We start from the raw sequence: 93,735 nt of genomic DNA on the forward strand, positions 1-93,735 counted from the left end.
GGCGGGAGACTCCGGGGTCGTCGATCCGCACGTCGGCCTCGGTGCTGCGGCCGATCACCAGGGAGGCGCCGGAGATCTGGTGCCGGGTGCCGTTGATCTCGACCCAGCGGCGGACGCGGCTCGGCGCCGGCTGCCCGAAGGGGGCCGCCGGCGGGCGCGGGGGCGCCCCGGGCGGGGCGGCCGGCGGGCGGGGCGGGTAGCCGGGGGAGCCGGTGAACGGGGGCTGCTGGGGCGGCGCGCCGGGCGGCGGACCGGCCGCCGGCCCCGCGGGGCCGGCGGAGGTCGACGAGGCCAGGGTGCGGCTGCGTACCCGGTAGAGCCCGGTGTCCAGGGACTCGACCTGCTCCAGGTGCACCCGGATCTCGCCCATGAACGTGTACCGCTGCTGCTTCGCGTACTCCCGGACCATGCCGGCCAGCTCGTCGCCGAGCTGGCCCGCGTACGGGCTGAGGCGCTGGTAGTCGCCGCTGCTCAGCTCGACGATGAAGTCGTTGGGGACGACGGTGCGCTCGCGGTTCCAGATGGTGGCGTTGTTGTCGCACTCGCGCTGGAGCGCGCCGGCGATCTCGACCGGCTGCACCTCGGACTTGAAGACCTTGGCGAAGGTGCCGTTGACGAGGCCTTCCAGCCGCTGCTCGAAGCGCTTCAGTACTCCCATGTGCACCTCCTTCTCCGTTGTCCCGGCGCGCGGCTGAAGTGGTAGGGCTTACTGATCGTATCCACGCGCGAGACGCCCAGGTGGTTCCCACCTGGACACCGGCTCTCCCCGGATCGTAGGGGGGAGCTTGCAACAGTGTCGCGCATGTGCGGAGGGAATGCGGAGGGACCGGGTGGGAGCGCGGGTCAGGCGCGGGGGCGCGTAGGGCGAGGGGGTGGCGAAAGGGCGGGTGAGGGCACCCGTCCGGCCGTGCTAGCCTTTTGTTGTCGGCAGCGCTCCGGCCCCCCAGGGGGAAAGGGCGAGGCCACGCAAGGTGCTCGCGCGGGTGGCGGAATAGGCAGACGCGCTGGATTCAGGTTCCAGTGCCCGAAAGGGCGTGGGGGTTCAACTCCCCCCTCGCGCACCAGAGAAGTACGCGGACGGGCGGTTTCGCTGAGGCGAAGCCGCCCGTTTCGTGTGCTGCTCCGGCGGGCCCGACCGGCGCGGTCGGCGGGGGCTGTGAGGAACGTCTCAGCGCCCCCGGGGGCCCGGGTCAGGGCCCGGTGGGCACCGCCAACTCGGCGGCGCGGGCCAGGAGTTCCGGCCGGCCGATGGCGCCGGTCCGGTTGGCCGGGACGGTGCAGGCGTGACCGCCGGCGACGGCTCCGTACCGGCCGCACACCCGCGCCGGTTCGCCGGTCAGCCAACCGAAGAGGAACGCGGACACGAAGGCGTCGCCGGCGCCGTTGGAGTCCACCACCGGCTCCGGGGGCGCGACGGCCGGCACCCGGCTGAGCTGACCGTCCACCAGCAGCCAGGCGCCCGCCTCGCCGGCCATCGCGACCACCACCTCGGCCCGGCCGTCGGCGGCGATCCGGCGCATCGTCCGCTCCGGGTCGGTAAGCGCGGCGGTGGAGAGGAAGACCAGGTCGGCGGCGAGGGCGAAGGTCTCGTGGTACGGGTTCGCGCCGTCCCAGTCGTGCAGGTCGGTGGAGACGGTCAGGCCGGCGGCGCGGAGCGCGGGCAGGGCGAGCGCGCAGGGCTGGGTGATCGAGACGTGCGCGTGCCGGCTGCGGGCCGCGAGGTCGGCGAGGGCCGCCGCCGGCAGCCGCTCGGTGTCCGGCGCGCGGCTGCCGTCGTAGAGCGAGAGCCGCCGTCCGTCGGGGGCGACCAGGTTCACCGCGCGCTTGGTGCCGTTCGCCAGTGGCGCCTCGGTCAGCGGGATGCCGTGCTCGGCGTGGAAGGCGCGGACCAGGTCGCCGGCCTGGTCGTCGCCGAGCAGGTCGAGGTGGTGCGTGCGCAGCCCCAGGGTGTGCGTGCCGAGCGCCACCAGGTCGCCGGTCTGGCCGGCCCGGCTCTCGATCGCCGGCACCAGGTGGCTGTCGGCGGGCGGCAGCGGCAGCTGGGGCACGTAGACGATGGTGTCCACGCCGGCCCCGCCGAGGACCAGCACGTCGATCCCGTCCGGCGTGGGTGCCGCTCCGCTGGTTGCCCGCTCCGAGGTCACGGTCGACCATCTCCATCCGGTGGTGGGCGGGGTGGGTGTCGGCCCGCTCCGCTGCTGGTGAGGCGGGTGCAGTCAAGCACGCCGCGGGCGCGTCATGGAAGACTTTGCAGGATTATTCAGCAAGCTTGCAGTGTGTTTGCGGCGCCTTCGGGGTGCGGTGGGGAGGGGGCTTTCGCCCGATCGAGGGAGCTTTCTTTCCGCTCATCGCAGAATGGCCTTTTCTGTTTGTTTTCTGCGCGTTCTCGTGATTTCGACGGGGCTTTCTGTCAGGGTTCTCACCGCCTGACGGCTACGGAGCGTGGAGGTTCTGTGATGGCTGGTGAACGGCGCCGAGCATCCGTCCGGTCGGCCGGGGCGACGGGGGAGACCGGGACGTGCTGACCGTCGCGCACCTGGTACAGCCGGTGGACGGCGGGGTCGCCCGGGCGGTCGCCGACCTGGTGGGCGCCCAGCACGCGGCCGGGCTGCGCCCCGTGGTGCTCTGCCCGTCCGGCGGCTGGTTGGCGCGGGAGGCGGCCGGGGCCGGCGCCCGGGTGGCGCTCTGGCTGGCCGAGCGCGGCCCCACCGGCAACCTGCCCTGGGAGGTGCTCTGCGCCGCCCGAGCGCTCCGCCGGATCGCCCCCGACGTGGTCCATCTGCACGGCGACAAGGCCGGGTTGGCCGGCCGGCTGGCGCTGCGGGGACGACTGCCCACGGTCTTCCAGCCGCACCTCTGGTCCTTCCAGACGGCCCGCGGGCCGGCCGGTCAGCTGGCCGGCCGCTGGGAGCGCCGGGCCGCCGCCTGGACGGACCGGGTGCTGTGTGCCAGCGACGCCCAGCGGCTGGCCGGCCGCCGGGCCGGCGTCGCCGCGCCGATGACCCTGCTGCGCCCCGGGGTCGACCCGGACCGGCTGCCGGCCGGCGACCAGGTCACCCGGCGCCAGTCACGGGCCGCGCTGGCCGCCGTGCACGGCCTGCCCCAACGCGCGCCGCTGGTGGTCTGCGTGGGCCGGCTGACCCGGCGACACGGACAGGACGTGCTGCTGCGCGCCTGGCCAGGGGTGCTCGCCCGGGTGCCGGGGGCCCGGCTCGCGCTGGTCGGGGACGGCCCCGAGCGGGCGGCGCTGCGCCGGGCCGCCGGGCCCGGGGTGCTCATCGCCGGGCACAGCGCGGACACCGCGCCCTGGTTCGCCGCCGCCGACGTGGTCGTCGGGCCGGCCCGGTGGGGCGGGGTCGGGCTGGCACCGCTGGAGGCGCTGGCGGTGGGCCGGCCGGTGGTGGTGTCCGACGTGGGCGGCGCCGGCGAGAGCCTGCCGCCCGGGCAGGCCGAGCACGCCCTGGTGCCCCCGGACGACCCGGCCGCGCTGGCCGGCGCCCTCGCGGCGTTGCTGCTCGACCCGGCGCTGCGCGGCGAGTTGGGCCGGCGGGCCGGGGAGCACATGCGCGGCCCCGGCGCCCTGCGGCACACGGTCGCCGACTGCGCCCGGGTCTACCGCGAGGTGCTGGCCCGGCCGGGCCAGCCCGCGCGCCGTGAGGTGCCGGGGCCGCGGCTCACCGGCCGCGTTCGGCCCCGCCGTTGACCTGGATCACCTGCGCCGTCAGGTGGCCGGCGGCGTGTGAGGCCAGCCAGTGCAGCGTCTCGGCGACATCTCCCGGGGTGCCGGCGCGGCCGTTCAGGGTCTCCTCGACCCTGGCCTGCCGGCGCTCCGGTGTCATCGAGGTGCCGAAGAACTCGGTGTCGTCGATCAGCCCCGGGGCCACCACGTTCACCGTCACCCCGCGCGGGCCGAGGGTCGCGGCCAGCTCGAAGGCGTAGGGGTGCAGGGCTGCCTTGCTGGCCGCGTAGGACCCGGAGCCGGAGCCGCGGAACGCGGCGATCGAGCTGACGAAGAGCACCCGGCCGCCCGGGGCGGCCAGCCGGTCCCGCAGCGCCTCGGTGAGCAGCACGGCGGTCAGCGTGTTCAGCCGGAAGTTCACCGTCCAGTCGTGGGCGATCCCCGCCAGCGGGTCGGTGCTGTCGGCCGCCGGCTCCAGGCCGCCGTTGCCGCCCGCGCAGTTCACCAGCACGTCCACCGCGCCGAACCGGTCCGCGACGAACTCGGCCACCCGCGCCGCGCCCCGCGGCTCCGTCAGGTCGGCCGGGCAGGCGACCGCGCCGGCCACCGCGGCGGCGGCCCGGTCGAGCACCTCCGGCCGGCGGCCGACCAACACCGGGACGTCGCCGTCCCTGGCGAAGGCCAGGGCCGTCGCGAAGCCGATGCCGGTACCACCACCGCTGATCACCACCGTGCGCGCTGTCATGATCGAGACCGTATCCCGCGCGCTCCGGGTCAGCGGGGGACCTGCCAGGTCAGCGTGGTGCCGGCGCCACCGATCCCGGGCCCGACGCCGGCCGAGCCGCCCAGCGACTCGGCCCGCCTGGCCAGGTTGCGCAGCCCGCTGCGGCGCTCGCTCCCCGACCTCATGCCCACCCCGTCGTCCGCCACGGTCAGTCGCACCGCGTCCGCGCCGTCCGGCTGGTGCGCCCGGGCGTCCACCGTCACCTCGACCCGGGACGCCTCGGCGTGCCGGGCCGCGTTGGAGAGCCCCTCGCGGAGCGCGGCCAGCAGGTTGCGGGCCTCCCCCTCGCCGACCACCGTGTCCACCGGCCCCACGAACGAGACCGCCGGCCGGAAGCCGAGCAGCTGGCCGGCCGCGCCGATCTCCCGCAGCACCCGGGTGCGCAGCGTGGTGGGGGCGTCCTCCGGGTGCTGTTGCAGGGCGAAGATCGCGGTGCGGATCTCCTGGACGGTGGCGTCCAGCTCGGCGGTCGCCTGGTCGATGCGCTCCCCGACGTCCTCGGACGAGGTGACCCGGCGGGCCCCGGTCATGATCAGGCCGACCGCGAAGAGCCGCTGGATCACCAGGTCGTGCAGGTCACGGGCGATCCGGTCACGGTCCTCCAGCACCGCGAGCAGCTCCCGGTCCCGCCGGGCCCTGATCAGCAGCAGTGCCAGCGCCGCCTGCTGGGCGAACTGGGTGGCGTTGACCCGTTCCGGCACCGAGTAGGGCGGCGCCTGCGGCGCCCGGGCCAGGGCGAGCACCCCGAGCGTGGCCTCGTCGCTGGTCAGCGGCAGCAGCATGCTCGGCCCGTAGCGCCGGCCCAGATCCAGTGGGGGCGCCGGGTCGGCGGTCGGCCGGTCCCGGAAGACCGGCTCCCCGGCCAGCACCCGCCGGATGGCCGGCGAGTCGGCCGGGACCGTGCTGCCCAGCAGACCGCCCGGGTCGTCGGCGCAGACCGCCACCACGGTCAGCTCGCCGTCCTCCCCGGGTTCGAGCACCGCGCCCAGCGACGCCGCGGCCAGCCGCCGCGCCTGCTCGGCGACCACGGCGAGCGCGTTGTCCTCCGGCTCGGCGGAGAGCAGTGAAGTGGACAGCTCCAGGCTGCCGTCCAGCCAGCGGGCCTGCTGCCGGACCGCCTCGTGCAGCCGGGCGTTGCCGATCGCCAGCCCCGCCTCGGTGGCCAGCACCCGGACCAGCGCCTCGTCGGTCCCGCTGAAGGACGCGCCCGGCGGGCCGGTCAGCCAGAGGGCCCCCGACCTGGCGCCGTGCACCAGCACCGGGGCCCACAGCGGCGCCTCCGGGGTGGGCCGTGGACCGCGGCCGTCCAGCAGGGCGTGCAGCAGCGGCTCGGGGTCGTGTACCGGGGCCCGGCCGTGGCTGAGCAGCCGGTCGATCCGCTCCCCGTCGTCGCTGAGCACCGCAAGCGCGGCGTGCTCGGCACCGGTCAGCTCCGCGGCGGCCCGGACGACCCGGGCCGGCACGGCGTCGGGCTCGCTGTCGCCGCTGAGGGCGGCCAGCGCCCGCAGCGGCTCTGCCACCTGCCGCATACCAGCAGCGTAAGGAGTCCCTCAGGGGAGCGAAAGTCGGAGATGCCGGGTGCCGTGCCTGCCCTCGGTGCTCCGCGGATGCCGCCGACCGCGGCCGGCTGGTTCACGCGCGCCGTGTGCGCGTCGGGGGCGAGAGCGTCGGAGGTGTCGGGTGTCGCCTCCCGCCAACCGGTACTCAGCGGATGCCGCCCACCGGCACCGGCCGGTCCGCCCGCGCCGTGTGCGCGTCGGCCGCGGCCTCCCGGGCCAGCAGGTCCCGGTAGGGGCCGGCCATGGCGGCCAGCTCGGCGGGGGCGCCGCGCTGCACCACCCGGCCGCCGGCCAGCACCAGCACCTCGTCCACCGCCTCAAGTCCCGCCAACCGGTGGGTGATCAGCACGGCGGCCCGGCCCTCGGTGGCGGCCAGCAGGTCCCGGGTGAGGGCGTCGGCGGTCGCCAGGTCCAGATGCTCGGCCGGCTCGTCCAGCACCAGCACGGGGAAGTCCGCCAGCAGCGCCCTGGCCAGGGCCAGGCGCTGCCGCTGCCCGCCGGAGAGCCGGGTGCCGCCCTCGCCCACCGGGGTGTCGAGACCCTGCGGCAGCTCCTCGACCCAGGCCAGCAGCCGCGCCCTGGTCAGCGCCGCGCGCAGCTCGGGCTCCTCGGCCGTGGGGCGGGCCAGCAACAGGTTCGCCCGCAGGGTGCTGTCGAAGACATGGGCGTCCTGGGCGCACAGCCCCACCCAGCGGCGCACCGTCTCGCCGGGCAGCGCGCCGGCCGCGACGCCGCCGAGCGTGTAGCCGCCCCCGCTCGGGTCGAGGAACCGCAGCAGGCAGTGGGCCAGCGTGGTCTTCCCGGCACCGGACGGGCCGACCACCGCGATCCGCCGCCCGGCGGTCAGCTCCAGGTCGATCCCGCGCACCGCCGGCTCGGCCCGCCCCGGGTGGTGGGCCGTCAGCCCGCGCAGCCGCAGCGGGAACGGGCCGGCCGGCGCCGCCGCCGGCCGCGCCGGCTCGCGCACCGGGGCCGGCGCCGCCAGCACCTCGCGCACCCGTTCGGCGGCCCGCCGGGAGCGCTGCCGGTACCGCACCGCCAGCGGCAGTCCGGCCACCGCCTCGAAGGCGGCCAACGGCACCAGCACCACCGTGGCCAGCCAGACGCCGGCCAGCTCGCCGCCGGCCACCGCCGGCACCCCGAGCCGACCGGCCACCGCGACCGTCACCCCGGTGATCAGGACGGTGAGCCCGCCGGTCAGCGCGGTGACCGCGGCCGACCGACGGGCCAACCGGGTCAGCTCGGCGTCGGCGCCGGCCAGCGCCGCCCGCCGGGCCGGCAGCGCCCCGGCCACCAGCAGCTCGTCGGTCCCGGTGAGCAACGCCACCACCCGTTCGGCGAGTTCGCCACGGGCCGGGGCCAGCCTGGCCTCGGCCCGCCGGGCCTGCACCCCGGCCAGCGCCGGCACCGCCACCCCGGCCAGCAGCAGTCCGACGGCCAGCGCGACGCCGGCCGCCGGCAGCAGCCAGCCGGTGAAGACCACGGTGGTGACCCCGACCGTGCCGGCCACGGCGACCGGCAGCAGCCAGCGCAGGAAGTAGTCCTGGAGCGCGTCCACGTCGGCCACCATCCGGGAGAGCAGATCGCCCCGGCCGGCGCGGCCCAGGCCGGCCGGCGCCAGCCGTTCCAGCCGCTGGTAGACCGCCACCCGCAGGGTGGCCAGCAGCCGCAGCACGGTGTCGTGGCTGAGCAGCCGCTCCGCGTAGCGGAAGACCGCGCGGCCCAGGCCGAAGGCCCGGGTGGCGGTGACCGCCACCAACAGGTAGAGCACCGGCGGCTGTTCCCAGGCCCGCGAGATCAGCCAGCCGGAGGTGGCCATCAGCCCCACGGCGCTGCCCAGCGCCAGCGCGCCCAGCGCGGTGGCCAGCGCCAGCCGGGGCCGGCGTCCGCCGGCCAGCCGGCGCACCCAGCCGAGCGCCGAGCCGGCCAGCTCCGGCGAGCCGGCCGCGGCCGGCGGCGGGCCGGCGGGCGGCTCGGGTTCGGCGGCCGAGCCGCCCGCCGGGGCGTCGGCGTCCGGGGACCCGGGCGCGAGGGCCGCCCCCGGGCGCCCCGCCGTCGGGCGATGTTTCACGTGAATCATGCGGTCGGCCAGCGCCAGCAGCGCCGGCCGATGGCTGACCAGCAGCACCGTCCGGCCGGCCGCGTGCCGGCCGATGGCCGCCACCACGGCGGCCTCCGTGGCGCCGTCCAGGCCCGCCGTCGGCTCGTCGAGCAGCAGGATTGGCCGGTCGGCGAGGAACGCCCTGGCCAGCGCGACCCGTTGGCGCTGCCCCGCCGAGAGGCCGGCGCCGCCGTGGCCCAGCCGCAGCCCCGGGGCCAGCTCCTCGGCCGCCGCCTCGGCGAGCGCCGCCCGCACCTCGGCGTCCGACGCCTCCGGCCGGGCCAGCCGCACGTTCTCGGCGACCGTGCCGGCGAAGAGCAGCGGCCGCTGCGGCACCCAGGCGACCTGGCCGTGCCAGGCGTCCCGGTCCAGCTCCGCCACCTCGACGCCGCCCACCAGCACCCGCCCGCCGGTCGTTCCGACCAGCCCCAACAGGGCCCGCAGCACCGTGGACTTGCCGGCTCCCGACGGGCCGGTCAGCGCCACCGTCTCGCCGGCGGCCACCCGGAGGCTGGTCGCCGGCAACGCGTCCGCCGAGCGGCCCGGATAGCGCACCACCGCCTGGTCCAGCCGCAGTTCGGGCCGCGCCGGCACGGGGGCGGCGCCGGGCCGGTCCGCCTCCGTCTCCAGCACCGCGAAGACCTCCTCGGCCGCCGCCAGCCCCTCCTGCGCCGCGTGGAACTGGGTGCCCAGCTGCCGCAGCGGCAGATAGACCTCGGGCGCCAGGACCAGTACCACCAGCGCGGTCTCCAGGTCCAGATCGCCGTGCACCAGCCGCATCCCGATGCTGACCGCGACCAGCGCCACCGACAGGGTGGAGAGCAGCTCCAGGGCGAAGGAGGAGAGGAAGGCGACCCGCAGCGTCCGCAGGGTGCCCCGCCGGTAGGAGTCGGTGATGGCCCGGATGTTCTCCGCCTGGGCCTGGGCCCGGCCGAAGACCTTGAGGGTGCCGAGCCCGGCCACCACGTCCAGGAAGTGCCCCGAGAGGTGGGCGAGCTGCCGCCAACGGCGATCCATCTGGGCCTGGGTGGCCCAGCCGATCAGCGCCATGAAGACCGGGATCAGCGGCAGCGTGACCACCATGATCCCGGTGGCCACCCAGTCCTCGGTGACCAGCCAGCCCAGCACCGCGACCGGCGCCACCACCGCCAGCCCCAGCTGCGGGAGGTAGCGCCCGAAGTAGTCGTCCAGCGCGTCGATCCCCCGGGTGGCCAGCGTGGTCAGCTCCCCGGTCGACCGCCCGGCCCGCCCCACCGGCGCCAGCAGCGCCGCCCGGTCCAGCAGCAGCCGCCGCAGCCGGGAGGTGACCGAGGCCCCGGCGCGGTGCGCCAGCCACTCGGTCGCGTAGGCCACCAGGCCGCGCCCCAGCGCGGTGGCCACCAGCAGCCACAACGCGCCGCCCAGCGCGTCCAGCCCCTGGTCCTCGGTCACCGCCCCGGCGATCACCCGGGCGAGCAGCAACGCCTGGGCGATCAGCAGCCCGGTCCCGAGCAACCCCAGCGCCACCGAGGCCGCCAACAGCCAGCGGGTGGCCGAGGCGTGGCGCAGCAGCCGGGGATCGACGGGCCTCATGCGGCCGCTCCCGCGTCACCCGCGCCATGGGCGGCCGGGGCCAGGTGCTGGGTGCCTATCCGCTTCCGGAAGACCCAGTACGTCCAGCTCTGGTAGAGCAGCACCAGCGGGGTGGCCAGCGCCGCGCACCAGGTCATGATCCGCAGGGTGTAGGGCGAGGAGGCGCTCTCGGCCACGGTCAGCGACCAGGCCGGGTCGAGCGAGGACGGCAGCAGCTGTGGGAAGAGCGTCAGGAACCACATCGCGACGACGGCGACCACCAGCACCCCGGAGCACAGGAAGGCCCACCCCTCCCGGCCCCGCGCGTTGGCCAGCAGGGTGCCCAGCAGGGCCAGCCCGGCGACCACCAGCGCCGGCACCCCCCGCGCGGTGTCCGCCTCGGCCAGCGTCCAGCCGAGGAAGCCGGCCGCCAGCAGACCGGTCGCCAGCCCCAGCCGGCCGGCCCAGCGGCGGGCCCTGACCCGGATGTCCCCCACCGTCTTCAGCGCGGCGAACAGCGCCCCGTGCAGCGTGAAGAGCGCCAGGCTCACCGCGCCGCCCAACAGCGCGTACGGGGAGAGCAGGTCGAGCGGCCCGCCGACGACCTCCCCGGTGGCGTCGATCGGCACTCCGCGCACGATGTTGGCGAAGGCCACGCCCCAGAGCACCGAGACCACCAGCGAGGAGACGAAGATGGCGTGTTCCCAGTTGCGCTGCCAGCGCTCGCCCGGCCGCTTGGCGCGGTACTCGAAGGCCACCCCGCGCACGATCAGGCAGACCAGGATCGCCAGCAGCGGCAGGTAGAAGCCGGAGAAGAGGGTGGCGTACCAGTCGGGGAAGGCGGCGAAGGTGGCGCCGCCGGCGGTCAGCAGCCAGACCTCGTTGCCGTCCCAGACCGGGCCGATGGTGTTGATCAGCACGCGGCGCTCGGCCCGGTCCCTGGCCAGGGTCCCGGTCAGCACGCCGATGCCGAAGTCGAACCCCTCCAGGAAGAAGTAGCCGACCCACAGCACGGCGATGACGACGAACCAGAGGGTGTGGAGTTCCATCCCGGACGCTCCCTTTCGCGTTCCTTGGGTGTGGGGTGGTGTGGGGCCCGGCGGGCGTCAGTAGGAGAAGGCCATCGGCCGGTCCTCGGCGTCCGCCTTGGTCTCGGCGCCGGTGCCCGGCAGGGACGGCGGTCCACCGATCCGGGTCGGCGGGTGCAGGTCGGCCTCGGTCAGCTCCGGCGGTCCGGCCTTGACGTAGCGGACCATCAGCCGCACCTCGATCACCGCGAGGATTCCGTAGAGCAGGGACAGCACCACCAGTGAGGTGATCACCTCGCCCTGGGAGACCCCGGGGGAGACCGCGTCGGCCGTCTTCATCACCCCGTAGACCACCCAGGGCTGGCGGCCGGTCTCGGTGAAGATCCAGCCCCAGGCGTTGGCCACCAGCGGGAAGAGCATGGTGAGCGTGGCGGTCCGCCAGAACCAGCGGCTGAGGGTGCCGGACAGCGGCAGCCGCCGGGTGAGCGCCAGCCGGGGCACCTCGTCCTCGCCGGTGCGCAGCGAGGCGTCCAGCAGGAAGCGGCGGCGGGTCAGCCACAGGCCCAGCGCGCCGAGCGCGGCCGAGGCCATGCCGAAGCCGATCATCCAGCGGAAGCTCCAGTAGGCCAGCGGGATGTTGGGCCGGTAGTCGCCCGGCCCGTACTGCTCCTGCATCGCCTCGTTGGTGTCGTTGATGCCCGGCACCGGGTCGCTGAAGTTGTCGTGCGCCAGGAAGGAGAGCAGGCCGGGCAGTTCGACGCTGACCACGTTGTGGCCCGCGTCCACGTCGCCGACCGCGAAGAGGGAGAACGGCGCCGGCGCCTCGGTGTCCCAGAGCGCCTCGGCGGCGGCCATCTTCATCGGCTGCTGCTCGTACATGATCTTGCCGAGCCGGTCGCCGCTGACGGCGGTGAGCAGCCCGGCGACCACCATGGTGACCAGGCCGAGGCGGAGCGAGGCGCGCATCACCGGGATGTGCCGGCGGCGCAGCAGGTGGTAGGCGGATATCCCGACCAGGAAGGCGCCGCCGACCAGGAACGCGGCCGTGATGGTGTGCGCGAACTGGGCGACCGCGGTGTTCTGGGTGAGCACCCGGACGATGTCGGTCAGCTCGGCCCGGCCGGTCTCCTCGTTGATCCGGTAGCCGACCGGGTGCTGCATCCAGGAGTTGGCGGCCAGGATGAAGTACGCGGAGAGCACGGTGCCGACCGCGACCGTCCAGATGGTGGCGAGGTGCAGCTTGGGCGGCAGCTTGTCCCAGCCGAAGATCCACAGGCCGATGAAGGTGGACTCGAAGAAGAAGGCGATCAGCGCCTCGAAGGCCAGCGGAGCGCCGAAGACGTCGCCGACGAAGCGCGAGTAGTCCGACCAGTTCATGCCGAACTGGAACTCCTGCACGATGCCGGTGACCACACCCATGGCGATGTTGATCAGGAAGAGCTTCCCCCAGAACTTGGTGGCTCTGAGGTACTTCTCCTTGCCGGTACGCACCCAGGCGGTCTGCAGTCCGGCGGTGAGGCTGGCCAGGGAGATCGTCAGCGGCACGAAGAGGAAGTGGTAGACGGTCGTGATGCCGAACTGCCACCGTGCCAGGGTCTCCGGCGCGAGCGCGAGGTCCATGGGTCCACTCCTCCGCTTGTGAACGTATTCACATTCACAAGCCATTATGCGCCGCTCGCCCCGGGCCCCCGCACCCGGGGTGCGCTTTCTGTGAAGGAGTGGTGTTGTCGCAGGTCAGCGCAGGTGCGCCGGGCTCAGCGCGCGGCCAGGAACTCCCCGGCGACGCGCAGCACCAGATCGTTGGCCTCCGGCTCGGCGACCGTGATCCGCACGCCCTCCCCCGGGAACGGCCGCACGGTCACCCCCGCCGCCTCGCAGCGCGCGGCGAACTCCACCGTCGCCTCCCCCAGCCGCAGCCAGACGAAGTTCGCCTGCGACTCGGGCACCGTCCAGCCCTGGTCGCGCAGCCCGGCGGTGACCCGGGTCCGCTCCTCGACCAGCGCGGCCACCCGGACCGCCAGCGCCTCCGTCGAGCGCAGCGAGGCGACGGCCGCGTCCTGGGCGATCTGGCTGACCCCGAACGGCACCTGCGTCTTGCGCAGCGCCGCGGCCACCGGCGCGTGCGCCACCGCGTAGCCGACCCGCAGGCCGGCCAGCCCGTACGCCTTGGAGAAAGTGCGCAACACACAGACGTTGGGCCGGTCCCGGTACAGCTCCACGCCGTCCGGCACCTCGGGGTCCCGGATGAACTCCCGGTACGCCTCGTCCAGCACCACCAGCACGTCCGAAGGCACCCTGGCCAGGAAGTCCAGCAGCTCGTCGCGGCGCAGCGCGGTGCCCGTCGGGTTGTTGGGGTTGCACAACAGGATCAGCCGGGTCCGATCGGTGACCGCCGCCGCCATCGCCGTCAGGTCGTGCTCCTCGCCCCCGGTCAGCGGCACCTGGACCGAGCGGGCGCCGGAGACGCCGACCACGATCGGGTACGCCTCGAAGGAGCGCCAGGCGTAGAGCACCTCGTCGCCCGGGCCGGCCGTGGCCTGCACCAACTGCTGGGCCACGCCCACCGATCCGGTGCCCACCGCCAGATGGTCGGCCGGCACCGCGAGCTGCTCGGCCAGCTCGGCGATCAGCGCGGCGCTGGTCATGTCGGGGTAGCGGTTGAGCGACCCGGCGGCGGCGACCGCGGTCTCCAGCACACCGGGGAGCGGGGGGTAGGGGTTCTCGTTCGACGACAGCTTGAAGGTGCGGCCCGTCGCGGCCCTGGCCCGGCCCGGGACGTAGGCGGGCAGTCCGTCGAGCGCGGCGCGCAGCCTGGGCAGCCCGCCGGCGGGCTCGGGGGCGGAGCCCTGGGATGAGGAAGGAAGCGCGGTCATCCGCTCACCCTAAGGGTGACCTTCCTTCCCTCCACCGGCAGAGCGCGAAGGTATTCGGCGCGCGCTCCCCACGGGCGCCCGAAGCGCCACTCGATCGAGTGAGCTACCCGGTGTTGAAAAGTGGTTGCGCCAGGCCAGGACCCGGCCCGGGCCCCGCCGCACGGAGGGGTGCTGACCTGGCACTTCCGTTCGCCCGGCGGCGCTCGGCGCCCGTTGACCCAGCAGCCGAGCCGGCCCAGCGGCCGCCTTCAGGGCCCCGGGGACGAGCGCCCGCCGGGCCTACCATCAGGTCGCCATGACAGCAGCGAAACATCCGGTGCCACGGCCCAAGGGCCGCCGTGGCAACGGCCGGGCCGGCATTCGTGAGGTGGCGGCCGCGGCCGGCGTCTCGATCACGACTGTCTCCGACGCGCTCAACGGCAAGGGCCGGCTGCCGGACACCACCCGTCGCCATGTGCGCGCCATCGCCGACCGGCTGGGCTACCGCCCGTCGGCCGCCGCCCGCACCCTGCGCACCGGCAAGTCGGGGCTGATCGGGCTCACGGTCACCACCTACGGCGAAGAACCGTTCACCTTCACCGAGTTCGCCTACTTCGCCGAGATGGCCAGAGCCGCTACCTCGGCGGCGCTCGCCCGCGGCTACGCGCTGGTGATCCTGCCCGCCGCCTCCCAGCACCGGGACTTCGACGTCTGGTCGAACGTGGCGCTGGACGGCACCGTCGTCATCGACCCCTCGGACCACGACCCGGTGGTGATCGAGCTGGCCCGGCAGGGCATCCCGGTGGTCTCCGACGGCCAGCCGGGCGGGGACCTGCCCGTCACCGCCTGGGTGGACAACGACCACCAGGCCGCCGTCGCCGGCCTGCTCGACCACCTGGCCGCCGCCGGCGCCCGGCGGATCGGCCTGCTCACCGGGACCAGCACCGACACCTACACCCGGCTGTCCACCACCGCCTACCTCAACTGGTGCGAGCGCACCGGTCAGGAGCCGGTCTACGAGGCCTACCCGGCGCACGACCCCTGCGCCGGGGCGATGGCCGCCGACCGGCTGCTGGCCCGCCCCGACCGGCCGGACGCGGTCTACGGCCTCTTCGACCCGAACGGCACCGACCTGCTGGCCGCCGCCCGCCGCTACGGCCTGCGGGTCCCCGACGACCTGCTGCTGGTGTGCTGCAGCGAGTCCAACGTCTACGCCGCGACCGAGCCGCCGGTCACCACCCTCTCCCTGCAACCGGGCCGGATCGGAACGGCCGTCATCCAGCTGCTCATCGACGCGATCGAGAGCGGCGAGGGCCACCCGCGGCAGCACCGGCTGATGCCCACCGAGCTGCTGGTGCGCGCCTCGTCACAGCCCGGGACGCGCCGCACCGAACGGGCCACTGTGGCAGCCCCCCGCAAGCCCCCTGCCGTCGAACGGTAGTTTCGGGTAAACATTTAGCGGCCTGGCAACGGTCTCCCCCAGGTGTGTCACACCAGACCACCGGGATTCCTATGATGGGCGAACGGCATGGGGACCCGGACCGATCGACCGGGTCCCGCAGGTGAGGCGGCGCGCAGTGGTGGAGGGGTCGATGACTCAGGGGGCCGACCAGGGACCAGCGGCGGAGCGGGGCGCGCCTCCGGGCAAGGCCGCGGCGACTCCGGATCTCTATACGCCGACCCTGCCGGACATCCCGGTGATGGAGGGCGGCGTCGGGCCGCTCTACGTGGTCGGTGACGTGCACGGTTACCTGGACGAGCTGAAGGCCGCCCTCCGCGAGGCCGGTCTCACCAACGCCGAGGACCAGTGGGCCGCGGCCAACGCCCGGCTGTGGTTCCTCGGCGACTTCACCGACCGCGGGCCGGACGGGGTCGGGGTGCTGGACCTGGTGATGCGGCTCTCCGCCGAGGCCGCGGCCGCCGGCGGCTACTGCAAGGCCCTGCTCGGCAACCACGAGCTGCTGCTGCTCGGCGCCAGTCGGTTCGCCGACACCCCGGTCGACTCGGCCGCCGGCACCGCCTCCTTCCAGGCGGCCTGGATGCTCAACGGCGGCCAGCGCACCGACATGGAGCGGCTGCGCGACCACCACATCCAGTGGATGTCCCGGCTGGACTCCATGGCGGTGGCCGACGGCCACCTGCTGGTGCACTCCGACACCAGCGCCTACCTGGACTACGGCAGCACGATCGACGACGTCAACGACGCGATCTGGCAGGCCCTCCAGCGCAACGACGTGGGCGAGACCTGGGAGCTGTTCCGCAAGTTCACCAAGCGGTTCGCGTTCCGCGACGAGGACGGCCCGGGCAACGTGCGCGAGCTGCTCGACACCTTCGGCGGCAAGCGCATCGTGCACGGCCACAGCCCCATCCCCTACCTGACCGGCGAGACCGGCGGGGCGGACGCCGACGCGGACGACGGGGACGGGGAGGCGGAGCCCAGGATCGAGGGGCCGCACGTCTACGCCGACTCGCTGGCCGTCGCCATGGACGGCGGGGTGACCATGGGGGGCCGGCTGCTGGTGGCCCGGCTGCCGCTGCCCGACCGGTCCTGAGGCGCGCCCGGGCGGCCCGCCGTGCCGCCCGGTGGATGTGGGGCCAGTGGGGCGGACCCGTGCGAACTCCGGCTATTCCCTGTCCGGAACGCGGGTCGCCCTTTACCATCGTGGTCCTTGTTCAACAGCTCGCTGCGTGAACGCAGCCGGGGGCGCCCATGAACAGCCCAGCCGAACTGCCGGCCGGTGACCGGGACGAGGTCGAGCGGCTGCTCGACGAGGCGCTGCGCGCGGCCCGGCTGTCCACCGGCGCCGAGCCGGCGCGGCTGGCCCGGCTGCGCGCGGTGCTGCTGGGCGCGCTCCCCGAGATCCTGGCCACGGCCGAACCCGAGTACCGGCGGCTGTGCGCGCTGCGCGAGCGGCTGCGGGCGGCCCAGGCCGAGCCGGGCCCGCCGCCGGCCGCGGCCGGCGCGCCGGGGCGTGCCGGGTCCGGGGCGCTGCTGGTCGCCTTCGCGCTGGTCCCGGTGCTGTCCGGGGTGAGCGCGCTGATCTTCCTGCTGCTCGGCTACGCGCTGCGGCTGGCCGATCCGGAACCGGCGGTGGCGGGGTCGATGCGCTCGGTCGGCTGGGCCTTCGCGCTGCTGGCCGCCGGGGGCGCGTTGGTCGCGGCGGGCGCCCTGGTGGTGGCCGCGGCGCGGAACGGCGCCACCTCGATCCGGGCCGCCGCGCCGGCGCCCGGCGCGGCACTGGCCGACGAGGTGGCCGAGGCCCGCGCGCGGTGGCGGCGCGCGCTGCTCGACCGGGGCCTCCAGCCGCTGCTGCGGCGGGAGTTGGCCGACGCCCCGCCGCCGGCCGGGCGCACCCCCCGGCTGCACTACACCAGCCCGCACTTCAGCAGCCCGGGGTTCTCCCGCCACACGGACGACCGGGGGACCGCCGGCCGGCCGCTCGACCACCACCGGGAGCTGCCCGAACCCGGCCTCGCCGCCCCGGACTTCACCGGGCCCGACGTCACCGGCCCGGCCGGCGACGGCGCCGACCGCTGAGCCGGGCGGCCGGCCCCCCGCCCACCCGGGACCGGCGCCGCGGTCCCGCCGGCCGCGGCGCCGGCCCAGGTCTCGTCGTCGGGTCCTCGTGGACCGGGCCGCGTTGGCCGACGCGGTGCTCCCCCGGGCCGGCGCCCGGGCGGTGCCCCATCAGGCGGAGGCCCCATCGCCGGCGGCGCCGCCCCGGACTTCACCGGGCCCGACGTCACCGGCCCGGCCGGCGACGGCGTCGGCCGCGGCGGCTCAGCGGTGGGTGGCCAGCAGGCGTTCGATGACCAGGGCGACGCCGTCGTTCTCGTTGCTCTCGGTGCGGTGCTCGGTGGCCGCCAGCACCGCCGGGTGCGCGTTGGCCATGGCGTAGCCGGTGCCGGCCCAGGTCAGCATCTCCACGTCGTTGGGCATGTCGCCGAAGGCGATCACCCGGGACGGGTCGATGCCGTTCCTGGCGCAGCGCAGCGCCAGCGTGGTGGCCTTGCTCACCTCGGGCGCGCTGATCTCCAGCAGCGCGGACGGGCTCGACCTGGTGACCTGCGCCCAGGACCCGACCCGCGCCCGGGCCAGGGCCAGGAAGTCGTCGGGCGTCAGGGTGTCGTGCTTGGCCAGCAGCTTCAGCACCGGGGCGCCCCGGTAGGCGTCGCCCTCGGCCAGCAGCTTCTCCACCGGTGCCACCTCGACCGCGGGGTCCATCGTCATCGGCGGGTAGGTGGGCTCCTGGTGCAGACCGCCGGTGCGCTCCACGGCGAAGGTCACGCCGGGCGCCGCCGAACGCAGCGCGTGCACCACCGCCAGGGCGTTCTCCCGGGGCAGCGGGCGGACCTCGATCAGCCGGCCGCCGTCCCGCAGGTCCACCACCGCGGCGCCGTTTCCGCAGATGGCCACGCCCTGGCCGTGCAGGTGCTCGCTGACCACGCCCATCCAGCGAGCCGGCCGGCCGGTGACGAAGACGATCTGAATGCCGGCGGCGCCGGCGGCCGCGAGGGCCGCCCCGGTGCGCGGGGAGATGCTGTGGTCGTGGCGGAGCAGCGTGCCGTCGAGATCGGATGCGATCAGTTGGGGGAGGGGCGCGGGTTCGGAAAGTTCTGGCACGGTCACCCAGCATATGCGCGCGCCCGCGGGCGGTGGCCGCCCGGCCGATCCGGCACCGGGGACTGGCGCGAAGCGGCACCAGGAAGGCCGGTGAGGGCCTACGCTTGTTGGCCATGGCTGTCTGCTCCGGGCCTTCGCTGCGCCTCTCCACCGCGATCCTGCCCGTCCACCGCTGGTCCCAGGGCGGCAGGGAAAGCTGGCTGCGCGCCGAGGAGTTGGGTTTCCACACCGCCTACACCTACGACCACCTCTCCTGGCGGTCCTTCCGTGACGGGCCGTGGTTCGGCGCGCTGCCGACGCTGACCGCGGCGGCCACCGTCACCGAGCGGCTGCGCCTCGGCACGCTGGTCACCTCGCCCAACTTCCGCCATCCCGTGCCGCTCGCCAAGGAGCTGCTCAGCCTCGACGACATCTCCGGCGGCCGCCTCACCCTGGGCATCGGCTCGGGCGGCACCGGCTTCGACGCCACGGCGCTCGGCGACGACGCCTGGCCGCCCAGGGAACGCGCGGACCGGTTCGCGGAGTTCCTGCGGCTGCTCGACCGGGTGCTGAGCGCGGGCGCGACCGGCGGCGAGGCAGGCGTCTCCTACCGGGGCGACTTCTACTCGGCGCGCGAGGTGCGCAACCAGCCGGGCTGCGTGCAGCGCCCCCGGCTGCCCTTCGTGGTGGCCGCCGCCGGGCGGCGCGGGATGCGCCTGGCCGCCCAGCACGGGCAGGGCTGGGTGACCACGGGCGACCCCAAGACGCTGGGCGTCGACGCCAGCCCCGCCGTCTACCGGGCCGGGCTGGCCCGCCAGCTGGAGCTGCTGGACAGCGTCTGCGAGGACAGCGGCCGGCGCCCGGCCGACCTGCGGCGGGTGCTGCTGGACGCCAGCGACCGGCCGGCCGGGGTCGGCACCCTGGACTCGGTGGACGCCTTCGTGGACCACGCGGGCCAGCTGATCGAGCTGGGCTTCGACGAACTGGTCGTGCACTGGCCGATCAAGGACTCCGTCTTCGCCGCCGACCCTGAGACCTTCGAGCGGATCGCCACCGAGGGAATGTCCCAGCTCAAGGCGTAGGTCATCCACCCTTGGTCGGATCCGCGACACCTCCTTGGCCTGACCCGGCCCCTAGGGGCCGGCGCCGAAGATGGCTACCGAAGTCTGACGCGCGAGACGTTCGTCACGGCTACCGTCGGTCGGGTGAGTGTGATTCAAACCAACGGCTTGACCAAGCGGTATCCCCGGGTGACCGCTTTGGACGGCCTGACCATCGATATCAGGGCCGGGGTGACCGGCCTGGTCGGGGCGAACGGCGCGGGGAAGTCCACCCTGATCAAGATCCTGTTGGGGTTGGCGCCGGCGACCGAGGGCACGGCCAGCGTGCTCGGCCTCGACTCGGCCCGTGACGGCGCCGCCATCCGCGCGCAGGTGGGCTACATGCCCGAGCACGACTGCCTGCCGCCCGACGTCAGCGCCACCGAGTTCGTGGTGCACATGGCCGCCATGTCCGGGCTGCCGCGGACGGCGGCCCGCGAGCGCACCGCGGACACGCTGCGGCACGTCGGGCTCTTCGAGGAGCGCTACCGCCCGATGGGCGGGTACTCGACGGGCATGAAGCAGCGGGTCAAGCTGGCCCAGGCGCTGGTCCACGACCCGAAGCTGGTGCTGCTCGACGAGCCGACCAACGGCCTCGACCCGGTGGGCCGGGACGAGATGCTCGGCCTGATCCGCCGCATCCACAGCGAGTTCGGGATCTCGGTCCTGGTCACCTCGCACCTGCTGCGGGAGCTGGAGCGCACCAGCGACCACATCGTGGTGATCGACGGCGGCTCGCTGCTCCGCTCCCAGACCACGGCCAGCTTCGTCGAGGCCACCGCCTCGCTGGCCATCGAGGTGACCGACAGCGACACCCATCCGGACGGCGCCGCCGCGCTGGCCGCCGCGCTCGCCGAGCGCGGCGTGGCGACGACGCCGGCGCCCGGCCGGCAGCTGCGGCTGGAGATAGCGGACGAGACCGTCTACGACACGGTCCGGGACGCGGTCAACGACCTCGGCCTCGGGCTGGTGCGGATGGAGCGCGGCCGACACGAGATCGCCGAGGTCTTCCGCTCCGCCGCCCCGGCCGGCGTCGGCGGCCAGGCAGGCGACGGCACCAGCGTGGAGGTCACGCGATGAGCAGCGGCACGGACGCCCGCATCCACAACATCGGCTACCGCAACTACACCGGTGAGCGGCTCGGCATCGCGTACGCGCGGCGCGCGCTCTTCACGCACTCGCTGCGTGGTTCCTTCGGTCTGGGCCGCTCGGCCCGCTCCAAGGTGCTGCCGATGGGGCTGCTCGGCATCATGCTGGCGCCGGCCCTGGTGATGGTGGCCGTGGCCGCCTTCGTCGGACTCGACGAGCTGCCCATCGAGTACACCAGCTACGCCCTGTTCATGCAGCCCATCGTGGGCCTCTACGTGGCGCTCGCGGCGCCCCAGATGGTCTCGCTCGACTTGCGGTTCAAGGTCACCCCGCTGTACTTCTCCCGGCCCATCGAGCGCACCGACTACGTCGCGTCGAAGTTCGCCGCGCTGAGCGTCGCGATCTTCCTCTTCGTGTCGCTGCCGCTGGTGATCGCCTATGTCGGCGGGCTGCTGGCCGAGTTGGGCTTCGCCGAGCAGAGCAAGGGCTTCGGCCAGGGGCTGCTGCTCTCGGTGCTCTTCGCGCTGCTGCACGCGGCCATCGCGCTGCTGGTGGCCAGCTTCACCCCGCGCCGTGGCTTCGGCGTCGCCGCCGTGATCGGCGTGCTGACCATCCCCTACTTCGCGGTGACCGCCATCCAGGCCGTCGCCTGGGAGTCGGGCGAGGCCGGCCTGGTCGGCTGGATGGGGCTCTTCTCGCCCGGCACGCTGATCGACGGCATCCAGTCCGCGTTCCTCGGCGGCGAGTCGGGCTACCCCGGTCTCGAGCCGGCCACCACCGCGGCGGGCACGGCCCAGCTGCTGGTCAGCCTCGCCCTGATCGTCGTCTGCTACCTGCTGCTGGGACGCCGCTACCGAAAGGCCGGGCTGTGACCACTCTGCACATCACCAACACCTCCCGCTGGTTCGGGAACGTGGTCGCGGTCAACGACGTCACCATGACCATCGGCCCCGGCGTCACCGGGCTGCTCGGCCCGAACGGCGCCGGCAAGTCCACCCTGATCAACATGATGAGCGGCTTCCTGGCGCCGTCCGCCGGCACGGTCACCCTGGACGAGCGGCCGATCTGGCGGAACGCCGAGAGCTACCGCGAGATCGGCCTGGTGCCGGAGCGCGAGGGCATGTACGACTACCTCACGGGCGGCGAGTTCGTGCTGGCCAACGCCGAGCTGCACGGCCTGGCCGACCCGGCGGCCGCGACGGCCGAGGCGCTGGCCACGGTCGAGATGACGCACGCCGCGGACCGCCGCATCGACACCTACAGCAAGGGCATGCGGCAGCGGGTCAAGATGGCCTCCGCCCTGGTGCACGACCCGTCGGTGCTGCTGCTGGACGAGCCGTTCAACGGCATGGACCCCAGGCAGCGGCTGCAACTGATGGACGTGCTGGCCAAGATGGGCGACGAGGGCCGCACGGTGCTCTTCTCCTCGCACATCCTGGAGGAGGTCGAGCAGCTCGCCAGCCACATCGAGGTGATCGTCGCCGGCCGGCACGCCGCCTCGGGCGACTTCCGCCGGATCCGCCGCCTGATGACGGACCGGCCGCACCGCTACCTGATCCGCTCCAGCGACAACCGGGCGCTGGCCGCCGCGCTGATCGCGGACGCCTCCACCACCGGCATCGAGGTGGACCTCACGGAGGACGCGCTGCGGGTCGAGGCGGTCGACTTCCAGCGCTTCACCGAGCAGCTGCCCGGCCTGGCCAGGGCGCGCGACATCCGGCTGCTGACGGTCGCCCCCGCCGACGAGTCCCTGGAGAACGTCTTCTCCTACCTGGTGGGGACGTGACGATGCGCCCACTCGCCCGCCCCGCAGAAGCCATGGCCGCGACCGCGCGCGTGGCCCGCCGTCGGCGTACCGCCATCGAGTCGGCGTACCGCCGTTAAGGAGCCTCACCGCGATGTACAACCACACCGTCGCCCGGCTCACCTACCGGGCCCTGCTCGGCCGTCGCCGGGTGCTGATCCTGATCGCCCTGCCCGCGCTGCTGCTCGCCATCTCGGTGGCCGTCCGCGTGCTCAGTGGCTCCGACGACGCGGCCGCGGTCGACATCCTCGGGGGCTTCGCCCTCGCCGCGATGGTCCCGCTGATCGGCGTGGTCGCCGGCACGGGCGCCATCGCGCCGGAGATCGACGACGGCTCGATCGTCTACCTGCTCGCCAAGCCGCTGCCGCGGCGCACCATCATCCTCACCAAGCTGATCGTCGCCGTGTCGGTCACCATCGCCTTCACCACGGCCCCGATCCTGGTCGCCGGCCTGATCCTGAACGGCAACGGCCTGGGCATCGCCTCCGGCTACACGGTCGCCGCCGGGGCCGCCGCGGTGGCCTACGGCGCGCTCTTCCTGCTGCTGGGCACCATCTCGCGGAACGCCGTGGTCATCGGCCTGATCTACGCGCTGGTCTGGGAGGCCCTGCTGGGCAACGTGCTGCCCGGCGTGCGCACGCTCAGCGTCCAGCAGTGGTCGCTGTCGCTGGCCGAGGGGATAGCCGAGTCGGGCGCCGGCGTCACCTCCGACGTGGCGCTGCCGCTCGCGCTGGTCCTGCTGGTCTCGGCCACCGTGCTGGGCACCTGGTACGCGATCCGCCGGCTCACCGCGCTCACCGTGACCGGCGACGGCTGAGGCGCCCCCTGCCGCTCCGGGCCGCCGGCCCGGAGCGGCGCCGCGCCGGCCCGGCGGGCGTATCGTCGCCGGCCAGGGCGTCGCCGTGTCGCCGGGCGCCCTCCGGGACTCCGCCGAGCGGACCGCCCGGGGTCAGACCTCCCGGGCGAGGCCGTTCGGACAGGTGCTGGCGGGTGCCCCGGGCCGGAGCCGGTCCGGCAGCAGCACGCCGGGGCCGGTGGTGCTCCAGGCGGTCAGTCCGGCTGGTCGGTACTGGTCAACGCCAGGTCGTGGGCGCCGGTGAAGCGGAGCCGCAGGCGCGCCGCCGGCGCCCCCGGCAGGTCGACCGGCGGGAAGACGTCGGTGGTGCGCCGGTCAACGCCGTCGCCGCCGATCCTGGCCAGCACCGCCCGGGTGCCGTCCGGGGCGCGCAGCGTCAGCCGCCAGTCGCCCCGCGCCCCCGGACGGGCGGCGGTCGCCGCCGCGTGCGGGATGGTCAGCAGGACCCGGCCGTCCGCGCCGTCCGGCCGGCAGCCCACGGCGAACTCCGCCCCCGGCTGCTCCCCCACGCCCTCGGCGTGCGCCGTCCACGCCGTGTTCGGCCCGACCCCCGGCCCCGCCGGCAGCGCCGACACCTCGAACGCGGTCCTCGCCAGCCGCACCTCGCCGACCTCCGCGTGCGCCGGCCGAAGCCAGGTGCGCAGCGTGAGGTTGCCCTCCTTGGTGCGGTAGGGAATCCACGCGCCCACCCCTCGCTCGTCCACCCGGGGCGCCGCGCCGAGCAGCGCCGCCTGCCGCACCTGGTCGGCGGCGACCCGCAGCAGCCGGCCGCCGGCGCCCGGCCGGACGAAGAAGTCCCAGCGCCCCTCGGCCAGTTCCAGCTCCGCCGGGCTCAACAGCAGCTCGACGCGGCGCCTGCCGCGGCCCGCCGGCAGCGGCAGCGTGACGTCCCGCCCCCGTGGGTCGTGCCGGCGCCGCAGCACCAGCCGGGCCGCCCCCCTGGGCAGCGACCCACCGTCCAGCGAGATCCGCAGCGCCCCGTCCGCCCAGCTCTCGCCGTAGCCGTGCGGCCGGCCGCCGAGCGCGGCCGCGGGGCGCCAGACCCGCAGCAGGCCGCCCAGCCGGCCGGCCCGCCCCCCGACGGGCCGCACGGGGCCGGCCTGCGAGGCGTCCGGCGCCCACTCCCGGAACAGCTTCTCGTACCGTTCGGCGATCACCGGCGGGTCGTAGGCGGCGGCCGTCGCCCGGCCCCGCGCGGCCAGCCGCCGGCGCAGCGCCACGTCGGCCAGCAGCGGGCGCAGCGCCCCGGCCAGCGCCTCGCTGCCGCCGGCCAGCGGGGACAACAGCCCGTTCTCGCCCTGGGAGATGATCTCCCGCGGCCCGTGCGGGCAGTCGGTGGCGACCACCGGCAGGCCACACCGCATGGCCTCCACGATGGTCAGACCGAACGACTCGGCGTCCGACGAGACCACCGCGACCGACCCCTTGACCCACTCCGTCTCGATCGGCGCGGCCGCCCCCAACAGGCGGGCCCGGTTGTGCAGTCCCAGGTCGCCGATCCGCTGCCGCAGCCGGTCCCGCTCCGCGCCCCGGCCGTAGATCCGCAGCCGCCAGTCGGGGAACTCGGGCGCCAGCAGGGCGAACGCGTCGATCAGCCGGTCGTAGCGCTTCACCGGGGCCAGCCGGCCGGCGGCCACGATCAGCCGGGAGTCGCCGCGCGCCGGCGGCACGTCCGGCGCGGGGGAGCAGTTGGGCACGTGCGTCACCACGGGTCCTTCGGGGCCCAGCGCCGCCGCGTACCGCTCGGCGTCCGCCGCGGAGACGCAGACCAGCGCGTCCAACTCCCGGGCGGCGGCCAGCTGGACGGCCCTGGCCCGGCGGCCACGGGCCTCGTAGCCGACGTGCTCCTGGGCGACCCTGAGGTAGTGGCGCCGCCCGAGCCTGGCCAGGTAGAGGTTGAGCACCGGGCGGGTGGCGACCACCACGTCGGCGTCCACCCCGGCGAGGAAGTCCGCCAGCCGCTCGTCGCTGAGCGCGCTGGGCGCCACCTGGCCGTGGTTCATCGGGTGTGCGGCGAAGACCCGGCTGGGGTCGGCCGGCTCCGGGCCCTGGCCGGCGGCGTCGGCCGCGCCGGGGCGCAGGTCGATCAGCGGGGTGATCGCCACCCGGGGGTCGAACCGCAGGCTGGGGCTGGTCCTGGAGCGGTAGAGGCTGGCGATCCGCACCTGGTGCCGCTCGGCCAGGGCGCCGCTGAGGCTGGCCACCGAGCGGATGGTGCCCCCGATGCCGTAGGCGTTGTTGAGCAGAAAGACGATCTTCACCCGGCCCCCCGGCGTTGCGCACGTCTCCATTACTGCCGGTTCGACGGGGCCCGCACCGGAGCGGTTCCCTCGCGGCCCGCGCCGGGGGGCGGCGCCGGGGTCCGCCCCGGGGCGCGGGTCGACGGGTCGGGACGGCCCACGGGCACCGCCCGGCGTCGGCCCGCGGACGCGGGTCAGCGACCGGTCGTCAGCAGCCGTTCCAGCACCACGGCGATGCCGTCCTCGTGGTTGCCCGTGGTGATCTCGTCGGCCGCCGCCAGGACCGCCGGGTGGGCGCCGGCCATCGCCACCGAGTGCCGGGCCCAGCCGAACATCGGCAGGTCGTTGGGCATGTCGCCGAAGGCGATCGTCTCCGCCGCCCGCACCCCGAGGCGGCGCGCCGCCAGCGACAGGCCGGTGGCCTTGCTGAGGCCGAGCGGCAGCACCTCGACCAGCCCCTCGCCGGAGACCGTCACCCCCACCGCGTCGCCGACCTCGGCCAGCGCCGCCGCCGCGAACGTGTCGTCGTCCCAATCGGGGTGGCGCAGGTAGAGCTTGATCAGCGGCTCGGCGAAGAGCGCGGCCCGCTCCCCGGACCGCCACTGCCCCGCCGTCTCCAGCTCGGTGCGGAAGCCGCTGCCCGGCGCCGCCTGGAACCGCTCGTCCAGCACCACCTGGCCGTCCAGTCCGTCCCGGTTCGCGGCGACCCCGAGCGGGCCGAACGCCTCCTCCAACCGGGCCACCACGGCCCGGGCCAGCGCCCGGTCCAGGGTCACCGAGGTCACCAGCCGGTGCTCGCCCGCGTGGTAGAGCTGGGCGCCCTGACCGCAGACGGCCAGCCCGCGGTAGTCCAGGTCGTCCAGGATGCTCCGGGTCCAGGGCACCGCCCGGCCGGTCACCACGATGTGCTGGGCGCCGGTCGCCATCGCGGCGCGCAGCGCCTCGCGGGTGCGGCCGGAGATCGTCTCGTCCGGCTGGAGCAGGGTGCCGTCCAGGTCGGTCGCGATCAGCCGGTAGGGGAAGCCGCCGGCCGCGCCCGCCTGGGCCGGCAGCGGAACGGCGGCGGTCGGTCCGACCGCCGCCGTCGGCTCCGGCTGGAGCTGGCTCACGGGGCGACCGGCTCAAGCGCCTCGCGCCCGCCGAGGAACGGCCGCAGCGCCTCGGGGACCCGCACCGAGCCGTCGGCCCGCTGGTGGTTCTCCAGCAGCGCCACGATGGTGCGGGAGACGGCGCAGAGGGTGCCGTTGAGGGTGGCCAGCGGCCGGGTCCGGCCCGACTCGCGCATCCTGACCTGGAGCCGGCGGGCCTGGAACTCGGTGCAGTTGGAGGTGGAGGTCAGCTCGCGGTACCGGCCCTGGGAGGGGAGCCACGCCTCGCAGTCGTACTTGCGGCTGGCCGAGGCGCCCAGGTCCCCGCTGGCCACGTCGATCACCCGGAAGGGCAGTTCGAGCGAGGTGAGCCACTGCTTCTCCCAGGCGAGCAGCCGCTCCAACTCGGCCTCGGCCTCCTCCGGCGCGACGAAGGAGAACATCTCCACCTTGGTGAACTGGTGCACCCGGAAGATGCCCTTGGTGTCCTTGCCGTAGGAGCCGGCCTCGCGCCGGTAGCAGGGCGAGATCCCGGCGTACCGCAGCGGCAGCTGGTCGGCCTCGATGATCTCGTCCAGGTGGTAGGCGGCGAGCGGCACCTCGGAGGTGCCGACCAGGAAGAAGTCGTCCTGCTCCAGGTGGTAGACGTCGCTCGCGGCCTGGCCGAGGAAGCCGGTGCCCGCCATCGCGCGGGGCCGCACCAGCGACGGCGTCACCATCGGCACGAAGCCGGCGGCGGTGGCCTGCGCGACCGCCGCGTTCACCAGGGCCAGCTCCAGCAGCGCGCCCTGGCCCCGCAGGTAGGCGAAGCGCGAGCCGGAGACCTTGGCGGCGCGCTCGGTGTCGATGGCGCCCAGCGCCTGGCCGAGGTCCAGGTGGTCCCTGGGGGTGAAGCCCTCGGCGGCGAAGTCCCGGATCTCGCCGACGGTCTCGCGCACCGTGAAGTCGTCCTCGCCGCCCACCGGGACGTCGGGGTGGACCACGTTGGAGAGCTGGAGCGCCAGCGCCTCCGCCTCGGCCGCCGCCTCGTCGCGGGCCGTGTCGGCGCCCTTGACCTCGGCGGACAGCTCGCCGGCGCGGGCCAGCAGCGCGGCCTTCTCCTCGCCTTCGGCGCGCGGGATCTGCTTGCCCAGCCGCTTCTGCTCGGCGCGCAGCTCGTCGAAGCGCGCCCCGGAGGACCTGCGCCGTTCGTCGGCGGACAGCAGGCGGTCCACCAGGTCGACGTCTTCACCACGGGCGCGCTGCGAGGCGCGCACCAGGTCCGGGTTCTCGCGGAGCAGTCGAAGGTCAATCACAGCGACAGGCTACCGGGCGCCCATCGGCCGTCGAAACGGGAAAAGCCCCCGTCGCATTTCACCGGTTATGCCCGGAAAGTCGATCCGCGTTCTCCCCAGGCTTCCCCAAGTTATCCACAGGCTGTGGCGGCGGGCTGTGGATGAACGGGGTGGTGCGTTTCGGCCCATCAGGTGCGGGCCGGATAATGCCCCACGCAAACCCCGGTCATTCGCACTTCCGAGGGAATCCACGAGAATCTCTGGGAAACTCACTCGCTCTCAAGGGTTATTCGGGGCGATTCAGGTGACGAAAGGCGTTCTATCGCGCCATGAGCATCTTGGGGTGAGGTATCCGGCTATGTGGGACATGTCGGTTTCGGTGTGCCGTCCCGCGTATCGACTTATACACAGCCACCGAGGGCTGCCTGTGGATAACCCGCCGAAGTATCCACAGGCCAGCCCTTCGGCCTCGTCGGCCGGCCGACTCAGGACCGCTCGGGACGCCCGTCCAGGCAGCGCGTCAGCCAGTCGGCCGCCGTCAGGAAGTCCTCGTCCGCGGTCCCCGCCCCCACCGTCGGCCGCACCCCGTCGGCCCGCGGGTAGGAACCCAGATAACGCACGTCCGAGCAGAGCCGCCGCAACCCCATCAGCGCCTCGCCGACCCGGCGCTCCGCCACGTGCCCCTCGCAGTCCACCGAGAAGCAGTACTGCCCGATGCCCTTCCCCGTCGGCCGCGACTCGATCCGGGTCAGGTTCACCCCGCAGGTCGCGAACTCCTGGAGCACGTCCAGCAGCGCGCCCGGGTGGTCCTGGTGCAGCCACAGCACCACCGACGTCTTGTCCGCGCCGGTCGGCGCCGCCGGCCGGGCCGGCCGGCCCACCAACACGAACCTGGTGGTCGCGTTGTCGGCGTCGTGGATGTCCGTGACCAGCGGGTGCAGCCCGTAGGTCGCCGCCGCGAACTCGCCGGCGAAGGCCGCGTCGAACCGGCCCTCCTGCACCAGCCGGGCGCCGTCCGCGTTGGACGCCGCCGACTCCCAGACCGCGTCCGGCAGCTCCCGACCCAGCCAGCCGCGCACCTGCGGCTGCGCCACCGGGTGGCCGGTCACCGTCTTGACATCCGCCAACTCGGTGCCGGGCCGCACCAACAGGGCGAACGCGATCGGCAGCAGCACCTCGCGGTAGATCATCAACGGCTGCCCGGTGGCCAGCTCGTCCACCGTCGAGGTGACCCCGCCCTCCACCGAGTTCTCGATCGGCACCAGCGAGGCCGCCGCCTCCCCGCCGCGCACCGCGTCCAGCGCCGCCGGCACCGAGATCATCGGGACCAGCGTCCGGGTCGCCGCCTCCGGCAGCGTGCGCAGGGCGGCCTCGGTGAACGTGCCCTCGGGACCCAGATAGGTGTAGCGGCTCGCGGAAGTCATGGCGCTCACGGTAGCCCCGTTCGGCCGTCCCCCGTCGCGCACCATCAGCTTTCGAGAAGGGCCTGGCCCACGTACTCGCCCTCGGCCGCGCCTCCCGGCACCGCGAACAGGCCGCTGGACTCGTGCCGGACGAACGTGCTCAGCGCGTCCCCCCGGTCCAGCTTGCGCTGCACCGTGACGAACGACCGCAGCGGATCCGCCTGCCAGCAGACGAAGAGCAGCCCGGCGTCCGGCGCGCCGTCCTCCAGCGCCCCGTCGTGGTAGGAGAAGGACCGCCGCAGCATCGTCGCCCCGCCGTTGCTCTCCGGCGCGCTCACCCGCACGTGGGCGTTGCCGGCGATCACCGGTTGGCCGTCCGGGTGGGTCGCCGCCAGGTCGACCGGCGTGGTCTCGTCGCCGCCGGTCAGCGGGGCGCCGTCGGACCTGCGCCGGCCCAGCACCCGCTCCCGCTCCTCGCCCGGCAGCTCCTCCCAGTCGTCCAACAGCATCCGGATCCGGCGCACCACCGCGTAGGAACCGTGCGCCATCCACGCCGGCTCGCCGCCCGCCGGCACGAAGATCCGCTCGTCGAAGTCGGGATCGTCCGGGCTCGGGTTGTTGGTGCCGTCGACCTGGCCCATCAGGTTGCGGACGGACATCGGCCGGGCGGTCGCGCCCGGGCTGCGGCTGAAGCCGGCCATCTGCCACCTGACGTCCGCCGTCCCGGCGGCGGCCCGCCGCAGCGCCCGCAGCGCGCCGAACGCCACCAACGGATCGTCCGCCCCGACCTGCACCCACAGATCGCCCTCCGAACGCGACGCGTCCAGCGCGTCGTTGGAGAACGCCGGCAGCGGGGCCAGCGCCGCCGGGCGCCGCTCGACCAGCCCGGTGGCGTCGAAGAAGCTGTGCCCGAACCCGAAGGTCACCGTCAACGAGGCCGGCCCGGCGTCGTCCGCGATCCCGGTGCCGGCCTCGTCCGGCCGGCCGGCCATCAGCTCGGCGGCCAGCGTCGACCAGCGCCGCAACAGCGCGGCGGCGCCCCGCCGGCCCGCGTCCGGGACCAGGTCGAAGGCGACCAGATGGGCGCGGGACTGGAGGGGCGTGGTGATCCCCGGCTGCCGCGTGCCGTGAAACGGCACCGTGGCGCTGCCCAACGTGTTCAGCGCGGGCCCCGCGGGCGTGGAGGCGGCGGCGTGGCCGATGGCCCCGCTGGCGGCGCCGGCGGCCAGCCCGGCGACGCCGGTCGCGGTGGCGGTGCCGAGCAGCCGGCGGCGGGAGATGCTGTGCTCAGTCATGGTGGTGCGGGTTCCGCTCGTGGATGCGACGGGGTGGGTGGTTCAGGTGGGGTGCGTGGCGGGGCACGGTGCTGGTCTCCGGAGGTTCAGCGGACGGTGAGCGTGGTGGTCTCGGTGACCTGGTCGATCGCCGAGGTACGGACGGTCAGGTCCAGCTCCCACGCGCCGGGCCGCGGCAGTTGGACATCGACGGCGGTCCAGTGCCCGACGTCCACCGGCCCCGGCTCGAAGCGCAGCGGTCCCAGCTCCTCGGCGGGCAGCGTCAGGCTGATCCGGACCTCCTCGGCCGGGTGCGGCGCGCCGTCGGGACCGGTCAGGTAGACGTGCAGCCGGTTCTCGCCGACCGCGCCCGGCGTCAGCTCCAGCGCCGCCGTGCCGGCGCCGGCCGGGCCGCCCGTGTCGTAGGACACGGTCGCCGAGGCGACGGCGGCGTCGGCCGCCGGCGCGGCCTCGGCCTCGGTGCGGGCCGGCGGGGTGCCGGTCAGCGCCGTGGTGACGGCCAGCACGGCGACGGCGACGGCCGTCTCCAGCAGCAGGGCGCGGCGCAGGCCGGCGCGCGCGGGGTGCTCGGCGCGGCGCCGCCGCACGGCCTCCGCGGCGCGGCGCTGCCGCGCCAGCTGCCGCGCCCGCACGGGATCGACGCCCCCGGCTCCGCCGGTGCGAGCGGCCCCGGCCCGGAGGCCGGTCCCCGCCGGGCCCTCCGTTTCCCGTTCGGCACGGGTCCCGGCCGGGGCCGGGACCGCCGGCTGGTCGCGCCGGTCCGCCGCAGGCGGGGCCGCGACCTCGGCCGTGGCGCGGCTTTCGGCCTCGACATCGGCCTCAGCCCTGGCGTCAACCCCGGCATCGGTCCCTGCTCGGGAGCCGGTCGCGGGCTCGCTCCTGGCTTCGGCCTGGGCATCGCTCCCCGCCGCGGGCGTGGCCGCGACCTCGGCCGTGGCGCCGCCTTCGGTGTGGGCCCCCACACCGGTCTGGGGCTCCGCCCCCGGGCCGGGGAGGGCCGCCGTCCAGCGGCGGGAGAGGCCGGCGACACACAGCAGCAGGCCCACCAGCAGCAGCTTGGCGATCAGCAGTCGCCCGTACTCCGTGCCGGTCAACGCCGTGAGCGTGCCGACCTGCCGCCAGCTCTGGTAGAGCCCGGTGGCCGCCAGCGCCGCCACCGAGGTCAGGGCCACCGTCGAGAACCGGCGCACCGCGGCCACCGGCGGCAGCTCCGCCTCGGGGGCGCGGGCCAGCGCGACCAACGTGGCCAGGCCGCCCAGCCAACAGGCCATCGCCAGCAGGTGGACGATGTCGGCCGGGATGGCCACCGCCGTCTGCGGCCCGGTGGCCGCGTGCTCGGCCAGCGCCCAGGTGGCGGCCAGTCCCAGGGCCAGCGCGCCGCCGGCCAGGCCCAGGCCGAAGCGCAGGTCCCGGACCGGCTGGGGCGCGCCGGCCGCCACCGCCCTGGCGTACCGCCCGTGCAGCAGCGCGACCAGGAACGCGGCGGCGGAGAGCAGCACCAGCCGGCTGAGCAGCGCCGTGCCGGCCCGGGAGTCCACCACCTGGGCGAGTCCGTCCAGGTCGAGGGCGTCGGACAGCCGGCCGGTGGTCGTGTAGGGCACCCGCACCAGGAGCAGCGCCGCCGTGGTGCCGACCAGCGTGAGCCAGCCGGCGAGGGTCAGCCGCACCACGGCGTGGCGGCCCGCCGCCCCCGGCCAGCAGACCAGTGCGAAGAACGCGGGCCCGACCAGCAGCAGGAAGCCGGCGTAGGCGGCGTAGCGCAGCCCGTCGTAGAGCAGCCCGACGGCGCCGTCGTCCGGGCCGCCGGTCGCCAGCGTGACGCTGGTCTCCGAGGGTGCCCCCACCGAGAAGGTGAAGGCGCCCGCGATCGGGTGGCTGTCGTTGGAGATGGCCTGCCAGGCCACGGTGTAGGTGCCGTCGGCCAGGTCGGGCCGGACGGTGACGCCCTGTTCGCCGCCGCCGGCCCGGGCCGAGACGCCCCCGGTGTCGACCCGCTCGCCGTCCGGGGCGAGCACCCGGATGCCGTCGTCCGAGACGGAGACCTGTTCGGAGAAGGTCAGCACGACCTCGGCCGGGGCCTCGGCCACCACCTCGCCGTCCCCGGGGCTGGTGCCGGTGAGGGTGGCGTGCGCGGCGGCCGGGGTGGCGCCCAGCAGCAGCGCGGCCAGCGCGCCGACGGCCAGCCCGACGGTCAGCAGCAGTCCGCCCAGGGGACGGGAGACGGCGGCGATCATGACGAGTGGTCACCCCCGTGGTCGTGGTCGGCGCCGGTGTGGGTGGCGGAGGCCACCGGCACCTCGACGGTGAGCGGCTCCGAGACCTCGAAGCGCAGCTCCACCGAGACGGTGTCGCCCTCCACGGGCGCCTCGGTCAGGTCGAGGAACATCAGGTGGGCGCCGCCCCGTTCCAGGAGCAGCTCACCGCCGGCCGGCACGGGCAGCCCGTCCACCCGCCGCATGGCGTTGTCCACGGTCTGGTGGATCTCCACGGTGCCGGCCAGCTCGCTGCTGGCCGAGAGCAGCGTGTCGTCGGCGTCGCCCGCGTTGTGCACGGTGAGGAAGCCGCCCGCCACCTCCGGGTTGACCGGCTCCGGCAGGTAGGCGTCGGTGACGCTCAGCTCCGGGGCGCCGCCCGCGTCCGGGCCGTCGGCCGCCGCCTCGTCGGCGCCGCCGCAGCCGGTGGCCAGCAGGGCGGTCGCCGCGGCCAGGGCGAGCGCCGGCAGCCCGGCCCGGCGGGCCCGGCGGGGCCGGGTCACGGCAACTCCCCGTCGATCAGCAGCGGCAGGTCCCGCTCGAAGGTCTCGGCCGTGACGCCCTCGGTGTAGATGACGTGCGCCTGGTCGTCGGTCGGCAGGAACGCCAGCACCTGGGTGCCGTGGGTGGAGACGATGTCGCCGTTGTCGTCCTCGTAGGACGGCTCGATGGCGACGCCGAGCGTCCGGGCCGCCGCCTCGATGTCGGCGAAGTCGCCGGTCAGGCCGATGAACTCCGGGTCCTGGGCGGCCAGCCACGGGCCGAGCGACTCGGGGGTGTCCCGCTCCGGGTCGGTGGTGACGAAGACGACCCGCAGCTCGGCACGCTGCTCGGGGGTGAGGGTGGTGGCCGCCACGGCGATGTTGCTCATGGTCAGCGGGCAGATGTCGGGGCAGTTGGTGTAGCCGAAGTAGAGCAGCGTCGGGTGGCCGGCCGTCTCCGCGACCAGGTCGTAGGGCTGGCCCTCGGTGTCGGTGAGGACCAGCTCGGGCTTGGCGAACGGGGTGTCCAGCACGGTGCCCTCGTCCTCGGCCTGGGCGCCGGAGACCTCGGCCGCCGGGGACTCGCCGGTGTCGTCGGTGGAGCCGTCGTCGCTGCCGCAGGCCGCCAGGGTGAGCGCGAGCGCGGCGCAGAGCAGGCCGGTGCGGATGGTGCGTGTACGCATGTGTCGCTGTGCTTTCGGGTGCGTGGGTGCGGTGGGTGGGGTTGGGACCGGGTGGTGGGCCGGGGGTGGGGCGGGCGTACCCGCCCCACCCGCGCGGCGCGGGGCCTGGCTCAGGCGGTGTCGCGGCGCCGGTTGGCCAGCACGCCGAAGACCACGCCGGCCACGCCGACCGCGATGCCCACGCCGCCGAGCACCCGGGCCGTGGTGTCGGCCCCGTTCCCGTCGTCGTCGGCCGCCGCGGCCTGCTCGTTCTCCTGGGCGTCCGCGGTGTCGGCCGCGGCCTGGTCGCCGTGCCCGTGGCCGTGCGCGTCGTCGCCGCCCGGCGTCAGGCGGAGCACGGCGGCCGGCTCGGCCGGCTCCTCCCCGCCCTCGGCCGGCTCCTCGATCCAGCGCACGACCTCGTCGTTGTCGTAGGTCTGGAGCGCCTTGAAGAACAGCTGGTCGACGCCCTCCGGCAGGGGGCCGACGGAGAGCGGGAACTGCTGGAAGGTGCCGGGGGTGATCTCGCCACCGCTCCAGGTGATCACGCTGGGCACCTCGGTGACCTCACCGCCGTGCACCTCGACCGGCTCGTCCAGCTCGATGGTCTGCACGTCGATCTCCCAGCCGGGGACCGGCTGCGGCATCACCGACGTCATCGGGTGCTCGGTGTCGAGGTGCAGCTCCAGCTCGACGGTCGAGGCGTTGTCCCGCTCGTTGGGCACCTTGATGTTGAGCACCTGGTAGCCGCCGGCCTCGGCCTCGGCCGGGTCGATGCTCACATGCGCCTGGGCCGGGGTGGCCAGGGCGAGCAGGGCGACGGCGCCGGCGGCCACGGCGGCGGCGGAGACACCCTTGCGGACACGGTTCATGCTTCTTCACTCCACGGTCGGGCGTGGGGCGCGCGCCGTGTGCGGGCGCGTCCCACGTGGGCCCATCGGGGCCCGAAGTCGGGGGAAACGCGGCGCGGCCGGGCGACGCGCCTCCCCTGAGGGTGGAGCGCGTCAGGCCGCGAGGGCGAACGGGTCGGCCGGCGCGGCGGGCGGGCCGCGCCGGATCACCGCGTCGGGCAGCACCGTGCCGCGGGTGGCCGGCGTCGGGTGGCACCGGGTGCGCGCCGGGCGGGGGGCGGCCACCGGGGCCAGCCGGGCCAGCGCGGGCAGCCGCACCAACCGGCGCAGCGCGGCCAGCAGCAGCCGGCCGAGCGGCCCGGACGGGCGGGCCGTGGCGAGCCGGACGACCTGCCAGAGCGCGGCCTCGCCCTGCCGCAGCAGCCAGCCGGCGGCCAGCGCGGCCAGCAGGTGACCGAGCAGCATCGGCCAGGCCGCCAGCGAGGCGAGCCCCTCGCGCAGCGCGTCGCCGAGCCCGCCGGCGTGCGCGACGCCCGCGCCCGCCGGGTGGTGCCCGGCGGGGTGCGGGGACAGCCCGGCGTCGTGCAGCAGCTCGGTCGCGCGCTCCACGGAGAGCGGGCCGTGCGCGCCGCAGAGCAGCCGGGCGGCCAGCTCGGTGATGTCCGAGCCGCCGCCGGCGGCCGCGGCCGAGCCGGCCGGCCGGAGATGCTGGGCGAGGCAGAAGAGCAGGTGCAGCAGCAGCTGGGCGAGGGCCAGGGCCAGCGCGATGCCGGGCCAGGAGCGGCGCTCCCTGCCGGCGAGGGCCGTGGCGAAGGCCCAGGTCAGCAGGGTGCCGAGGGCCAGGGCCCAGAGCGGGACGGCGGGCCCGCCGCCCGCGAGGTGCCCGGCGGCGGCCAGCGTCGTGCCGGCCGCGGCGAACACCGCGGCCCGCAGCAGTCGCAGATCGGCTCCGGCACGCATGGCTGCGCCATCATCTCACCGGGTGTCGACCGCCGACCGGGAGGGGAGGCGACTCGTACAGAAGTCCCGCGCGTCGCCCGATCCGGGGGGCCGCCATATCGGCCAACCTTCGGCTGGACATCCGCCGAATGGGGTGTGTTGGGTCAATCACACGCTTACGGGACGGGTGGGTAGGCAATACCTAAGGATATGTCGAGCGTGGCCAGGAGGCTGGAGCATGAGCATCTGGTGGTCTCTGCAACTGCGCCGTGAGGCGGCCAGCGTCCCGCTGGCCCGGCGGCTGCTGCTCGGCGCGATGGACACGGCGGGCGTGGACGGCGACATCTCCCACGAGCTGTCCGTAGCCCTCTCGGAAGCCTGCGCCAACGCCGTTCAGCACGGCGGTGGCCTCTCCGAGATCTATCGGGTCACCGCGTCGATCTATGGCGATATGTGTCGGATCGAGGTGACGGACTGTGGCCCCGGCTTCCCCGCGGAGGCCGGGGCCGTCGCGTCGCCGGCGCCCCGGCCCGCGCCACCCCCGGGGGAGGTGGCCGAGATGCTGCCAGGGGGCCGGGGGCTGTTGCTGATCGAGGCGCTGGCCGACCGGGTGAGATTCGGCAACCAGCCGGGCAGCGGCGGAGCCGTCGTCACCTTCGACAAGATCCTCAAGTGGCGTGAGGACGCCGCCCTGTTGCGGGCGTCCTGACGGTCATCCTGGCCGATCCGGCGTCAGGAAGGCGTAAGGAGCGGAACGCGGCCCACCGCTGCCACGTTCTCCAGAGGTACGGAAGATCACCTTTGGAGTGTCTATGGCCCTGTGGGACCGCATCAAAGAGTCGGCGTCCACCATGCAGACGCAGCTCAACGCGAAGAAGAACGACCTGAAGAGCGGCGCCTTCCGGGACGCCAGCATGGCGATGTGCGCCCTGGTGGCGGCGGCCGACGGCTCCGTCGACCCGGCCGAGCGGCAGCGGGTCGCCCAGCTGATCGCCAGCAACGAGGTGCTGCAGAACTTCCCCTCGGACGATCTCCAGCGCCGGTTCAACGACTACGTCAACCAGCTGATCAGCGACTACGACATGGGTCGGATCAGCCTCCTCCAGGACGTCGCCAAGGCGCGGAAGAAGCCGGCCGAGGCGCGCGCGGTCATCCAGATCGGCATCGTGATCGGCGGCGCCGACGGCTCCTTCGACGAGCAGGAGCGCGCGGTCGTCCGCGAGGCGTGCCACACCCTGGAGCTGCCGCCTGCGGAGTTCGACCTCTGAGGTCCGTCCTCAGGGCGGTCTCGCCGGGGCGACGGTCTCCTGACGCCGTCGTGCCGGTCTCGCCGGGCCGGGCCGTCGGGCATCGCGCCCGGCGGCCCGGCCGCCGGCGCCGATTCCCCGGCGGCTGCCGCGGCCAACTCCCCGCCGCCGGCGGGGATCAGCCCGGTGCCGCCCGGGTATGCCCGGGTGAGGGCCACCGTCGATCTTCTACAGTGTTGTAGATTTTCGGCAGCGCCCACGGTGCGCCGGGGCGGGGGCAGAACAGCTAGTTCAGGAGGAGAACGTGGGAGTTTCCCTTTCCAAAGGAGGCAATGTCTCACTGACCAAGGAGGCGCCGGGGCTGACCGCCGTCGTCATCGGTCTGGGGTGGGACGTGCGCACGACCACAGGTACCGACTACGACCTCGACGCCAGCGCCCTGTTGTGCACGGAGAGCGGCAAGGTCGTCTCGGACGGTCACTTCGTCTTCTACAACAACCTCACCAGCCCGGACGGTTCGGTGGAGCACACCGGCGACAACCTGACCGGTGAGGGCGACGGCGACGACGAGTCGATCAAGGTCAACCTCGCCGCGGTGCCCGCCGAGGTCGCGAAGATCGCCTTCCCGGTCTCCATCCACGACGCGGACGCCCGCCGGCAGAGCTTCGGCCAGGTGCAGAACGCCTTCATCCGGGTGGTCAACCAGGCCGACGGGGTCGAGATCGCCCGTTACGACCTCAGCGAGGACGCGGCCACCGAGACCGCGATGATCTTCGGCGAGCTGTACCGCCGGGGCACCGAGTGGAAGTTCCGTGCCGTCGGCCAGGGCTACGCCTCCGGGCTCGCGGGAATCGCGAGCGACTTCGGGGTGAACGTCTGACCGCTGGTCGGTGCCCGGGGTTCCGTCCGCCGCCCCGTCGTGGTCCGCTGGGATCCCGGTGCGGCGGGGCGGGCGGATTGGAGCCCGGGGCTTCTGTTCTCCTGACCGCCAGCGCGCTACCGTGGCGGAAGGTGCGGTACCTGCTGAATCGTCCTCGGAGGTTGGACCATGGGCCAGATCGGACTCAGGGAGCTGCTGCTCCTGCTCGTCATCGTGTTGCTGGTTTTCGGCGCCAAGCGCCTGCCGGACCTGGCGAGGTCGCTCGGCAAGTCGGCGCGCATCCTCAAGAGCGAGACCAGCGCGATGAAGTCGGAGAGCGGCCAGGCCTCCGCCACCGCCAAGACCGAGGAGGCGCCGGCCCCGGCGCCCCGCACGATCCAGGCCGCCCCCGGCGACGTGACCAGCGCCCGCCCGGTGGACGAGCCCAGGTCGTCCACCACCCCGCAGAACTGACGCCGGCCCCCGGCGTGGCGGGGCCCGCGCCCGCCCGGCGCCCCCGGTAGCTTTTCGCGGCCGTCCAGCGCTCCGGGAGGTTCAGACGTGCTGCCCCTGGCCCGTGGCGGTCGGGGGCGCGTCCGGCTCCGCCCCGCTCCCCGCCCCGTCCGGGCCGCTCCCGGCCGCCAACGGGTGGGTCCGCCGGGCGCGTAGCAACTCCACCAGCACCGGCAGCACCGAGAGCAGCACGATGCCGATCAGCATCGCCTCGATGTGCTCGTGGACGAAGGCCACCCCGCCGAGCGCCGCTCCCAGCAGCGTCACCCCCGCGCCCCAGAGCACCCCGCCCAGCACGTTGAAGAGCACGAAGGGCCGGTAGGCCATCCCGCTCACCCCGGCGACGATCGGCGTGAACGTCCGCACCACCGGCACGAAGCGGGCCAGCACCAGCGACTTGGGGCCGTGCCGCTCGAAGAAGACGTGCGCCCTGGCCACGTGCTGCCGCTTGAACAGCCGCGCGTCCGGCCGGCGGAAGAGCGCCGGGCCCACCCGGCGGCCGGTGAGGTAGCCGACCTGGTCGCCCAGGACCGCGGCCAGCACGATCAGCAGGCAGACCAGCCAGAGCGGTTGGTGCAGGTACTCGCCGGCGGCCACCAGCAGCCCCGTGGTGAACAGCAGCGAGTCCCCCGGCAGGAAGAAGCCGACCAGCAGGCCCGACTCGGCGAAGACGACCAGCAGGAGGCCGGCCAGGCCGAAGGCCTGGATGAGGTGTTCCGGGTCCAGCCAGTGCGGACCCAGGGCGAGTGCGTTCATCGGTACGGTCCCCGGAGCGAGGGCCCGGGCGACGCCACCCGGGCGGGGCCCCAGGCTAGCAACCGTGATCACTCTCGGTGTCGATGACATTTCGGTGGGTGGTGTCGCGGTTGGTCGGGCCGGTCCGCCGCCGACCGGCCGGGGTGGTTGGGGCGGGTGTGGGGCATGATGAACCCCGGTGTTGTCCCCCCAGACTGGAAGGCACGGCAGATGACCCGCTCTTCACGGCGCCTGGCCACGGCACTGCCCACGGCGTTGCTCTGCTTCGGACTGCTGACCGCCTGCGGTTCCGACGACGGGGACGACGACAGGGACCGCGGCCGGCAGTCCGGCGCCGCCAAGGGCGACGCCGACTCCGACGACTCCGGCGACTCGGCCGACGCCTCGCAGCCGGCCGAGAACGACGGGCAGGACGAGGCGGTCGGCCCGGCCAGCGTCGAGCCGACCGACGTGACCAGCGCGACGCTGCACACCAGCGCCGGCGACATCGAGGTCACCCTCTTCCCCGAGGACGCCCCGCTCACCGTCACCAACTTCGTCGGCCTGGCCGACGGTTCGCTGCCCTGGGTCGGGCAGGAGGGTGACGAGCCGCTCTACGACGGCACCATCTTCCACCGGGTGATCGACGGCTTCATGATCCAGGGCGGCGACCCGGCCGGGAACGGCACCGGCGGCCCCGGCTACCAGTTCCCCGACGAGTTCGAGTCGGGCCGCGGCTTCGCCGAGCCCTACCAGCTGGCCATGGCCAACTCGGGCCCGGCCACCAACGGTTCGCAGTTCTTCATCACCGTCGGTCCGACCGAGCACCTGAACGACCTGCACACCATCTTCGGCGAGGTCACCGACCCGGACAGCCAGGCCGTGGTGGACACCATCGCCGGCACCGAGACCGGCCCGGGCGACCGGCCGGTCGAGGACGTGGTGATCGAGTCCGTCAGCGTCGGCTGACGCCCCGGCCCGCCCCGCGCCGCCCGCCGGCCGCCCCGCTCACGGGTTGAGCAGCGGCTGGTAGGCGGCGCGGACATCGGCCTCGGACGACTCGACGTACACCTCGGACGGCGGGATGTCGACGTCGAGGTAGGTCTCGTAGGTCAGCACGTCGGGGCAGCTGGCCCCGTCGATCCGCAGGCTGGTGTCGGAGACCAACTCCCCGGTCCGCAGCTCGTAGGCCCGGATCGGCACCTCCTGGGCCCGGAAGGCCACGTCCGCGTAGCCGAACGGCACGTCGGCCTCGTACTGGCAGGTGGCGACCGTGTCGCCCATGGTGACCTCGCCGGCGCAGACCACCAGCACCGCCTCGGCCGGGTCGTCCGTCAGCCAGGAGCCGGGCAGGTCGCCCGAGTGGTCGGTGTCCACCTCGCCGTCGCCGCCCCCGCCGCCGAACAGCAGCGCCGGGTGCGGCCCGGCGCCCCGGTAGGGGGCCGCCCCCCGGTACGGCGCCGGGCTGTCGCAGTACTCCGGGGCGCCCCCCGAGTCGGCGAGCAGCTCGCGCACCCGCGCCAACTCGATCTCCGTCGCCGCCCGTTCCACGCCGTCCTCGGCCTGGCCGGTCAGCTCGTGGTCCGGGTACTCGGCGAGCAGCCGCTCGTACCGTTCCTCGGCCCCGGCCCAGTCCTCGCTGGTCAGCAGGGCGTCGCCGCACCCGACCAGCGCGGCCGGGGCGACCTCGGGAACGACCGCGACCGCCAGGGCCAGCCCCGCGTCGTCGGCCGACCGGCCGGCGAGCCAGTCGGTGATCCGCTGGGTGACGCAGGCGTCCCCGGTCGGCAGCCCGTCGAGGAAGCCGGCCACCACCTCGTCCGCCTCCGCCCTCCGGTCGGCGAACTCCTCCCGCACCACCGCCAGCCGGTCGAAGCCGTCGGCCAGCGCCCCGGCGTCGCCGGTCAGGCCGGCGTCGAGATCCGCCGTCGCCTGGGCCAGGAACAACTCGGCCCGCCGGTCGTCCGCGCCCGCCCAGCGCGCGCCCGGGTGCGCCGCGTACGCGACGAGCGTCTCGGCCGCCCGCAGCCGGCCGGCCTCGTCCGCCGGCCGTGCCTGCGCCTCGGCGGCCAGCAGCAGCTCGCACGCCGCGGCCTGCTCGTCGGCCCCGGCCAGCCGCGCCGCGTCGGCCAGCCGGTGGCCGAACCAGAGCCCGTCCCAGGCCGCCAGGGCGGCGGCGCAGTCGCCGTCCCGGTGCGCCCGCGTCGCCCGCTCGTCGATCGAGCCGGCGTTCAGCCAGAGCGCCAGGAAGGAGAGCACGACGGGCCCCGCGACGCCCAGCGCCAGCCCCCGCTGCCAGCCCACCCCGGCCAGCCGCCCGCGCCCCGGCGCTCCCGCGCCGGCCCCGACCGAACCGGGCGCCGTCGAACCGTCCCCCGCCGGCTCGTCCCCCACCGAACCGACCGCCGCCGGGCCGGCCCCCACCGAACCGTCACCTGCCGCACCGGCCGCCGCCGGGCCGTTCGCCACCGAACCGGGCGCCGCCGGGACGTGCTCGCGGGCCCGCCGGGTGCGCGCCAGGCGCCAGCCGTGCCCGACCAGCGCCAGCCACCAGCCGAGCACGAGCAGCTGCCCCCAGGTCGCCGACAGCGCCGTGGTGAGCAGCACGAAGAGGAGAACGGTGACCACGGTGCCGCCGACCGCCAGCCGCCGCCTGCCCAGCAGCAGGTACCCGACGCCCAGCAGGGAGGCGTTGGCCAGCCCGACGGCCAGCGGGTCCGGGGCCGGCCCGCGGTCCCGGGGGTGGTCAGCTGTGACGTCCACGTTCGGTCCCCTCTCCCCGCACCCCGCCGGGGTGCCGCCCCCATGCTGCGCCCGCCCCGCCGGGAGGGGTCCCGCCGGGCCCGGGCACGACCGAGGGCCGCGGCGGACATCCGCCACGGCCCTCGCCGTCCTCAGCGCCGGGGCACGCCCCGGCGGCCGTCTCAGGGCTGCGGCGCCATCAACCGCACCAGCAGGTCGTCCAGGCTGATCAGCCCGGTCAACCGGCCGTCCGCGTCCCGCACCACGGCGAGTGAGGCACGGCGCTGCCGAAGCTGCTCCACCGCGAAGTCCACCGTGTGGTCCGCGGTCAGCTCCGGCACCGGCCTGGCCAGCTCCCCGGCGGTCACCCGCCGGCCACCGGCCCTGGCCACCACCGCGTCCCTGGCGTGCACCGAGCCGACCACCCGGTCGCCGTCGGCCACCAGCAGGCGGGTGTGGTCACTCGCCGAGGCCGTCGCCAGGATCAGCTCGACCCCGGCGTCCGACGGCACCGAGACGATCTCCCGCGCCGGCACCTGGAAGGCGCCCACGGGAGACTGCGGCTCGGTCAACGAGCGGGTGATCAACCCCGAGTCGGCCTCGCTGATCAGCCCGAGCCGCTGGGACTCGACGACCAGGTGCGTCAGCTGCTCCCGGTCGTGGACGCTGGTCAGCTCCTCGCGCGGGATCACCCGGCAGAGCCGCACCAGCCCGTTGCTGATCTTGTTCATCACCCAGATGAACGGCCGGACCGCCCGCACCGTCGCGCGGAACGGCGGCGCCAGCAGCATCGCCGACCGCTCGGGGTGCGAGATGGCCCACGACTTGGGCGCCATCTCGCCGACCACCATGTGGATGAAGACCACCACGATCATGGCGAACGCGAACGCGATGGCGTAGGAGAGGCCGCTGGGCAGCCCCAGACTGTGCAGCAGCGGGTCCACCTCGTGCGAGATGGCCGGCTTCGAGATGCTGCCGAGCCCCAGCGTGCAGGCGGTGATGCCCAGCTGGGCACCGGCCAACATCAGGGACAGCTCCTGCATGCCGGACAGCGCCGCCTTGGCGCCGCGCCGCCCCTCGGCGACCGCCGCCTCCATCCGGTGCCGCTTGGCGGCGACCAGGGCGAACTCCGCGGCCACGAAGAAGGCACTGCCGACCAGCAGCAGCACGGTGATGGCTGCCGCCATACCCGGGCTCATGAGGGCTGCCCCTCTCGCGCCGGCTGGGCCGCGGTCGCGGCCTTCGCCGTCAGCTGCGCCACCGGCACCGCCGTCGGCTCCGGAGCCAACTGCTCCAGCCGTATCCGGGCCGGCACCCGGCGGTCCAGCGCCAGTACCTCAAGCGAGGCCAGCCGGCCGTCCACCAGGGTCACCTCGATCCGGTCGCCCACCTCGGGGAAACGCCCACAGTGCTCGATGGCCAGCCCGGCCACCGTCTCGAAGGACTCGTCCTCCGGCAGCGGTATGCCGGTGGCCTCGGCCACCTCGTCCACCCGGCGGCCGGCGTCGACCAGCCAGCCGGCGCCGTCCGGCACCGCCAGCTCCTCCACCTCGTCGCTCTCGTCGGCGATCTCACCGACCAGCTCCTCGGCGATGTCCTCCAGGGTGACGATGCCGGCCAGCCCGCCGTACTCGTCCAGCACCACGGCGAACTCCTCGCCGGCGGCCTGCATCTGCTCCATCGCGCCGGGCAGCGGCAGCGTGTCGGGCAACAGCACCGCGCGCCTGGCCAGCGCGCCGGCCGTGCGCCGGCCGATCCGCTCCGGGGTCAGCCGCATCAGCTCCCGGACCCCGACCACGCCGACGATGTCGTCGACCCGGTCGCCGATCACCAGGTAGTGCGAGTGGCCGTGGTCGCTGATCAGCTCCACCACCTCCGCCGCGGGGGCGGCGGCCCGCACCGAGTTCACCTCGACGCGCGGCACCATCACCTCGGCGAGGGTCCGCTCGGAGAACTCCAGCGCGTGGTCGAGCAGCTCGGCGGTGGCCCGCGGCAGCTGGCCGTGCTCGTGGGACTCGTCGATCAGGTGCCCCAGCTCCTCCAACGTCGCTCCGTGGTGCAGCTCCTCCACCGGCTCGATCCCGACCCGGCGCAGCAGCCGGTTGGCCGAGGCGTCGAAGATCCGGATCAGCGGGCCGGCGACCCGCAGATAGGCCAGCGTGGAGGCGGCCAGGCTCTTGGCCAGCCGCTCGGGCACGGCGAGCGCCAGGTTCTTCGGCGCCAGCTCACCGAACACCATCTGGATGGCGGTGGCCAGCGTGAAGGCGAGCACCAGCGCCACGCCGGAGACGGCCGCGTCCGGCACCCCGATGCCGGAGAGCATCGGGTCGAGCATCGCGGCGAGGGACGGCTCGGCGAGGAAACCGACGACGAGGCCGGTGACCGTGATGCCGAGCTGTGCCCCGGAGAGCATGAACGACAGCCGCTCCTGGACCTTCATGGCCCGGGCGGCCCGCTTGTCGCCGGCGGCTGCCTCACGTCCGAGGGCAAGCCGATCAGCCGCCACGAAGGCGAATTCCTGGGCGACGAAGTAACCGGTCCCTGCCGTCAACACCAAGACGGCGAGCAGACCAAGTGCGGCACTCAACTGACACCACCTCGCCGTGTGCCGCTGGCATCAAGATGCGGGCGAGGTGGTCCGGGACTATGCCCGTCAGGGTCCGTCGATTGGGCGGACACGGACTCTCCTTCCAGAGAATGGGTGACTCGATTAACGCGTCAGCGCGCACCCGTGTTCCCGGCTGTACCCCAAACGGCCCTTTTGACACCTGACGGGCCGGCCCCGCTCAGCCTCGCAGCTCGGCCATCCACGCCTCCACCTCGTCGGCGGCGCGCGGCAGGCCGGCGGAAAGGTTCACGTTGCCGTCCTCCGTGACCAGGATGTCGTCCTCGATCCTGATCCCGATGCCCCGGTACTCCTCGGGGACGGTCAGGTCGTCCTCCTGGAAGTAGAGCCCGGGTTCCACGGTGAGGCACATACCCGGCTCCAGGGTGCCCTCCGCATAGCTCTCTCGGCGGGCTGCCGCGCAGTCGTGTACGTCTAGGCCCAGCATGTGGCCCGTACCGTGCAGTGTCCAGCGCCGCTGGAGGCCCAGTTCCAGAACACGCTCCACCGGGCCCTCGACCAGGCCCCACTCCACCAGCCGCTCGGTGAGCACCCGCTGGGCGGCGGTGTGGAAGTCCCGGTACTTGGCGCCCGGCCGGACGGCCGCGATGCCGGCCTCCTGCGCCTCGTAGACGGCGTCGTAGATCTTCCGCTGCACCGCGTCGAACCGGCCGTTGATCGGCAGCGTGCGGGTGACGTCCGCGGTGTACAGCTCGGTGGTCTCCACCCCGGCGTCCAGCAGCAGCAGCTCGCCGTCCCGCACCTGGCCGTCGTTGCGCACCCAGTGCAGCGTGGTGGCGTGCGGGCCGGCCGCGCAGATCGAGCCGTAGCCGACGTCGTTGCCCTCGACCCGGGCGCGCAGGAAGAAGGTGCCCTCGATGTACCGCTCCGAGGTCGCCTTGGCCCGGTCCAGCACCCGGACCACGTCCTCGAAGCCCCGCGCGGTGGCCTCGCAGGCGTGCCGCAGCTGGGCGATCTCGAACTCGTCCTTGACCAGCCGCTGCTCGGAGAGGAAGACCCGCAGCTCCTCGTCCCGCTCCGCGGTGACCTTGTCGGTGAGCGCGGCCTCCACGCCCGCGTCGTGGCCGCGCACCTGCCGGACCGGGCCGGTGGCGCCCTTCAGCAGCTCGGGCACCGTGCGCACGTCGGCGACCGGCAGCCCGTAGCGCAGCTCGGCCTCGCCGAGGCTCTGCCGGCGGCCGACCCACAGCTCGCCCTGGCCGCTCAGCCAGAACTCGCCGTTCTCCCGGTCGGAGCGCGGCAGCAGGTAGAGGGTGGCCTGGTGCCCGCTCTCGCCCGTCGGCTCCAGGATCAGCACCCCGTCCTCGGTCTGGTCGCCGGTGAGGTAGGCGTACTCGACGGCCGCGCGGAACGGGTAGTCCGTGTCGTTGGACCTGACCTTCAGCCGGCCCGCCGGGATCACCAGCCGCTCGCCGGGGAAGCGCGCCGACAGCTCGGCCCGCCGCCTGGCGGTGTGCCCGGCCTGCGGGATCGGCGTCAGGTCGCGCCGCTCGGTGTCCGCCCAGCCCTGCCGCATGTTCGCGGCCAGCTCGTCGGAGACGGTGGGGGCGATGCCGTTCTTCCGCTCCCCGACCGGCTTCTCCGCCGTCTCGGCGGCCCCTTCCCCGAGGGCTTCCGCCGTCGCCCGCTCGTCGGTCGCCCGCTCCGTCTGCTCTTCCGCCACCTGGGCCTCCTTCGCCGCCGGCCACGCGCCCGCGCCCGCGGATGCGTCCGTTCACTACTGGCCGGTTCCCATCGTAGGTCGGGCCCCTCGGCCGCGACAGGCGCGGCGGTCAGCCGAATCGGGCCGCCAGCAGCACGGTGTCCGCCGGCTCACCGCCGGGGTGGGCCGCGGGGAGCACGGCCAGCAGGTGGTCCAGGAGCGCGCCCGGCTCGGCGCGGGCCGCCGGCGGGGCGCCGCGGGCGGCCGCCCGCAGCCCGGCGAAGGCCGCGTCCAGCGGGCCGCCGGCCCGCCGCAGCAGCCCCTCGCTGTACAGCAGGACCGTTTCGCCTTGGGCGAGTTCCAGCCCCACGCTGGGCGCCTCCCAACAGGCCAGCATGTTCAGCGGGGCGGAGAGCGCGGTGTCCGCGAACTCGGCGCCGCGCTCCCCGACCACCAGCGGCGGCGGATGCCCGGCGGAGGCGACGAGCAGCCGGCGGGTGGCCGGCTCGGCGTAGCCGTAGAGCGCGGTGGCCGGCCGCCCCGGCTCGGTCAGCCGCAGCAGCAGCTCCAGGTCGGCCAGCACCGCCACCGGGTCCTCCCCCTCCATCACCGCGTAGGCGCGCAGCCCCGCGCGCAGCCGGCCGGTCGCGGCCAGCGCGGCGGGGCCGGCCTCGGCGGCCGCCCCGACCGCCAGGCCCAGGCCGCCGTCCGGCAGTGCCAGCGCGTCCCAGCAGACCGGGGTGCCCCGGGGCGCGACCAGCTGCCGGGCGGCCAGCTCGACCCCCGGCACCCGCGGCAGCCGGGCCGGCAGCAGCTCCTCCCGCACGGTGGCGAGCGCGTCCCTGGCCTGGCCCAGCTCCTGCCGGCCGGCGATGTGCCGGGCGGCCTGCCGCAGATAGCGGCTCAGCAGCTGCCGCTGGCGCGGCTCCGGCTGGCCCGGCTGGTCGAAGAGCCAGAGCACCGCGCCGATCGGCTCGGGCGCCTCGGCGGCCAGCGGCAGCGCGTAGCTGGCCGCGCAGCCCAGCCGGGCGGCCACCGCCCGGTGGCGCGGGTGCAGGCCGGGCGCCCTGGCGATGTCGTGGTGGCCGATCTCCCGGATCGCCCCGGCCTGCCGGGTCTCGCCGGTCTGTCTGGTCTCCCCGGTCTCCCCGGGGGCCCGGGGGGCGGCGTCCGGCGGGTCGGTGGGCCGGCCGCTCTGGCCCCGGCTCGCGGGACCGTCGCCCGGTCCGCCGGCCAGGCCGTCGAGCAGCCGGGTGTGGCAGGCGGAACCGCGCGGGACCGTCTCCCACTGGCCCAGCTCCGAGCGGTCCAGGCCCAGGCCCACCAGCCGTTCGCCGGCCGGCGGCTGCCCGTCGGCCGGGCCGCCGAGGGCGAGCAGGCCGCGCCGGGCGCCCAGCAACTGCGCGCCGGCACGCAGCGTCTCCTCGATCGCGGCCCGCAGAGTGCTCGTCCGGCCGATACGCTCGGTGAGCGACTGGAGCGTGGTGAGGTCGGAGATCCAACCGGCGAGCCGGTCTTCCGGGGCGTTGTGGGGGCGCGCCGGCGCGGGGTGGCGCGCGTCCTGGCTCGGGGGCGCGGGAGTGTGCGCCACCGGGGCGAGCCGAGGATGGATTCCGGCCACTTTCGTGGATGGTGGCGAGGGCGGCGGCGATGGGGTGCTCATGTGGGGGACTTTCGTCGGGGCGCGCTTCCGCCACCCCGGACGTGAGCCTCGCCGGCACCTGGTGGCAGGGCCTGGCCCGGGCGTGAACGGCGCGGACGGTGCTGATCTCGGGGTCCTGCCGGGTTGGATGATGCCCAGCGGGTCCGGGCGTTCGGCGCGCGACAGGCCGAGGCCGGGGCGGTTTGGCGAGAAGTGGCGGAGATTGGCGGAAAAAGAGGGGCGTGTGATCCCTTGCACGGTCCACTGAGGCGTCCAGACCCTGACGTTGAGCCGAACAGCCGGGGTGCATACTGGGTACATATCGGAACGGAGCGTTGAGTTCTGACGTCCTACCGAGAGCAGGCGGCCAGGGCGAGTCCGCCGCCGGTTCGCCAACGCGACCGCTACGTACGGTGATCTAAGTTCCACGTGAGGCCGAGTGACCCGCGAAGGAAGGGAACGAGCGCCGATGTGCGAGATCCTCGGAGAGCGACGCGCCAACGACGACGACAACACACCGGGCCGGCAAGCCGGTTGGGCCGACCGCGGGTGGGCGCTGCGGGACGCGGCCCAGGCCTGCGCGGTCCGCGGCTGGCCGGTGCTGCCCGGGGTGGCCGCGGCCCCCGACGGGAGCTGCCGCTGCGCCCGGGAGGACTGCCCGGTCCCCGGCGCGCACCCGGTCGACCCCGAGCTGCTGGCGGCCACCGCCGACCCGCGGATGGTCCGCTGGTGGTGGACGAGCCGGCCGGCCGCGCCGATCCTGCTGGCCACCGGCGGCCGGGCGCCGTGCGCCGTGAGCCTGCCGGCGACGGCCGGCCCCGCGGCGCTCGCCGCGCTGCGCGGCCGGGGCGTCCGGGTGGGCCCCGTGGTGGCCATGCCGACCCGCTGGGCGCTGCTGGTGCGGCCCTACGGGCTGCCGGAGCTGGGCGAGTTGCTCCATCTCCAGGCCGGGGTGCCCAGCTCGCTGCGGTTCCACGGGCGGGGCGGCTACCTCCCCCTGCCGCCCTCGCCGCTGGGCCGTGGCCCGGTCTCCTGGGTGCGGCCGCCGGCCGAGGCGGCCGACGCCGGACTGCCGGGGGTGGCCAAGCTGATCGAGGTGCTGGTGGAGGCGGCGAGGAGCGCCCCCGACCAGGGGAGCCGGCTGGCCTACTAGGGCTGCCGGGGGCCGCCCGCACCCGGCGTGGCGCCCGCGCGGGCCGGCCAGGACGCGGACAGCGAAGAACCCGATCGCTGGCGACGGGGGATGCACCAGCGACCGGGCTCGCTCCAAAAGGTAACAAGTCATCGGGGATTCGCAAATCCCGCGATGGCGACCTCGGCGGCTAACTCGCGAAATCCGGGGCGAGTTGTGACTGGAATCACTCGCGTGGGCGCCGCCTCGCGCGTCAGTTCAACGTGATCTGACGGTTGGTGAGGCCGCTCCTGGCACGGCGCTCGTCCGCGGTCAGCGGGGCCTCCTCCGCCAGCGCCTCGGCCAGCCGCTCACCGAACGCGGTGGCCGGCTTCTCGCACTCCTCGGCGCCCATCCCGCTCGGCAGGTCCCAGACCGGGACGGTGAGCCCGTGCGCCCGGAACGAGCCGACCAGCCGGGTGCCCTCGCCCAGCGTGGCGGTGCCGGCCGCGTGCAGCCTGGCCAGTGCGTCCAGCAGCACGTCCTCCGGGTGCGCCATCACCCAGCGCAGGTGGTTGCGCTCCGGGGTCTGGCACCAGTAGGCGGCGTCCACGCCGGCCAGCCGGGCGGTCGGGGTGGCGGCCTCGTTGGCCCGCTCCAGGGAGGCGGCCACCTCGGGGGTGGCGGCCTGCGCGTCGTCCAGCCAGAACTCGAAGCCCTGGTGCACCTGCGGGACGAACGGCGCGTCCAGGTCCAGCAGGTCCTGGAGGCGCGGCCCCTGCGGGTCGGTGCGGCCGGCCGGCACCGGGTTGCCCGGGTCGGTGGTCAGCGCCCGGCCGAGCACCTCGGCCAGGTCCCGGCTGAGGTCGCCGGTGGCGGTGTCGTTCTGCACGGCCAGCAGCACCGAGCCGTCGTCGCGGCGCAGCGCCGGCCAGGCCATCGGGAGCACCGTGCCCAGGGTGACGGACGGCACGTCGGCCGGCAGGCCGTCGCGGAGGGTCAGGGTGGCCGTCGCCGCCGGCACCAGCTCGCGCAGCGCGACCCAGTCGCACTCGCCGGGCAGCCCCTCGAAGGGGCGGCGGACCAACTCGGTGGCGGCCTGGACCGCGGCCCGGCCGTGACATGCCTTGTAGCGGCGGCCCGAGCCACACGGGCAGGGCTCCCGCGCGCCCACCACCGGGATCTCACCCGAGGTGGCGGTCGGCCTGGTCGGGGCGGCGTTCTGGGGGCGTGGGCGGCGCTTTTTCGCCATGACGGACGGCTCCTGCGTGCGTTGGGCTCTGGTCGTCCGGCGAGCCTAACCGTCCTAGGCCGCGCTCAGGACCGCCCAGACCGTGACGGCGGAACCCGCCGCGGCCTCCCGCACCCCCCAGGAGCGGCAGAGCGTGGTGATGATGGTGAGACCGCGGCCGCCGCGCGCGGTCACCGAGGGGGAGCTGAGCCGGGGCCTGGTCGGCCCGCCGCCGTCGGTGACGGAAATGGTGAGCGAGCCGTCCGCCTCCTGCCGCCAGTCGGCCCTGATCGACCGGCCGTCGTCCAACGGCCGAGCATGTCGGTAGGAATTGCTGAGGAGTTCGGAAAGGATCAACATCGCATCTTCGATGATCGTTTCCCCGGCGCCATTCTCCCGCAATTCCGATCGCAATCGTCGTCGTGCGACACCCACCCCGGAAGGGCCGTGGAGCACCGTCATTGACGACGTCCTTGGCACCTGCTGTGTGACCACGAACGCCACCCCCGAAACCTCCCTTTGCCCCACGCCACAGGATCGATGCCCTGTGAGAACACGGTGGAAACCGGCCAAGTGAGATCCGTTGACGTACTCGTAATGATCGGATACGAAGCGAATGCGCCGTAGTACGCGGGGTAAGAACGGCTGATCACTCCACGATCGGCTGAGCGGTGTGGAACGCCGCCGCTCTTCCCGGAATCAGCCGCGGTCGGCGAGTTGCGCGCGCACGGTGCGCGGGCGGTTGGTGATGATCGCGTCCACGCCCAACTCGACGCAGAGTTCCACGTCTTGGGGACGGTCCACGGTCCAGACGTGCACCGGGTGGCCGGCCGCCCTGGCGCGCGCCACGTAGCCGGGGTCGCGGCGCAGCATCCGCACGCTCGGCCCGGCGACGGCGACGCCGGCCGGCAGCCGGCCGCCCCGGTGCCTGGGCAGCGCGAAGTGCATCAGGAAGACCGTCGGCAGCTGGGGGGCCGCCCGGTGCACCCGCTGCAGCGAGCGGGCCGAGAAGCTCATCACCCGCACCTGGCCCGGCACCGGGTGCCGGGCCAGCAGCGCCAGCAGCCGCTCCTCCACCTGCCCGGCCCACCGGGTCGGGTGCTTGGTCTCGATCGCCAGGTCGACCGGGCGGTCCGCCTCGGCGACCAGGCGCAGCAGCCGCTCCAGGGTGAGCACCGCGCTGCGCTCCGGGTCCACGGTGTCCGGCGCCTCCGGGCCGGCGGCCGGATCGGCGCCGGAGAGTGGCCGGCCGGCCGCGAAGTCCAGCTCCGCCAGCTCGGCCAGCTCCAGGGCCGAGACGGCGCCCCGGCCGTTGGACGTGCGGTTGACCCGGCGGTCGTGCACGCAGACCAGATGGCCGTCGGCGGTGAGCCGGACGTCGCACTCCAGACCGTCGGCGCCGTCCTCGATGGCCCGGCGGTAGGCGGCCAGGCTGTGCTCGGGGGCGTCCTCGGAGGCGCCCCGGTGGGCGATCACGGCGATACGCGAACGGTCGACGGTCACCCGCGCCATGGTGCCATGGTCGGCGGCGGGCCGGGGAGGAGCGGAACGAGCCGGGCCACCGCGACGACCGGCGGTGGTGGGGGCGGCCGGGAAGTGCCGGGGGACGGCCGGGGAGCGAACCGGGGACGGCTGGGGAGGACCGGCAAGCGCGTGAGGTGAGCGCGGGGGGTGAGCGCGTGAGGTGAGCGCGGATGAGCGGCTATGAGCGGGGATGAGCCGAGCACAACCGGGGATGAGCTGAGGACGACCGGAGATGACCGGAGCGGACCGCACGGCCCGAGCACGCCGCCGTTTACGTCCGCCTGACAGGACATGGGGAAGACTGCGTCGCAGAAGCTGTCAGAGGCAGCGACAGCGGTCCCGCGTTCCAGCAGACGCCTTAGGAGAGTGCAGTGAGCACCGAGAACGAAGGTCCCGGCAGGCCGGACGGGCCGGCGGACGGTGCGCCGGAGCCCGCGGCCCGGCCGGGTGGGGAGGGCCTGACGGGGGCGGCGCCCGCCGCCGGGCCGCCCGTCCCCTCGGCTCCGCCCGGGCCGCCGCCCGGACAGCCACAGACGCTGGCCGGGCCGCCGCCGGTCGCCCCCGGATACCCCGCGCCGGCCGCCCACCGGCCGGCCGGACCCCCGCCGGCCGGCCCCAGCCAGGCGGCCACCGAGGGCGCCGGCATCCCCGCGCCCCCGCCGGCTGCCGTGCCCCCGCCCGCGGTCGGCGCCCCGGCCGCCGGGTACGGCGGCCCGCCCGCGGCGACCGGCTCCTGGGCCTTCCCGCCGCAGCCCGCGCCGCCACAGCCCAAGCGCCGGCGGAACGGCCTGCTGATCGGCGTCGCCGTGGCCACCCTGATCGCCGGCGGCGTCGGCGGCGGCGTCGGGTACTGGGCGGCCGACGCCGGCTCGGACGACAGCGCGGTGGGGCTCAGCAGCGGCTCCGGCGCCCCGGCCAGGGAGCCGGAGTCCGTCGCCGGGATAGCGGAGGCGGCGCTCCCCAGCGTGGTCACCATCGAGGCGGCCAGCGGCTCCGAGTCCGCCGGCGGCACCGGCTTCGTCTACGACGAGGCGGGCCACATCATGACCAACAACCACGTGGTCGCCGCCGCGGCCGACGGCGGCGAGGTCTCGGTGACCTTCTCCGACGGCCAGAGCTACGAGGCGGAGGTCCTCGGCCACGCCGAGGGCTACGACGTCGCCGTGATGCGGCTGCTCGACGCGGACGACCGGGATCTGGAGCCGCTGCCGCTCGGCGACTCCGACGCCGTCGCGGTCGGCGACGCCACCATCGCCATCGGCGCCCCGTTCGGCCTCTCCGGCACGGTCACCACGGGCATCGTCAGCGCGAAGGACCGCCCGGTGGCCTCCAGCGACGGCCAGAGCGGCAACGCCTCCTACATGAACGCGCTGCAGACCGACGCCTCGATCAACCCGGGCAACTCCGGTGGCCCGCTGCTCAACGCCAACGGCGAGGTCATCGGGGTGAACTCGGCGATCCGCTCCACCACCGGCGGGCTCGGCGGCGAGGCCGGCAGCGTCGGCCTGGGCTTCGCCATCCCGATCAACCAGGCGAGCCGGGTCGCCAGCGACCTGATGGAGCGCGGCGAGGCCGTCTACCCGATCATCGGCGCCTCGGTGGACAGCGGCTCCGGCGGCCAGGAGGGCGCCCGGATCGTCGACGCGACCAACGACAGCAGCGACCCGGTCACCCCGGGCGGCCCGGCCGACGCGGCCGGCCTCCAGCCGGGCGACGTGATCACCCGCTTCGGGGACCGCGTGATCGACAGCAGCCCCACCCTGATCAGCCAGATCTGGACGTACCAGCCGGGTGAGTCGGTCGAGGTCACCTACCTGCGCGACGGCCGGGAGGAAACGACCACCATCGTGCTGGGTCAACGCGTGGGGGAGTAGCGCCAAGCCGCTAGGCTGTCCGGGTGCGTTGGCCAGCCAGCGCACCGGGAGGCTTGCCCGAGCGGCCGAAGGGAACGGTCTTGAAAACCGTCGTGGCGTAACCCGTCACCGTGGGTTCAAATCCCACAGCCTCCGCGGCCACCGCGAGCGACGCGGCGACAGTGTGGCGTCGGAGAGCGGCCCCCGGGATCCCCGGGGGCCGCTCTCCGTTCCCGGCCCACCCGCGGCCCGGAAGCCGACCCACCGCCGACCCCGCCCGGCCCGCCCCCGACCGGGCGCCGCCGGCTCGCTCACCTGCGCGAGCCGGTGTCAACACCCCCGGCCGACCGGCGAGTTCAGCGCCGATTCCCGGGCCGGCGGGTGACCGATACCACGTGGCGGAGCGGGCTTTCGGGTTGGCAGCCCGGCCCGGAGCCCGCTAGCCTCCTTGGCGTTCGGGATAGCGGTTCGAGGCGCTGAGCCCCGTGCCGGGACGACGACGGGGTGTCCGGATCAGTCGGACGCCCGCTCCGTGTGTGCGGTTGGCGCTCTCCTCCGCGACGATGAGAACGCCCTCGGTAAGGACCCGTGGCCCCGAAGCCCGGGAACAGCGGTGCGGGCCGATCCCCGCGCGCCGAGGGGCGCACGCCGGCGTTTCACAGACGCCGCCGTGGTCCCCGACCTGACGAAGAGAGGACCAGGAGGTCCGTGAACGTATCGCTCGTTCCCCAGGCAGGCCCGACCCGTTCGGTGCCCGCGTGCCGGCCCGGCCGGCGCCGTCAGCCGCGTACCGGGAGGAGCCACCGATGACCGAGGCCGTTCCCCGACGCCGGACCGGCGTCGCTCCTCTCTCCCCGCTGCCCGCCGACTTCCGCGCCTTCCACCAGATGTACCGGCCCGCGTACGTGCGCTGGGCCGAGCTGTACCTGGGCAACCGGGTGGACGCCGAGGAGGCCGTGGACCACGCCTTCGAGCGGCTCGCCGCCGACTGGGCCGAGGCGCTCCGGGTGGACAGCCCGGCCGGCTACGCCTGGAACGTGCTCAAGCACCGCACCATCGAGGCCGCCCGGGCCAAGGGGCGGCGCCCGGTGGTGATGGACACCGCCGCCTTCGAGACCGAGGCGCTGCACAACGCCGTCGACCCGATAGGCGAGCTGGAGGAGAGCCTCAGCCTGCACCAGGCCATCAGCGAGCTGCCGGAGCGCCAGCACGACGTGATCGTGCTCCGCTACTGCATCGGCTACAGCACCGTCGAGACGGCCGACATCCTCGGGCTGACGGTGCCCGGGGTACGCTCCACCGCGCGCTACGCGAGGCACCGGCTCAAGGAGACCCTGGGCCTGGAGCCCGGCGAGGAGACCCAACGGAGGGCGCGGGAGGAGGCCGGCGACGATGACGGTGACTATTGAGCAGCTGCTCGCCCGTGCCGTGCTGGCCCGCCGCCCGCACACCTACAGCGACCAGGAGATCGAGGCGGCCGAGCGGCGGATCGCCGCCGGGCTCGGCGCCGACGCCGCCGCCGAGCCGTGTCCCGCCGCGAGGGCCGACCGCGAGGTCCCGGCCGTGGCCGGCGACGCCGAGGTGCGCAGCCTGCTGGAGATCCTCTGTCGCACCGTGGTCGAACAGAACGGTGCGCTCCAGCACATGGCCGCCTTCCTCGGCCGGCGCATCCTGCAGCCGGACGGCGCCCGGGTGCTCGGCTGCGCCCTGCAGCTGGCCGGCCAGGAGGACTCGGCGCGCTTCTGGTGGCAGTTCGCCGCCGGCGCCGGCGACGGGGCCGCCGCCTACTGCCTCTACCTGCACCACATGACCCTGGGGGAGGAGTGGGAGGCCGAGCTGTGGCACCGGCAGGCCGACCCGAACCACCACCCGCATCCGGCCGCCGACGAACAGCTGGACGGCAGCTGCCCGGGCCTGGTGCTGCGGGTGCTGGCCCTCCTGCACCAGGGCGAGGACTACCTGACCGAGGCGGCGGCCGCGGTCATCCACTACCTGCCGGACGCCGTGCAGTTCGTGGACGAGATCGAACTTCCGCTGCCCACGCCGGATTTCGCCCGGCGAATCGAAGAACTGACCGCCACCGGCTGAACGTTTGGTCCGCCGCGTTCCTCCCTGCGGGCGAATAGTCCGGCGATTCCTGGTGTGCTGGGAAACCCTGGGCAACTCTGGTTCCACGACGTCGTGATCCGTCCACCGGCAGTCAGGCCAACTGCCGACCAGCGCACCGCATCGCGTCTCCTGGAGGAAGCAGATGGCAAGCACCCGCACCGCCCGCGTTCTCGTCGCCGTCGCCGCCGCGCCGCTCTTGCTGGGCGCCGTCAGCGGGGTCGCCCACGCCGCCGACGACAACGCGGTCGCCGGCAGCCTCGCAAGCGGAATCGCGGACGACAACAACGGGAACTACTCGGATTCCCAGCAGGCCGCCGCCGGCCCCGGGGCCACCAACGAGAGCGACACCGTGAACGTCAACGAGTCGGCGTTCACCTTCGTCGACCAGTCGGACAACACCTTCTACACGCTGGTGTTCGACGTCTTCTAGGAAAGGCGCGAGCCGGCTCGGTGACCTCGGGGGCGTGTCACCGGCGGCCGGCTCGGGTAGTACGGCGCGCGGGCACACCATCCGGTGTGACCGCGCGCCGTCGCGTGTGGCCCGGACCACCGGGCGGCGCCCGCCGCCGCGCGTCGCGGCCCGGGGGCGACAAACGGAACCCCCGAGGTCCACCCCGGGGTGGTATCAGGTGAATCCCTGACCCGCCCTGAGGGTCGGGAGGAGACGCTCTCCACCCTGGGGAGGTGGAGCCAGCCCTACTTCTACACCCTGGGGGGGATAGGTCATCGCGACCTCTGGCCGATCCGCCGGGGGGGTGATGTCTCCTAGTTTGTTGGGTATGACCACGCCCAGGACAGTCCAGCCGGTGACACCGCTGACTTTCACCTCCTACGTGCGGGCCCGTGGCCCGGTGCTGCTGCGCACCGCCCGTTCGCTGACCGCCAATCCCAGCGACGCCGAGGACCTGCTGCAGACCGCCCTCACCAAGACCTACCTGGCCTGGGAGCGGATCGAGGACCACCGGGCGCTGGACGGCTATGTCCGGCGTGCACTGGTCAACACCCGGACCTCGCAGTGGCGCAAGCGCCGCGTCGACGAGTACGCGGTCGAGGAGCTGCCCGAGCCCGACCCGCTGCCCGAGCCCGACCCGGCGGAGCAGCAGGCGGTGCGGGACGCCATGTGGCGGGCCGTGCTCCGGCTGCCCGCCCGGCAGCGGGCCATGGTCGTCCTCAGGTACTACGAGGACATGAGCGAGGCCGCCACCGCCGAACTGCTGGGCGTCTCCGTCGGCACCGTGAAGTCGGCCGTCTCCCGGGCGCTGGCCAAGCTGCGGGACGACCAGGAGCTGGCCGCGGTGACCCGGCCGGACGCCCAGGCCGCCCCGGTCGCGCCGGTCGCCCCGGTCGCGTTTCCGGCGGGCGCGGCGGCCCGGGGTGGCCAGCAGGCCATGGCCGCCTGAGGTTCCGGCTGCTGGCCGGATGCGTTCGCTCTCGGCGAACGGAGGGGGCCGTTGGGGGACGAGGCCCGTGGGACAGCCGTGGCGCGGGGTCGGACCCCGACGGGTGTGGTACCTCGTGGGGGCGAAGCCCTCGTGGCGGGGCGCGGTGGTGCGGCGAGCTCGATCGCGCCGGCGCTTGGACGTCGGACCGGGCGCGTGGCTCCCGGCTCGCGCCGGCCGCCCCGCCCACCCGTCCGTTCACTCGCCCCGTCTGTTCGCCCGACGGGGCGTACGCGCACGCGCACGCCCCGCCCGCGCGCGGGGGCACCGCGCGTGAGTGCTCAGCGCGCGCTGGTCAGTGCGCGCCGATCTTGGTGAGCAGGTCCACGATCTTGGACTGCACCTCGGGCTGCGTCGACCGCTCGGCCAGGAAGAGCACGGTCTCCCCCGAGGCCAGCTGCGGCAGCTGTGACGGATCCATGTCGGCCGCGGTGTAGACCACGAACGGGGTGCGGTTCAGCAGCCCGTTCACCCGCAGCCAGTCGATGATCCCGGCCCGGCGCCTGCGGACCTGGTGCAGGTCCATCACCACCAGGTTGGGCCGCAGCTGCGCCGCCAGCTCCATCGCCGTCGCGTCCGACGGCGCGTGCGCCGCCTGCATCCCGCGCCGCTCCAACGAGGCAGCCAGCGCGTCGGCGATCACCTGCCGCTCCTCCACCAGCAGCACCCGCGGCGGGTGCTGCTCGCTGTCCCGCGGGGCCAGCGCCTTCAGCAGCACCGCCGGATCGGCGCCGTAGGCCGCCTCCCGGCTGGCCTGCCCCAACCCCGCCGTCACCAGCACCGGCACCTCGGCCGCCACGGCCGCGGCTCGCAACGACTGGAGCGCCGTCCTGGTGATCGGACCGGTCAGCGGGTCCACGAAGAGCGCCGCCGGATACGCGGCGATCTGCGCGTCCACCTCCTCCCGGGAGTGCACGATCACCGGCCGGTAGCCACGGTCGGTCAGCGCCTGCTGGGTGGAGACGTCCGGCTCCGGCCAGACCAGCAGCCGGCGCGGGTTGTCCAGCGGCTCCGGCGGCAACTCGGCGTCGGCCGGCCCCTGCTGGCGCCGCGGGTCGCCCGCGTGCTCGCCCGGCGCCTCGGTCACCTCGACGGCGCCGTTCGGGCCGTCCAGCGGCTCCGGCCCCTCGGCCGTGCCGGCCGCGGGGGCGCTGATCGCGTACTCGCGGCCCCGGCCCTGCGTCTCGTGCTGCGGCGCGGGCGGCGCCGGCACGCCGGCGGCCGCCGGGCGGTTCAGCCGGGGATCGTCGTCGGCCGGCGGCGCGGCCAGCTTGCGGCGCCTGGTCGGCGCCGGCTGCGCCGGGCCGTCCTGCGCCGGCCTGACCGCCCTGACCTGCGGCGGGACCGGGACGCCCTGCCCCAGGGTCTGCACGCTCACGCCCGGCGCCTGCTGCTCGGGCCGCGGCCGCTCGCTGCCCGGCATCGGGAGCGAACGGGGGCGCGGCAGCGCCGGCGCCGGCGCCATGCTGCCGTCCAGGATCGGGCTGGCCGCCACCACCGAGTGCTCCACCGGCGCCGGCTCGTCGGCCGACTCCGCCGGCTCGGCCGGCTGCTCCCGCTCGGCGGGGGCCACGGCCGCCGGGCCCGGCGGCACCGGCTGCTGCTGGCCCGGGTCGGCCAGCTCGAACTCCCCGGAGCCCGGGGGCCCGGCGACCGGGCCCACGGGCGGCGGGCCGCCCGCCGGCCCGTACCCGGCCTCGCCGCCGGACTCCGGCTGCGGGCCGAACGCCGCGGGCTGCGGGCCGAACGGCACCGGCTCGGCCGGCTGCCCCGGCCCCGCTGGCGGGCCGCCCGGCTGCCCGGCGGGCTGCGCCGCCGGCTGGGCCACTGGCTGACCGCCGGGCTGACCGACTGGCTGGGGCTGACCGCTCGGCTGGTGCTGACCGCCCGGCGGCACCGGCGCGCCCCGGGTGGGCAGCGCGGGCCTGGCCGCCGGCCCCTGCGGGCCGGCCGGCATCGGGTGCGGCGGCTGGAGCCGCGGCTCCGGACGCCCCGCCGGGCCGGCCGGCGGCTCCTCGACCGGCACCCCGGCCTGCTCGACCCCGGCGTCCCCGACCGGTCCCGCCGGCGCGGCCGGCCCCGGGGCATCCCCCGGAACCGGCGCCGCCACGGGCTCGGCCGGCCCCAACGCGATCGGCTGCGCCGGCTGCTGCGGCGCGCCGTCCGGCGCGTCCGTCGGCAGCGCGCGCCGCCGTCGGCCGGTCGGCCGCGGCGGCTTGCTCGCCGGCGCCAACTCGCCGGCCGGCGCCGGCTCCTCGGCCGCGGCCAGCGCCCGGCGGCGCCGGCCGTTGCCGGTGCCGCCGGCCGGGGTGGGGTGCTCGGTGGTCGGCACCGGCGTGCCCGGGGGCGTGGACTGTTCGGGCGCGCGCCGCCGGCGGCGCCCTGTCGGGGTGTGCGGCACCGGCTCGACGGCGATCGGCCCGCCCGTTCTGAGGCCGGCCCCGTGGGTGCCGTCGCCGGACACGTCGGACCCACCGGGCATGCCGCCCCCGTTGGTGCCGTCCGCGCCGTCGGCCGGCTGGTCAGCGGGGGCACCGCGACCGGCCGCGGTGCCCGCCCCCTCGGTGCCACGGGCCGGCTCGACCGGCACCGGCATCACCGTGGTGTCGCCGCTCGCGTCCTTCGCGCCGACCGGCGCGACCAGCGGCGCCGAGCCGCCGGCGGCCAGCGGCACCTCCAACACGAAGGCGGCGGCGCCGTTCTGGCCCGGCACCTCGTGGGTCTGGAGCACGCCACCGTGCTGCCTGACGATGCCCCGCACGATCGGCTCGTGCACCGGGTTGCCCCCGGGGGATGGGCCCCGGACCTCGATCCGCACCACCTTGCCGCGTTGCGCCGCGGCCACCACGATGGTCGAATCCCCACCGGCCGGTGCCGGAGCCTGACCGGTCGCGTCCACTCCGGCGACATCCGCGATCAGATGAGCCAGCGCCTGCGCCATCCGTTCGGGGTCCACCTCTGCCTCGATCGGAGGGGCGTGCACCGCGAACTGCGCGCGCCCCGGGCCGATCAGCTCCGTCGCCCCCTCGACGCCGGCGGCCACCACGGTGTCCAGCGACACCCGCTTCAGCGCCAGCTTCTCCAGGCCCTCGTCCAGCCGCTGGTAGCCGAGCACGTTGTCCACCAGCGTGGTCATCCGGGCGTAGCCAGCCGCCAGATGGTGCAGCACCTGGTTGGCCTCGGGCCACAACTGGCCCGCCGGGTCGGCGGCCAGCGCCGACAGCTCGCCACGCAGCCGGTCGAGCGGGCCGCGCAGCCCGTCCCGCAGCACCGAGGCCAGCTGCGCCTGCCGGGCGGCCAGCGCGTCGTAGGGGCGGCGGTCCAGGAACGTCAGCACCGCGCCGACCAGTTGGTCGCCGTCCCGCACCGGCGCCGTCGTCATGTTCACCGGGACCGGACGCCCGTCGCTTGTCCACAGCACCTGACCGCCGCGCACCCGGTGCTTGCGCCCGGAGACCAGGGTGTCGTGCAGCGGGGTCTCCTCGAACGCCAACGGCGTGCCGTCGGCGCGCGAATGGTGCGCCAACGGGTGCAGCAACTGGCCACCGAGCTGGCTCGCCCGATGCCCCAGGATCTGCGCCGCGGCCGGGTTGACCAGCACGATCCGGCCAGCCGTGTCCACCCCGACGACGCCCTCCGAGGCGGCGCGCAGGATCATCTCCGTCTGCCGCTGCTGGCGGACCAGCTCCGCCTCGGTGTCCAACGTGCCGGTGAGGTCGCGGACCACCAGGACCAGCAGCTCCTCGCCCGCGTGGTCGTCGGTGAACGCCGCCTCGATGGCCGAAGCGTACGGCGTACGCCCCGAGTTGAGACCCGCGCTGGTCACCTCGACCTGCAACTCGGCGCCGTCCGTCCGCCGCGCCACCATCCTGGTGGGCTTGGTTCTGACGCTGGGGTCCTCTTCCGGACGACGCATCGAACCCGGAATTCTGCGGGGGTCGAAATCAGGCACGATGTCCAACAGCCCGCGCCCGATCAGCGGCGCGCCCTGGACCTCAAGTGTCTCGATCGCGATGGCGTTGGCGTTGACGACGGTGCCGTTGCCGTTCACCAGCAACAGCGCGTCGGGCAGCGCGTCGAGTATGGCGGCGAGGCGAGCAGCGCCCCTCGCTGGCCTGCTGCTCACGACGTCGGCTCCTCCCTATGACCCACGTGTTTCAGGTGCACGTACCCCGTGCGTGTCATGAGGTGGAGTCTACGGCCAGCCGCAACGGACGCGGAGGGGCCGGGGAAAGTCACCCGCTCAGGCGGCGCCGGAACCGAGGCTCGGCAGCGCCGGCACGAGCCGGTCCCAACGGCTGACCTCACAGCCGTTGCCCCGGGTGAACTCCGCGTCCACCTCCTGCCCGCGCCACTGCCCGGTGACCCGCGCGGTGGCCGGACCGCCGTACAGGAACGTGCAGGTGGTGCCGTCCGCCACCGGCGTGAACGGCTGGTCGACCGCGGCCAGCGCGGCACAGGCCGCGGCGGGGTCGGCGTGGCTGCCGCCGACGGGGGCGCACGTGAGTTCAACGGTGCCGTCCGCCTCCCCGGCGCCCGAGACCGTGATCACCAGCCGGTCGACGGCGGACGCGCCCCCGGCGTGCGCCCCACCGGGGTGCGCGGCGGCGGGCCCGGAGCTCGCGAACGTGGCGGCGACCGCGGCGGTGAGCAGGGCGAGAGAGACGAGGGAACGGCGCGGCATGACAGCACTCCTGGGACGTCGAGGCGGTACGGGCACCCCTGGGAACGGGCGCCCCGCACTGCTAACGCTCCTCGGCGCCACACGTTGCGCAACTCGACGGAGCCGGTCGGGCCCGCGTAGGGTGGCGGCCGATTGGCTGCGGCCGTTCGGGCTGTGGCATGATTTGCGGGCACCCGGCTTCCGTCGCGGTGCTAGGAGGCTTCGCCTAGTCTGGTCTATGGCGCCGCACTGCTAATGCGGTTTGGGGTAACCCCCCATCCCGGGTTCAAATCCCGGAGCCTCCGCCGTCTGTCCCACCATCGGCCCCGGTCCCCGACCGGGGCCGATGGCGTTTGCTCCGTACATGCGTTTCCGCAGGTCAGACGGGCCCCGAGAGAACGATTTCGCCCCCGGGCCCCCGATCCTGTAACGTATCCATCGCCGGAACGGGCTCCCAGCCCGAGAGGCGCTCGTAGCTTAACGGATAGAGCATCTGACTACGGATCAGAAGGTTGCAGGTTCGAATCCTGCCGAGCGCACAGCCGAGAGCCCCCGTCGGGAAGCCGACGGGGGTTTCGTGTGTGTGGCCCTGCTTGCCAAGGGGCCTGCCAGTGGAGACCCGCGACGAGCAGGTGGCCGCCGGGCCCAGGGCTGCGGACACTGGGGCGGTGGCGACGTACGTGAAGGTTCGGAAGGGGGCCGATGAGGGTCCCTACCCGTGTCCATGCTGTGGGTTTGTCACGCTTTCCGAGCGCGGTGGGTACGAGATCTGCCCGGTGTGCTTCTGGGAGGACGACGGCCAGGGTGATCAGGACGCCGACCGGGTGCGTGGTGGCCCGAACGGGCTGTTGAGTCTCACCCGGGCCCGGGAGAACTTCCACGCCTTCGGAGCGTGCGAGGAGCGTCGCCTGCCTCTGGTTCGGGATCCGCGCGACCACGAGCATCCGTTGCGCTGACCACGAGGACGCGACCCCGTCACGGGCCCGGGGTGAAGGTGTGGGACCAGTCGAGGTGGTGGGGGGAGCCGGGGGTGGTGGGGGTCCAGCCGGTTTGGCGGGCGTGGCGGATGGCGCGGGCCACGTCGGAGGGGAGGACGGGCCTGGCGTCGCGGCCGTACCAGCAGTTGGGGTGGGGTTGGTCGGTGGTGACCACCAGGATCGTGCCCGGGGTGTCCGCGTGTTCGACGGCGAAGGTGAGCGGGGTCCAGCCCATGGACTGGCAGTAGCTGGGCTTGTGCCGTACCCGCCAGCGGTAGGTGGTGTCGTCGACGACGATGCGACGGGAGCCCTTGCTGACCAGGGTCATGGTGCCGCTGCCCGTCGCCCGCTCAGCGGGTGCCGCGGACGGCGCGGCGGTTGGCTTCGGCGACGCGGGAGCGGAGCGACTCGCTGGCGCTGATCGGGCGCAGGTCCTCCGGGCTGGCCGTCCACTCGCGTCCGCCGCCCGGGGGGCGGAGGTAGACCCGGCCGGAGAGGTGGGCCATGACGCGTCCGACCTGGTCGCTGGTGAGGTCGCGGGCCATCGAGCCGATCTCCAGGCCGGCGGTGCGGCCGCCGCGACGGTCGGGGGTGTGGGGGCTGCTGGTCATGGCCGGGCTCCGGACGCGTGGACGGTATGCCGTCTGATGTCGGCTTGGTCACCTCCTACCATGCCCGAGACGTGGAGGAGCAAAAGACCCCCGCATGGTCTCAGAGTAAAATTTGAGGTTGTTGGCGCCCCCCGTTGCGGGTCCGTGCGGTCGGCCCCTGGGTGTCCTCGGCGGGCTGGGCGGTCAGCGGGCCGGGTTGTTTCCGGTGGCTTCCGTGATCAGTTTCAGTGCGTCGGCGAGGGCGACTTTCTCGGCTTCCGAGAGGGTCGGGTTGGCCCGACGCAGCTCCGCCGCCCAGTGCAACTCGGCCGCGTCGAAGGCCGGTCGGCCGTCCCGGGTCAGCTCGCGCAGCAGCGCGGTCAGCACCTGCCCGCCCAGCGGGAACGGCCCCACCGCCGCCTCGGCGAGGATCACTGCGGACAGTGCCCGGTCGTGGCCCGGCGGCCGGCCCTCGCCTGCGTTGGCCCAGTCGATCACCACCGGGCCGCCCGCCGTGCACAGGACGTTCTCCGGGTGCAGGTCGAGGTGGACCAGACCGCCGGGCAGGGCGTGCAGTTGGTCCAGCAGCCGGGCCAGGATGGCGCCGGTCCGCTCCGGGGTGACCGCGCCGGAGAGCACGGCGGCGGCCAGGGTCGGCCCGTGCAGTCGTTCCAACACCAGGTCACCCGGCCCGAGTTCGACGCCGGGCCCGGCGTCCGGGTAGACCCGCGGGACCGGGTAGCCCAGCCGGCCGAGCCGGGCCAGCAGGCGGCCCTCGGGGCGGGCGTCGAGCGCGCCACGGTACCGGCGGAGCACCCGGGCGCCGGGCAACGGGTAGATGTCCGCGGTCCGGCCGGCGGCCAGCGGTTCGCCGAGCCTGGTCTCCGGTCGCATGGTGAACCCCCCTGGGCAGCACGGCGCTTGGGCCGAGGCGGTGCTCGTTCCGCCGATGATAGGCCCGGCCGAGCGGCGCGACGGGGCCGGCGGCTGAACTGGGCCGGTGGCGGCTCAGCGGCGGCCGGCGGTCGGGGTGGGGCGCCTGCCCTGGGCCTTCTTTTCCTCGGCGGCGGCCTTGGCCGCCTGCTTCGCCTGCTGCTTGAACTCCCGTACCCGGGCGAGGGATTCGGGACCGGTGATGTCGGCGGCCGACCGGTAGGCGCCCTCCTCGCCGTACACGCCGGCGGCCTCCCGCCAGCCCTCGGGACGGACGCCGAACTGCTTGCCCAGCAGGGCCAGGAAGATCTGGGCCTTCTGCTTGCCGAAGCCGGGCAGTGCGTGCAGCCGCCGGAACAGTTCGGCCCCGGTGGGAACGTCCCGGTAGAGCGCGGCCGCGTCGCCGTCGTGCTGGGCCACCAGGTACCGGCACAGTTCCTGAACCCGCTTGGCCATGGCGGCCGGGTAACGGTGCACGGCGGGCTTGGCGGAGAGCAGCGCGGCGAACTCCTCGGGGTCCATCGTGGCGATCCGGCGGGCGTCGAGGTCGTCCTCGCCGAGCCTGCTGGCGATGGTGTGAGGGCCGGTGAACGCGTGCTCCATCGGCACCTGTTGGTCCAACAGCATGCCCACCAAAGCGGCGAGCGGGCTCCGGCTGAGCAGCGCGTCCGCCTCGGGGCGCTGCGCGAGGTGTACATCCGTGGTCATATCACCCATCATGGCGCACCGCAGCACGTCAGGGCGTTCACGCACCGCCGTGCGCCGGCGGGCCAGGTACCGGGGGGCGTGCGCCGGGAGCGTGAGGCGCCATGTTCTGGCGCCCGGATTCGACGTAGCGTCTACGGCGAGGGGGACGCGCCCGGGGGCGGGCCGCCGGCCGGGGCCCCGCCGTGGGGCGTGGGTCCGCCGGTTCGCGCTCCGGACGATGGTGCGCGCCCCGCCCGCACACCCGGCGCCGGGCACCGCCCGGGAGAGGACGGACGGATGACACCCGAGCAGGCCAGGACCCGGTTTCACGAGCTGCGCGCGGAGCGGTCCAAGGTCGCGCCCAGGGAGTTGGACGCGATCTGGGCGGCGCTGCCCACGGTGCGGGCGGCGGAGCTGCTCGGCGCCTGGCGGGGTGCCGGGTTCGCCACCGGACACCGGCTCAACGAGGTGCTGCGCGAGCACCGTTGGCACGGCAAGAGGTTCCACTCCCTGGACCGGGTCCAGCCGCTGATCTGCCGGGACGCGGACGGCGCGCTCTTCTCGCACGTGGAGTTGGGGAAGGGCGAGGCCAGCCTCTGGGACGTGGAGTTCAGGGGCGAGGTGACGGCCACCATGGTCTACGACGGCCAGGCGATCTTCGACCACTTCAAGCCCGTCGATGATCGAACGCTGATGGGGATCATGAACGGTGGGTCCGAACTCGTGCGGGATCAGGGCGAGCACTTCTACTTTCTGCTGGAGCGGGACACGCCACCGGAGCGGGACGAGCAGCGCTGACCCGGCACCCGCCACCCCTGCGAGGAAGGACCAGTCCCATGCGCGTCACCGCCGTGCTCTCCCGCGGGCCGCGGAGCCCGTTCGTCCTGGCGCCGGTCGAGCTCGACGAGCCGCGGCCCGACGAGATCCTGGTGCGGATCGTCGCCAGCGGCATCTGCCACACCGACCTGGTGGTGCGCTCCCGGGCGCCGGCCGACGCGCCGCCCCTGGTGCTGGGGCACGAGGGCGCCGGGGTGGTCGAGCGGACCGGCTCGGCGGTGCGCGGCGTGGCCCCCGGCGACCGGGTGCTGCTCAGCTACCGGCACTGTGCCGACTGTGCCAGCTGCCGACGGGGTGAACCTGCCTACTGCGAAAGCATGTTGGCGCTCAACAACGCCGGCCGGCGGCCGGACGGCTCGGCGACCCTGACCCGGGACGGGCAGCCGCTCTTCGGCTCGTTCTTCGGCCAGTCGAGCTTCGCCAGCCACGCCCTGGTCACCGCGGACAACGTCGTGGTGGTCGCCGAGGACGAGGCGAAGCTGGCTCCGCTGGCCCCGCTCGGCTGCGGGGCGCAGACCGGGGCCGGCGCGGTGTTGAACGTGTTGCGTCCCGGCGAGGCGGACACCCTCGTCGTCTACGGTGCCGGCAGCGTGGGCCTGTCGGCGCTGCTGGCCGCCCGCGCGCGGGGCGTGCGCCGGGTGCTCGCGGTGGACCGCCTGCCGGCACGCCGCGCGGCGGCCCGCGGCCTGGGCGCGGACCAGACGCTCGACCCGGACGCGCTGCCGGCCGGCACCCCGCTGGCCGAGGCGGTGCGCGAGGCGACGGGCGGCGGCCCGAGCCACGCCCTGGACACCACCGGATCGCCCGCGGTGGTGGCCGAGGCGCTGCGGGCGCTGGCCACCCGCGGCACGCTCGCCGTGGTGGGGCTCGGCCCGGCTGAACTGACCCTGGACGTACGGGACCTGCTGTACGGCGGCAAGACGCTGCGCGGCTGCGTCGAGGGTGACGCGGTGCCCGGCCGGTTCCTGCCGGAGCTGCTGGCGCTCCGGGCCGAAGGGCGGTTCCCGGTGGACGCGTTGGTCACCACCTACCCGTTCGAGGCGATCAACGAGGCGGTGGCCGACCAGGAGGCGGGGCGGGTGATCAAACCGGTGCTCACCTGGTGACCCGCGGCCGACAGCCGGGGCTGGTGACCGGGGCCGGGGGCGGGGTCGGCGACCGGGGACGGGCCTGAGCGGCGCGCGGGGCGACGTCGCGCGCCCCCGCCGCCCCCGCCGCCCCGGCCAGCCCCCGCCAGCCAACCCCGCCGCCCCGGCGGGCCGGCGGCCCCGCCGGCCAGCTCCCCGCCCGCCGGCCAGCGGGGCGCGCGGCGGTCAGCCGGCGAGCGCCGGCGCGAGGGCGCGGAACGCCGCCACCGGGAACTCGGCGCCGACCCGCTCCGTCACCACCTGCACGGCCAGGTGGTCGGCCCCGGCGGCCAGGAAGTCGTCGACCCGCTGCCGCACGGTGTCCACGTCGCCGAGGGCGAACACCTCGGACAGCAGCCGGTCGCTGCCGCCGTCCGCGAAGTCCGCCTCCGCGAAGCCGAGCCGCAGCAGGTTCCTGGTGTAGTTGGGCAGCTGCAGGTAGCGCGTGAGGTAGCCGCGCGCCGTGGCGCGCGCCCGCGCGAGGTCGGTGTCGAGCACCACTTTCAGCTCCGGTGCCAACAGCGCGCCCTCACCCAGCGCGGCCCGCGCGCTCGCCGTGTGCTCCACGGTGACCAGGTAGGGATGCGCCCCGGCGGCCCGGTCCCTGGAGAGCTCCAGCATCCGCGGCCCGAGCGCCGCCAGCACCCGGCGGTCGGCCGGCACCGGCCGGGGCGCCTCGTCCAGCGCGGTCAGGTAGTCCACCATCGCCGTGTAGGGGCGCCGGTACCGCTCGCCGGCGAGCGCCGCGTGGCTCACCCCGAGGCCGAGCACCAGGCGGCCGCCGTGGGCGTCGTTCAGCGCGGCGAAGTCGGCGGCGGTGACGGCCGGCTCGTCGTCCCAGATGCTGGTGATGCCGGTGACCACCCGCAGGGTGCTCGTGGCGGCGAGCACCGGCTCGGTCGCCCGCACCCGAGGGCTGCCGCCGAGCCACAGCGCCCGGTAGCCGAGCTGTTCCAACTCCTTCGCGCCGTCCACGAGTTCGGGAGCGAGACCGGTGCCGTCCGGGGCGCCGAGCGCGAACTGCCAGATGCCGATCCGGCCCAGTTCGGTTGCCAGGTTGTGTGTCATGTGACCGCAACGGTGCCGGCGCCGGCCGGTATTCCGGCCGGCGCTGGGCCAACCGGCTGATTCCGTGCCGGTCAGCCGCCACCCTCCGTCGCCAGCCGCCAGCCGCCAGCCGCCAGCCCTCAGCCGTTGGTGGTCACCCGCACGTAGTCGACGACCATCCGCTGCGGGAAGCTGGTGGTGTCGTCCGGCGGGCCCGGCCAGTGACCGCCGACCGCGACGTTGAGGATCATGAAGAACGGCTTGTTGAAGACCCAGGGGTCGCCGCCCAGGTCGGCCGGGGTCAGCTCGTGGAACACCTGGCCGTCCACCGACCACACCAGGCGGTCCGGTGTCCAGTCGACGGCGAAGGTGTGGAAGTCGTCCGCGAAGCTCGCGCCGCCCGGCAGGGTGTAGCCGCTGCCGATGCCCTCGGCGCCGGAGTAGCCGGGGCCGTGCACGGTGCCGTGCACGGTGCCCGGCTCGTGGCCGACCAGCTCCATGATGTCGATCTCGCCGCTGGCCGGCCAGCCGACGTCGGCGAAGTCGGTGCCCAGCATCCAGAACGCCGGCCAGATGCCCTGCCCCTGGGGGAGTTTGATCCGCGCCTCGACCCGGCCGTACTCGGCGGCGAAGGTGTGGGCGGTGTTCAGCCGGGCCGAGGTGTACTGGCAGGTGCCGTAGTAGCACTGGTGGTTGGCCGCGTTCTCCGGGGTCGCGGTGATGACCAGGTTGCCCGCGCCGTCCAGCTGGGCGTTCTGGGTGCCGTCCGTGTAGTACTGCAACTCGGCGTTGCTGGCGTTGTCGCCGGGGTCCGGCCGCCACTTGGCGCTGTCCACGGGCGCGCCGGCCGGCCCGTCGAAGTCGTCGACGAAGACCACCGCCGCCGGGCCGGGACCCCGGCCGCTCGTGGTGTCGCTCGCGGTGGCCGCGGTGGCGGCGTTGCCGGCCAACAGCGCGGTCAGCCCGAGGGTGAGCGCGGTGCCGCCGGCCAGCAAGCGACGGCGGGTGGGGGATCGCCTGGCGCCTCGCATGGACATCACATCCAAAGGTCGGTTCCGTGGGGGGACTTCATTGCAGCGGCCGGGTCAGGACCCCGCAAGACACCGCACGCGGTTCCGGAACCGGCGGCGCGACCGGGCGCCCGACCGAGAAGTGGCCGGGAAAGGCCGGTGGACCGGCTGTGCCAGGGCCGGGGACGTTCGCTAGGGTCGGCAGGCATGGCGCACAATCCCCACCACCCCCAGGCACCGCAAGGCCCGCAGGGGCAGCCGGAGATCGACCCGGCCGGTAGCACGCAGATGTTCCAGGCGTTCGTGAACGACGGTCCAGCCCCCGGCACCGGTCCGGGTGTCGCCCCCGGCGCCCAGCCGGCGGCGGCCTCCTCGGGTTCCCGCACGGGGCTCGTGGTCGGCGGCGTGCTCGTCGTCGTGGCGCTGGCCGTCCTCGCCTTCCTGCTGCTCGGCTGACCGACCGGCGGGCGCCGCGCGGCGGCGGCCCGACCCGTCCGACCCGGGCCAGCACGGCGCGGGCCATCCCGCCCAGGTCAGCGCGGCCCAGGCCAGCACCGCTCGGGCCAGCACCGCTCGGGCCAGTACCGCTCGGGCCGGCTCGGCACGGGCCAACGCGGTTGGGTGGGCGCGGACCGGCTTCGGGCAGCACGAAGGGCCCGGGCGCGTAGCGCGTCCCGAGCTGTAACGGCCCGCCGAGCGGGCGCACTTCACCGAGCTGTGGAGGCGGCGGACGGCGTCGCCGAGGTGGCCCACGGCGTCCCGCGCGGCACGACCCGCCGGGGCGGCGCACGCGGGGTGTTGGGCCGGACGGCCGACCCAGGCCCGGCGACCGCGCCGGGCTGTCCCCGCCGGACCGGCGGCCGATCCGCCGGTCCGGTCCTCCTCACTCCTCGGCGGTCAGGCCCTCACGCAACTGCTGGAGCGTGCGCGTGAGCAGCCGGGAGACGTGCATCTGGGAGATGCCGACCTCCTCGCCGATCTGCGACTGCGTCATGTTCCCGAAGAAGCGGAGCATGATGATCCGCCGCTCCCGCGCCGGCAGCTTGGCCAGCAGCGGCTTCAGGGACTCGCGGTACTCGACGCCCTCAAGCGCCGTGTCCTCGTATCCGAGGCGGTCGGCCAACGAGCCCTCGCCGCCGTCCTCTTCGGGCGACGGGGAGTCCAGGGAGCTGGCGGTGTACGCGTTGCCCACCGCGAGGCCGTCCACCACCTCCTCCTCGGAGACCCCGAGGGCGACCGCCAACTCGGCGACCGTGGGCGAGCGGTCGAGCCGCTGGGACAGCTCGTCGCTGGTCTTGGTGAGCGCCAGCCGCAGCTCCTGGAGGCGCCGCGGGACCCGCACCGACCAGGAGGTGTCACGGAAGAAGCGCTTGATCTCGCCGACCACGGTCGGCATGGCGAACGTCGGGAACTCGACGCCCCGTTCGCAGTCGAAGCGGTCGATCGCCTTGATCAGGCCGATCGTGCCGACCTGGACGATGTCCTCCATCGGCTCGTTCCGGCTGCGGAACCTGGCCGCCGCGTAGCGAACGAGCGGAAGGTTCAACTCGATCAGGGTGTCCCGCACATAGCCGCGTTCCGGGCTGTCCGCGTCCAACGTGGCCAACCGCTGGAAGAGGGAGCGGGAGAGCGTACGGGTGTCGAGGTTGTCGGTCTCGGCGGGAGCCGCGTGCGGCACCGAGGGTTCGTGCGGCGCGGGAACATGCGGCGTGCCGGTCGTGGTGAGCACCTTGGAGCTGCCCAGTTCTACGGACATGCCACCCCCTTGAGGTCGGCGGGACGGGTCGCGGCGGACACCTCAGGCGGGACTCCACGAGAGGCACCCTCTCGTGGATACCGGAGCTGCCGCCTTGCCAAACGCGGTTCCAACAGAATGTCACATGTCATCAACGCGACGTAGCTTCATGTCGATAAAACGGCACAGCTGGCGTGCGAGTTCCCGGAGTTGGGTCCTTCGTTGGGCTTAGCTCTCGATCGGATTTGCGGACCTGAGCTTGCTGAACGAGCGCGCCAGCAGCCGGGAGACGTGCATCTGGGAGACGCCCAGCTCGGCGCTGATCTGCGACTGGGTGAGGTTCGCGTAGTAGCGCAACAGCAGGATGCGCTGCTCCCGTTCGGGCAGTTGCACCAGCAGGTGCCGCACCAGGGCGCGGTGTTCGACGCCGGCCAGCCCCGGGTCCTCGTAGCCGAGCCGGTCCAGCGGCCCGGGGGCGCCCTCGTCGCGGTCCCGGCCGGCCTCCAGCGAGGAGACCCGGTAGGCCCGGCCGGCGTCCATGCTGGCCAGCACCTCCTCCTCCGGCAGTCGGAGCCGCTCGGCCAACTCGGCGGTGGTGGGCGAGCGGCCGAGGGCGACCGTCAGCTCCTCGGCGGCGGCGCACACCCGCGCCCACAGCTCGTGCAGCCGGCGCGGCACGTGGACGGTGCGCACGCTGTCCCGGAAGTAGCGGCGGATCTCGCCGACGATGGTCGGCAGCGCGAAGGTGGCGAACTGGACCCCGCGCGCCGGATCGAACCGGTCGACGGCGTGGATCAGGCCGATGGTGCCGACCTGGAGGATGTCCTCCAGCGGCTCGCTCCGGCTGTGGAAGCGCAGTGCGGCGTAGCGGACCAGCGGCAGATTCGCCTCGACCAGGGCCTCCCGCACCCTGCGGTGCTCCGCGGTGCCGGCCTGGAGGCCGGCGAGCCGCTCGCAGAGCGCCTGGGTGAGCGCGCGGGCCCCGGAGCCCCTGGGCTGCGTCACCGCCACCTGCCGACCACCCCCATCACGGTGCACTCGCCACAAAAGCAGTCATAGCATCACAAGACATGCGCACTGTGCGCAAGCACCTGTTCACTCCGTGTTGGTCTGCCCAGGGTGGCGAAACTCGCCCCAACAGCGGTGCCCCGGGCGCGAATCAGGCCGGGGTCACGGGGGCGGCGCTCACGGCAGCGGGGCGAGCAGCCCGTCCACCGCGTGCGACATCGACTCGGCGAGCAACTGGGTGAACTCGCCCGAGCGTTCGGGGAAGCTGATGACGCAGTAGAGCACGCCGACCGCCAGCAGGTAGAGCCCGATCCTCCGCGCCGTCGCGATGGACATGCGTGCGCCTCCCGGGACGAGTTCCGGACACTGTTCGGGTACCGGTGCCGTCGGGGCGGCGGCGACCGGAGTAGCTGCATGGTAAGGGCCCGGCCGGACGGTGGCTCCCGGCGGGTCAGGACCGGCTCGCCCGAGACCGGTCCCGATGTCAGTGAACTCCCCTACGATGCGGAGGGATTGGCGGAGTCCGGGCCCGGCGGACGGCTGCGTAGTCTGGGCGCGTTGCCCGTCGCGTCCGCAACCCGGCTGAGGAGTGGCCTTGTAATGTCCCCGGATACCCTGCTGATGGTCGCCAATGTCGTCTGTTCGACCCTGACGGTGGTCCTGGCGGTGATGGCGGTGAAGTCGGTCCCGGTGGGGCGGGTGTTCCTCGTTCACCGGTTCGGCCGATACCACCGGACGATGGAGCCGGGGTACCGGTTCCTCATCCCCCTGGTCGAGAAGGTCGCCCACCGGGTGGACACCCGGCTGCGTGACTTCCCCGTCGCCCCGCTCTCGGTGACCACCAGGGACCGCGGCCGGATACGGGTGGAGATCAGCCTGTACGTCCAGGTGGTGGACCCGCTGAAGTCGGTCTACGGCATCGACGACCACGCCCGGGCCCTGGAGCGGCAGGCGCACCAGGCCGTCCGGGTGCTGCTCGAACCGCGTGACCAGGAGACGGCGTTGGCCGCCCGCACGGAGATCGGCTCGACGGTCGTCGAGGAGTTGACCGCGCTGGCCGAGAGCCTGGGCATCCGGATCGACCGGGTCCTGGTGAACCCGTCCGTCGAGGTGCCGGCGGTGGGCCAGGGCAGCCTCGGGCAGCAGCCGGCCCAGCTCGCCGCCGGGTCCCTCGGCCGGTCGGAGCAGCCGGCGACGCCGGCCCCGGTGCCGGCCCCCGGGCCGGTCGGGCCGCCCGCGCCGGACGGCGTGGGCCACCGGCCGTTGGCCGGCGACGACCCGCGGCTGATCGGCGGCTACCAACTGCTGCGCCGGCTCGGCGAGGGCGGCATGGGCACGGTCTTCCTCGGCCAGTCGGCCGACGGGCGGCTGGTCGCGGTGAAGGTGATCCGCGGCCAGTTCGTGGCCGACGCGATGTTCCGCCGCCGGTTCACCCGGGAGGTGGAGACCGCCCGCCGGGTCAGCGGCGAGCACACCGCGGCGCTGGTGGACGCCGACCCGGTCGGTGACCCGCCGTGGCTGGTCACCGAGTACATACCCGGCCCCTCGCTGCACCAGGTGATCAGCCGCCAGGGCGCGCTCCCCGCGCCGACGCTGTACATGATCGCCCAGGGCGTCGCCGAGGCGCTGCAGGGCATCCACGGCAGCGGCATCGTGCACCGCGACCTCAAGCCGAGCAACATCATCGTCTCCGAGGCCGGCCCGCGGGTCATCGACTTCGGGATCGCCCGGGCCGCCGACAGCTCGGCGCTGACCCGCACCGGCCACCTGGTCGGCACCCCGGGGTTCCTCGCCCCCGAGCAGCTGACCGGCGGCACGATCACCTCGGCCACCGACGTCTACGCCTACGGCATGGTGATGTGTCACGCGGGTGGCGTGGCCCCGCTGCCGGACGGGCAGCCGATCGAGTCGGCGCTGGGCATGCTGCCGACCGGGCTGCGGGACCTGGTCCACTCCTGCCTCGCGCCGGACCCGGCCGCCCGGCCGGAGGTCGCGCACATCCTGGAGCGGGTGGCGGCCCCGGCCGCCGCCACCGTCGACGCCTGGCTGCCCCCGCCGGTGCGCACCATGATCGACCTGCACGCCGCCGCCACCGTGGTCGAGCCCCAGGCCCGCTGACCCCCGAGGCCCCGCGCCGGCCGGGCGGTCGGCTGGCGCGGGGCGGGCCCGGGCGTCCCGGAACGCCGACGGCCCGGCCCCCCGAGGGGAGCCGGGCCATCGAACGTCCTGCTCAAGAGCGGTAGCGGAGGGATTTGAACCCTCGGTGGAGTTGCCCCCACACTCGCTTTCGAGGCGAGCTCCTTAGGCCGCTCGGACACGCTACCGGGAGAGAGCCTATCCCACGTCGTGGGGTGCTTCGAAACCGGGGGTGCGGAAGAAGTCGGTCAGCAGGTCGGCGCAGTCGGGGGCGAGGACGCCGGCGATGACCTCGGGGCGGTGGTTGAGGCGGCGGTCGCGGAGGACGTCCCAGAGGGAGCCGGCCGCGCCCGTTCTGGCCTCCCTGGCGCCGTAGACGACCCGGCCGACCCGGGCCAGCACCGCGGCGCCGGCGCACATGGTGCACGGTTCGAGGGTGACGACCAGGGTGCAGTCGGTCAGCCGCCAGTCGCCGAGGCGGCCGGCGGCGCCGCGCAGCGCGAGGATCTCGGCGTGCGCGGTGGGGTCGTTGGCGACCTCCCGTTCGTTGTGGCGCTCGGCGAGCGGCGGCCCCGCCGGGCCGCCGGGCCCGAGCAGCACCGCGCCGACCGGGACGTCGCCGGCCGCGCCGGCGCGCGCGGCCTGGGCGAGCGCCCGGCGCATGGCCGGGCGCCAGGGATCGCGCAGCGGGTCGGCCGGGGCGCCCGCCGCGGGTTCGTTCGGTGGCTGATGGTTCAACGGAGATTCAACGCGGGTTCGGTCGGCCGGAGTTCGGTGCCGGTGGCGGATGGTTCGGATCGGGTTCCCGGGGCGCGGTCAGCGCTGGCGTGGCCGACCGCGGCCCGTCGGCGGTGCGGGTGGGCCGGGGTCACCCGCCCGTCGTCACCTGACCGCCTCCAGGACGTCGGCGCAGCCCAGCGCGTCCGCGATCTCGCCGAGCGCGTCGTCCGGGCTGAGCGTGAGCACGGTGCTGGTGTCGATGCCGAGGTCGCTCAGCAGGCCGGCGTCCCCGACCGGCCCACGGGGCGCCGCCTCGCCGCTCGCCGGCTCCTCGTCGGCGTGGTCCGCCGCCTCGTCGGAGTCGTCGTCGGTGCCGTCCTCGGTGCCGTCCAGGTCGACCATCCGCTCCAGGGAGTCGGTGGACGTCGGGGAGCGGCCGAGGAGTTCGTCGGTGAGCAGGATCTCGCCATAGGCGCTGCGCAGCGCCCGGGCGGCGTCCGAGACGAAGACCCGGGGGTCGTCCTCGCCGTCCACCCGGACCAGCCCGAACCAGGCGCCCTCCTGCTCGATGCAGACCAGCACCGTCTCGTCGTCCGGAACGGCCGCGCGGGCCAGCTCGGCTAGCTCGTCCAGACTCTCCACGTCGTCAAGCTCTGTATCACTCGCTTCCCAACCATGATCGGTCCGCGCGAGCAGTGCGGTGAAGTACACCGTGACTCTCCCCACTCGGTTCGGCAGTGCCCTTGAGCATCGTGGCAGATAAGGGGTGCGCTGTCGGGTAACTCGGCAGTTCGCCCGCGGTATGTCCGCTGTGTCGTTCCCGGTTCTCCGACACGGCGCCGCCGGGTACCACTCTCCACGTCGCCGCCGCGCCGTGTCCACCTGGGGGGCACATACGGCGAGCGCGGCGCTGCCGGTCGGCGGTTCGAGGGCGTTCGCTACTGTCGAACACATGCGGACTCATGTCGTCGACCACCCGCTGGTGGCGCACAAGCTGACCACGTTGCGCGACGAGCGCACCGACTCCCCCACGTTCCGGCGGCTGGCCGACGAGCTGGTCACGTTGCTGGCCTACGAGGCGACCCGTGACGTCAGGACCGAGCAGGTGGACATCCGGACGCCGGTCACCGGCACGACCGGGGTGCGGCTCTCGCACCCCCGGCCGCTGGTGGTGCCGATCATCCGGGCCGGGCTCGGCATGCTGGACGGCATGGTGCGGCTGCTGCCCACCGCCGAGGTGGGGTTCCTGGGGATGATCAGGGACGAGCGGACGCTGGAGGCGTCCACCTACGCCAACCGGATGCCGGAGGACCTTTCGGGGCGCCAGGTCTACGTGCTGGACCCGATGTTGGCGACCGGCGGCACCCTGGTGGCGGCGATCAACGAGCTGATCCGGCGGGGCGCGGACGACGTCACGGTGATCTGCCTGCTGGCCGCGCCGGAGGGCGCGGAGCGGCTGGAGGCCGAGCTGGCCGGTGCCCCGGTGACGGTGGTGACGGCCGCGCTGGACGAGCGGCTCAACGAGGACGGCTTCATCGTGCCCGGCCTCGGCGACGCCGGCGACCGGATGTACGGCACGGCCTGACGGCCGGTCGGGGGTGCGGGGCGGGAACGGGGGTTGGTGGCCGGTCAGCAGTCCTCGGCCCGGTCGTCGGCCGCGGTCCTGGCGGCGAGGTCGGCGAGCAGCGTCTCGGCCTCCTCGGCGCTGGTCAGTTCGGTGAAGCCGTCGCCCAGCACCAGGTCGACCGCGGCGGCCGGGTCGGTGGCCGGCGGGTCCGCGTCGTCCGCCGCGTCGTCCGCCGCCTGGTCGGTCACCGGGGCCACGTCGAGCGCGTCGCCGGTCTCGGCGTCCGCGAGCTGGGTGGTGAGCAGGGCGACGGCGCCGGAGGCGTTGGCCGCCTCGCTGCCCAGCACCAGGCCCGGCGCGCTGACCTGGCCGTCCAGCTCCTCGGGCGCGTTGCTGACCGCGCCGATGGTGAAGCCGCGTTCGGCGAGCGCGTCGGCGGTGTCCTGGGCCAGGCCGGTGCGGGTGGTGGCGTTGTAGACGTTGACGGTGACGGCGGTCGGCTCCGGGAGCGTGGCCTCCGCGGCCTGTTCAGCGTCGCCGTCGGCCGGCTGGCAGGCCCCGGCGTCGCCGGCGGCGGGCCTGGCCCGCGGGGAGCCCTCGGCCGAGTCGCCCCCGGTGAACACGTCGACGAGTTGCAGGGTGCCGAAGCCGAGCAGGCCGACCGCCGCCACCGCGCCGACCGCCGCCAGCACCCGGCGGCGGTGCCGACGTGGGCGGCGCATCTTCGGGTAACGGTCACCCGTGACACGGAACTTCTTGCCGCCCATGCCGGGGGGCGTCAACATGCTCATGACGGCAGCGTAGTCAGACTTTTGGTCACGGCCCAAGAAATGATCAGCTGAAATGCTGACGCGGCACGAACGGGGCAACCCGCCCCGCTTCGGTCAGTCGCCCAGCTCCAGCACCCGGGCGTGCAGCACCTGGCGCTGTTGCAGCGCGGCGCGCACCGCGCGGTGCAGCCCGTCCTCCAGGTAGAGGTCGCCCTGCCACTTCACCACGTGGGCGAACAGGTCGCCGTAGAACGTGGAGTCCTCGGCGAGGAGCGTCTCCAGGTCCAGCTGCTGTTTGGTGGTCACCAGCTGGTCCAGGCGAACCGGGCGCGGGGCCACGTCAGACCACTCCCGGGTGTGGTCCCGGCCGTGGTCCGGATAGGGCCGTCCGTTTCCGATGCGCTTGAAGATCACACGGAGAGCCTACCGGGCGCGGTGCTCCCGTCGCAGCCTCCCGGCGTGGTAAAGGCGGCCGGCGTCCGGGCGGGCGACGGGAGCACCGGCCGGACGCCGGCCGGCGCCCCGGCGAGTCGAGTGCGGGGTCGGGTGCGGGGGTCGGGTGTGGGCTCGGGTGCGGGGCTGGCGTCAGGGCTGGTCGACCGGGGCCGGCAGCGCCCAGGCGTAGCGGCCGACCGCCTGGGCGATCGCCGCGGTGTGGGTGGCGAGGCCGGCGGGGTCGATGTTCTCCAGGGTGTCGCAGTCCCGGTGGTAGCAGGGGTCGTACGGCTCGCCCGCGGTGCCGCCCCAGAGGGCGGCCTCCTCGTCGGACTTCAGCCCGTCGCCGCCGGCGAAGGTGCCGCCGGCCGGGATGCCGGCGGCCAGGAACGGCGCGTAGTCGCTGCGGTCGTCGAACGGGGTCGGCCTGGCGGTCGCCGCCGACCCGCCCAGGAACGCGGTCAGGTCGGCGCTGATCGCGGCGGAGCGCGGGTCGCGGTCGGCGCCGTCGTAGACGAACAGCCCGTGGTTGGGCGAGCCGATCATGTCGTAGTTGAGGTAGAGCGCGACGGCCGCGCGGTCCGCCGGCGACAGCTCGGCCACGTGGTGTTCGGCGCCGCGCAGGCCGTGCTCCTCGGCGGACCAGAGCGCGAACCTGACCCGGTGCGGGTGGCCGCCGGCCGGCGCGGCCTGGGCCAGTGCCTGGGCGGTGGCCAGCACCCCGGCGGCGCCGGAGGCGTTGTCGTTGATGCCGGGCCCGGCGGCGACCGAGTCCAGGTGGGCGCCGACGAGCACCACCTGGGACGGGTCGCCGCCCCTGGTCTCGGCCAGCACGTTGACGGTCTCCCGGTCCTCGACCAGCTCCCGCAGGTCGAGGCGGACGGTGAGCGGGGTGTCGGCGGCGCGGGCGGCGGCGGCCAGCTCCAGGCCGTCGGCCTGGGCGAGGCCGCCGGTGGGCAGTGCCGCCGGGTCGGGCTCGCCGAGGGTGCCGGAGAGCCGGCCGGGCTCGGAGTTGTAGACCAGCACGGCGGCGGCGCCCGCGGCGGCGGCGTTGGCCTGCTTCTGGGCGAAGGTGCAGTCGCCGCGCGCCAGCAGGGCGACGTGGCCGGTGACGTCCCGGCCGGCGAAGTCCTCGGCGGCGCAGCCGGCGCCGCCGTCGCCGTGCGCGCGGATCTCGACCAGCGGGGCGGTCAGCCCGCCGGGCTCGGTGTTGCCGGTGTAGGAGAGGGCGTGCACCTCGATCTCCCGCTCCGGGTCGCCGAGCACGGTCAGCCGCTCGGCGACCGGCTCCCGGTAGGGGAAGGTGAAGTGCTCGTAGGTGACCTGGTAGCCGGCGTCGGCGAGCACCCGGCCGGCGTACCGGGCGGACCGCTCGTGGCCGGCGGAGCCGGCGGCCCGGTGGCCGTCCTCGGCGTCGGCGATCTCCTGGAAGACGCCGAGGTGGTGGAGCGCGTCGGTGTCGGTGAGGCCGGCGACCATCCGGCCGGCCAGCTCGGCGCCGCGCGCCTGGGCCGGCGTCGGCTCGGCGGCCGTCCCGGCGGCGCTCGCGGCGGCCGTCCCGGCGGCGCTCGCGGCGGCCGTTCCGGCGGCGACGGCGGGGGTGGCGGACGGGAGCGGCGACGGTGGGGCGAACGGGGTGGCCAGCGCCAGTGTGAGCGCGGTCGCAACCAGAGCGATCATAAGACGGGACGTTATGCCAGATAGTGCGACAGAAGGTTGAACAAGATCGGCATGTTTGGAGGGATTTCCGGCGACTCGTGGCATGTCTCGACAGGTGGGCGACCGATTGACGGCCACTCGGCGGGCGGCGGAGGGTTCGGTGCATGCGTGGGGTGCTGACCGGATTCGTGATCATCGCGTCCGTCATCGCCGTCGGCTACCTGCTCGGCCGGCGCGGGGTGCTGGGCGAGAACGGGCGGCAGGTGCTCACCCGGCTGGCCTTCCAGGTGGCGACCCCGGCGCTGCTCTTCACCACCGTCTCCGCCGCCGACCTGTCCGCGCTCTTCTCCAGCCAGCTGCTGGTGGCCGCCGCCGCCGTGCTCGCGGTCGCCGGCGGCTACGTGCTGGTGGCCGTCCTGCGGGGCTGGGGGGTGGGGCCCACGGTGGTGGGCGCGCTCTGCGCCGGCTACGTGAACATCGGCAACCTCGGCATCCCGGTCGCCGTCTACGTGCTGGACGACATCTCGCTGGTGGCGCCGGTCCTGCTGTTCCAGCAACTCGTCATCACCCCGGTGGTGTTGACCGTGCTGGACCACACCACCCAGCCGGCCGGCGCGCGGCAGGGCACCTGGCGCCGGCTCAGCACCCCGTTCCGCAACCCGATCGTGCTGGGCTCGCTCGCCGGGGTCGCGGTGGCCGGCTCCGGCTGGAGCCCGCCGGCCGCCCTGCTGGAGCCGGTGGTGCTGCTGGGCAACATGGCCGTGCCGGCGGTGCTGCTGGCCTTCGGCATCTCGCTGTACGGCAGCGAGCTGCCGGCCCGCGGCCCGGAGCGCGGCCAGGTGCTGCTGGCCGTGCTGCTCAAGGCGGCCGTCGCCCCGCTGCTCGCCTGGCTGCTGACGCTGGCCGTGGGCCTGGACCAGGACGCCCAGCTGGTGGTCGTGGTGACGGTGGCGCTGCCGACCGCGCAGAACGTCTTCACCTACGCCTCGCACTACGAGGTCGGCACCCGGCTGGCCCGCGAGTCGGTGCTGCTCTCCACCGCGCTGGCCGTGCCGGCCCTCGTGGTCATCGCCGCGCTGCTCGGCTGACCGCCGCCGCGCCCGCCACGACGTGCGGGGCGCGGCGGCGGTCAGCCGGGGGCGGGTCAGAGGCCGGTCAGCTGATGGACCACCAGGCCCAGCAGGGCCATGCCCAACAGCACCACCGGGTACAGCGAGGCGCGGTTGAAGACCATCAACGCGACCTGCGGCTGACAGCCGCGCAGCAGCCGCAGCCCCGGCAGCACCAGCGCGTAGCCGCCGGCCACCACCGTGCCGGCCACCCCGAACAGCCCGAAGTGCGGCAGCGCGGCGAACATCATGCCCACGCTGGTCGCGTAGGCCACCAGCAGCGCCGCGCAGGCCAGCAGCCCGCTCAGCCGCCGCCCGTAGACCACCGGGATGGTGCGCACCCCGAGGTGGACGTCCTCGTCCACGTCGGCCAGGTCGTTGACGATGTTGCGGCCGCCGATCTCCCAGGCGGCCAGCCACAGCGCGAACAGCCACAGCACCGGCTGGTCCACGGCGCCGCTCACCGCGAACCAGCCGACGCAGCCGCCGAGCGCGACCATCACGCCGGTGAGCAGGGCCTTGTACGGGGTGACCCGGGCCAGCTTGCAGTAGACCGCCTCCAGCAGCCCGGCGGCCACGAAGAGGACCACGCACACCCAGCTGAGCAGCGCGGCCAGCACCAGCGCCGCGGCGCCGAGCGAGGCCACCCAGGAGGCGGCCACCGTCAGGCTCAGCCGGCCCTGCGCCAGCGGGTGCCGCACCCCGGCGCTGTCGATGTCGAACCCGTCGAACTCCCGCAGGTGGTCGAAGCGCTGCTGGTCGATGCTCGCGTCGATCAGGTCGTTCACGGCGAACACCGCGAAGAACGCGGCGAACGCGGCCACCCCGCACAGCAGCACCCGGCCCGGCGAACCGCCGCCGGCCAGCAGCAGCCCGAGCATCGGCTGCGCCACGCTCAGCGTCGCCTGGGTGCCGCGGGAGAAGCCGTAGAGGGCGCGGACGTTCTCAGTCAGGACCGTCATCGCAGCCCTCCCGCACGCCGGAGCCGACGTAGCGGTGCGCGAAGGCACGGGCCCGCGCCCCGGGCGTCGCCAGCCGGCGCACCGTGGCCAACCGCTCGGCCAGCTCCTTCGCCGGGTCCGCGGCCGGGTCGGCCGGCAGGTGCAGCAGTGCCAGCAGCCACTCCGAGAAGCCGAGCACCCGCCGGACATCGGCCAGCCGGGCGGCGCTGTAGCCGGCCAGCGGCCCCTCGTCGCCGTCCCGCAGCCGGGCCACCAGGGCGTCCGCCGCCGCCGCCGCGTCCGCGATCGCCAGGTTCATGCCCTTGGCGCCGGACGGCGTCAGCACGTGCGCCGCGTCCCCGGCCAGCAGCAGCCGGCCGTGCCGCAGCGGCGTCAGCACGCTGCTGTGCATCCGCAGCATCCGCACCTCGGGCAGCGCGCCGATGGCCGGCACGCCCGCCGGGTCGCCGTCCGCCAGCCGGGTGCGCAGCTCCGCGACGATCCGCCGGGCCGGCCAGGCCGTCACCGGCTCGCCCGGCGGGCACTGGAGATAGAAGCGGCTCAGCCGCGGCCCCCGCGGCATCATCCCGGCGAAGCCCGCCCGGTGCACCGCGTAGCGCACCCCTTCCGCCGGCCGGTCCACCTCGGCCAACACCGTCAGCCAGTCGTAGGGATAGCGGCGGTTGTGGACGCGGTGCCCGGTGGCGGGCAGCGCGGCACGCGATATGCCGCGGAAGCCGTCGCAGCCGACCACGTAGTCGCATTCGATCTCCATGCCTTCTTCGCACTCCAGCCGGGCACGCCGGCCGGTGATGTTCGTTACCGCCCGCACGGTATGGGAGAAGAACGGGGGGGATCCGGCCTTCTCCAGGGTGGCGACCAGGTCCCGTACCAGGCTCTGCTGCGGGTAGACGTAGTGTTGGCGCCCGCCGGAGTACGCTCCGTAGTCCACTCGAACGGTGTGCCCCAGACAGCGGAAGTCGCACCAGTCGTGGCGGGTCGCCTCGACCAGCAGCCGGTCGGCCAGCCCCTGCGAACGCAGCCAGCGCACCGTCCGGTCCTCCACCAGGCCGGCCCGCTGCCGGCCCTCCACCCGCACCCGGCTGGCGCGCTCCAGCACCACGCAGTCGACGCCCTGCCGCGTCAACGCGTTGGCCAGCGCCAGGCCGGCCGGGCCGGCCCCCACGATGCCGACCTGGGTTCGTCGTCGGCTCCTCACTGGCACCTCAACCCGCCGGTACGTAGGAGGGGTTGAACAGCTCGTTGATCAGCACCAGCGGCAGGTCGCGGTGCCAGACCAGGTAGGTCTTGAAACAGGCCGGGCGGTTGTCGCCGCCCTGGCCCCAGGGGCGCCGCCCCGTCTCCAGCAGGGTGCGGCGGTGCCCGGTGCCGGCCTCCGTGAGCGCCCGACCCAGCGGCACCGAGGTGCTGGTCAGGCAGTGCTCGATGGCCGGTTCCAGGTCCAGCCTGGCCACCACGTGGTTGACCGAGAGCGGCTCGCCGCAGGTCCTGGTGGTGGCCGTGTGCCGGACCAGCACGCCGGTGTCCTCGGGGGTGCGCAGCAGCGCCGCGACCCCCTCGCCGGTCTCCCGGGCGGTCACCCGTAACTGCGCCAGACAGCGCAGCCGCAACGATTCTCCGGACATGGATTCCAGCAGGGTGGTCGTCTGGCCCTCGCTGCTCAGCACTATCCGGGTGAGCGGCGAGGCGAAGCCCCTGGTGTGTTCCAGCGGCCGGCCCCGGCCCAACCGGGGCTCCAGGGGGAAGGACAGCGGGAAGACCAACGGAAAGACACCCGACGGTGTCGGCAACGACATTCTGATCACTCCTCACCGTGGGCATTCGACAGGCCAACGGTGGGGAGCCCCGAGAGGTCACGGCCCATGGGCGGGGGCGAACAGAGAACCGAGGATTCGTTCCGCTTTCCGGCCCCGGAGGGGTCTGGTGCCTGCTCTCGCCGCTGTTTCGGGGCCCACGGCCGTTCGGGAGTCGGTTCCGCTTGCGGCCGGTGACGGCTCGGCCAAGCATGGTGACCAGCGACGACCGCGCGGCCGTCGCACCGCGCCAGGACCGGACCCGGAGGCACCCATGGGGCAGGCCGAACCGCCGCTGCGCACGCTGGTCACCGGCGCCACCGGCTATCTCGGGGGCCGGCTGGTGCCGGAGCTGCTGGCCGCCGGACACACGGTGCGCTGCCTGGCCCGCCGGCCGGCCAAGCTGGCCGACCGGCCCTGGATCGACCGCGTCTCGGTGGTGCGCGGCGACCTGACCGACGCGGACTCGCTGACCGGGGCGCTGCGCGACATCGACGTGGCCTACTACCTGGTGCACGCGCTGGGCGGCGGCGCCGACTTCGCCGAGACCGACCGGCGCGCCGCCCGCACGTTCGGGGAACGGGCGCGCGCCGCCGGCGTGCGGCGGATCGTCTACCTCGGCGCGTTGATCCCACCCGGCGTGCCCGAGGAACGGCTCTCCCCGCACCTGCGGTCCCGCGCCGAGGTGGGCCGGCTGCTGCTCGCCTCCGGGGTGCCGACGGCGGTGCTGGGCGCGGCGGTCATCATCGGTTCCGGTTCGGCCTCCTTCGAGATGCTGCGGCACCTGACCGAACGCCTTCCGGTGATGACCACCCCGGCGTGGGTGCGCACCCGGGTGCAGCCGATCGCGGTCCGCGACGCGCTGCACCTGCTGGTGGGCAGTGCCCGGCTGCCCGACTACCTCAACCGGCGGTTCGACATCGGCGGGCCCGACGTGCTCACCTACCAGGACCTGATGCGCCGCTACGCGCTGCACACCGGGCTGCGCCGGCGGCTGATCCTGCCGGTCCGGGTGCTCAGCCCGCGGCTCTCCAGCCTCTGGGTCGGGCTGGTCACCCCCGTGCCGAGCCGGCTGGCGCGGCCGCTGGTCGAGTCGCTGCGGCACGAGGTGGTCTGCCACGAACAGGACATCACCTGCTACGTGTTGCCGCCGCCCGGCGGCTTCCTCGGCATCGACGCGGCGCTCCGCCAGGCGGTCCGGCGGGTCGGCGCCGCCGAGCCGCTCGGCCCGGCCGAACGGCCGGCGCCCGCCGACCCGATGCCCGGCGACCCGCCGTGGGCCGGCGGCGACCTCTACACCGACCAGCGTGAACGGGTGGTGCACGCGCCCCCGGACGCGCTCTGGCGGGTGGTGGAGGGCATCGGCGGCCGGAACGGCTGGTACTCGGCGCCGTTGGCCTGGGCGGTGCGCGGCTGGCTCGACAGCCTGCTGGGCGGCGTCGGGCTGCGGCGCGGCCGGGCCGACCCGGTGCGGCTGCGGCTGGGGGAGGCGCTGGACTTCTGGCGGGTCGAGGCGCTGGAACGCGGCACCCGGCTGCGGCTGCGGGCCGAGATGCGGCTGCCGGGCGACGCCTGGCTGGAGCTGGCCGTCGGCCGGGACGCGGCCGGCCGCACGGTCTACCGGCAGCGGGCGCTCTACCACCCGCGGGGGTTCGTCGGGCACCTCTACTGGTGGGCGGTGGCGCCGTTCCACGCCTGGATCTTCGGCGGGATGGTCCGCAAGATCGCGGCGCGCGCGGAGGCCAGCGCGCACGCCGGCGCGAGCGGTGGGCACCTGGCCGCCGGCGCCCGCCCGTGACCGCGGCACGGTGGTGACATGGGCGGTGGTGACGTGGGGCGGTGGCGCGGGACGGGGCGTGCGGGGGCGGGCGCCGGTCGCGCCCGTTGCGGGACACGCGCCCCGCAACGGGGCCGCGCGCCCGCGCACGGCGGGGTTCCGGGCCGACCCGGCTACCGTCGAGGCGCCGCTCGGCGGCGTCGCGTCACCCGCACCACGCCCGCAGCACAAGCATCCCGTTGGGAGACCCCGGTGGACGTCTCGATCGCGCTCTTCACCGCCGACCTGCGGCTCCGCGACAACCCCGTGCTGCGCGGCGCGCTGGCCGCGGCCCGGCGGGTGGTGCCGCTCTTCGTGGTGGACGAGGGGGTCGCCGCCCGCGGCTTCGTGGTGCCCAACCGCGCCGCCTTCCTCGCCGACGCGCTGGCCGAGTTGGCCGACGAGCTGGCGGAGCGCGGCGGCCGGCTGGTGGTACGGCGCGGCGAGGTGGTGGCGGAGACCGCCCGGGTGGCGGCCGAGACCGGCGCCGGCGAGGTCCATCTGGCGGCCGGCGTCAGCGCGTACGCGCGCCAGCGGGAACGGCGCCTGCGGGGGGCGCTCGAAGCGGACGGGCGCGCCCTACGGGTCCACGACGCGGTGCTCACGGTGGTCCCGCCGGGCCGGCTGACGCCGGCCGGGAAGGACCACTTCGCGGTCTTCACGCCCTACTTCCGCCGCTGGGACCGGGAGCCGGTGCGCCGCCCGCTGCCGGTGCCCCGGACGGTGCCGGTGCCGGCCGGCGTGCGGTCCGAACCGCTGCCGGACGGCGCCGCCCTCGCCGAGGGGCGCCCGTCGCCAGGGCTGCCGCGCGGCGGCGAGGCCACCGGCCGGCGGCGGCTGGCCGCCTGGCGCCGGGGCCGGCTGGCCGACTACCACGAGCTGTCGGACGACCTGGCGGCCGACGCCACCTCCCGGCTCTCCCCCTACCTGCACTTCGGCTGCCTGTCGCCGACCGACCTGCTGCACCAGGCCCGGCGGGCCGGCGGCCCGGGCGCGGCGGACTTCGTCCGCCAGTTGGCCTGGCGCGACTTCCACCACCAGGTGCTCGCCGCCCGGCCCGCCGCCGGCCACCGCGACTACCGGTCGCACGGCGACCGTTGGCGGGACGACCCGGCGGCGTTCGCCGCCTGGCGCGCCGGGCGCACCGGCTTCCCGGTGGTGGACGCGGCGATGCGGCAGCTGTGCCACGAGGGCTGGATGCACGGGCGGGCCCGGCTGCTGGTGGCCAGCTTCCTCACCAAGACGCTCTACCTGGACTGGCGGCTGGGCGCCCGGCACTTCCTCGACCTGCTGGTCGACGGCGACCTGGCCAACAACCAGCTGAACTGGCAGTGGGCGGCCGGCACCGGCACCGACACCCGGCCCAACCGGGTGCTCAACCCGCTGACCCAGGCCCGCAGGTTCGACCCGGACGGGACCTATGTCCGCCGTTGGGTCCCGGAGTTGGCGCGGATCGAGGGGCGCGCGGTGCACCAGCCGTGGCGCCTGCCGGCGGGTGAGCGCCCCGACTACCCGGCGCCACTGGTCGACCTGGCCGCCGGCGCCCGGCGGTTCCAGCGGGCCAGGGAACGGTAACCGCCCGCCGGCGCGCACCACCCCGACACCCGCCGGCGTGCGAGCCTCCCCACACGCCCCTCGCCGTAGTACCCGCGACCCCCGCAGCGACCCCCGCGCCCGCCCGCCGGCTCACTCGCCGCCGCCACCCCCGCCACCGCCACCGTCCCCGCCGTCGCCCCCTCCGCCGCCGCCCCCGTCCCCGCCGCCGTCCCCACCCCCACCGTCGGCACCGCCGCCCTCCGCGCCCCCGCCGTCGCCGCCCCAGCCGTCGGCCGCGCCGCCGGGGCCCGAGTCGTGCCGGTGCTGCCGCAGGCCGGTGTACCAGGGCTGCTCCCAGACCACCGGATCGGACGGGTGCGGCAGGGCCCGTCGGCCGCCGAACCGGACGGCGCCGTTCGCCTCACCCAGGCCGAAGGCCACCGCGAACAGGTGGGCCAGCACCGCGTCCAGCGGGTCGAAGGACTCGTGCCGGACGTCGGCCAGCGGCATCGGCCGGTCGCCGATCCGCCGCAGCTCGGCCGGCCGCGGCGCGGTGAGCGTCGCCACCGGCCGGCCGTTCCTGGTCAGTTGGCTGGACCGGGAGTTCCGAGGCGTCAGTGTCCAGAACGAGCCGTCGTGCCCGAGGCCGACCGACCGGTTGATCCCCCGCCAGCCGTCGTCGAACTCCAGGGTGGCCCGGGCGGGCCCCACGGTCACCGTCAACTCGTCGAGGCAGCCGCGGAATCCGGCCGGCCGCCCGTAGCCGCCGCGCAGCCGGACCTGGGGCGCGCCGGCCGACCACACGTCGGCCCTGACCAGCCGCCGGTCCACGGCGACCGTGATGGCCTGGCCGTGCGGGCCAGGCGCCTGCCGGCGGGCGATCCACAGCGGGACGCCGACCCCGGCGGCCTCCGCCTCGGCCCGCCGCACCTGGTCCTGGCCGCCGGAGCGGCGGACCGCCAACGGGCCCAGGGCGGCGGCGAAGGCGGCGGCGTTCCGCACCTTCAGCGGGCGCGCGGCGCCGCTGATCCGGATCACCGGCACCCGACCGGGGCCCTGGGGCAGCGCGGACAGCGGGCGTTCGGTGCCGCCGCCCCCCATCCAGCGGCCGCGCAGCCAGGCCTCGGCCATCGCCACCAGGTGGAGTTCGTCGAGGGGCAGCCGTTCGCCGCCGATCCGCAGCTCCCACTCGGTGAGTTGGACGGCCGGGCTCAGCGGGTTCCAGGACCGCCTCTCCGCGTAGTGCGTCTGTGCCACGTGCCCGGCCCCCGTTCCGCGACCCGTGGGGGTCGTCGTCCTGCCGCCGCCAAGGTGCTGCGTACATCTCATCTGACTTATTTGCGGCCCGGGTAGTTCCAGCGAACCAGGGGTAGGGCTGTCTGCCGATCGGGCGACGTGAGCAGACAAACAGAGAAGACACCACCATGGCACAGCCGTTCGCACTGCCGGACTTCTACCTACCGCACCCCGCGCGGCTCAGTCCGCATCTGGAACACGCCCGCGCGCACACCACGGCGTGGGCCCGCCGGATGGGCATGCTGGAGGGCTCCGGCATCTGGACCGAACAGGACCTCGCGGACCACGACTACGCCCTGCTCTGCGCCTACACCCACCCCGACGCCACGGCCGAGGGCCTGGCCCTGGTCACCGACTGGTACGTGTGGGTCTTCTTCTTCGACGACCACTTCCTGGAGATCTTCAAGCGAAGCCAGGACCGCGTCGGCGGCAAGGCCTATCTCGACCGGCTGCCCGCCTTCATGCCGATGGACGGCACCCCGCCCCCCGAGCCGACCAATCCGGTGGAGGCCGGCCTCGCCGACCTCTGGGCGCGCACCACCCCCGCGATGTCGGCCGACTGGCGGGCGCGCTTCGCCGAGAGCACCGAGCACCTGCTCAACGAGTCGCTCTGGGAGCTGTCCAACATCAACATCGGCCGGGTGCCCAACCCCGTCGAGTACATCGAGATGCGCCGCAAGGTCGGCGGCGCCCCCTGGTCGGCCGGCCTGGTCGAGTACGCGGCGGGCGCCGAGGTGCCGGCCCGGGTCGCCGGCTCCCGCCCGCTGCGGGTGCTCCGGGACAGCTTCTCGGACGGCGTCCACCTCAGGAACGACCTCTTCTCCTACCAGCGGGAGACCGAGGAGGAGGGCGAACTCTCCAACGGCGTCCTGGTGTTGGAGACGTTCCTCGACTGCACCACGCAGCAGGCCGCCGACTCCGTCAACGACCTGCTGACCAGCCGGCTCCAGCAGTTCGAGCACACCACGCTCACCGAACTCCCGGCGCTCGCCGTCGAGGCCGGCCTCGACCCGGCCGAGCAGGCCGCCCTGTTCGGCTACGTCAAGGGCCTCCAGGACTGGCAGTCCGGCGGCCACGAGTGGCACCTGCGGTCCAGCCGCTACATGAACGAGGGCGCCGTCGAGGCACGTTCGTCGGGCGCTGGCCCCGTCCCGCTGCCGTTCGGGCCGACCGGCCTGGGCACGGCGGCGGCCGAGCTGGGCCGGGGCGCCGGGCGGCTCGGCGGGCGCCGGCTGCGCACCTTCACCCACCTCCCGCACCCGGTCGGGCCGTCCCGACTGCCGGACTTCGAGATGCCGTTCCAGGTCCGGCTCAGCCCGCACCTGGACACCGCCAGGCGCCATGTCGTCGAGTGGGCCCACCGGATGGGCCTGCTCCAGCCCCAACCGGGCCAGCCCGCCTCACACATCTGGGACGAGGCCGACCTGGTCGGCTACGACTTCCCGCTCTGCGCCGCCGGCATCCACCCGGACGCCACCGTGGACGGGCTCAACCTCAGCTCCGCCTGGCTCACCTGGGGCACCTACGGCGACGACTACTTCCCCGTCGTCTTCGGCCGCACCCGCGACCTGGCCGGCGCCCGCGCCTGCGTCGCCCGGATGTCGGGCCTGATGCCGGTGGACGGCGAGCCGCCCACCGTGCCGCTGGACGCCATGGAACGCGGGCTGCTCGACCTGTGGCAGCGCACCGCCGGGCCGATGACGGTCGAGGCCCGCCGCGCCTTCCGCGCCACCATCGAGGACATGACCGCCAGTTGGCTCTGGGAGTTGGAGAACCAGCTGTTCAACCGGGTGCCCGACCCAGTGGACTACGTCGAGATGCGCCGGATGACCTTCGGCTCCGACCTCACCATGAGCCTCTGCCGGATCGGCCACGGCCGGACCGTGCCGCCCGAGGTCTACCGCAGCGGCCCGATGCGCTCCCTGGAGAACGCGGCCGCCGACTACGCGGCGCTGCTCAACGACGTCTTCTCCTACCAGAAGGAGGTCGAGTTCGAGGGCGAGCTGCACAACGGCGTGCTGGTCGTGCAGAACTTCTTCGACACCGACTACCCGACCGGGCTGGCCATCCTGCACGACCTGATGAAGGGCCGGATGCGCCAGTTCCAGCACGTCGCCGCCAACGAACTGCCGGTCCTCTACGACGACTTCCAGCTCGACGCGGAAGCCCGTCAGGTGCTCGCCGGCTATGTGAAGGAGTTGGAGAACTGGCTCTCCGGCATCCTGCTCTGGCACCAGGACTGCCACCGGTACAAGGAGTCCGACCTGCGTCGGGCCCGCGGCCCCCGGGGCCTCGGCACCGCCGCCGCCCACCTGGCCAGGCCGCGCCCCGGCGGCGTCGCCCTGCTGGGCTGAGCCCGCTCGGCCCGCCAACGGCCCCAGCCCCCGCCCGCGCGCCGGCCAACGGCCGCGGGCCCGGCCACGGAAGTCCGTGGCCGGGCCCGCGGGGCGGCCCGCGCCCCCGTCGCCTCGCAACGGGGGCGCCGGCCGCCGTCCGGGTCGGGGGTCCCGGTCGTGCGGGGTGGCGCCGCTCGGCGGGCGGCGGCCACCCCGGGTTCGGTCAGTCGCGTCCCGGCAGCGGCACCCGCGACCAGTCCATGTCGGAGGCCAGGTAGAAGCTCGGGTAGGCCGGCTGGTTGTAGGTGGTCTGCTGCCGGGCGATCTCCGCCCGGTACTGCGGGTCGTGCATCAGCGTGTACAGCTTGTGGTCGGTGACCTCGGTGCTGGTGTAGATCCGGATCGCCGAGCTGTCCTCGGTGCGCAGCAGCAGCTCCTCGCGCCAGTCGCCCCAGATGTCAGCGACCAGCGACGGGTTGCCCTTGGTGTGGTTGTTGGTGCGGGTGCCGTCGGCGGTCAGCAGCGTGCCGCGGGTCCAGTCGTCCACCGTCGGGGTCACCTCCAGCGCCCCGTTGACCAGCTGGGTGGTCGGCTCGGGACCGAACCTGATGCTCATGTTGGTGCCCGGGATCGCGTCGCCCAGCCGCTCGCCGGCCGCGCTCCACAGGCCCACGCCGTTGGAGCCCCAGGTCTCCAGGCCCGGCACGTCGGGCAGCACGTCGCCGATCATGCCGCGCCCGGTGTCCACGCCGGTGTAGCCGCCGTGCAGCACCTCGCCGGTGGCCGCGTCCCGCAGCGCGTGGCCCAACGGCGCCCAGGCGCCGCCCTCGTGCACCGTGAAGATCTCCAACCCGGGCCGGTCCGGGTCGATGTCGGCGACGTGCATCGCGTCGCCGTGGCCCAGCCTGGCCTCCTCACCGGGGGTGGCGCTCTCCGGCGGCATCAGGTGGCTGGAGCTGTAGAGCAGCGAGCCGTCGTCGTCCAGGGTCGCCGAGCCGTAGACGATCTCCTGCCGGCCGTCGCCGTCCACGTCGGCCGAGCTGAGCGAGTGGAAGCCCTGGGTGGTCAGGGTGCCGTACTCCGGGTCGGTGCCGTCCACGCCGTGCGGCGAGTCGTTGAACGGGTTGCTCATCGGGGCGAACCCGCTGTCCACCGTCCACTCCTGACGGATCTGGCGGCCGTCCCAGCGGTAGGCGGCCAGGGTGGAACGGGTGTAGTAGCCGCGGGCGAAGACCGCGGACGGGGTCTCGCCGTCCAGATAGGCCACGGTGGCCAGGAAGCGGTCCACCCGGTTGCCCGGCTCGATGCGGCTCATGGCGTAGTCGCCCCACATCAGCCCGTCGTCGTGCCGGTCCGGCCAGTAGCGCACGGTGTCCAGCTCGCGCCCGGACCGGCCGTCCAGCACCGTGAGGTACTCCGGCCCGTCCAGGATGAAGCCCTCGAAGTCCCGCAGCACGTTCCGCGCGCTCCGGGACGGCGCGTAGACGTCCACGAAGTAGTCGGCCAGCTCCTCGGCGTCCGCCCGGGAGAGCGGGTAGGAGCGGGTCGGCTCGATGCCGAACGCCTCCTCCAGGGTGGCCGGCCAGTTCCCCGCCACCACCTCGGGGTGCGACGACCAGCCCTGGAACATGTCGACCAGGTGGTCGAAGTACTGCTCGGCGCTCAACCGGTGGTCGTCGCTGTGCCGGTGCCCGGCGCGCACGTCCTCGCGGGGCATCGTCACGTGGTGCTCGGAGGTCGGCCGGCCCTGCGGGTTGTACCGGGTGATCTTGGTGCCGGGCGCGGTCTTCAGCATCAGCTCCGCGCGGCCGTCGCCGTCGAAGTCGGAGACCAGGAACTGCGTGTAGTGCGCGCCGGCCCGCACGTTGACGCCGAGGTCCACCCGGTAGAGCAGGGTGCCGTCCAGCTCGTAGGTGTCGAGGTAGACGTTGCCGGTGTAGCCGACCTGGGAGACGTCCTTGGAGTTGGACGGGTCCCACTTGACGATGTACTCGTAGGCGCCGTCGCCGTCCACGTCGCCGACGCTCATGTCGTTGGCTGAGTAGGTGTAGCTCTCGCCGGCGGGGGTGACGCCGTCGGCCGGCCTGGTCAGCGGGATCTCGTGGTAGCGCTCCGAGGCGGGGCTGATCCGCGGGCTCCGCCGCTGCTCCCGGCCGTCCACGATAGCGGCGACCTGGTAGCTGGAGGCCGAAGTCCCGTCCGTGTCCAGGAAGTTGGTGCTGTCGGTGACGGTGGTCACCGGGCGGCCGTCCCGGTAGACCCGGAAGTCGGGGCCGGCCACGCCGGTCTCGGTGTGGCCGGTGGCCTCCGGGCCGAGCAGCCGCCAGCTGAGGAAGACGCCCTCCTCGGTGCTGACCGCGACCAGGCCCCGGTCCAGCTCCTCCAACTGCGGGCCCGAGTCGCCGTTTCCATGGCCGTGGCCGTTCCCATGGCCGTTCCCGTGGCCGCCGGGGGCGTTGGCCAGCGCGCCGGGGGCGCCGCCGGCCAGGCCGGTGGTCAGCAGGGCGGCGGCCAACAGCGCGACGCCCGCCCGGCGTCCGCCGCGCGTCGGGCGCCGACGGTCGGTTGGTCGTGGAGGTCTCATGCGGGTCCTTCCGGCGGTGAGAGCGACGGGGGTGCTACGGGTCCTGCGACTGCGGCCCCACTCGTATTGACACGATTCAGTTGGCGGGGCGAGCTGCTCGCCAGCTGCCGCCCAACCCCAACGGTGAGTGGTGGTCGGTGGGTCGAACGGCGCGACTGAGTCGTTTCAAAGCAAGGGGGTGGTAACGGGCTCGAAAGAACGGGGTGGCCGTGACGCTACGAACCGGGCGCAGCCGCCGTCAAGGGTCGGGTAAGGGCTTTCTTCGCTGACGCCCCGTCAGCCAGGACGGCCGTTCCCACCAACTTCCCTGCCTCAGTGTGGCGTTGCGGCCGCCCGGCCCGCGACGCGGTCACGGCGGGGTGATCGGGCGGCCGGCGAGCGGACTGGAGTAGACGACGCTGGTGGTGACCGAGCCCAGTCCGGCGATCCGGCCCGTGACGCCCTCCAGGTGGCGCATGGAGCGGGCGAGCACCTTGAGCACGAAGCAGTCCTCCCCGGTCACATGGTGTGCCTCCACGATCTCCGGGGTGCTCGCGACCAGGTCGTGGAACGGCTTGTAGTGCCCCGTCGGGTAACGGAGCCGGACGAACGCCAGGATGTCGAGACCCAGCCGCTCCGGGTCGACCACCGCCGCGTAGCCGCTGATCACCCCGCTCTCCTCCAGGCGCCGCACCCGCTCGGTCACCGCGCTGGCGGACATGGCGACGGCCCGCGCCAACTCCGCGTAGCTGGCCCGTCCGTCACGTTGCAGGGCGGCCAGCAGCCGTATGTCGGTCTCGTCCAGGGATTCCTCGGTCATCCGCTCATCCTGGCACGTGATCCCCGGTCGTGGCCGGGGAACGCCGGGGATCGTCGGTTCCAGGGTGAGGGTGGGCTGCCTAGGGTCGAACCATGACCCACACCCCCGTCGCGCCCCCGGCCGACCTCGCCGGTGGCCCCGGCCCCCATCCCCGACCGGCCGAGGCCGCGGCCTACTTCGCCGCCCGGCTCGCCTTCCAGACCGACGTCTCCGACGTGCACGCCGCGCTGGAGTCCGGCGCCCCCGGCTTCCGGCTGGTCGACTCGCGCGGTGCGGCCGGCTGGCGCCAGGGCCGGATACCGGGCGCCCTGCACCTGCCCACCGCGGACATCCCGGCCCGGGCGGCCGAACTGCTCGACCCGGCGCTGCCCGTGGTCACCTACTGCTGGGGCCCCGGCTGCGACGGCGCGACCCGGGCCGCCCTGGCGTTCGCCCGACTCGGCTATCGGGTGCGGGAGATGATCGGTGGCATCGAGTACTGGATCCGGGAGGGCTTCCCGGTGGCGGACGCCGCCGGCGTCGCCCGCCGCCCCGCCGATCCGCTGACCGCCCCGCGCGGCGCCGCCCCCTGCGCCTGCTGAGGTCCGGCGGCCGGCCGCCCCGGGCGCGCGCGCCGCGGTGGCCGCTCGCGCCGGTCCGTGCCACGGTGGTGCGGGAGCGGCGGCCGCAGGACGCCGCCTGGCCCGGAACCGGATGAACAGGCGTCCCGAGCCGCCCGGTTGGCCCGGTCGCGCGCTCGCCGGGCGATGACCCACGGGCCCGTGCCGAACCGGCGAGAGCGCGCGCCATGACGCGGCCGGCGAGGTGTGCGTGGCGGCCGGCGCCGGCCGCCACGCAC

At 74.7% G+C, this 93,735-nt stretch carries 81 protein-coding genes and 5 tRNA genes (1 of these 86 cut by a window edge); 35 read left to right on the top strand and 51 right to left on the bottom strand.

The genetic code is table 11. The features are described 5' to 3' along the window. Nucleotides 1-658 carry the 5' portion of a DUF3662 and FHA domain-containing protein gene (locus RM844_RS12650; protein ID WP_311667187.1) on the bottom strand. It extends 164 nt beyond the left edge of the window, so the window shows 658 of its 822 coding nt (coding positions 1-658); it begins with the start codon at nucleotides 656-658; the stop codon falls past the left edge of the window. 319 nt (nucleotides 659-977) lie between these two features. On the opposite strand from RM844_RS12650, the gene RM844_RS12655 reads away from it, so the two are divergent. Then, nucleotides 978-1,064 (top strand) — tRNA-Leu (locus tag RM844_RS12655). Nucleotides 1,065-1,190: 126 nt separating this feature from the next. Here RM844_RS12655 and RM844_RS12660 read toward each other — a convergent pair. Further along, complete coding sequence (locus RM844_RS12660; RefSeq protein WP_311667188.1) at nucleotides 1,191-2,144, bottom strand: PfkB family carbohydrate kinase; 954 nt, start codon at nucleotides 2,142-2,144, stop codon at nucleotides 1,191-1,193. Between the two features lie 374 nt (nucleotides 2,145-2,518). On the opposite strand from RM844_RS12660, the gene RM844_RS12665 reads away from it, so the two are divergent. Beyond that, nucleotides 2,519-3,703: a glycosyltransferase family 4 protein gene (locus RM844_RS12665; protein WP_311667189.1), complete on the top strand. Its 1,185-nt coding sequence runs from the start codon at nucleotides 2,519-2,521 to the stop codon at nucleotides 3,701-3,703. On the opposite strand, the gene RM844_RS12670 is transcribed toward RM844_RS12665, so the two are convergent. The 6 genes from RM844_RS12670 to hisC form a co-directional block, all read right to left on the bottom strand. Further along, complete coding sequence (locus RM844_RS12670) at nucleotides 3,675-4,424, bottom strand: SDR family NAD(P)-dependent oxidoreductase (RefSeq protein ID WP_311667190.1); 750 nt, start codon at nucleotides 4,422-4,424, stop codon at nucleotides 3,675-3,677. The two genes, RM844_RS12665 and RM844_RS12670, sit on opposite strands and share 29 nt — an antisense overlap. A 29-nt stretch (nucleotides 4,425-4,453) precedes the next feature. After that, entirely contained in the window at nucleotides 4,454-5,992 is a 1,539-nt protein-coding gene (locus tag RM844_RS12675) for a GAF domain-containing sensor histidine kinase (RefSeq protein WP_311667191.1), read from the bottom strand. Nucleotides 5,993-6,167: 175 nt separating this feature from the next. Then, nucleotides 6,168-9,695 (bottom strand): thiol reductant ABC exporter subunit CydD, encoded by a 3,528-nt coding sequence (cydD, locus tag RM844_RS12680; protein WP_311667192.1) that lies wholly within the window; start codon nucleotides 9,693-9,695, stop codon nucleotides 6,168-6,170. Beyond that, nucleotides 9,692-10,723 carry a cytochrome d ubiquinol oxidase subunit II gene (cydB, locus tag RM844_RS12685; protein WP_311667193.1) on the bottom strand — a complete coding sequence of 344 codons (1,032 nt, stop codon included), beginning with the start codon at nucleotides 10,721-10,723 and terminating at the stop codon, nucleotides 9,692-9,694. Before cydB ends, cydD begins: the two co-directional genes overlap by 4 nt. Nucleotides 10,724-10,780: 57 nt before the next feature. Then, complete coding sequence (locus RM844_RS12690; RefSeq protein WP_311667194.1) at nucleotides 10,781-12,322, bottom strand: cytochrome ubiquinol oxidase subunit I; 1,542 nt, start codon at nucleotides 12,320-12,322, stop codon at nucleotides 10,781-10,783. 134 nt (nucleotides 12,323-12,456) lie between these two features. Continuing rightward, entirely contained in the window at nucleotides 12,457-13,575 is a 1,119-nt protein-coding gene (hisC, locus tag RM844_RS12695) for a histidinol-phosphate transaminase (RefSeq protein ID WP_311667195.1), read from the bottom strand. A gap of 295 nt (nucleotides 13,576-13,870) precedes the next feature. Between hisC and RM844_RS12700 the strand changes: the two genes are divergently transcribed. From RM844_RS12700 to RM844_RS12710, 3 genes are all read left to right on the top strand, one after another. After that, complete coding sequence (locus tag RM844_RS12700) at nucleotides 13,871-14,995, top strand: LacI family DNA-binding transcriptional regulator (protein ID WP_311667196.1); 1,125 nt, start codon at nucleotides 13,871-13,873, stop codon at nucleotides 14,993-14,995. A 151-nt stretch (nucleotides 14,996-15,146) separates the two neighbouring features. Next, nucleotides 15,147-16,106, top strand: coding sequence for a metallophosphoesterase (locus tag RM844_RS12705; protein ID WP_311667197.1), 960 nt, complete (start codon nucleotides 15,147-15,149; stop codon nucleotides 16,104-16,106). 158 nt (nucleotides 16,107-16,264) lie between these two features. Continuing rightward, nucleotides 16,265-17,092, top strand: coding sequence for a hypothetical protein (locus RM844_RS12710; RefSeq protein ID WP_311667198.1), 828 nt, complete (start codon nucleotides 16,265-16,267; stop codon nucleotides 17,090-17,092). A gap of 243 nt (nucleotides 17,093-17,335) precedes the next feature. Here RM844_RS12710 and RM844_RS12715 read toward each other — a convergent pair whose 3' ends face one another. Further along, on the bottom strand, nucleotides 17,336-18,178 hold the full coding sequence (locus tag RM844_RS12715; protein WP_311667199.1) for an HAD family hydrolase: 843 nt from the start codon (nucleotides 18,176-18,178) through the stop codon (nucleotides 17,336-17,338). Between the two features lie 113 nt (nucleotides 18,179-18,291). Here RM844_RS12715 and RM844_RS12720 point away from each other — a divergent pair, with 113 nt between their 5' ends. The 5 genes from RM844_RS12720 (at nucleotide 18,292) to RM844_RS12740 (ending at nucleotide 22,967) form a co-directional block, all read left to right on the top strand. Further along, nucleotides 18,292-19,239, top strand: coding sequence for an LLM class flavin-dependent oxidoreductase (locus RM844_RS12720; RefSeq protein WP_311667200.1), 948 nt, complete (start codon nucleotides 18,292-18,294; stop codon nucleotides 19,237-19,239). A gap of 129 nt (nucleotides 19,240-19,368) precedes the next feature. After that, nucleotides 19,369-20,337: an ABC transporter ATP-binding protein gene (locus RM844_RS12725; RefSeq protein ID WP_311667278.1), complete on the top strand. Its 969-nt coding sequence runs from the start codon at nucleotides 19,369-19,371 to the stop codon at nucleotides 20,335-20,337. Continuing rightward, nucleotides 20,334-21,218 carry an ABC transporter permease gene (locus RM844_RS12730; RefSeq protein WP_311667201.1) on the top strand — a complete coding sequence of 295 codons (885 nt, stop codon included), beginning with the start codon at nucleotides 20,334-20,336 and terminating at the stop codon, nucleotides 21,216-21,218. Before RM844_RS12725 ends, RM844_RS12730 begins: the two co-directional genes overlap by 4 nt. Next, nucleotides 21,215-22,132, top strand: a complete 918-nt coding sequence (locus RM844_RS12735) for an ABC transporter ATP-binding protein (RefSeq protein ID WP_311667202.1) — start codon at nucleotides 21,215-21,217, stop codon at nucleotides 22,130-22,132. The genes RM844_RS12730 and RM844_RS12735 overlap by 4 nt, the downstream gene beginning before the upstream one ends. A 112-nt stretch (nucleotides 22,133-22,244) precedes the next feature. Next, on the top strand, nucleotides 22,245-22,967 hold the full coding sequence (locus RM844_RS12740) for an ABC transporter permease subunit (protein WP_311667203.1): 723 nt from the start codon (nucleotides 22,245-22,247) through the stop codon (nucleotides 22,965-22,967). Between the two features lie 233 nt (nucleotides 22,968-23,200). Here RM844_RS12740 and RM844_RS12745 read toward each other — a convergent pair whose 3' ends face one another. The 10 genes from RM844_RS12745 to RM844_RS12790 all read right to left on the bottom strand — a co-directional run bounded on the left by RM844_RS12745 (nucleotide 23,201) and on the right by RM844_RS12790 (nucleotide 35,513). Next, on the bottom strand, nucleotides 23,201-25,267 hold the full coding sequence (locus RM844_RS12745) for a glycosyltransferase (RefSeq protein ID WP_311667204.1): 2,067 nt from the start codon (nucleotides 25,265-25,267) through the stop codon (nucleotides 23,201-23,203). Between the two features lie 173 nt (nucleotides 25,268-25,440). Continuing rightward, nucleotides 25,441-26,298: an HAD family hydrolase gene (locus RM844_RS12750; protein WP_311667279.1), complete on the bottom strand. Its 858-nt coding sequence runs from the start codon at nucleotides 26,296-26,298 to the stop codon at nucleotides 25,441-25,443. 53 nt (nucleotides 26,299-26,351) lie between these two features. Beyond that, the gene (gene serS / locus RM844_RS12755) at nucleotides 26,352-27,629 is read right to left on the bottom strand and encodes a serine--tRNA ligase (protein ID WP_311667205.1); all 1,278 of its coding nucleotides are present in this window, start codon (nucleotides 27,627-27,629) and stop codon (nucleotides 26,352-26,354) included. Nucleotides 27,630-28,093: 464 nt separating this feature from the next. After that, the gene (gene pheA / locus RM844_RS12760; RefSeq protein ID WP_311667206.1) at nucleotides 28,094-29,032 is read right to left on the bottom strand and encodes a prephenate dehydratase; all 939 of its coding nucleotides are present in this window, start codon (nucleotides 29,030-29,032) and stop codon (nucleotides 28,094-28,096) included. Nucleotides 29,033-29,076: 44 nt separating this feature from the next. Further along, entirely contained in the window at nucleotides 29,077-30,306 is a 1,230-nt protein-coding gene (efeB, locus tag RM844_RS12765) for an iron uptake transporter deferrochelatase/peroxidase subunit (RefSeq protein WP_311667207.1), read from the bottom strand. 86 nt (nucleotides 30,307-30,392) lie between these two features. Then, nucleotides 30,393-32,540 carry a copper resistance CopC/CopD family protein gene (locus RM844_RS12770; RefSeq protein WP_311667208.1) on the bottom strand — a complete coding sequence of 716 codons (2,148 nt, stop codon included), beginning with the start codon at nucleotides 32,538-32,540 and terminating at the stop codon, nucleotides 30,393-30,395. After that, entirely contained in the window at nucleotides 32,537-33,061 is a 525-nt protein-coding gene (locus tag RM844_RS12775) for a copper chaperone PCu(A)C (RefSeq protein WP_311667209.1), read from the bottom strand. The genes RM844_RS12770 and RM844_RS12775 overlap by 4 nt, the downstream gene beginning before the upstream one ends. Beyond that, entirely contained in the window at nucleotides 33,058-33,723 is a 666-nt protein-coding gene (locus RM844_RS12780; RefSeq protein ID WP_311667210.1) for an SCO family protein, read from the bottom strand. The genes RM844_RS12775 and RM844_RS12780 overlap by 4 nt, the downstream gene beginning before the upstream one ends. Nucleotides 33,724-33,833: 110 nt before the next feature. Next, nucleotides 33,834-34,574 carry a YcnI family protein gene (locus RM844_RS12785; RefSeq protein WP_311667211.1) on the bottom strand — a complete coding sequence of 247 codons (741 nt, stop codon included), beginning with the start codon at nucleotides 34,572-34,574 and terminating at the stop codon, nucleotides 33,834-33,836. Nucleotides 34,575-34,706: 132 nt separating this feature from the next. Beyond that, entirely contained in the window at nucleotides 34,707-35,513 is an 807-nt protein-coding gene (locus tag RM844_RS12790; protein WP_311667212.1) for a hypothetical protein, read from the bottom strand. A 217-nt stretch (nucleotides 35,514-35,730) separates the two neighbouring features. Here RM844_RS12790 and RM844_RS12795 point away from each other — a divergent pair, with 217 nt between their 5' ends. The 4 genes from RM844_RS12795 to tatA all read left to right on the top strand — a co-directional run bounded on the left by RM844_RS12795 (nucleotide 35,731) and on the right by tatA (nucleotide 38,072). Further along, a complete protein-coding gene (locus RM844_RS12795) occupies nucleotides 35,731-36,201 on the top strand; it encodes an ATP-binding protein (protein ID WP_311667213.1) in 471 nt (156 codons plus the stop codon). 103 nt (nucleotides 36,202-36,304) lie between these two features. Beyond that, entirely contained in the window at nucleotides 36,305-36,760 is a 456-nt protein-coding gene (locus RM844_RS12800) for a tellurite resistance TerB family protein (protein ID WP_311667214.1), read from the top strand. A gap of 283 nt (nucleotides 36,761-37,043) precedes the next feature. Continuing rightward, nucleotides 37,044-37,619 (top strand): TerD family protein, encoded by a 576-nt coding sequence (locus RM844_RS12805; RefSeq protein ID WP_311667215.1) that lies wholly within the window; start codon nucleotides 37,044-37,046, stop codon nucleotides 37,617-37,619. A gap of 168 nt (nucleotides 37,620-37,787) precedes the next feature. Next, nucleotides 37,788-38,072, top strand: coding sequence for a Sec-independent protein translocase subunit TatA (gene tatA / locus RM844_RS12810; protein ID WP_311667216.1), 285 nt, complete (start codon nucleotides 37,788-37,790; stop codon nucleotides 38,070-38,072). Nucleotides 38,073-38,153: 81 nt separating this feature from the next. Here tatA and RM844_RS12815 read toward each other — a convergent pair whose 3' ends face one another. Continuing rightward, the gene (locus RM844_RS12815; RefSeq protein WP_311667217.1) at nucleotides 38,154-38,867 is read right to left on the bottom strand and encodes a DedA family protein; all 714 of its coding nucleotides are present in this window, start codon (nucleotides 38,865-38,867) and stop codon (nucleotides 38,154-38,156) included. Nucleotides 38,868-39,317: 450 nt separating this feature from the next. Here RM844_RS12815 and RM844_RS12820 point away from each other — a divergent pair, with 450 nt between their 5' ends. Beyond that, nucleotides 39,318-39,815, top strand: a complete 498-nt coding sequence (locus tag RM844_RS12820) for a peptidylprolyl isomerase (protein ID WP_311667280.1) — start codon at nucleotides 39,318-39,320, stop codon at nucleotides 39,813-39,815. A 39-nt stretch (nucleotides 39,816-39,854) separates the two neighbouring features. On the opposite strand, the gene RM844_RS12825 is transcribed toward RM844_RS12820, so the two are convergent. The 5 genes from RM844_RS12825 to RM844_RS12845 form a co-directional block, all read right to left on the bottom strand. Further along, the gene (locus RM844_RS12825) at nucleotides 39,855-41,609 is read right to left on the bottom strand and encodes a hypothetical protein (RefSeq protein WP_311667218.1); all 1,755 of its coding nucleotides are present in this window, start codon (nucleotides 41,607-41,609) and stop codon (nucleotides 39,855-39,857) included. A 161-nt stretch (nucleotides 41,610-41,770) separates the two neighbouring features. Continuing rightward, entirely contained in the window at nucleotides 41,771-42,787 is a 1,017-nt protein-coding gene (locus RM844_RS12830; RefSeq protein ID WP_311667219.1) for a hemolysin family protein, read from the bottom strand. Beyond that, nucleotides 42,784-44,175 carry a hemolysin family protein gene (locus tag RM844_RS12835; RefSeq protein ID WP_311667220.1) on the bottom strand — a complete coding sequence of 464 codons (1,392 nt, stop codon included), beginning with the start codon at nucleotides 44,173-44,175 and terminating at the stop codon, nucleotides 42,784-42,786. Before RM844_RS12835 ends, RM844_RS12830 begins: the two co-directional genes overlap by 4 nt. A 199-nt stretch (nucleotides 44,176-44,374) precedes the next feature. Next, nucleotides 44,375-45,877, bottom strand: a complete 1,503-nt coding sequence (locus RM844_RS12840; RefSeq protein ID WP_394814492.1) for an aminopeptidase P family protein — start codon at nucleotides 45,875-45,877, stop codon at nucleotides 44,375-44,377. A gap of 109 nt (nucleotides 45,878-45,986) precedes the next feature. Further along, nucleotides 45,987-47,519 carry a PP2C family protein-serine/threonine phosphatase gene (locus RM844_RS12845; protein ID WP_311667221.1) on the bottom strand — a complete coding sequence of 511 codons (1,533 nt, stop codon included), beginning with the start codon at nucleotides 47,517-47,519 and terminating at the stop codon, nucleotides 45,987-45,989. Nucleotides 47,520-47,967: 448 nt separating this feature from the next. Between RM844_RS12845 and RM844_RS12850 the strand changes: the two genes are divergently transcribed. Beyond that, nucleotides 47,968-48,651, top strand: a complete 684-nt coding sequence (locus RM844_RS12850; RefSeq protein WP_311667222.1) for a bifunctional DNA primase/polymerase — start codon at nucleotides 47,968-47,970, stop codon at nucleotides 48,649-48,651. Between the two features lie 232 nt (nucleotides 48,652-48,883). On the opposite strand, the gene RM844_RS12855 is transcribed toward RM844_RS12850, so the two are convergent. From RM844_RS12855 to RM844_RS12865, 3 genes are all read right to left on the bottom strand, one after another. Further along, the gene (locus tag RM844_RS12855) at nucleotides 48,884-49,861 is read right to left on the bottom strand and encodes a DUF5926 family protein (RefSeq protein WP_311667223.1); all 978 of its coding nucleotides are present in this window, start codon (nucleotides 49,859-49,861) and stop codon (nucleotides 48,884-48,886) included. A 54-nt stretch (nucleotides 49,862-49,915) separates the two neighbouring features. Then, entirely contained in the window at nucleotides 49,916-50,302 is a 387-nt protein-coding gene (locus RM844_RS12860; protein ID WP_311667224.1) for an ATP-binding protein, read from the bottom strand. A gap of 237 nt (nucleotides 50,303-50,539) precedes the next feature. Continuing rightward, entirely contained in the window at nucleotides 50,540-51,352 is an 813-nt protein-coding gene (locus RM844_RS12865) for a glycerophosphodiester phosphodiesterase family protein (RefSeq protein ID WP_311667225.1), read from the bottom strand. Nucleotides 51,353-51,735: 383 nt separating this feature from the next. Here RM844_RS12865 and RM844_RS12870 point away from each other — a divergent pair, with 383 nt between their 5' ends. The 6 genes from RM844_RS12870 to RM844_RS12895 all read left to right on the top strand — a co-directional run bounded on the left by RM844_RS12870 (nucleotide 51,736) and on the right by RM844_RS12895 (nucleotide 56,726). Further along, complete coding sequence (locus RM844_RS12870; protein ID WP_311667226.1) at nucleotides 51,736-53,238, top strand: S1C family serine protease; 1,503 nt, start codon at nucleotides 51,736-51,738, stop codon at nucleotides 53,236-53,238. A 47-nt stretch (nucleotides 53,239-53,285) separates the two neighbouring features. Then, nucleotides 53,286-53,373, top strand: a tRNA-Ser gene (locus RM844_RS12875). 650 nt (nucleotides 53,374-54,023) lie between these two features. Continuing rightward, nucleotides 54,024-54,626 (top strand): sigma-70 family RNA polymerase sigma factor, encoded by a 603-nt coding sequence (locus tag RM844_RS12880; RefSeq protein ID WP_311667227.1) that lies wholly within the window; start codon nucleotides 54,024-54,026, stop codon nucleotides 54,624-54,626. Beyond that, nucleotides 54,610-55,305: a hypothetical protein gene (locus tag RM844_RS12885; protein ID WP_311667228.1), complete on the top strand. Its 696-nt coding sequence runs from the start codon at nucleotides 54,610-54,612 to the stop codon at nucleotides 55,303-55,305. Before RM844_RS12880 ends, RM844_RS12885 begins: the two co-directional genes overlap by 17 nt. A 163-nt stretch (nucleotides 55,306-55,468) precedes the next feature. Beyond that, entirely contained in the window at nucleotides 55,469-55,756 is a 288-nt protein-coding gene (locus tag RM844_RS12890; protein ID WP_311667229.1) for a hypothetical protein, read from the top strand. Between the two features lie 349 nt (nucleotides 55,757-56,105). Beyond that, nucleotides 56,106-56,726: a SigE family RNA polymerase sigma factor gene (locus tag RM844_RS12895; protein WP_311667230.1), complete on the top strand. Its 621-nt coding sequence runs from the start codon at nucleotides 56,106-56,108 to the stop codon at nucleotides 56,724-56,726. Between the two features lie 334 nt (nucleotides 56,727-57,060). Here RM844_RS12895 and RM844_RS12900 read toward each other — a convergent pair whose 3' ends face one another. Beyond that, the gene (locus tag RM844_RS12900) at nucleotides 57,061-60,891 is read right to left on the bottom strand and encodes a PAS domain-containing protein (protein WP_311667231.1); all 3,831 of its coding nucleotides are present in this window, start codon (nucleotides 60,889-60,891) and stop codon (nucleotides 57,061-57,063) included. Nucleotides 60,892-61,008: 117 nt separating this feature from the next. Then, nucleotides 61,009-61,449, bottom strand: coding sequence for an SSI family serine proteinase inhibitor (locus RM844_RS12905; protein WP_311667232.1), 441 nt, complete (start codon nucleotides 61,447-61,449; stop codon nucleotides 61,009-61,011). A gap of 194 nt (nucleotides 61,450-61,643) precedes the next feature. Here RM844_RS12905 and RM844_RS12910 point away from each other — a divergent pair. The 3 genes from RM844_RS12910 to RM844_RS12920 all read left to right on the top strand — a co-directional run bounded on the left by RM844_RS12910 (nucleotide 61,644) and on the right by RM844_RS12920 (nucleotide 62,384). Then, nucleotides 61,644-61,733, top strand: a tRNA-Ser gene (locus tag RM844_RS12910). A 161-nt stretch (nucleotides 61,734-61,894) separates the two neighbouring features. After that, a tRNA-Arg gene (locus tag RM844_RS12915) sits at nucleotides 61,895-61,967 on the top strand. 72 nt (nucleotides 61,968-62,039) lie between these two features. Beyond that, nucleotides 62,040-62,384 carry a CPCC family cysteine-rich protein gene (locus RM844_RS12920; RefSeq protein ID WP_311667233.1) on the top strand — a complete coding sequence of 115 codons (345 nt, stop codon included), beginning with the start codon at nucleotides 62,040-62,042 and terminating at the stop codon, nucleotides 62,382-62,384. A gap of 19 nt (nucleotides 62,385-62,403) precedes the next feature. On the opposite strand, the gene RM844_RS12925 is transcribed toward RM844_RS12920, so the two are convergent. The 4 genes from RM844_RS12925 to RM844_RS12940 all read right to left on the bottom strand — a co-directional run bounded on the left by RM844_RS12925 (nucleotide 62,404) and on the right by RM844_RS12940 (nucleotide 64,636). Continuing rightward, the gene (locus RM844_RS12925) at nucleotides 62,404-62,733 is read right to left on the bottom strand and encodes a hypothetical protein (RefSeq protein WP_311667234.1); all 330 of its coding nucleotides are present in this window, start codon (nucleotides 62,731-62,733) and stop codon (nucleotides 62,404-62,406) included. A gap of 22 nt (nucleotides 62,734-62,755) precedes the next feature. Then, nucleotides 62,756-63,016, bottom strand: a complete 261-nt coding sequence (locus tag RM844_RS12930; RefSeq protein ID WP_311667235.1) for a hypothetical protein — start codon at nucleotides 63,014-63,016, stop codon at nucleotides 62,756-62,758. A gap of 183 nt (nucleotides 63,017-63,199) precedes the next feature. After that, entirely contained in the window at nucleotides 63,200-63,889 is a 690-nt protein-coding gene (locus RM844_RS12935; protein ID WP_311667236.1) for a phosphotransferase, read from the bottom strand. Nucleotides 63,890-64,003: 114 nt separating this feature from the next. Then, complete coding sequence (locus tag RM844_RS12940) at nucleotides 64,004-64,636, bottom strand: HhH-GPD-type base excision DNA repair protein (RefSeq protein WP_311667237.1); 633 nt, start codon at nucleotides 64,634-64,636, stop codon at nucleotides 64,004-64,006. A gap of 276 nt (nucleotides 64,637-64,912) precedes the next feature. On the opposite strand from RM844_RS12940, the gene RM844_RS12945 reads away from it, so the two are divergent. Together RM844_RS12945 and RM844_RS12950 are read left to right on the top strand one after the other, a co-directional pair. Continuing rightward, entirely contained in the window at nucleotides 64,913-65,413 is a 501-nt protein-coding gene (locus tag RM844_RS12945; protein WP_311667238.1) for a DUF4334 domain-containing protein, read from the top strand. Between the two features lie 38 nt (nucleotides 65,414-65,451). After that, nucleotides 65,452-66,558: an NAD(P)-dependent alcohol dehydrogenase gene (locus tag RM844_RS12950; protein ID WP_311667239.1), complete on the top strand. Its 1,107-nt coding sequence runs from the start codon at nucleotides 65,452-65,454 to the stop codon at nucleotides 66,556-66,558. A 207-nt stretch (nucleotides 66,559-66,765) separates the two neighbouring features. On the opposite strand, the gene RM844_RS12955 is transcribed toward RM844_RS12950, so the two are convergent. Both RM844_RS12955 and RM844_RS12960 read right to left on the bottom strand, forming a co-directional pair. Beyond that, nucleotides 66,766-67,647, bottom strand: coding sequence for an LLM class F420-dependent oxidoreductase (locus tag RM844_RS12955; protein WP_311667240.1), 882 nt, complete (start codon nucleotides 67,645-67,647; stop codon nucleotides 66,766-66,768). A 119-nt stretch (nucleotides 67,648-67,766) separates the two neighbouring features. Continuing rightward, complete coding sequence (locus RM844_RS12960; protein WP_394814496.1) at nucleotides 67,767-68,657, bottom strand: glycoside hydrolase family 16 protein; 891 nt, start codon at nucleotides 68,655-68,657, stop codon at nucleotides 67,767-67,769. 186 nt (nucleotides 68,658-68,843) lie between these two features. On the opposite strand from RM844_RS12960, the gene RM844_RS12965 reads away from it, so the two are divergent. Continuing rightward, nucleotides 68,844-69,092: a hypothetical protein gene (locus tag RM844_RS12965; protein ID WP_311667243.1), complete on the top strand. Its 249-nt coding sequence runs from the start codon at nucleotides 68,844-68,846 to the stop codon at nucleotides 69,090-69,092. Nucleotides 69,093-69,519: 427 nt separating this feature from the next. Here the strand turns inward: RM844_RS12965 and RM844_RS12970 are convergent, their stop codons facing one another. The 3 genes from RM844_RS12970 to RM844_RS12980 all read right to left on the bottom strand — a co-directional run bounded on the left by RM844_RS12970 (nucleotide 69,520) and on the right by RM844_RS12980 (nucleotide 71,715). After that, complete coding sequence (locus tag RM844_RS12970; RefSeq protein WP_311667244.1) at nucleotides 69,520-70,392, bottom strand: RNA polymerase sigma factor SigF; 873 nt, start codon at nucleotides 70,390-70,392, stop codon at nucleotides 69,520-69,522. 207 nt (nucleotides 70,393-70,599) lie between these two features. Then, entirely contained in the window at nucleotides 70,600-71,382 is a 783-nt protein-coding gene (locus RM844_RS12975; protein WP_311667245.1) for an RNA polymerase sigma factor SigF, read from the bottom strand. A gap of 174 nt (nucleotides 71,383-71,556) precedes the next feature. Next, nucleotides 71,557-71,715, bottom strand: a complete 159-nt coding sequence (locus RM844_RS12980; protein ID WP_311667246.1) for a hypothetical protein — start codon at nucleotides 71,713-71,715, stop codon at nucleotides 71,557-71,559. 264 nt (nucleotides 71,716-71,979) lie between these two features. Between RM844_RS12980 and RM844_RS12985 the strand changes: the two genes are divergently transcribed. After that, complete coding sequence (locus RM844_RS12985) at nucleotides 71,980-73,497, top strand: protein kinase domain-containing protein (RefSeq protein WP_311667247.1); 1,518 nt, start codon at nucleotides 71,980-71,982, stop codon at nucleotides 73,495-73,497. Between the two features lie 119 nt (nucleotides 73,498-73,616). Here RM844_RS12985 and RM844_RS12990 read toward each other — a convergent pair. The 3 genes from RM844_RS12990 to RM844_RS13000 all read right to left on the bottom strand — a co-directional run bounded on the left by RM844_RS12990 (nucleotide 73,617) and on the right by RM844_RS13000 (nucleotide 74,946). Next, nucleotides 73,617-73,703, bottom strand: a tRNA-Ser gene (locus tag RM844_RS12990). A 10-nt stretch (nucleotides 73,704-73,713) separates the two neighbouring features. Then, a complete protein-coding gene (tadA, locus tag RM844_RS12995) occupies nucleotides 73,714-74,178 on the bottom strand; it encodes a tRNA adenosine(34) deaminase TadA (RefSeq protein ID WP_311667282.1) in 465 nt (154 codons plus the stop codon). A 219-nt stretch (nucleotides 74,179-74,397) separates the two neighbouring features. Next, the gene (locus RM844_RS13000; protein ID WP_311667248.1) at nucleotides 74,398-74,946 is read right to left on the bottom strand and encodes a tRNA adenosine deaminase-associated protein; all 549 of its coding nucleotides are present in this window, start codon (nucleotides 74,944-74,946) and stop codon (nucleotides 74,398-74,400) included. 241 nt (nucleotides 74,947-75,187) lie between these two features. On the opposite strand from RM844_RS13000, the gene upp reads away from it, so the two are divergent. Next, nucleotides 75,188-75,820: a uracil phosphoribosyltransferase gene (upp, locus tag RM844_RS13005; RefSeq protein WP_311667249.1), complete on the top strand. Its 633-nt coding sequence runs from the start codon at nucleotides 75,188-75,190 to the stop codon at nucleotides 75,818-75,820. Between the two features lie 44 nt (nucleotides 75,821-75,864). On the opposite strand, the gene RM844_RS13010 is transcribed toward upp, so the two are convergent. The 3 genes from RM844_RS13010 to RM844_RS13020 all read right to left on the bottom strand — a co-directional run bounded on the left by RM844_RS13010 (nucleotide 75,865) and on the right by RM844_RS13020 (nucleotide 78,687). Further along, nucleotides 75,865-76,593 carry a LytR C-terminal domain-containing protein gene (locus tag RM844_RS13010; protein ID WP_311667250.1) on the bottom strand — a complete coding sequence of 243 codons (729 nt, stop codon included), beginning with the start codon at nucleotides 76,591-76,593 and terminating at the stop codon, nucleotides 75,865-75,867. Between the two features lie 93 nt (nucleotides 76,594-76,686). Further along, nucleotides 76,687-76,986: a type II toxin-antitoxin system VapB family antitoxin gene (locus RM844_RS13015; protein WP_311667251.1), complete on the bottom strand. Its 300-nt coding sequence runs from the start codon at nucleotides 76,984-76,986 to the stop codon at nucleotides 76,687-76,689. Nucleotides 76,987-77,157: 171 nt separating this feature from the next. After that, a complete protein-coding gene (locus tag RM844_RS13020; protein ID WP_311667252.1) occupies nucleotides 77,158-78,687 on the bottom strand; it encodes a M28 family peptidase in 1,530 nt (509 codons plus the stop codon). Nucleotides 78,688-78,830: 143 nt separating this feature from the next. On the opposite strand from RM844_RS13020, the gene RM844_RS13025 reads away from it, so the two are divergent. Beyond that, on the top strand, nucleotides 78,831-79,754 hold the full coding sequence (locus RM844_RS13025; protein ID WP_311667253.1) for an AEC family transporter: 924 nt from the start codon (nucleotides 78,831-78,833) through the stop codon (nucleotides 79,752-79,754). A 56-nt stretch (nucleotides 79,755-79,810) separates the two neighbouring features. Here the strand turns inward: RM844_RS13025 and RM844_RS13030 are convergent, their stop codons facing one another. From RM844_RS13030 to RM844_RS13040, 3 genes are read right to left on the bottom strand one after another with little or no spacing between them, the layout of a single operon-like run. Beyond that, nucleotides 79,811-80,737, bottom strand: coding sequence for a UbiA family prenyltransferase (locus RM844_RS13030; protein ID WP_311667254.1), 927 nt, complete (start codon nucleotides 80,735-80,737; stop codon nucleotides 79,811-79,813). After that, nucleotides 80,721-81,935, bottom strand: a complete 1,215-nt coding sequence (locus RM844_RS13035) for a 4-hydroxybenzoate 3-monooxygenase (RefSeq protein WP_311667255.1) — start codon at nucleotides 81,933-81,935, stop codon at nucleotides 80,721-80,723. Before RM844_RS13035 ends, RM844_RS13030 begins: the two co-directional genes overlap by 17 nt. Before the next feature lie 7 nt (nucleotides 81,936-81,942). After that, nucleotides 81,943-82,533: a hypothetical protein gene (locus RM844_RS13040; RefSeq protein WP_311667256.1), complete on the bottom strand. Its 591-nt coding sequence runs from the start codon at nucleotides 82,531-82,533 to the stop codon at nucleotides 81,943-81,945. Between the two features lie 271 nt (nucleotides 82,534-82,804). Between RM844_RS13040 and RM844_RS13045 the strand changes: the two genes are divergently transcribed. Together RM844_RS13045 and RM844_RS13050 are read left to right on the top strand one after the other, a co-directional pair. Then, on the top strand, nucleotides 82,805-84,328 hold the full coding sequence (locus tag RM844_RS13045; RefSeq protein WP_311667257.1) for an SDR family oxidoreductase: 1,524 nt from the start codon (nucleotides 82,805-82,807) through the stop codon (nucleotides 84,326-84,328). A gap of 231 nt (nucleotides 84,329-84,559) precedes the next feature. Further along, complete coding sequence (locus RM844_RS13050) at nucleotides 84,560-85,921, top strand: cryptochrome/photolyase family protein (protein WP_311667258.1); 1,362 nt, start codon at nucleotides 84,560-84,562, stop codon at nucleotides 85,919-85,921. A 111-nt stretch (nucleotides 85,922-86,032) separates the two neighbouring features. Here RM844_RS13050 and RM844_RS13055 read toward each other — a convergent pair whose 3' ends face one another. Next, complete coding sequence (locus RM844_RS13055; RefSeq protein WP_311667259.1) at nucleotides 86,033-87,139, bottom strand: hypothetical protein; 1,107 nt, start codon at nucleotides 87,137-87,139, stop codon at nucleotides 86,033-86,035. 167 nt (nucleotides 87,140-87,306) lie between these two features. On the opposite strand from RM844_RS13055, the gene RM844_RS13060 reads away from it, so the two are divergent. Next, complete coding sequence (locus tag RM844_RS13060; protein WP_311667260.1) at nucleotides 87,307-89,532, top strand: terpene synthase family protein; 2,226 nt, start codon at nucleotides 87,307-87,309, stop codon at nucleotides 89,530-89,532. A 205-nt stretch (nucleotides 89,533-89,737) separates the two neighbouring features. On the opposite strand, the gene RM844_RS13065 is transcribed toward RM844_RS13060, so the two are convergent. Continuing rightward, nucleotides 89,738-92,098 carry a rhamnogalacturonan lyase gene (locus RM844_RS13065; protein ID WP_311667261.1) on the bottom strand — a complete coding sequence of 787 codons (2,361 nt, stop codon included), beginning with the start codon at nucleotides 92,096-92,098 and terminating at the stop codon, nucleotides 89,738-89,740. A gap of 349 nt (nucleotides 92,099-92,447) precedes the next feature. After that, nucleotides 92,448-92,918, bottom strand: coding sequence for an Lrp/AsnC family transcriptional regulator (locus tag RM844_RS13070; RefSeq protein WP_449657323.1), 471 nt, complete (start codon nucleotides 92,916-92,918; stop codon nucleotides 92,448-92,450). Between the two features lie 71 nt (nucleotides 92,919-92,989). On the opposite strand from RM844_RS13070, the gene RM844_RS13075 reads away from it, so the two are divergent. Beyond that, nucleotides 92,990-93,478 (top strand): rhodanese-like domain-containing protein, encoded by a 489-nt coding sequence (locus RM844_RS13075; protein ID WP_311667264.1) that lies wholly within the window; start codon nucleotides 92,990-92,992, stop codon nucleotides 93,476-93,478. Nucleotides 93,479-93,735 lie beyond the last annotated feature (257 nt).

Source organism: Streptomyces chisholmiae (assembly GCF_031845445.1).
Classification (GTDB): Bacteria; Actinomycetota; Actinomycetes; order Streptomycetales; family Streptomycetaceae; genus Streptomyces; species Streptomyces chisholmiae.

Excerpts from the sequence above, each read along its gene's own strand:
- RM844_RS12670 (WP_311667190.1), bottom strand. The coding sequence starts at position 4,424 with ATGACAGCGCGCACGGTGGTGATCAGCGGTGGTGGTACCGGCATCGGC.
- RM844_RS12675 (WP_311667191.1), bottom strand. The coding sequence starts at position 5,992 with ATGCGGCAGGTGGCAGAGCCGCTGCGGGCGCTGGCCGCCCTCAGCGGC.
- cydD (WP_311667192.1), bottom strand. The coding sequence starts at position 9,695 with ATGAGGCCCGTCGATCCCCGGCTGCTGCGCCACGCCTCGGCCACCCGC.
- cydB (WP_311667193.1), bottom strand. The coding sequence starts at position 10,723 with ATGGAACTCCACACCCTCTGGTTCGTCGTCATCGCCGTGCTGTGGGTC.
- RM844_RS12690 (WP_311667194.1), bottom strand. The coding sequence starts at position 12,322 with ATGGACCTCGCGCTCGCGCCGGAGACCCTGGCACGGTGGCAGTTCGGC.
- hisC (WP_311667195.1), bottom strand. The coding sequence starts at position 13,575 with ATGACCGCGCTTCCTTCCTCATCCCAGGGCTCCGCCCCCGAGCCCGCC.
- RM844_RS12700 (WP_311667196.1), top strand. The coding sequence starts at position 13,871 with ATGACAGCAGCGAAACATCCGGTGCCACGGCCCAAGGGCCGCCGTGGC.
- RM844_RS12705 (WP_311667197.1), top strand. The coding sequence starts at position 15,147 with ATGACTCAGGGGGCCGACCAGGGACCAGCGGCGGAGCGGGGCGCGCCT.
- RM844_RS12710 (WP_311667198.1), top strand. The coding sequence starts at position 16,265 with ATGAACAGCCCAGCCGAACTGCCGGCCGGTGACCGGGACGAGGTCGAG.
- RM844_RS12720 (WP_311667200.1), top strand. The coding sequence starts at position 18,292 with ATGGCTGTCTGCTCCGGGCCTTCGCTGCGCCTCTCCACCGCGATCCTG.
- RM844_RS12730 (WP_311667201.1), top strand. The coding sequence starts at position 20,334 with ATGAGCAGCGGCACGGACGCCCGCATCCACAACATCGGCTACCGCAAC.
- RM844_RS12740 (WP_311667203.1), top strand. The coding sequence starts at position 22,245 with ATGTACAACCACACCGTCGCCCGGCTCACCTACCGGGCCCTGCTCGGC.
- pheA (WP_311667206.1), bottom strand. The coding sequence starts at position 29,032 with ATGACTTCCGCGAGCCGCTACACCTATCTGGGTCCCGAGGGCACGTTC.
- efeB (WP_311667207.1), bottom strand. The coding sequence starts at position 30,306 with ATGACTGAGCACAGCATCTCCCGCCGCCGGCTGCTCGGCACCGCCACC.
- RM844_RS12770 (WP_311667208.1), bottom strand. The coding sequence starts at position 32,540 with ATGATCGCCGCCGTCTCCCGTCCCCTGGGCGGACTGCTGCTGACCGTC.
- RM844_RS12780 (WP_311667210.1), bottom strand. The coding sequence starts at position 33,723 with ATGCGTACACGCACCATCCGCACCGGCCTGCTCTGCGCCGCGCTCGCG.
- RM844_RS12785 (WP_311667211.1), bottom strand. The coding sequence starts at position 34,574 with ATGAACCGTGTCCGCAAGGGTGTCTCCGCCGCCGCCGTGGCCGCCGGC.
- RM844_RS12790 (WP_311667212.1), bottom strand. The coding sequence starts at position 35,513 with ATGCGTGCCGGAGCCGATCTGCGACTGCTGCGGGCCGCGGTGTTCGCC.
- RM844_RS12795 (WP_311667213.1), top strand. The coding sequence starts at position 35,731 with ATGAGCATCTGGTGGTCTCTGCAACTGCGCCGTGAGGCGGCCAGCGTC.
- RM844_RS12800 (WP_311667214.1), top strand. The coding sequence starts at position 36,305 with ATGGCCCTGTGGGACCGCATCAAAGAGTCGGCGTCCACCATGCAGACG.
- tatA (WP_311667216.1), top strand. The coding sequence starts at position 37,788 with ATGGGCCAGATCGGACTCAGGGAGCTGCTGCTCCTGCTCGTCATCGTG.
- RM844_RS12815 (WP_311667217.1), bottom strand. The coding sequence starts at position 38,867 with ATGAACGCACTCGCCCTGGGTCCGCACTGGCTGGACCCGGAACACCTC.
- RM844_RS12830 (WP_311667219.1), bottom strand. The coding sequence starts at position 42,787 with ATGAGCCCGGGTATGGCGGCAGCCATCACCGTGCTGCTGCTGGTCGGC.
- RM844_RS12845 (WP_311667221.1), bottom strand. The coding sequence starts at position 47,519 with ATGAGCACCCCATCGCCGCCGCCCTCGCCACCATCCACGAAAGTGGCC.
- RM844_RS12850 (WP_311667222.1), top strand. The coding sequence starts at position 47,968 with ATGTGCGAGATCCTCGGAGAGCGACGCGCCAACGACGACGACAACACA.
- RM844_RS12855 (WP_311667223.1), bottom strand. The coding sequence starts at position 49,861 with ATGGCGAAAAAGCGCCGCCCACGCCCCCAGAACGCCGCCCCGACCAGG.
- RM844_RS12860 (WP_311667224.1), bottom strand. The coding sequence starts at position 50,302 with ATGACGGTGCTCCACGGCCCTTCCGGGGTGGGTGTCGCACGACGACGA.
- RM844_RS12865 (WP_311667225.1), bottom strand. The coding sequence starts at position 51,352 with ATGGCGCGGGTGACCGTCGACCGTTCGCGTATCGCCGTGATCGCCCAC.
- RM844_RS12880 (WP_311667227.1), top strand. The coding sequence starts at position 54,024 with ATGACCGAGGCCGTTCCCCGACGCCGGACCGGCGTCGCTCCTCTCTCC.
- RM844_RS12885 (WP_311667228.1), top strand. The coding sequence starts at position 54,610 with ATGACGGTGACTATTGAGCAGCTGCTCGCCCGTGCCGTGCTGGCCCGC.
- RM844_RS12890 (WP_311667229.1), top strand. The coding sequence starts at position 55,469 with ATGGCAAGCACCCGCACCGCCCGCGTTCTCGTCGCCGTCGCCGCCGCG.
- RM844_RS12895 (WP_311667230.1), top strand. The coding sequence starts at position 56,106 with ATGACCACGCCCAGGACAGTCCAGCCGGTGACACCGCTGACTTTCACC.
- RM844_RS12905 (WP_311667232.1), bottom strand. The coding sequence starts at position 61,449 with ATGCCGCGCCGTTCCCTCGTCTCTCTCGCCCTGCTCACCGCCGCGGTC.
- RM844_RS12925 (WP_311667234.1), bottom strand. The coding sequence starts at position 62,733 with ATGACCCTGGTCAGCAAGGGCTCCCGTCGCATCGTCGTCGACGACACC.
- RM844_RS12930 (WP_311667235.1), bottom strand. The coding sequence starts at position 63,016 with ATGACCAGCAGCCCCCACACCCCCGACCGTCGCGGCGGCCGCACCGCC.
- RM844_RS12935 (WP_311667236.1), bottom strand. The coding sequence starts at position 63,889 with ATGCGACCGGAGACCAGGCTCGGCGAACCGCTGGCCGCCGGCCGGACC.
- RM844_RS12940 (WP_311667237.1), bottom strand. The coding sequence starts at position 64,636 with ATGACCACGGATGTACACCTCGCGCAGCGCCCCGAGGCGGACGCGCTG.
- RM844_RS12945 (WP_311667238.1), top strand. The coding sequence starts at position 64,913 with ATGACACCCGAGCAGGCCAGGACCCGGTTTCACGAGCTGCGCGCGGAG.
- RM844_RS12950 (WP_311667239.1), top strand. The coding sequence starts at position 65,452 with ATGCGCGTCACCGCCGTGCTCTCCCGCGGGCCGCGGAGCCCGTTCGTC.
- RM844_RS12955 (WP_311667240.1), bottom strand. The coding sequence starts at position 67,647 with ATGACACACAACCTGGCAACCGAACTGGGCCGGATCGGCATCTGGCAG.
- RM844_RS12960 (WP_394814496.1), bottom strand. The coding sequence starts at position 68,657 with ATGCGAGGCGCCAGGCGATCCCCCACCCGCCGTCGCTTGCTGGCCGGC.
- RM844_RS12965 (WP_311667243.1), top strand. The coding sequence starts at position 68,844 with ATGGCGCACAATCCCCACCACCCCCAGGCACCGCAAGGCCCGCAGGGG.
- RM844_RS12970 (WP_311667244.1), bottom strand. The coding sequence starts at position 70,392 with ATGTCCGTAGAACTGGGCAGCTCCAAGGTGCTCACCACGACCGGCACG.
- RM844_RS12980 (WP_311667246.1), bottom strand. The coding sequence starts at position 71,715 with ATGTCCATCGCGACGGCGCGGAGGATCGGGCTCTACCTGCTGGCGGTC.
- RM844_RS12985 (WP_311667247.1), top strand. The coding sequence starts at position 71,980 with ATGTCCCCGGATACCCTGCTGATGGTCGCCAATGTCGTCTGTTCGACC.
- tadA (WP_311667282.1), bottom strand. The coding sequence starts at position 74,178 with ATGCGCCGGGCGCTCGCCCAGGCCGCGCGCGCCGGCGCGGCCGGCGAC.
- upp (WP_311667249.1), top strand. The coding sequence starts at position 75,188 with ATGCGGACTCATGTCGTCGACCACCCGCTGGTGGCGCACAAGCTGACC.
- RM844_RS13010 (WP_311667250.1), bottom strand. The coding sequence starts at position 76,593 with ATGAGCATGTTGACGCCCCCCGGCATGGGCGGCAAGAAGTTCCGTGTC.
- RM844_RS13020 (WP_311667252.1), bottom strand. The coding sequence starts at position 78,687 with ATGATCGCTCTGGTTGCGACCGCGCTCACACTGGCGCTGGCCACCCCG.
- RM844_RS13025 (WP_311667253.1), top strand. The coding sequence starts at position 78,831 with ATGCGTGGGGTGCTGACCGGATTCGTGATCATCGCGTCCGTCATCGCC.
- RM844_RS13030 (WP_311667254.1), bottom strand. The coding sequence starts at position 80,737 with ATGACGGTCCTGACTGAGAACGTCCGCGCCCTCTACGGCTTCTCCCGC.
- RM844_RS13040 (WP_311667256.1), bottom strand. The coding sequence starts at position 82,533 with ATGTCGTTGCCGACACCGTCGGGTGTCTTTCCGTTGGTCTTCCCGCTG.
- RM844_RS13045 (WP_311667257.1), top strand. The coding sequence starts at position 82,805 with ATGGGGCAGGCCGAACCGCCGCTGCGCACGCTGGTCACCGGCGCCACC.
- RM844_RS13060 (WP_311667260.1), top strand. The coding sequence starts at position 87,307 with ATGGCACAGCCGTTCGCACTGCCGGACTTCTACCTACCGCACCCCGCG.
- RM844_RS13065 (WP_311667261.1), bottom strand. The coding sequence starts at position 92,098 with ATGAGACCTCCACGACCAACCGACCGTCGGCGCCCGACGCGCGGCGGA.
- RM844_RS13075 (WP_311667264.1), top strand. The coding sequence starts at position 92,990 with ATGACCCACACCCCCGTCGCGCCCCCGGCCGACCTCGCCGGTGGCCCC.